Origin of the sequence: Streptomyces sp. JH34, assembly GCF_029428875.1 — a bacterium.
In the GTDB taxonomy this organism is placed as follows: Bacteria; Actinomycetota; Actinomycetes; order Streptomycetales; family Streptomycetaceae; genus Streptomyces.
In genome coordinates this window covers 507,363-620,771 of sequence record NZ_JAJSOO010000001.1, presented here as the reverse complement: position 1 = coordinate 620,771, position 113,409 = coordinate 507,363, and the positions used below count along the sequence as shown (strand labels likewise).

General features: G+C 71.7%; 101 protein-coding genes, 2 pseudogenes and 1 riboswitch (2 of these 104 running past the window's edge). Of the genes and pseudogenes, 52 read left to right on the top strand and 51 right to left on the bottom strand.

The genetic code is table 11. The features are described 5' to 3' along the window. The 5 genes from LWJ43_RS02980 to LWJ43_RS02960 form a co-directional block, all read right to left on the bottom strand. Positions 1-441, bottom strand: the 5' end (the start) of a protein-coding gene (locus LWJ43_RS02980) for a penicillin-binding transpeptidase domain-containing protein (protein WP_277330696.1). Its footprint begins 1,188 nt before the window's first position; only the first 441 of its 1,629 coding nucleotides appear in the window; its start codon is at positions 439-441; its stop codon lies beyond the left edge, outside the window. Positions 442-676: 235 nt separating this feature from the next. After that, on the bottom strand, positions 677-1,651 hold the full coding sequence (gene cs1 / locus LWJ43_RS02975) for a clavaminate synthase Cs1 (protein ID WP_277330695.1): 975 nt from the start codon (positions 1,649-1,651) through the stop codon (positions 677-679). Continuing rightward, on the bottom strand, positions 1,648-2,598 hold the full coding sequence (gene speB, locus LWJ43_RS02970) for an agmatinase (protein ID WP_277330694.1): 951 nt from the start codon (positions 2,596-2,598) through the stop codon (positions 1,648-1,650). Before speB ends, cs1 begins: the two co-directional genes overlap by 4 nt. Positions 2,599-2,654: 56 nt before the next feature. Further along, the gene (locus LWJ43_RS02965) at positions 2,655-4,187 is read right to left on the bottom strand and encodes an asparagine synthase-related protein (RefSeq protein WP_277335793.1); all 1,533 of its coding nucleotides are present in this window, start codon (positions 4,185-4,187) and stop codon (positions 2,655-2,657) included. After that, the gene (locus LWJ43_RS02960) at positions 4,187-5,902 is read right to left on the bottom strand and encodes a thiamine pyrophosphate-binding protein (protein WP_277330693.1); all 1,716 of its coding nucleotides are present in this window, start codon (positions 5,900-5,902) and stop codon (positions 4,187-4,189) included. The genes LWJ43_RS02965 and LWJ43_RS02960 overlap by 1 nt, the downstream gene beginning before the upstream one ends. Before the next feature lie 212 nt (positions 5,903-6,114). Between LWJ43_RS02960 and argJ the strand changes: the two genes are divergently transcribed. The 3 genes from argJ to LWJ43_RS02945 all read left to right on the top strand — a co-directional run bounded on the left by argJ (position 6,115) and on the right by LWJ43_RS02945 (position 9,970). After that, positions 6,115-7,293 (top strand): bifunctional glutamate N-acetyltransferase/amino-acid acetyltransferase ArgJ, encoded by a 1,179-nt coding sequence (gene argJ, locus LWJ43_RS02955; RefSeq protein WP_277330692.1) that lies wholly within the window; start codon positions 6,115-6,117, stop codon positions 7,291-7,293. A 99-nt stretch (positions 7,294-7,392) separates the two neighbouring features. Continuing rightward, positions 7,393-8,403, top strand: coding sequence for an MBL fold metallo-hydrolase (locus LWJ43_RS02950; RefSeq protein WP_277330691.1), 1,011 nt, complete (start codon positions 7,393-7,395; stop codon positions 8,401-8,403). Positions 8,404-9,220: 817 nt separating this feature from the next. Then, positions 9,221-9,970, top strand: coding sequence for an AfsR/SARP family transcriptional regulator (locus LWJ43_RS02945; protein WP_277330690.1), 750 nt, complete (start codon positions 9,221-9,223; stop codon positions 9,968-9,970). A 93-nt stretch (positions 9,971-10,063) separates the two neighbouring features. On the opposite strand, the gene LWJ43_RS02940 is transcribed toward LWJ43_RS02945, so the two are convergent. Together LWJ43_RS02940 and LWJ43_RS02935 are read right to left on the bottom strand one after the other, a co-directional pair. Next, the gene (locus LWJ43_RS02940) at positions 10,064-10,357 is read right to left on the bottom strand and encodes a transporter (protein ID WP_277330689.1); all 294 of its coding nucleotides are present in this window, start codon (positions 10,355-10,357) and stop codon (positions 10,064-10,066) included. A 71-nt stretch (positions 10,358-10,428) separates the two neighbouring features. Continuing rightward, positions 10,429-14,421: a golvesin C-terminal-like domain-containing protein gene (locus tag LWJ43_RS02935; RefSeq protein ID WP_277330688.1), complete on the bottom strand. Its 3,993-nt coding sequence runs from the start codon at positions 14,419-14,421 to the stop codon at positions 10,429-10,431. Positions 14,422-14,732: 311 nt separating this feature from the next. Here LWJ43_RS02935 and LWJ43_RS02930 point away from each other — a divergent pair, with 311 nt between their 5' ends. Then, positions 14,733-16,394, top strand: coding sequence for an ABC transporter substrate-binding protein (locus tag LWJ43_RS02930; protein WP_277330687.1), 1,662 nt, complete (start codon positions 14,733-14,735; stop codon positions 16,392-16,394). 68 nt (positions 16,395-16,462) lie between these two features. Here LWJ43_RS02930 and LWJ43_RS02925 read toward each other — a convergent pair whose 3' ends face one another. Next, a complete protein-coding gene (locus LWJ43_RS02925; protein ID WP_277330686.1) occupies positions 16,463-17,932 on the bottom strand; it encodes a LysR family transcriptional regulator in 1,470 nt (489 codons plus the stop codon). Between the two features lie 162 nt (positions 17,933-18,094). Next, positions 18,095-18,838 carry an SDR family oxidoreductase gene (locus LWJ43_RS02920; RefSeq protein ID WP_277330685.1) on the bottom strand — a complete coding sequence of 248 codons (744 nt, stop codon included), beginning with the start codon at positions 18,836-18,838 and terminating at the stop codon, positions 18,095-18,097. A gap of 245 nt (positions 18,839-19,083) precedes the next feature. Here LWJ43_RS02920 and LWJ43_RS02915 point away from each other — a divergent pair, with 245 nt between their 5' ends. The 4 genes from LWJ43_RS02915 to LWJ43_RS02900 are packed head-to-tail and all read left to right on the top strand — an operon-like array spanning position 19,084 to position 22,839. Continuing rightward, the gene (locus tag LWJ43_RS02915; RefSeq protein WP_277330684.1) at positions 19,084-20,316 is read left to right on the top strand and encodes a cytochrome P450; all 1,233 of its coding nucleotides are present in this window, start codon (positions 19,084-19,086) and stop codon (positions 20,314-20,316) included. Continuing rightward, on the top strand, positions 20,313-20,525 hold the full coding sequence (locus LWJ43_RS02910) for a ferredoxin (RefSeq protein ID WP_277330683.1): 213 nt from the start codon (positions 20,313-20,315) through the stop codon (positions 20,523-20,525). Before LWJ43_RS02915 ends, LWJ43_RS02910 begins: the two co-directional genes overlap by 4 nt. 35 nt (positions 20,526-20,560) lie before the next feature. Further along, positions 20,561-21,862, top strand: coding sequence for a Cpe/LpqF family protein (locus tag LWJ43_RS02905; protein ID WP_277330682.1), 1,302 nt, complete (start codon positions 20,561-20,563; stop codon positions 21,860-21,862). After that, positions 21,859-22,839, top strand: coding sequence for an EamA family transporter (locus LWJ43_RS02900; RefSeq protein ID WP_277330681.1), 981 nt, complete (start codon positions 21,859-21,861; stop codon positions 22,837-22,839). Before LWJ43_RS02905 ends, LWJ43_RS02900 begins: the two co-directional genes overlap by 4 nt. On the opposite strand, the gene LWJ43_RS02895 is transcribed toward LWJ43_RS02900, so the two are convergent. The 5 genes from LWJ43_RS02895 to LWJ43_RS02875 all read right to left on the bottom strand — a co-directional run bounded on the left by LWJ43_RS02895 (position 22,791) and on the right by LWJ43_RS02875 (position 28,729). Then, positions 22,791-23,822 carry a GNAT family N-acetyltransferase gene (locus tag LWJ43_RS02895; RefSeq protein ID WP_277330680.1) on the bottom strand — a complete coding sequence of 344 codons (1,032 nt, stop codon included), beginning with the start codon at positions 23,820-23,822 and terminating at the stop codon, positions 22,791-22,793. The genes LWJ43_RS02900 and LWJ43_RS02895 overlap by 49 nt on opposite strands. Further along, on the bottom strand, positions 23,819-25,522 hold the full coding sequence (locus LWJ43_RS02890; RefSeq protein ID WP_277330679.1) for an ABC transporter substrate-binding protein: 1,704 nt from the start codon (positions 25,520-25,522) through the stop codon (positions 23,819-23,821). The genes LWJ43_RS02895 and LWJ43_RS02890 overlap by 4 nt, the downstream gene beginning before the upstream one ends. Further along, positions 25,519-26,697, bottom strand: a complete 1,179-nt coding sequence (locus LWJ43_RS02885) for a GNAT family N-acetyltransferase (protein ID WP_277330678.1) — start codon at positions 26,695-26,697, stop codon at positions 25,519-25,521. The genes LWJ43_RS02890 and LWJ43_RS02885 overlap by 4 nt, the downstream gene beginning before the upstream one ends. After that, the gene (locus LWJ43_RS02880; protein ID WP_277330677.1) at positions 26,694-27,983 is read right to left on the bottom strand and encodes an ATP-grasp domain-containing protein; all 1,290 of its coding nucleotides are present in this window, start codon (positions 27,981-27,983) and stop codon (positions 26,694-26,696) included. The genes LWJ43_RS02885 and LWJ43_RS02880 overlap by 4 nt, the downstream gene beginning before the upstream one ends. 284 nt (positions 27,984-28,267) lie before the next feature. Next, positions 28,268-28,729: a DUF5709 domain-containing protein gene (locus LWJ43_RS02875; RefSeq protein ID WP_277330676.1), complete on the bottom strand. Its 462-nt coding sequence runs from the start codon at positions 28,727-28,729 to the stop codon at positions 28,268-28,270. A 435-nt stretch (positions 28,730-29,164) separates the two neighbouring features. On the opposite strand from LWJ43_RS02875, the gene LWJ43_RS02870 reads away from it, so the two are divergent. From LWJ43_RS02870 to LWJ43_RS02855, 4 genes are read left to right on the top strand one after another with little or no spacing between them, the layout of a single operon-like run. After that, on the top strand, positions 29,165-30,877 hold the full coding sequence (locus tag LWJ43_RS02870) for a bifunctional phosphatase PAP2/diacylglycerol kinase family protein (RefSeq protein WP_462100860.1): 1,713 nt from the start codon (positions 29,165-29,167) through the stop codon (positions 30,875-30,877). 1 nt (position 30,878) lies between these two features. Further along, entirely contained in the window at positions 30,879-31,832 is a 954-nt protein-coding gene (locus LWJ43_RS02865; protein WP_277330675.1) for a YihY/virulence factor BrkB family protein, read from the top strand. After that, a complete protein-coding gene (locus LWJ43_RS02860) occupies positions 31,833-32,615 on the top strand; it encodes a phosphatase PAP2 family protein (protein ID WP_277330674.1) in 783 nt (260 codons plus the stop codon). It abuts the gene before it with no gap. A 39-nt stretch (positions 32,616-32,654) separates the two neighbouring features. After that, positions 32,655-33,281 carry an alpha-ketoglutarate-dependent dioxygenase AlkB gene (locus tag LWJ43_RS02855; RefSeq protein WP_277330673.1) on the top strand — a complete coding sequence of 209 codons (627 nt, stop codon included), beginning with the start codon at positions 32,655-32,657 and terminating at the stop codon, positions 33,279-33,281. 154 nt (positions 33,282-33,435) lie between these two features. Here LWJ43_RS02855 and LWJ43_RS02850 read toward each other — a convergent pair whose 3' ends face one another. The 6 genes from LWJ43_RS02850 to LWJ43_RS02825 form a co-directional block, all read right to left on the bottom strand. Further along, complete coding sequence (locus tag LWJ43_RS02850) at positions 33,436-33,846, bottom strand: SHOCT domain-containing protein (protein ID WP_277330672.1); 411 nt, start codon at positions 33,844-33,846, stop codon at positions 33,436-33,438. A 72-nt stretch (positions 33,847-33,918) separates the two neighbouring features. Further along, positions 33,919-34,413, bottom strand: coding sequence for an FBP domain-containing protein (locus LWJ43_RS02845; RefSeq protein WP_277330671.1), 495 nt, complete (start codon positions 34,411-34,413; stop codon positions 33,919-33,921). Between the two features lie 50 nt (positions 34,414-34,463). Beyond that, complete coding sequence (locus tag LWJ43_RS02840; RefSeq protein WP_277330670.1) at positions 34,464-34,964, bottom strand: nucleotide triphosphate diphosphatase NUDT15; 501 nt, start codon at positions 34,962-34,964, stop codon at positions 34,464-34,466. A gap of 63 nt (positions 34,965-35,027) precedes the next feature. Next, positions 35,028-35,927, bottom strand: a complete 900-nt coding sequence (locus tag LWJ43_RS02835; RefSeq protein ID WP_277330669.1) for a diacylglycerol kinase catalytic domain-containing protein — start codon at positions 35,925-35,927, stop codon at positions 35,028-35,030. Further along, positions 35,924-36,937: an SPFH domain-containing protein gene (locus LWJ43_RS02830; protein WP_277330668.1), complete on the bottom strand. Its 1,014-nt coding sequence runs from the start codon at positions 36,935-36,937 to the stop codon at positions 35,924-35,926. The genes LWJ43_RS02835 and LWJ43_RS02830 overlap by 4 nt, the downstream gene beginning before the upstream one ends. 205 nt (positions 36,938-37,142) lie before the next feature. Further along, a complete protein-coding gene (locus LWJ43_RS02825; protein ID WP_277330667.1) occupies positions 37,143-37,787 on the bottom strand; it encodes a TetR/AcrR family transcriptional regulator in 645 nt (214 codons plus the stop codon). A 150-nt stretch (positions 37,788-37,937) separates the two neighbouring features. On the opposite strand from LWJ43_RS02825, the gene LWJ43_RS02820 reads away from it, so the two are divergent. Beyond that, on the top strand, positions 37,938-38,747 hold the full coding sequence (locus LWJ43_RS02820; protein WP_277330666.1) for a phosphatase PAP2 family protein: 810 nt from the start codon (positions 37,938-37,940) through the stop codon (positions 38,745-38,747). Beyond that, positions 38,744-39,742, top strand: a complete 999-nt coding sequence (locus LWJ43_RS02815) for a DMT family transporter (RefSeq protein WP_277330665.1) — start codon at positions 38,744-38,746, stop codon at positions 39,740-39,742. The genes LWJ43_RS02820 and LWJ43_RS02815 overlap by 4 nt, the downstream gene beginning before the upstream one ends. Before the next feature lie 31 nt (positions 39,743-39,773). On the opposite strand, the gene LWJ43_RS02810 is transcribed toward LWJ43_RS02815, so the two are convergent. The 3 genes from LWJ43_RS02810 to LWJ43_RS02800 form a co-directional block, all read right to left on the bottom strand. Then, entirely contained in the window at positions 39,774-40,319 is a 546-nt protein-coding gene (locus LWJ43_RS02810; protein ID WP_277330664.1) for a BLIP family protein, read from the bottom strand. 233 nt (positions 40,320-40,552) lie between these two features. Continuing rightward, on the bottom strand, positions 40,553-41,092 hold the full coding sequence (locus LWJ43_RS02805) for a PadR family transcriptional regulator (RefSeq protein WP_277330663.1): 540 nt from the start codon (positions 41,090-41,092) through the stop codon (positions 40,553-40,555). 33 nt (positions 41,093-41,125) lie between these two features. Then, positions 41,126-43,141, bottom strand: coding sequence for an NADPH-dependent 2,4-dienoyl-CoA reductase (locus tag LWJ43_RS02800; RefSeq protein WP_277330662.1), 2,016 nt, complete (start codon positions 43,139-43,141; stop codon positions 41,126-41,128). A 207-nt stretch (positions 43,142-43,348) separates the two neighbouring features. Between LWJ43_RS02800 and LWJ43_RS02795 the strand changes: the two genes are divergently transcribed. Further along, positions 43,349-43,888: a DoxX family protein gene (locus LWJ43_RS02795; protein ID WP_277330661.1), complete on the top strand. Its 540-nt coding sequence runs from the start codon at positions 43,349-43,351 to the stop codon at positions 43,886-43,888. A 42-nt stretch (positions 43,889-43,930) separates the two neighbouring features. After that, positions 43,931-44,773 carry a DUF1206 domain-containing protein gene (locus LWJ43_RS02790; RefSeq protein WP_277330660.1) on the top strand — a complete coding sequence of 281 codons (843 nt, stop codon included), beginning with the start codon at positions 43,931-43,933 and terminating at the stop codon, positions 44,771-44,773. Between the two features lie 20 nt (positions 44,774-44,793). Here LWJ43_RS02790 and LWJ43_RS02785 read toward each other — a convergent pair whose 3' ends face one another. The 4 genes from LWJ43_RS02785 to LWJ43_RS02770 form a co-directional block, all read right to left on the bottom strand. Further along, entirely contained in the window at positions 44,794-46,173 is a 1,380-nt protein-coding gene (locus LWJ43_RS02785; RefSeq protein ID WP_277330659.1) for a cryptochrome/photolyase family protein, read from the bottom strand. After that, entirely contained in the window at positions 46,170-47,681 is a 1,512-nt protein-coding gene (locus LWJ43_RS02780) for an SDR family oxidoreductase (protein WP_277330658.1), read from the bottom strand. The genes LWJ43_RS02785 and LWJ43_RS02780 overlap by 4 nt, the downstream gene beginning before the upstream one ends. Before the next feature lie 130 nt (positions 47,682-47,811). Further along, the gene (locus LWJ43_RS02775; protein WP_277330657.1) at positions 47,812-48,051 is read right to left on the bottom strand and encodes a twin-arginine translocase TatA/TatE family subunit; all 240 of its coding nucleotides are present in this window, start codon (positions 48,049-48,051) and stop codon (positions 47,812-47,814) included. Between the two features lie 129 nt (positions 48,052-48,180). After that, a complete protein-coding gene (locus tag LWJ43_RS02770; RefSeq protein ID WP_277330656.1) occupies positions 48,181-49,158 on the bottom strand; it encodes a sporulation protein in 978 nt (325 codons plus the stop codon). Between the two features lie 156 nt (positions 49,159-49,314). Here LWJ43_RS02770 and LWJ43_RS02765 point away from each other — a divergent pair, with 156 nt between their 5' ends. The 5 genes from LWJ43_RS02765 to LWJ43_RS02745 all read left to right on the top strand — a co-directional run bounded on the left by LWJ43_RS02765 (position 49,315) and on the right by LWJ43_RS02745 (position 54,756). Further along, on the top strand, positions 49,315-49,809 hold the full coding sequence (locus LWJ43_RS02765; RefSeq protein ID WP_277330655.1) for a MarR family winged helix-turn-helix transcriptional regulator: 495 nt from the start codon (positions 49,315-49,317) through the stop codon (positions 49,807-49,809). Positions 49,810-49,904: 95 nt separating this feature from the next. Beyond that, positions 49,905-52,040, top strand: a complete 2,136-nt coding sequence (locus tag LWJ43_RS02760) for an MMPL family transporter (RefSeq protein WP_277330654.1) — start codon at positions 49,905-49,907, stop codon at positions 52,038-52,040. A gap of 169 nt (positions 52,041-52,209) precedes the next feature. Further along, positions 52,210-52,878: a TetR family transcriptional regulator gene (locus LWJ43_RS02755; RefSeq protein ID WP_277330653.1), complete on the top strand. Its 669-nt coding sequence runs from the start codon at positions 52,210-52,212 to the stop codon at positions 52,876-52,878. Beyond that, the gene (locus tag LWJ43_RS02750) at positions 52,875-53,651 is read left to right on the top strand and encodes an SDR family NAD(P)-dependent oxidoreductase (protein WP_277330652.1); all 777 of its coding nucleotides are present in this window, start codon (positions 52,875-52,877) and stop codon (positions 53,649-53,651) included. The genes LWJ43_RS02755 and LWJ43_RS02750 overlap by 4 nt, the downstream gene beginning before the upstream one ends. 64 nt (positions 53,652-53,715) lie before the next feature. Continuing rightward, a complete protein-coding gene (locus tag LWJ43_RS02745; RefSeq protein WP_277330651.1) occupies positions 53,716-54,756 on the top strand; it encodes an NAD(P)-dependent alcohol dehydrogenase in 1,041 nt (346 codons plus the stop codon). 90 nt (positions 54,757-54,846) lie between these two features. On the opposite strand, the gene LWJ43_RS02740 is transcribed toward LWJ43_RS02745, so the two are convergent. The 8 genes from LWJ43_RS02740 to LWJ43_RS02705 form a co-directional block, all read right to left on the bottom strand. After that, on the bottom strand, positions 54,847-56,331 hold the full coding sequence (locus tag LWJ43_RS02740) for a SulP family inorganic anion transporter (protein WP_277330650.1): 1,485 nt from the start codon (positions 56,329-56,331) through the stop codon (positions 54,847-54,849). Between the two features lie 295 nt (positions 56,332-56,626). Then, a complete protein-coding gene (locus tag LWJ43_RS02735) occupies positions 56,627-56,749 on the bottom strand; it encodes a hypothetical protein (protein WP_277330649.1) in 123 nt (40 codons plus the stop codon). Positions 56,750-57,529: 780 nt separating this feature from the next. After that, positions 57,530-58,399, bottom strand: a complete 870-nt coding sequence (locus LWJ43_RS02730; RefSeq protein WP_277330648.1) for an energy-coupling factor ABC transporter ATP-binding protein — start codon at positions 58,397-58,399, stop codon at positions 57,530-57,532. Beyond that, entirely contained in the window at positions 58,396-59,145 is a 750-nt protein-coding gene (cbiQ, locus tag LWJ43_RS02725; RefSeq protein WP_277330647.1) for a cobalt ECF transporter T component CbiQ, read from the bottom strand. The genes LWJ43_RS02730 and cbiQ overlap by 4 nt, the downstream gene beginning before the upstream one ends. A gap of 6 nt (positions 59,146-59,151) precedes the next feature. Continuing rightward, positions 59,152-59,520 (bottom strand): energy-coupling factor ABC transporter substrate-binding protein, encoded by a 369-nt coding sequence (locus LWJ43_RS02720; protein ID WP_277330646.1) that lies wholly within the window; start codon positions 59,518-59,520, stop codon positions 59,152-59,154. Then, positions 59,517-60,227, bottom strand: a complete 711-nt coding sequence (locus LWJ43_RS02715) for an energy-coupling factor ABC transporter permease (RefSeq protein ID WP_277330645.1) — start codon at positions 60,225-60,227, stop codon at positions 59,517-59,519. The genes LWJ43_RS02720 and LWJ43_RS02715 overlap by 4 nt, the downstream gene beginning before the upstream one ends. A 30-nt stretch (positions 60,228-60,257) precedes the next feature. Then, positions 60,258-60,441, bottom strand: a riboswitch (cobalamin riboswitch). Between the two features lie 48 nt (positions 60,442-60,489). Continuing rightward, positions 60,490-61,413, bottom strand: a complete 924-nt coding sequence (locus LWJ43_RS02710; protein WP_277330644.1) for a universal stress protein — start codon at positions 61,411-61,413, stop codon at positions 60,490-60,492. Positions 61,414-61,565: 152 nt separating this feature from the next. Further along, positions 61,566-61,826: an SCO0607 family lipoprotein gene (locus tag LWJ43_RS02705; protein WP_462100936.1), complete on the bottom strand. Its 261-nt coding sequence runs from the start codon at positions 61,824-61,826 to the stop codon at positions 61,566-61,568. Positions 61,827-61,959: 133 nt separating this feature from the next. On the opposite strand from LWJ43_RS02705, the gene LWJ43_RS02700 reads away from it, so the two are divergent. Further along, a complete protein-coding gene (locus tag LWJ43_RS02700; RefSeq protein ID WP_277330643.1) occupies positions 61,960-62,274 on the top strand; it encodes a DUF7489 domain-containing protein in 315 nt (104 codons plus the stop codon). 113 nt (positions 62,275-62,387) lie between these two features. Here LWJ43_RS02700 and LWJ43_RS02695 read toward each other — a convergent pair whose 3' ends face one another. Next, positions 62,388-63,482, bottom strand: a complete 1,095-nt coding sequence (locus LWJ43_RS02695; protein WP_277330642.1) for a hypothetical protein — start codon at positions 63,480-63,482, stop codon at positions 62,388-62,390. Positions 63,483-63,522: 40 nt separating this feature from the next. On the opposite strand from LWJ43_RS02695, the gene LWJ43_RS02690 reads away from it, so the two are divergent. The 7 genes from LWJ43_RS02690 (at position 63,523) to LWJ43_RS02660 (ending at position 70,540) form a co-directional block, all read left to right on the top strand. Further along, positions 63,523-64,332, top strand: a complete 810-nt coding sequence (locus LWJ43_RS02690; RefSeq protein WP_277330641.1) for a Gfo/Idh/MocA family protein — start codon at positions 63,523-63,525, stop codon at positions 64,330-64,332. Positions 64,333-64,341: 9 nt separating this feature from the next. Continuing rightward, entirely contained in the window at positions 64,342-65,097 is a 756-nt protein-coding gene (locus LWJ43_RS02685; RefSeq protein ID WP_277330640.1) for an NAD-dependent epimerase/dehydratase family protein, read from the top strand. 35 nt (positions 65,098-65,132) lie between these two features. After that, complete coding sequence (gene accA / locus LWJ43_RS02680; protein WP_277330639.1) at positions 65,133-66,824, top strand: acetyl-CoA carboxylase carboxyl transferase subunit alpha; 1,692 nt, start codon at positions 65,133-65,135, stop codon at positions 66,822-66,824. Further along, positions 66,821-67,351: an acetyl-CoA carboxylase biotin carboxyl carrier protein gene (locus tag LWJ43_RS02675; protein ID WP_277330638.1), complete on the top strand. Its 531-nt coding sequence runs from the start codon at positions 66,821-66,823 to the stop codon at positions 67,349-67,351. Before accA ends, LWJ43_RS02675 begins: the two co-directional genes overlap by 4 nt. Positions 67,352-67,410: 59 nt before the next feature. Next, positions 67,411-68,772, top strand: coding sequence for an acetyl-CoA carboxylase biotin carboxylase subunit (locus LWJ43_RS02670; protein WP_277335790.1), 1,362 nt, complete (start codon positions 67,411-67,413; stop codon positions 68,770-68,772). Then, a complete protein-coding gene (locus LWJ43_RS02665) occupies positions 68,769-70,031 on the top strand; it encodes an FAD-dependent monooxygenase (RefSeq protein ID WP_277330637.1) in 1,263 nt (420 codons plus the stop codon). The genes LWJ43_RS02670 and LWJ43_RS02665 overlap by 4 nt, the downstream gene beginning before the upstream one ends. Positions 70,032-70,111: 80 nt before the next feature. Further along, positions 70,112-70,540, top strand: a complete 429-nt coding sequence (locus tag LWJ43_RS02660) for a nuclear transport factor 2 family protein (protein ID WP_277330636.1) — start codon at positions 70,112-70,114, stop codon at positions 70,538-70,540. 92 nt (positions 70,541-70,632) lie between these two features. Here the strand turns inward: LWJ43_RS02660 and LWJ43_RS02655 are convergent, their stop codons facing one another. From LWJ43_RS02655 to LWJ43_RS02640, 4 genes are read right to left on the bottom strand one after another with little or no spacing between them, the layout of a single operon-like run. Continuing rightward, the gene (locus LWJ43_RS02655; protein ID WP_277330635.1) at positions 70,633-71,904 is read right to left on the bottom strand and encodes a ketosynthase chain-length factor; all 1,272 of its coding nucleotides are present in this window, start codon (positions 71,902-71,904) and stop codon (positions 70,633-70,635) included. Continuing rightward, the gene (locus LWJ43_RS02650; RefSeq protein ID WP_277330634.1) at positions 71,901-73,169 is read right to left on the bottom strand and encodes a beta-ketoacyl-[acyl-carrier-protein] synthase family protein; all 1,269 of its coding nucleotides are present in this window, start codon (positions 73,167-73,169) and stop codon (positions 71,901-71,903) included. Before LWJ43_RS02650 ends, LWJ43_RS02655 begins: the two co-directional genes overlap by 4 nt. Beyond that, a complete protein-coding gene (rfbB, locus tag LWJ43_RS02645) occupies positions 73,166-74,146 on the bottom strand; it encodes a dTDP-glucose 4,6-dehydratase (protein WP_277330633.1) in 981 nt (326 codons plus the stop codon). The genes LWJ43_RS02650 and rfbB overlap by 4 nt, the downstream gene beginning before the upstream one ends. Continuing rightward, the gene (locus tag LWJ43_RS02640; protein WP_277330632.1) at positions 74,143-75,210 is read right to left on the bottom strand and encodes a glucose-1-phosphate thymidylyltransferase; all 1,068 of its coding nucleotides are present in this window, start codon (positions 75,208-75,210) and stop codon (positions 74,143-74,145) included. The genes rfbB and LWJ43_RS02640 overlap by 4 nt, the downstream gene beginning before the upstream one ends. Before the next feature lie 194 nt (positions 75,211-75,404). On the opposite strand from LWJ43_RS02640, the gene LWJ43_RS02635 reads away from it, so the two are divergent. Then, complete coding sequence (locus LWJ43_RS02635; RefSeq protein WP_277330631.1) at positions 75,405-76,157, top strand: TylF/MycF family methyltransferase; 753 nt, start codon at positions 75,405-75,407, stop codon at positions 76,155-76,157. A gap of 111 nt (positions 76,158-76,268) precedes the next feature. Here the strand turns inward: LWJ43_RS02635 and LWJ43_RS02630 are convergent, their stop codons facing one another. Next, positions 76,269-77,114 (bottom strand): AfsR/SARP family transcriptional regulator, encoded by an 846-nt coding sequence (locus LWJ43_RS02630; protein WP_277330630.1) that lies wholly within the window; start codon positions 77,112-77,114, stop codon positions 76,269-76,271. A gap of 539 nt (positions 77,115-77,653) precedes the next feature. Here LWJ43_RS02630 and LWJ43_RS02625 point away from each other — a divergent pair. The 7 genes from LWJ43_RS02625 to LWJ43_RS02595 all read left to right on the top strand — a co-directional run bounded on the left by LWJ43_RS02625 (position 77,654) and on the right by LWJ43_RS02595 (position 85,629). After that, the gene (locus tag LWJ43_RS02625; protein WP_277330629.1) at positions 77,654-78,682 is read left to right on the top strand and encodes a class I SAM-dependent methyltransferase; all 1,029 of its coding nucleotides are present in this window, start codon (positions 77,654-77,656) and stop codon (positions 78,680-78,682) included. 8 nt (positions 78,683-78,690) lie between these two features. Next, the gene (locus LWJ43_RS02620) at positions 78,691-79,440 is read left to right on the top strand and encodes an NAD-dependent epimerase/dehydratase family protein (protein WP_277330628.1); all 750 of its coding nucleotides are present in this window, start codon (positions 78,691-78,693) and stop codon (positions 79,438-79,440) included. A 131-nt stretch (positions 79,441-79,571) separates the two neighbouring features. Further along, a complete protein-coding gene (locus tag LWJ43_RS02615; protein ID WP_277330627.1) occupies positions 79,572-80,645 on the top strand; it encodes a methyltransferase in 1,074 nt (357 codons plus the stop codon). 19 nt (positions 80,646-80,664) lie between these two features. Continuing rightward, complete coding sequence (locus LWJ43_RS02610) at positions 80,665-81,846, top strand: nucleotide disphospho-sugar-binding domain-containing protein (RefSeq protein ID WP_277330626.1); 1,182 nt, start codon at positions 80,665-80,667, stop codon at positions 81,844-81,846. A 10-nt stretch (positions 81,847-81,856) separates the two neighbouring features. Continuing rightward, positions 81,857-83,377 carry an FAD-dependent monooxygenase gene (locus LWJ43_RS02605; RefSeq protein ID WP_277330625.1) on the top strand — a complete coding sequence of 507 codons (1,521 nt, stop codon included), beginning with the start codon at positions 81,857-81,859 and terminating at the stop codon, positions 83,375-83,377. 7 nt (positions 83,378-83,384) lie between these two features. After that, positions 83,385-84,368, top strand: a complete 984-nt coding sequence (locus LWJ43_RS02600; protein WP_277330624.1) for an aldo/keto reductase family protein — start codon at positions 83,385-83,387, stop codon at positions 84,366-84,368. After that, on the top strand, positions 84,361-85,629 hold the full coding sequence (locus LWJ43_RS02595) for an AMP-binding protein (protein WP_277330623.1): 1,269 nt from the start codon (positions 84,361-84,363) through the stop codon (positions 85,627-85,629). Before LWJ43_RS02600 ends, LWJ43_RS02595 begins: the two co-directional genes overlap by 8 nt. 141 nt (positions 85,630-85,770) lie before the next feature. Here the strand turns inward: LWJ43_RS02595 and LWJ43_RS02590 are convergent, their stop codons facing one another. Genes LWJ43_RS02590 through LWJ43_RS02580 form a run of 3 tightly spaced genes read right to left on the bottom strand, consistent with a single transcriptional unit; the run spans position 85,771 to position 88,114 of the window. Continuing rightward, on the bottom strand, positions 85,771-86,523 hold the full coding sequence (locus LWJ43_RS02590) for an ABC transporter permease (protein WP_277330622.1): 753 nt from the start codon (positions 86,521-86,523) through the stop codon (positions 85,771-85,773). A gap of 14 nt (positions 86,524-86,537) precedes the next feature. Then, positions 86,538-87,521, bottom strand: coding sequence for an ATP-binding cassette domain-containing protein (locus LWJ43_RS02585; protein WP_385447000.1), 984 nt, complete (start codon positions 87,519-87,521; stop codon positions 86,538-86,540). Next, complete coding sequence (locus tag LWJ43_RS02580) at positions 87,518-88,114, bottom strand: PadR family transcriptional regulator (protein WP_277330621.1); 597 nt, start codon at positions 88,112-88,114, stop codon at positions 87,518-87,520. The genes LWJ43_RS02585 and LWJ43_RS02580 overlap by 4 nt, the downstream gene beginning before the upstream one ends. Positions 88,115-88,213: 99 nt before the next feature. Here LWJ43_RS02580 and LWJ43_RS02575 point away from each other — a divergent pair, with 99 nt between their 5' ends. Together LWJ43_RS02575 and LWJ43_RS02570 are read left to right on the top strand one after the other, a co-directional pair. Next, complete coding sequence (locus LWJ43_RS02575) at positions 88,214-90,691, top strand: excinuclease ABC subunit UvrA (protein WP_277330620.1); 2,478 nt, start codon at positions 88,214-88,216, stop codon at positions 90,689-90,691. Between the two features lie 239 nt (positions 90,692-90,930). Further along, a complete protein-coding gene (locus LWJ43_RS02570) occupies positions 90,931-92,157 on the top strand; it encodes a class I SAM-dependent methyltransferase (protein WP_277330619.1) in 1,227 nt (408 codons plus the stop codon). A gap of 28 nt (positions 92,158-92,185) precedes the next feature. Here LWJ43_RS02570 and LWJ43_RS02565 read toward each other — a convergent pair whose 3' ends face one another. From LWJ43_RS02565 to LWJ43_RS02550, 4 genes are read right to left on the bottom strand one after another with little or no spacing between them, the layout of a single operon-like run. Beyond that, a complete protein-coding gene (locus LWJ43_RS02565; protein ID WP_277330618.1) occupies positions 92,186-93,193 on the bottom strand; it encodes an NAD-dependent epimerase/dehydratase family protein in 1,008 nt (335 codons plus the stop codon). Between the two features lie 5 nt (positions 93,194-93,198). Further along, entirely contained in the window at positions 93,199-94,392 is a 1,194-nt protein-coding gene (locus tag LWJ43_RS02560; protein WP_277335788.1) for a nucleotide disphospho-sugar-binding domain-containing protein, read from the bottom strand. 5 nt (positions 94,393-94,397) lie between these two features. Continuing rightward, positions 94,398-95,666: an acyltransferase family protein gene (locus tag LWJ43_RS02555; protein ID WP_277330617.1), complete on the bottom strand. Its 1,269-nt coding sequence runs from the start codon at positions 95,664-95,666 to the stop codon at positions 94,398-94,400. A 47-nt stretch (positions 95,667-95,713) separates the two neighbouring features. Continuing rightward, positions 95,714-96,880 (bottom strand): nucleotide disphospho-sugar-binding domain-containing protein, encoded by a 1,167-nt coding sequence (locus tag LWJ43_RS02550; protein WP_277330616.1) that lies wholly within the window; start codon positions 96,878-96,880, stop codon positions 95,714-95,716. A gap of 196 nt (positions 96,881-97,076) precedes the next feature. Here LWJ43_RS02550 and LWJ43_RS02545 point away from each other — a divergent pair, with 196 nt between their 5' ends. The 9 genes from LWJ43_RS02545 (at position 97,077) to LWJ43_RS02505 (ending at position 105,935) form a co-directional block, all read left to right on the top strand. Then, positions 97,077-98,267: a nucleotide disphospho-sugar-binding domain-containing protein gene (locus LWJ43_RS02545; RefSeq protein ID WP_277330615.1), complete on the top strand. Its 1,191-nt coding sequence runs from the start codon at positions 97,077-97,079 to the stop codon at positions 98,265-98,267. Continuing rightward, positions 98,255-98,884 carry a dTDP-4-dehydrorhamnose 3,5-epimerase family protein gene (locus LWJ43_RS02540; RefSeq protein WP_277330614.1) on the top strand — a complete coding sequence of 210 codons (630 nt, stop codon included), beginning with the start codon at positions 98,255-98,257 and terminating at the stop codon, positions 98,882-98,884. The genes LWJ43_RS02545 and LWJ43_RS02540 overlap by 13 nt, the downstream gene beginning before the upstream one ends. 34 nt (positions 98,885-98,918) lie before the next feature. Continuing rightward, positions 98,919-100,592, top strand: a complete 1,674-nt coding sequence (locus LWJ43_RS02535; RefSeq protein ID WP_277330613.1) for an FAD-dependent oxidoreductase — start codon at positions 98,919-98,921, stop codon at positions 100,590-100,592. 1 nt (position 100,593) lies between these two features. After that, entirely contained in the window at positions 100,594-101,355 is a 762-nt protein-coding gene (locus tag LWJ43_RS02530) for an SDR family NAD(P)-dependent oxidoreductase (protein ID WP_277330612.1), read from the top strand. A 139-nt stretch (positions 101,356-101,494) separates the two neighbouring features. Continuing rightward, positions 101,495-102,451: an aromatase/cyclase gene (locus tag LWJ43_RS02525; protein ID WP_277330611.1), complete on the top strand. Its 957-nt coding sequence runs from the start codon at positions 101,495-101,497 to the stop codon at positions 102,449-102,451. Next, a complete protein-coding gene (locus LWJ43_RS02520; protein ID WP_277330610.1) occupies positions 102,435-104,120 on the top strand; it encodes a class I adenylate-forming enzyme family protein in 1,686 nt (561 codons plus the stop codon). The genes LWJ43_RS02525 and LWJ43_RS02520 overlap by 17 nt, the downstream gene beginning before the upstream one ends. Continuing rightward, on the top strand, positions 104,117-104,416 hold the full coding sequence (locus LWJ43_RS02515) for an antibiotic biosynthesis monooxygenase family protein (protein WP_277330609.1): 300 nt from the start codon (positions 104,117-104,119) through the stop codon (positions 104,414-104,416). The genes LWJ43_RS02520 and LWJ43_RS02515 overlap by 4 nt, the downstream gene beginning before the upstream one ends. A gap of 696 nt (positions 104,417-105,112) precedes the next feature. Further along, complete coding sequence (locus LWJ43_RS02510; RefSeq protein WP_346772008.1) at positions 105,113-105,646, top strand: GAP family protein; 534 nt, start codon at positions 105,113-105,115, stop codon at positions 105,644-105,646. Then, positions 105,627-105,935, top strand: a complete 309-nt coding sequence (locus LWJ43_RS02505) for a sodium-independent anion transporter (protein ID WP_277330608.1) — start codon at positions 105,627-105,629, stop codon at positions 105,933-105,935. The genes LWJ43_RS02510 and LWJ43_RS02505 overlap by 20 nt, the downstream gene beginning before the upstream one ends. A gap of 80 nt (positions 105,936-106,015) precedes the next feature. Here the strand turns inward: LWJ43_RS02505 and LWJ43_RS33020 are convergent. Continuing rightward, positions 106,016-106,168, bottom strand: a pseudogene (locus tag LWJ43_RS33020) (PTS transporter subunit EIIC); the annotation flags it as partial. A 131-nt stretch (positions 106,169-106,299) separates the two neighbouring features. On the opposite strand from LWJ43_RS33020, the gene LWJ43_RS02500 reads away from it, so the two are divergent. After that, positions 106,300-108,093, top strand: a complete 1,794-nt coding sequence (locus LWJ43_RS02500; RefSeq protein ID WP_277330607.1) for a PP2C family protein-serine/threonine phosphatase — start codon at positions 106,300-106,302, stop codon at positions 108,091-108,093. A gap of 61 nt (positions 108,094-108,154) precedes the next feature. Beyond that, entirely contained in the window at positions 108,155-108,583 is a 429-nt protein-coding gene (locus LWJ43_RS02495) for a response regulator (protein ID WP_277330606.1), read from the top strand. 34 nt (positions 108,584-108,617) lie between these two features. On the opposite strand, the gene LWJ43_RS02490 is transcribed toward LWJ43_RS02495, so the two are convergent. Continuing rightward, on the bottom strand, positions 108,618-111,050 hold the full coding sequence (locus tag LWJ43_RS02490; RefSeq protein WP_277330605.1) for an ATP-binding protein: 2,433 nt from the start codon (positions 111,048-111,050) through the stop codon (positions 108,618-108,620). A gap of 128 nt (positions 111,051-111,178) precedes the next feature. Here LWJ43_RS02490 and LWJ43_RS02485 point away from each other — a divergent pair. After that, positions 111,179-111,302 (top strand): annotated as a pseudogene (locus LWJ43_RS02485) (family 1 glycosylhydrolase); the annotation flags it as partial. A gap of 122 nt (positions 111,303-111,424) precedes the next feature. Next, positions 111,425-111,850 carry an aspartate 1-decarboxylase gene (panD, locus tag LWJ43_RS02480; protein WP_277330604.1) on the top strand — a complete coding sequence of 142 codons (426 nt, stop codon included), beginning with the start codon at positions 111,425-111,427 and terminating at the stop codon, positions 111,848-111,850. 432 nt (positions 111,851-112,282) lie between these two features. Here panD and LWJ43_RS02475 read toward each other — a convergent pair whose 3' ends face one another. Next, on the bottom strand, positions 112,283-113,409 hold the 3' portion of the coding sequence (locus LWJ43_RS02475; RefSeq protein ID WP_462100935.1) for a type III PLP-dependent enzyme domain-containing protein. The gene runs 262 nt beyond the window's last position; the window shows 1,127 of its 1,389 coding nt (coding positions 263-1,389); the start codon falls outside the window, past its right edge — the gene reads right to left on this strand; its stop codon occupies positions 112,283-112,285.

The following is a 113,409-nucleotide window of genomic DNA, read 5'->3' as shown; positions in this document are numbered from 1 at the left end:
CGGGGAGCCGAACTCCACGATCCACTCCTCGGCCTTCCTGACCAGGGTCGCCTCGGACTCGTAGCGGAACACGCCGACCGCGGGGACGGTGAACCGCGCTGTGTAGGGGACGGTCACCTCGCCCTTGTCGTTCTTCTCGCCGTCGCCCGCCGACAGCTCGGACGCGGTGGGTTTCAGATTGGTCATCACCGAGGTCAGCAACGACTCCGCGGTCTTCGGCGAGTCCGACAGCGCCCCGGCCTTCGCGGCCTCGCCCGCGGCCCAGGCGTCGAGGAAAGACTGGAGCCGGGCGGTCGCCGCGACCACCTCGGGATCCTTCTCCGGTTCGTTACCGGACCAGGCGCTGTACCCCCACCACCCCGCCCCGGCCGCCAGGACGACGGCCGTCGCCACACCCAGTAACGGCCCTCTGCGTCGGCCTGCGCGGTCATGACGTGCCATCTGCTGCAAGGTGGGGTCCGACACTTGGCGTTGTCTCCTTGTCCACTGCGGATACCTCTGCCGCGACCGGACCGCCTCCGGCCACCTGCCCGACACGCTAACCGCTGCCCGTGGACGCCGGGCCCCCGTGGAGAGCGGCGGGAGAGTGAGCCGAGAGCGCGCAGCACGACGGGCGGGCCGGTGGCGCCCCGCACCGTCGGGGAGCACCACCGGCCCGCCGGGCCGTGGGAAGCGGTCAGCCGCGCGGAGTGAAGGCGACCACGTCGCCCGCGTGCTCCCCGCCGGAGAGCTGTCCGAAGCGGTCGGTGCGGATGTAGACCCGGTGCAGCCACCGGTCCGCCCCGTCCCAGCGCGGTGTGAACGGCGTACGGGCGTGTGTCGTACGGAAGTTGTCCACGATCAGGACGTCACCGGGGACCAGGTACACGGCCTCGGTGACCTCGTCCAGGGCCTTGGACAGCGACTCCACGGCCTCTACGTCCCGGGGGTCCTGGGGGGCCAGCAGCTCCCGGTCGTACCCGAGCAGCGGGTCGGACGGATCGCCGTACAGCGGCTTCACCTCGGCTATCGCACCCGGGTCCTCGACACCGCCCCGGAAGGCCACGTCGACACAGCACGGCACCTTGCGGTCGAAGAGGTGGGTCCGGAAGCCCTCCGGGACGAGCGGCAGCGCCTTGCGGACCGAGCCGACCAGGGTCGCCGCTCTGCGCTCGTGGTCGGCACGGGAGCAGGCCAGCATCACGTAGTTGGGCTGGAGCTGGTGGTACGCCATCTCCGTGTGGAACTCCAGCAGGGTCTCGGAGGTCTCCGAGGACAGGTGGTGCGCGCCCGGCGAGGGATACACGTCGTGGTAGACGGTGCCGCTGCGCAGCTCCTGGTAACCGGTGTGCAGTCCGAGCCGCCGGCCCACGACGCCGAGCATCGCCTCCATGGTCAGCAGCGGGCGCTCCACCGGGGCGGGGGTGGACTCGGGGGTCCGCGGCAGCCGGCCCTCCTCCTCCACGGGCAGCCCGCGCAGCAGCAGGTAACCGTCCTCGTTGCCGGAGACGTTGAAGGCGTCGAGCGCCTCGGCGAGCGAGGCGGGGAGGTCGGCGGACGCCTCCTTCGCGGCCTCCAGGAAGGCCGGGAGGTCCGCACGTGGCACCGCCGGCAGGCGCGAGGCGAGTTCCAGGAGTTCGTCGCGGAGAGGGGAGCAGTCGATGACGGTCACGCGTCGTTCCTTCCTTTGATGTGAGCGCGGGCGTACTGGTAGAGCAGCTCCGCGCCTATCTCGGTCGCCAGGACGGAGGTGATCCCGGCGTGGTCGTAGAGGGGTGAGACCTCCATGACGTCGAAGCCGACCGGACGCAACTCGCCCACGCAGCGCAGCAGGGCCAGCACCTCGCGGGAGGAGAGCCCGCCGGGTGCCGGAGTGCCGGTGCCCGGGGCGAAGGCCGGATCGGCGACGTCGATGTCGACCGACACGTAGACGGGACGGTCACCGATGAGCTCCTGGATGAGGGCATGGGTCCCGGCGACACCGGTCTCCACGAACTCGTCCGTCGTGACGACCCGCACCCCCTTGCCCCGTGCGTAGTCCAGCGAGTCGGGCCGGGGGTTGTGGCCCCTGATGCCGATCTGCACCGTGCGGGCGGGATCGATGACCCCTTCGTCGATGCCGTGGCGGAAGGGGGTTCCGTGGTGGAACTCACCGCCGTAGAAGGCCGGGTTGGTGTCCGAGTGCGCGTCCAGGTGGACCACGGCGACGGGGCCGTGCTGCTCGGCCACCGCACGCAGGGCGGCCAGGGTGAGCGAGTGGTCGCCGCCGAGCATCAGGAAGGCGGCGTTGTCCTGGAGCAGGTGGCGCAGATGGCGGTGGGCCGTCTCCATGGCGATGTGCATGTTGAACGGGGTGAGGTCGATGTCCCCGCCGTCCACGCAGTCGATGAGCTCGAAGGTGCCGGGCCCGCGGTCGATGCCGACCCCGTGGATCAGGCCGGACTCGTTGCGGATGGCGCGGGGGCCGAAACGGGCTCCCGGCCGGTAGCTCGTGCCTCCGTCGTAGGGGGCACCGATGACGACGACGTCGCGTCCGCTGGGATTCGGGTCGTGCGGCAGTCGCATGAAGGTGGGGATCTGCGCGTAGCGGGGCGAGATCGCGGTGTCGACACGTTCCACGCGTCAACCCTCCTGTAGGACGGGCCGTGGGAGGCCCGTGCGGGGTCCGGTCCGGTTCACTCGGTCTCCTTCAGCAGTGCGGCCACCCGGTGCACCGCGTCGGCGGTGCTGACCTGTGCGGGCGGCAGTCCTTCGACGACCACCCGGTCGAAGATCTCCCGCACCACCAGGGACTTGGCCCGGTGGACATCGGCGTCCGGCACGCCGGCGTCCATCAGCAGGAGGCTGAAGGAGGACGTCGTCCCGGAACCCTCGTGCACACCGAGCTTCGGGCGGGTGACGGTCTCCTGCGGGAGCAGGGCGCTCATCGCCTCGCGCAGGACCCATTTGTCCCGGCCGTAACGGCGCTTGAGGCCGGCCTCCAGCGGCACCAGCAGGTCCAGCACGTCGCGGTCCCAGTACGGGTGCGTCGACCAGTGGCCCTGGATGCCCGAGAGCACCGGTGTCATCTCGTTGAGGCCGTCGAACGTGGCCATGTCGAGTGCCACGGCCGTGTCCAGCTGGGGCAGCCGGTCCTCGCGGTGCATGCCGGCGAGCGGGATGTCGGCCCCGTAGCCGGTGAGGATCCGGCGGGGCGGACCGTCGAGCGCCCGGTACAGGGCGGTGAGCGGCAGCAGGTACTCGATGATGTCCGGGTCGACGGACTCGGACGCCCATATCGCGTACGGCAGCTGGCCGAGCAGGTCCACGGTGGGGACGGTGATCTCCCGGTGGGCGGAGCCGAGGTGCGTGGCGACCACGCGGGCCTCGGCGAACTCGTCCGCGGTGTCGGTGCCCATGGAGAGCGTGTCCAGCGGGCCGTCCGTGTGCGCGGCGGCGAGCGCGGCGACTCCGGAGGAATCGATTCCTCCGGACAGCACCACCAGGGGAGTGGTGCCTCCTGTGCGAGCCTTGACGGCCCGCTCCAGAGTCCTGCGCACCGCGTCGGTCGCGTCGGCCTCGGACAGCACACGCCGTGACAGCGCGGGCGCCCAGGTCCGGGAGGGCACGGCGGTGCCCGTACGGACGTCCAGGTCCAGGACCGTGCCGGCGGGCACCTGGTGGACCCCCGGTACTCGGCGCACCCTCCGCGCGTCGGCGACGGGCCGCCCGGCCGGCGGAGTCCCCGCCGTCGCCGGGACGAGGGCCTTGATCTCGGTGGCGGCGAGGACACGCCCCGGCGCGGGAAGGGTGTACAGCGGGACGGATCCCGCGTGATCGGTGGCCAGGAGCACGCGGTCGCCGAGCGCGGCGGCCGCCGCGAACCGGCCGTTGAGCAGCCGGAACGCGTGCAGGTCGTAGACGCCCAGGAGAGCGAGCACGAGTTGCGCGTCCGTGCCGGCGTCGCTGCCGGGCGGGAGGAGGGTGAGCAGTTCCTCCCTGTTGTAGAGCTCGCCGGCCAGGACGAGCGCCGTGTCGCCGGAGCGGGCCACGGCGTCCCCGGGTGCACCCGAGTGCACGAGCACGGCGCTGAGGGTCTGGGAGCGGAGGGCCTCGGCCACGGATTCGTGGGCACCCAGGGTCGCGAAGACGGGCCCGGGGGCCCGGCCCCCGCCCTGATGGGCGGAGGCCAGGAACCCCGTGGCCGCGGGGAGTGTGTGTGCCATGATCAGATGCTCAGGGCACCGAAGCCGCCGGAGGTGAAGTCGTAGTTCACCGGGACCTCGATCAGGAACGGCCGGCCGAGACCCGCTCCCTTGCGCAGAGCGGCGAGGAGGTCCTCACGCGTACCGGCCTTCACGGCCTCGACCCCGTTGGCGCGGGCGAGTTCGGTGAAGTCTACCCCGGTGAACTTGACGGCGGGGTCGTGGGAGCGCTGGTGGCCGAGGTTCTGGTACAGCTCGATCAGCCCGTTGGTGTCGTTGTTGACGACGACCGTCACGATGGGCAGGTTGAGCCGCGCGATGGTCTCCAGGTCGGCGCTGTTGGAGTGGAAGCCGCCGTCGCCCGCGATGAGGAAGGTGGGCTGGCCGGGGCGGGCCATCTGCGCGCCGATGGCCGCGGGGATGCCGTAGCCGAAGCTGGAGCAGCCGGCGGAGGTCAGGAAGCCGAAGGGCTGGTCCGCGCGGGCGAAGAGCACCCCGTAGTGCCGGAAGAACCCGATGTCGGAGACGATCGTGCCCTCGCCGGCCTCGGCGGTCTCCTCCATCACGGTGTTCATGGAGTCCATCACCTGGTGCACGCGCATGCCGTCGTCGTACTCGGTGGGGTCGGCCAGGAACTCGGCGATCCGCTCGCGGAGCGGGGCGATGTCGTGCGGGGTCTTCTTCGCGACCTCGGCGGTGGCGGAGTCCAAGTGCTCGACGAAGGCCAGCACGTCGGTGACGACGTCCACGTCCGGGCGGTACACCCGGGGGACCGGGTTCACCGTCGGGGACACGCGGACGGTCTTCTTCTCGCCGCCGCGGTCCCACATCGACGGGCGCAGGTCCTCGGCGTAGTCGTACCCGAGGGTCACGATGATGTCAGCGGGGCCGAAGAGGGTCTCGAGGGCCGGGAAGGACAGGATGCCGTCCATGTAACCGGTGACCGCACCGTAGTTGAGGTGGTGGCCGTGCGGCAGGACGCCCTTGGCGATGTACGTGGTGATGACGGGGACGTCCAGGCGCTCGGCCAGGGACCGGATCGCGTTGACGGCGCCGGAGCGGATGGCCGCCGCGCCGACGACGAACACCGGGTGCTCGGCACCGGCGACCAGGGCGGCGGCTTCGTCGGCGGCGGCCTGCCAGCCGGCGTGGACGGCGCCGACCGGCTTGGCCGGGGTGTGCGCGGCGGGGTGGGTGACCGAGGCGTCGATGTCGGCGCCGAGCAGGTCGACGGGGACGGAGATGAAGCTGGGGCCGACGGGCTCGGTCATGGCGGCGGCGACGGCGGAGTCCACCAGGTCGGTGATCTCGTCGGGGCGCTGGAGCTCGACGGCGTACTTCGTCATGGGGCGCATGACGGACACGGAGTCCAGGCACTGGTGCGTGTCGTTGGGGAAGATGTCGTGCGACTCGGACTGGGCGGCCAGCGCGATGACGGGCGAGCGGTCCAGGATCGAGGTCGCCACGCCGGTGGCGAGATTCGTCATGCCGGGGCCGAGCGTGGCCCAGCAGGCCTGCGGCCGGCCGGTGATGCGGGCCAGCACGTCGGCGGCGACACCGGCGGTGAACTCGTGCCGGGTCAGCACGAAGTCGATCCCCGGCGCCTCGTCGAAGAGGATGGAGGCGGCTTCGCGGCCCACGACGCCGAACACGGTCTCCACTCCGTGCTCGTGGAGACGCTTGAGCAGTGCGTGTGCGGCCGTGGGGTTGCCACTGGGCTTGGTCGAAACACGGGACATACGGCGTCGTCTCCAGGATGTCGACGGGAAGCGGATTGCCGTCACCGTGCCGGTGTGCTCTCTCCACCGCCTCTCCAGCGCCTATCCGACCGCTCTGTAGTGCGCTTCGACCCGACGGGCGGCCGGTTCGGGCCTTGCGCGAAGGCCACCCGTGATAGATGAATAGACATACAGGCTCCCGTATAGTGAAGCGCAGAGGAAAGAAGGCGATCATGACCGGTACGACAGACCGGGACCCCGCGGGGTTCGTGGTGCACACCGCTCCGGCAGGACTCTCGGACGACGGGCGGGACGACTTCACGGTGCTGGCCTCGACCGTGCCCACGCAGGTCAGCGCGGTGTTCACCAAGTCCCGCTTCTCCGGGCCGAGCGTGGTGCTCAGCCGGGCGGCGGCTGCCGACGGGCAGGCGCGCGGGGTCGTGGTCCTCGCGCGGAACGCCAATGTCGCCACCGGCGTGGAGGGGGAGGACAACGCCCGCGAGATCCGGGGAGCGGTGGCCGCCGCCACCGGGCTCCCGGAGGACGAACTGCTGATCGCCTCCACCGGGGTGATCGGCCTCCAGTACCCCATGGAGCAGATCCGCGCGCACATCAAGACGCTCTCCTGGCCCTTCCCTGACGGCGGGTTCGACCGTGCGGCACGGGCCATCATGACGACCGACACCCGGCCCAAGGAGGTCAGGGTGCGCTGCGGCGAGGCGACGCTCGTCGGCATCGCCAAGGGGGTCGGGATGCTGGAGCCCGACATGGCGACGCTGCTGACCTTCTTCGCCACCGACGCCCTCCTGCCCCGGGAGACGCAGGACCGGATCTTCCGCAGCGTCATGGACCGCACGTTCAACGCCGTGTCCATCGACACCGACACCTCGACCAGCGACACGGCGGTCCTGTTCGCCAACGGGCTGGCCGGCGAGGTCGACCCGGCGGAGTTCGAGGAGGCGCTCCACGAAGTGGCGCTCGCCCTGGTGAAGAACATCGCCTCGGACGGCGAGGGCGCCAGCAAGCTGATCGAGGTGCGGGTCACCGGGGCGCGGGACACGGCACAGGCCAAGCGCGTCGGCAAGACCGTCGTCAACTCGCCGTTGGTCAAGACCGCGGTGCACGGCAGCGACCCGAACTGGGGCCGGGTGACGATGGCGATCGGCAAGTGCACCGACGACACCGACATCCTCCAGGAGAACGTCACCGTCCAGTTCGGCGGGACCACGGTCTACCCGCAGCGCGCCGACGGCCCCGGGGACGCCGAGCTGCGCAGGGCCGTCGCCGAGCACATGAGCGGCGGCGAGGTCGTGATCGGCATCGGACTGGGGATCGGCGACGGGGAGTTCACCGTCTACGGCTGTGACCTGACGGAAGGTTACGTACGGCTGAACTCCGAGTACACCACCTGATCCGTACCACCCCGGCCCGCCACTGACTCAAATGCGCCGCCCGGTCACGACTGCTCCGTAGGGTGACGGGTGATCAGCACAACGTGAACGAGGTGGCGCATGAATCAGTCGCGAAGGTCGGTTCTCCAGGGTGTTCTGGGTGCGGGGGCGGCGGGGCTGCTGGTCGGTGGGGCCGCCCCGCTGCCGGCCGCCCGTCCGCGCGTGGTGTCGAAGGGCACCGGGCTCGGCCTGCGCTGGCTGGGCGTCGCGGGCTGGGAGCTGTCCTTCGCGGGACGCAGTGTGCTCTTCGACCCGTACCTGAGCCGTATGCCGTACGCCGGCGCGGACGGCGGCCTCGATCCGGCGCTCCCCCTGCGTCTGGACGCCGACCTGGTGGAACACGTGGCGGAGAAGGAGCTGTCGGGGGCACCCGAGCTGATCCTCGTCAGCCACGGGCACTTCGACCATCTCGCGGACGTGCCACAGCTGTTGTCCCGGCCGGGCTGGAGCGGTGAACGGGTGCGGACCCTCTGCGACACCACGTCGCGGCACCTCCTCGGGGCCATGGGGACGCCCGCGCACCGCATGGCCGACGTGGTGGCGGTGAGCGGGGGAGACCATCTCCAGTTCGACGGCTACAGCGTGGAGGTCTTCCGCAGTCTGCACAGCAGGCAGCAGGACTACACCTCCTTCGCGCCGGGGACGCGGGACGCCGTCCCGGCGCGACCCCGGACCCTCGGTGACCTGGTCGAGGGCCAGACACTGGCCTTCCAGGTGTCCGTCGAGGGTGGTCCGTCGGTGCTGCTCACCGGCACCAGTAACGTCGCGGAGCGCGAACTCGCGGGCGTGCGGCCCGACGTGGCGGTGATCGGGATGAGCGGGTACGCCGCCGTGCACGGGTACCCGGACCGGCTGCTGGCCGCTCTCGGGGCACCGGCCCTGCTCCTGCCCTGTCACCACGACGACATGGTGACCCCGCTGAGGGACTCCGGGATCACCGGCACGGTGTCTTCCGACGCGGTGACGGCGCTGACGCAGGCCGTCGAACGCCAGGGCCGGGGTGACACCACGCGGGTGCTGGCTCCCCGGCACCTGGAGCTGCTCGACGTCACGGGTGGTGCGGCCGGCTGAACGCCCGCTCTCTCGCTCTCCCGCCCGGGCGCCTCCCGCTCCGGCCGGTCGGCCGCCCCGCCGGTCGGCCGCCCCGCCGGTCGGCCGCCCCGCCGGTCGGCCGCCCCGCCGGTCGGAGCCGCCCGGCCGTCGGAACCAGGGGAGCCGTCGGGGCCGTCGGACCCGGACGGCTCCGACGGGTTTGCCGGGCTCCTGCCCCGAAGGTGTCCGGCGCGGAATGCCTGACGTCGCATTTCGGTGCGTCCGAGGGCGCCGTACAGCCCCCTGGTGCACAGGTTTTGGCCATCACTGGACTAGTCCACTGAAAGAACGGATCTTGGTCCGGATCGATGCGCTGGGTAATCACACTCTCCACACGTGATCCCCGTCTTCTTCACGATGGACGCACACACTCCGCATGAGCCCTACGCTCCCGGGGGTCGTGACCGGCCGTGCACCGTGCGCCGGGGGTCACCATGATTACTCCGCGCGATGCGTGATCATGCATTCCCGGCCGCCGTGCTCCTCGCGCGTTATGCATGGATTTCCCGCGCGCACACTTTCCCGGTCTCCAGCGCGACGGTTTTCAGCCGCACTGGTCAAGGCCTCGTTGACGCGGCGGAGTTGGCTTATTACTGTCCCGACTTGACAGGACGGGGCATCGCTACGCGCGTAGTCACCGCAGTCATGGTCACTGCATTCGCTTCACCGACCGGCGCATCACACGGCATTGCGTTGCACAAATCCAGCAGTTCATGGCACGAAGTAGAGTCGTGGACAGGCAGAACGGGAGACCCCTGTGGTCGGCGTGCAGATTCGTATATTGGGTCCGATCTCGATGATTTCCCAGAACATTCCGGTTCCCCTCGCCGGGCAGCGGCAGCTCCGGGTTCTCACAGCCCTCGCACTGGTGTCGGGCAGGACCGTCAACACTCCCGAACTCATCGCCCAGCTCTGGGGCGAGAATCCACCTCGAACCGCCCCTGGACAGCTGCAGACTAGCGTGTGGATGATCCGCCGCTCGCTGGCCTCGGTCGGCGCGCCGCAGGAGACCGTCCTGTCGACGGCCTCCGGATACCAGCTCGACCCCGCCCACTGCGAGATCGACAGCGATATCTTCCGGCGCAATGTCGCTACGGCCAAGAAGCTTGTGCGCGCAGATCTCAAGGAGGAGGCGCTGGACCTCCTCAAGGAGGCCCTCGACCTCTGGCGGGGTCCTGCCCTGGCCACGATTTCGAGCAGTGCTCTGCAGACCCGTGCCGCCCGGCTGGAAGAGGAACGGGTCGCCGCCCTGCAGCAGCGTATATGCCTGGAGATAACTCTGGGCCAATATGAGGAGGCCATCGTTGAACTCACCGACCTCATAGCCCTTCATCCCCTCAGGGAAGAGCTGTACGCGCATTTGATGCAGGCGCTCTATCTGTCCGGAAGGCAGGCCGACGCCCTCGCCGTTTTCCGAAGAGCCCGCAGCACACTGACCGACGAACTGGGCATCTACCCGGGGCCCAGGCTGACCACATTGGAGCGGGCGATCCTCCGCCAGGACGCCGACATGCTCTCCGCCGTGCCCGGGGCCGCCCTGCGCTGACGCCGGTCCGACCACGACCGCCCGCGCTCCCCGGCGCAGAAGCCGGGGAGCGCGGGCGGTGTCATGGGCGGGGGACGGGGGTGCGGCCGTGTGTCACGGGCCGAAGCCCGTCCAGGCGGCGAGCGCGGCACCGCCCAGCACCACGACCTGTACCGCCACCGTCGTCCAGGCCCGAACCGCGGTCGCGGTGCCGGCGGAGACCAGCAGGGCGACCAGGCACACGAGTGCGGCATTGGAGGCCTCACGGCCGGCCGCGGCACGGTCCGGACTGCCCGTCAGGCCACCCGAGACGATCACTCCGAAGAGCAGGAAAGCCAGCAGGAAACCGTCCAGCAGGAGCAGCAGGAGGGCCGCTCCGAAATCGCCACGACGGGACACGCGCCTCATCGTTCACCTCCTGTGGAGCGGCGTGCCCTCCCCGCAGGGGGAGGACACGCCGGTGTCGGAGGGCCGGAGGATCAGAGCCCCATGCCCTGCATCGTCCGTTCCAGTGAGTCCGCGTAGAGCCGGGCTCCTCCTACCTTCGGGTGGAAGGACTGTGCGGAGGCGCCGAGTTGCAGGATCGGCCAGTCGATCGCGGGCTCGTCGCTCTGCACCAGGTCCAGCACGATGCCGTGGACCTGCTCGGGGTCACCGCAGACGGCCTTGCCCGCGAAGTTCTGCGCGGGGTTGGAGTACCAGGCCTTCGTGCCGGCGGCCTTGGCGTCGTCCACGGCGCCCTGCATCTCGGTGGCGAGCGTGGCTGCCATGCCGTTCAGCCAGGGAGCCTCCCCGGTGCCGATGCCGGGAATGCACTGCCCCGACTTCTCCAGCAGCGGAGGGTAGCCCATCAGGACGATCTTGGCGTTGGGCGCCTTCGCCTGGATCTTCTTCAGCGCGTCCGTGATGGCCGGCCGCACGCGCTCCTTGGCGAGCCGCTCCGCCGCCACGCCGATGTTCAGGCCCTGGTAGGCCGCGTCGTCCACATGGGAGTCGTCGTCCTCGAACTTCTGGTCCTGGCACAGGGTCGGCCAGCCCACACCGCCGAAGATGCACTTCTGGATGATGTAGGCGAACCGCGCGTCGTTCCCGCCGATGGAGATCGTCACCAGACTGGTGTTCTGGTCGAGGTAGCCCTTGGACAGCTGGGGCAGCTCGCCGTTCTCGCCGACGCTCGCGATGTTGTAGGTGCGGGCGCCGGAGCAGGCGATGAGGTGGTAGTCCATGGCCGCGGACCGGTTGTCGTCCATCGAGCCCACGGACGCCGAGCGTCCCGGGATCGTGGCCTGGCGGGACCACGTCTGCTTGGAGCGGTGGCAGGCGTTGCGGGTCGAAGGATTGCTGACGTCGCGGTAGTTCGTCTCCTTGTAGTAGTCGACGCCGCCGGCGGCCGAGGCGCCCTCACCCGAGGAGTAGGAGTCGCCCATCGCGACCACCATGTCCTTGGGCTTGGCCGACAGCGGCTGGAAGCCCGCCGCGTCCCACGCGACGTCCTCGGACCCGCTGCCGTCGGCCGAGTGCGTGGAGAGCGAGATCTTCGGGGTGGAGGTGAACTGGAACACCCCGAGGGAGACCCACTTGTTCTCCAGGACGCGCTGCGGCGTCACGCGTACCGGGCTGGTGCTGTTGGTCCCCGAGACGGTGTACGAGGCCTGCCGGGTGTGCGCCCCGTGGTCGGGGAGGTGCACCCAGACCCGGGCCCAGCCGGTCATGCCGTTGGTGAGGGTCCACGTGCCGGTGGTCTTCATCCGGGCGCCGTCGGTGGTCGCCTGGTTCCGGGTGTGCCCGAACCAGAAGTGGTTGCCGTAGCCGGCGCCGATCTGGTGGGTGTCGATCTTGCCCGGGTAGTTGGCGCCGTCGGCGCTGAAGGTGAAGCCGAAGGTGCCCGGCGAGGTCGTCGCCCCGCAACTCCGCCCGGACGAGCCGGCAGGGGTGACCCCGGACGCGACGTCGTCGATCACATAGGTTCCGGAGGGCAGTCCGCTGGAGCACCGGGGCGGGTACGCGTTGCCGTCGGGCTGTTCGGGATAGGTGGCGTCGAAGCGGTGCAGGGCGAATCCGCAGGTGGCCGCGGACTCGCAGTTCTTCCAGGCGGCCTTCTTGTTCCACCAGCAGTGCAGGAAGAACTCGTCGGCGGGGTTGTTGAGCTGGCAGGCACCGGTGGTGTCGGTGTCGTTGTCCTTGATCTTGCTGGGGTCGCAGTTGTTGGAGGTGTCGCAGAACGTTCCGACCGGCGGCTTGGCCGAGGTGCGGTAGGCCGGGTCCGTCCACCAGGCCGCGCGGTAGCCGGGCTGGAAGTCGCCCGGGGCGAACATCGCGGAGATCGGACGGGCGGCCCAGCCGATCACCTTCTCCTGGTAGGGCCAGTCCTGCGGGTGGGCGGCGTGGGAGTAGTCGTCCCCGCCCGCCGAGTTCTCCAGGAACGGGGTGCGGTTGGCCTTCCAGAGGGCGTTGGCGGGGTTGTTGGTGTAGCCGACACCCCAGTGGCCGCCGTGCGAACCGGCGCTGGACTGCGGGTAGAAGCCGGAGTTGTACGCCCAGAGGGCGAAGAACCAGTTCTCGATGTACTCCGGTCCGCCGTCGTTGACGGTCATGCCGGCGCCGTGCGTCTGGTTCCACTTGTCGACGAGGATGTTGACGCCCGCGGCGATGTTGGCGGTGTAGTCGAGGGCGACCGCCTCCTGCTTCTGCACGGACAGCGCGGTCTCGCCGGGCTTCTCGTGACCGGCCTTGCGCATGCCGTCGGTCACCTGGACGATGCCGTAACCGCAGTCGGCGGAGGCCCAGTTGATGGCCCACGGGTCCGAGGACTGGCCGTCCGAACCATGGCTGATGCCGTAGTAGTTGCCGATCAGCGTGTTCGCCGTGACGCCGGGCACGGCGAAGCGGGTGGCCTGCCACATGTTGGATTCCTGGGCGGTGACGCCCAGCATCACCTGTGCGGGGATGTGGTAGCCGTCGGCCGCGTCAGGCGTGCCGTTGGGGTCGCCCGTCATGGTCTTGAGAGGGAAGAGGGACTGCGGCTGGTAGGCCGACATCCCGGTGTTCTTCCAGTTGGCGGCCCGGGAGATGTGGGAGTTGAGCTTCCCGACCACGGCCTGGTCCACCGCCCACTCGACCTGGCGCGGGGTCGGCTGGAAGGCCTGCTTCTTGACGTCCCCGCGCGGGACCGAGCAGTAGCGCTCGTCCTCGACAGGATTGGTCGGTGAGGCGGCCGCGAGCTTCGGTGCCGCCGTCGTGGTGCCGCCGGTGAGTGCCGGCGAGGTCGCGAGTCCGCCGGCGGTCTTCGCCGTGGAACCCACCGTCGTGCCCGGCCTGGAGTCCAGGGTGACCGTGCGCCCCGTCGCCAGGATCTTCATCTCGGTCCGGGCGGTCCGCGCCGAGGCGGCCTCCTGGGGGGAGATCCTGGAGTCCTTGCCGTCGGCCCACGACGTGGTGACGGCGGCCTCGCCCTTCGTGGACAGGACGGCGTCCTTCGCCACCCCCGCCGGCATGCGCACGGACGCGGGCAGGGTGCCGGCGGCCTCGGCGGTGCCGGTGACGTAGACCGTGCCGGTCCGGGCGGAGCGGGCCAGGTCGAAGTCGGTGAGAGCGCCGGTGGCCAGGCGCCGGGTGGTGCCGGTGGCCCTGGAGGCATCGAGGAGCGAGGCCGGAGCGCGGCGTACCTCGGCCCGTTCGGTCGTGGCCTTGTTCTTCGACGCCTTCGTGGCGGTACCGGGCCGGTCGATGTAGACGACGGAGCCGTCACCGGCCGCGGTGAGCTGGAAGGGGACGCCGGCGGTGCGTGCGGCGACACGCACGTCGCCCCCGGAGCCGACCCGGACCAGACGGGCGCCCTGCGCGGCGGCATAGCCGTCGGCGACGGGTACGGCGGACGTGACCTGGCCCGGCAGGACCAGCGGCTTCGCGGTCTTGCCGGCGGCCGTGTCCACCCCGATCAGACGGGTCTCGTTGCGCTTCGACTCGTCGTCGGAGAACTGGGAGAACACCGCCTTCTCCGTGGTGCCGCAGCCCGGCGAGAAGTAGCTCAGGCTGGACTGGACGGGCAGCTTCTTGACCGCGCCGGTCGTCAGGTCGACGACCGCGGTGAAGGCCCCGCGGGTCAGCAGCGCGGGCTTGTTGGTGAAGGTGCGGGGCGCGTAGGTGACGGCGGCACGCTTGCCGGAGGCGGTGACGCAGGCGTTCCCGATCCAGGTGTCGGTGTCGAAACCGGGTTCCGAGAGGGTCGCGGCCGTCTTCCACCGGTAGCCGTCGTCGGCCGCCGCCACCATGACGTGGAAGCCGGTGGCGTCACCCGAGGTGGTCCATGCCAGGTCGTCCGAGGTGCGGTGACCGGAGCCGAGGACGGCGGCGCGGTCCTCGGCGGGTACGGCCTCGGGGAGCTCGGCGGGACCGGGCTTCGCGGCCTTCGCCTCGTCCTTCTGGGACCAGCCCTGGGCGGCACCCGGGGGAGGGGTGGGGGTCTTGGCCACCGACAGCGACGGGTAGCCCGCCAGGAGTGCCGTCGCGGCGATGGTTATGACAGGTATATGCCATCTTTTTCTTCGGGACACGTTCTGCTCGCCTCTCGTGCGTACGCCCGCGTCGCGCGTGGGGGGAAGCGGGCGTCCGCTTCGCGCGTGGGGGGACGCGAGCACATCAGCCGCGGCTCTCCACTCCCTCTCACCCGTCTCTCCCGCTATACCGACCGGCCCTCGGCTATGCGCCCGTGCCCCCGCGCACCGTCCAGGAGCTCCGGGCCCCCGCAGAATGGCGCGGAAATCACCGCGAGAAGGGCTGGGACATGGAGACCGAACAGTCGGGCACCACCGGCTTCGACGCCGCCGTCGACGGCGTGGTCGCCCCGACCGACGAGCTGGGCGGGACCCTCCGCCTGGTGCGCACCGACGACTTCGACTCGCTCGACCCCGGCAACACGTACTACGCCTACACCTGGAACTTCCTGCGCCTGATCGGCCGGACCCTGGTCACCTTCGACACCGCGCCCGGCAAGGCCGGCCAGAGGCTCGTACCCGACCTGGCGGAGTCGCTCGGCGAGAGCTCGGACGGCGGCAGGACCTGGACGTACCGGCTGCGTCCCGGACTGCTCTACGAGGACGGCACGCCCGTCGTCGCCGCAGACGTCAAGTACGCGATCGCCAGGAGCAACTACGGCACGGACGTTCTGGGCGTCGGCCCCACCTACTTCCGCCACCTGCTGGGCACCGACTACGGAGGCCCGTGGCGCGAGCCCGAGGTGGACGGGCCCGTCACCGTCGAGACCCCCGACGACCGCACCCTCGTCCTCAGACTGGCCGAACCCTTCGCAGGCATGGACCTGCTGGCCACCATGCCGAGCACCACACCGGTCCCCAGGGACCGGGACACCGGCATCGGATACCGGCTCGGCCCCGTCGCCACCGGGCCCTACCGCGTCGAGTCCTACGAGCGCGGGCGACTCGTCGTCCTGGAGCGCAACCCGCACTGGGACCCCGGGACCGACCCCGTACGCCGGCAGCGGGCCGAACGCATCGAGGTGCACCTGGGCAAGGACCCGCACGAGGTGGACCTGATGCTGCTCTCCGGCGAGGCGCACATCGACCTCGCGGGCTTCGGCGTCCAGCCCGCCGTCCAGGAGCGCATCCTGGCCGACCCCGGACTGCGGGCCAACACGGACAACCCGCTGACCGGCTTCACCTGGATCTACTGCCTGTCCAGCCGGATCGCACCGTTCGACAACGTGCACTGCCGCCGCGCGGTGCAGTTCGCCACGGACAAGGCCGCCATGCAGGAGGCGTACGGAGGGCCCGTCGGCGGCGACATCGCCACCACGATCCTCCCGCCGACCATCGACGGCTACCAGCCCTTCGACCGCTACCCCGTCGGAGAGGACGGCACCGGGGACCTGGAGGCGGCCCGTGCCGAACTGGCCCTGGCGGGGATGCCGGACGGGTTCCGCACGAAGATCGCCGCCCGCAAGGACCGCCTCAAGGAGTACCGGGCGGCCGAGGCGCTGTCGGCGGGGCTCGCGCGGGTGGGCATCGAGGCCGAGGTGCTGGACTTCCCGTCCGGCGACTACTTCGACCGCTACGGCGGCAGCCCCGAGTACCTGCGCGAACACGGCATCGGGATCATCATGTTCGGCTGGGGGGCGGACTTCCCCGACGGGTACGGCTTCTTCCAGCAGATCGTCGACGGGCGCGCGATCAAGGAGCGCGGCAACCAGAACATGGGCGAACTCGACGACCCGGAGATCAACGGTCTCCTGGACCGGGGAGCCGTGAGCGGGGACCCCGCGGAACGCGCGGCCATCTGGCACCGGATCGACCGGCTGACCATGGACCACGCCGTGATCGTCCCCTACCTCTACCCGCGCTCGCTCCTCTACCGCCACCCGGACGCCCGCAACGTGTTCGTCACCGGGTCCTTCGGGATGTACGACTACGTGGCGCTCGGCGCGAAGTGACCGACCGGCGGGGGCGGCACGCGGACTCCGCGCGCCGCCCCCGCCGCTCTGTCGCCGCCGCCCCGCAGTCAGCCCCGGCCGGCGACCGCCGGCCGTGCCACGCCGCGCTCGGACCGGCCCGGACGCCCCGCGCCGGCCAGGGGGGAGCGGAGCCCACGGCGCTCCGTGCCGCCGCCCGGTTCCGCCGCCGGCACGACCTCCCCCTGGCCAGCGAGGCCCACCGCGTGCAGTCCGGCCTCGAAGACCGCCAGCCGGCCCAGGAACTGCCGGGTCGGTGCCGTCAGGTCCGTACCGCGTGAGCTGCGCAGCAACAGGCGTGCCCCGAGCCGGAGTTCCAGGCGGTGGATGCGCCGGGTGAGAGCCGACTGACTGATCGAGAGGACCGCCGCGGCGCGGTTGATGCTGCCGTGGTCCGCCACCGCCCGCAGCAGATGGAGGTCCTCCACATCGATCTGGGCCGACTCGGCCGGCAGCGCCGGCGGGGTCCGGAGACTCTGCGCGGCCTCCTCGGTGCGCCGGACCAGCTCCGCCCGCTGCCCGCACAGCCAGTCCGCCCACCACGGATCGCGCAGCAGATCCCCGTGCCGCTCGGTGAACCTGCTGAGGCAGCGGTCCGTGAGCAACGCGGCCAGCTGCTGGGCGAGCGCTCCGGGGACGACGGCCGGATCGACCAGGAGGCCGGCGGCCCGCCGTGGCCGTTCGCTCAGCGAACGGCGCACCAGCGAGGGGGCGAACACGGCCGGACAGGCCGGTGAACCCAGCCCGACGGCGTCACCGCGGCGCAGCATCCCCCGCGCCACCGAGGCCCCGGCGACCTGGATGCGGGCGGGCGGAGTGAGACCGGCCGACTGGTAGACGCGGCTGACCAGCACCTCCCCACGGGGGCCGGCCTCCGACACCCAGTTCTCCTCGCGCAGATCGGCGAGGGAGACGGTGTCCCGCCCCGCCAGCGGATGCCCGACGGGCAGGGTCACCCAGAGAGGGTCGTCGAGCACGTCGTAGGTGCGCACGGCGCGGTCGACCGCGTGCGCAAGGGTGTCGAGGCCCCACGTGTGCGCCGCGTCCACCCGGTAGCCGTCGAGCTGCCTGAGGACCTGGAGGGGCGTGTCGTGACTGACCGACAGAAGGATGCCCAGGGAGTCGGCCGCGTCCTCGACCAGATCCTCCATCAGCGGCTCTGCGGTGGCGATGTCCAGGATGCGGGGCGCGTTCAGGGCCTCGGTGCCGCGTCCGTAGATCTCGGTCTGGACGGCCTGGTCGACCTGCCGGAAGAAGCGCCGCCCCGCCACGAGCACCCGGGTGCCGTCCGCGCTCAGCCGGGCGGTACGCGCGTCCCGCAGCGTGAGCCGCAGCCCGGTCGCCTGGTCCAGCCTCTCGAGCCGCCGCTCGGCGGCCGGTGCTCTCAGCCCCGCCCTGCGGGCCGCTTCGGCGAGGTCGCCGCACTGTCCGATCGCGTCCAGCAGTCGAAGATCCGGACGCGACAGGGGCAAGCGCGTCGACCGGTCGGGAACGGAGGGCACGTGTATCGCAGAAGGCACGGACGGCTTCCTTACGGTTATGGATGACGCCTCTTCTTCACCTGTGACGGCCTGATGCGGCTCACGTTAGGCAGGCGTTCTCTTCGCTCGCTCCTCTCACCCCGTGCCCCGGACAGCACGACGGCGGGCACCCCACCGAGGGGCGCCCGCCGGACGGACCGTTCAGGCCTGGTCGGTGGGCCGGATGAAGATCTCGTTGACCGTCGCGTGCGGGGGAGCGGTGACCGCGTACAGCACCGCGTCGGCGATGTCCTCACTCTGCAACTGACGGATCTTCGACACCCGTTCGGTGATCGCGGCCTTGGACGGCGCGTGCGTGATGTGCTCGCGCAGTTCCGTCTCCACGGTGCCCGGCTCGATGACCACCACGCGCACCCCGCGTTCGGTCACCTCCTGGCGCAGCCCCTCGCTGAACCCGTTCACGGCGAACTTGGTGGCGTTGTAGACGGCGCTGCCGCGTCCGACGACCCGGGCGGCGATGGACGAGATCTGGACGATCGTCCCCTGGTTCCTGATCAGTTCGGGGAGCGCCGCGTGGGTCACGTACATCAGGCCCATCACGTTGGTGTCCATCATCCGCGTCCAGTCGGTGGTGTCGGCGTCCTCCACCGGCCCCAGCAGCATCAGCCCCGCGTTGTTGACCAGGATGTCGAGCCGGCCGAGCCGCTCGGTCGTGGACCGCACGGCGGCGGCCACGGCCTGCTCGTCGGTGACGTCCAGCTCGAGGACCAGGACGGTGCCGCCCGCGGCCTCCAGTTCGTCGCGCAGTTCCTCGAGCCGGTCGACGCGCCGCCCGGCGACGGCGACCGACGCCCCAGCCGCGGCAAGGGCGCGGGCGGTTGCCCGGCCGATTCCTGAGCCTGCTCCTGTGACGAGTGCGACGTGTCCCTCTAGCGATGAACTCATGTGGTCCTCGTTCTCGGGGTGGTGGGCCGGAGCGGGAATCCGGCCGAAAGGCGTCCGACGGTACGGCGCGCCGAACGTACCAGCCGGTCCGACAGCAGGTGAACGCCTTCCGGCGCCCGCGGTTATGTGCGTTCGTGGCCGGTTATGCGGGTCGGCCCGCCCCGAAGGGGGTGGCGCGGGACGGGCGGTGAGGATGGGCCCGCTACTTCACGTCGGCATGCCCGTGCAGCGATAGGTGGGACCCCATGACGCAGGACGCAGCATCCCCGAAGATGACCGCCGTGCCGTCCTACCCGATGGAACGCGTCTCCCCGGTCGATCCGCCGCCGCCGCTCGCACTGCTGAGGTCCGGTCCGGCCGCGAGCCGCATCACGATGTGGGACGGCAGCCAGGTGTGGCTGGTCACCGCGCACCCGCACGTCCGCGCGGTGCTGGGCGACCGCAGGTTCACCGCGGTGACCAGCGCGCCCGGCTTCCCGATGATGACGACCACGTCCCCCCTGGTGCGGGACAAGCCCCACACCGCGTCCTTCATCCGTATGGACGACCCCGACCACTCACGGCTGCGGTCCATGCTCACCCGCGACTTCCTGCACGGCAGGGCCGAGGCGATGCGGCCCGTGCTGCGGGAGCACCTGGACGAGATGCTCGGCGAACTGACCCGGGGCGAGCGCCCGGTGGATCTGGTGCGCGGGCTGACGATCCCCGTCCCCTCCCGGGTCATCGCCCTGCTCTTCGGTGTGTCCGACGAGCAGCGCGAGCTGATCGAGAACCGTGCGGGCATCCTCATCGACCGCGGCTACCCGCCCGCACAGGTCGCCGCCGCCCGCGACGAGCTGGACGGCCTGCTGCGCGACGTGGTCGAGGAACGCATGCGGATGCCCGAGCCCGGCGACGACCTGCTGAGCCGTCTCGTCGTCGACCAGGTGCGCACGGGGAACCTCACCGTCGAGGAGATGGTCCCGATGTGCCGCCTGCTGCTGGTCGCCGGGCACGGGACGACCACCAGCCAGGCCAGTCTCAGCCTGCTGAGCCTGGTCACCGACCAGGGGCTGGCCGACACCCTGGCCAAGGACCCGGAACTGCTGCCGAAGGCGGTCGAGGAACTGCTGCGCTACCACTCCATCGTCCAGAACGGCCTCGCCCGCGCGGCGCTGGAGGACGTGGAAGTGGGCGACGTGACGATCCGGGCCGGCGAGGGAGTGGTCGTGTCCCTCTCGGCAGGCAACCGCGACGAGGCGGTCTTCCCCGACCCCGACACCCTGGACCCGGCCCGCGACGCCCGCCGCCATGTCGCCTTCGGCCACGGCATCCACCAGTGCCTGGGCCAGTGGCTGGCCAAGGTGGAGCTGGAGGAGATGCTGTCCGCCGTGCTGCGCTGGATGCCCGGCGCCCGCCTCGCCGTCCCCTTCGCCGACCTGGACTTCCGCCACGAGGTGTCCAGCTATGGGCTCGGCGCGCTCCCGGTGACGTGGTGAGCCCCGGCCGGCTCCGCGTCTCCGTGGACACGGACGCCTGCTGCGCCATGGGCCGGTGCGCGGCGACGGAACCCCGGGTCTTCGGCCAGGACGAGGACAGCGGCACCGTCGTCCTGCTCCAGGCCGGACCACCGCCCGAACTGCACGAGACGGTCAGGCTGTGCGCCGACCTCTGCCCGTGCACGGCCATCACGGTCACCGAGGACTGACACCACCGGCCGGCAACGGCCGTCGAGGAGCGATGATGATCGATCTGCCCGGTTCCGACGCCTCCCTCCGCCCCGGCGCGCAGGCCGCGCTCGACGCCGACGGCAGCCCACTCGGGCGCCGCACCGCCTGGGCGGTGGACCTCCTGACCGCCGAGACGCCCCCGGAGGCCGACCACTCCGAGCACTTCGTCCCCGTGTTCCTCGCCCGGCAGCCGCGGGGCTTCGCCGCGACGCTCGAACAGTGGCGCGCCCAGGGCCCGTTCACCGTCACCGAGTACCAGCCGGTGGCCCACAAGTCGTGGGTGACCCTTCAGGGCCCGTCGGGGACCCGCTCCACCCTGTCGCTGACGCTCGACTCCACCGGGCTGATCCGCGTACTGCACCTGGGCCCGGAGACGGTCACCCCTCCGGTACACGGATGGGACGACCTCGCGGGAGCCCTGGAGCAGCCGGGGGTGACCTGGTCGGCGCTGGTGACCCGCGAGGCGGGCGGCACGACCGAGACGCTGTACGCCAAGGACGCCGACCGGCCCATGCCCAACGGCTCCTCGTACAAGCTGTACCTGATGCGGGCCCTGGCGCACGCGGTCGCCTCCGGCGCCGTCCGGTGGGACGACGAGGTGACGGTGACACCGGCGCTGCGCAGCCTCCCCACCGGGGACATGCAGGAACTGCCGGACGGCACCCGGGTCGCGGTGCGCGAGACGGCGTACAAGATGATCGCGATGAGTGACAACACCGCCGCCGACCTGATCCAGGACCTCCTCGGCCGGGACGCAGTGGAACGGGCGGTCGAGCAGGGCGGGCACAGCGATCCTTCGCTGCTGCGGCCGTTCCTGTCGAGCCATGAGGTCTTCGAGATCGGCTGGGGCGCCCCCGGGCTGCGGGACGAGTGGGACGCGGCGGACGAGGAGGGACGCAGACTCCTGCTGGACCGGATCGCCGGCCCCATGACCGTGCGCGGCTCCGACCTCGGCCCGACCGTGCACCAGCGGGGGCTGGACTGGCACATGAGCGCCTGGGACGTCGCACGGGTGCTGGGCGCGCTGGCCGAGGACGGGACACGGGACACGAGCGGGGTCGTCGAGGGCATCCTGACCGCCTACCCGGGGGTCCCGGTCGATCCGGCCCGCTGGCCTCGCGTCGTGTTCAAGGGCGGCTCGTGCCCCGGTGTCATGATGTTCTGCTGGCTCCTGGAGGACCCCGACGGCGTCCGTTTCACGCTGGTGCTCCAGCAGCGCGCCGACGACCAGAAGCTCATCGGTGACGGGCAGTTCCTGCGGGGCATGGGCGGCCGCGTCATCGAGTCCGGTCTGCTCTCCGGCACCTCCCGGTGACCGCCAGGGACCGTTCGCTGGCGGTGCTGGTGGCCGTGCTCTGGGGGCTGAACTTCCTCGCGGTGCGGGTCGGCCTCGACCACTTCCCGCCGTTCTTCCTGGCGGCGCTGCGCTACCTGGTGCTCGCGGTGCCGGTGATCCTGTTCGTGCCCCGCCCGAAGGTGCCGCTGCGCTGGCTGCTCGGATACGGACTCGGCTTCGGAGTGGCCCAGTTCGGGCTGCTGTTCCTCGCCATCGAGCAGGGCATGCCGTCCGGTCTGGCGTCCGTGGTGGTGCAGGCGTCGGCGCCGTTCACGGTGCTGCTGGGCGCGCTGCTGCTGCGTGAGCGTGTGTCCGGGCGCCAACTGGCCGGTATCGGGATGGCCGTGGCGGGGATGGTGGTGATCGCGGTGGACAGGGCGCGGACGGCGCCGCTGCTGCCTCTGGTGCTGACCGTGCTGGCCGCCCTCGGCTGGGCGGTGGGCAACCTGGCCAGCCGGCAGGCGAAGCCGGAGTATCCGCTGCGGTTCGCCCTGTGGATGGCGGTGATCCCGCCGCTGCCGCTGCTGACGCTGTCCGCGGTGATGGAGGGGCCGGCCACGGGATGGCGGGCGCTGGGGTCCGCCTTCGGGCCCGACGGCTGGCCGGGCCTCGTCGCACTCGTCTACATCGCGGTGCTGGGCAGCGTCGTCGGCTCCGGGATCTGGACGGCGCTGCTGAAGCGCTACCCGGCCGGGGTCGTCGCGCCGTTCTCGATGCTGGTGCCGGTGGTCGGTCTGGCCGGCGCCTGGCTCGCGCTGGACGAGCGGCCCACCGGATGGGCGGTGGCGGGTGGAGCCGTCGTCGTCGCCGGGGTGCTGCTGGGCACCGGCTGGCTGCCGCGCTTCGCGCGTGAGCGCATGGCCGCTCCCCGCGTCCCCGAAGGGGGCGGGGAGCGGCCGGCGGACACTCAGACAGCGGGGTCGACCGGCGCCTCCCAGGAGACGAAGCGCTCCTGAGGCACGAAGCCCATCGCCTCGTTGAGGGCGATCATCGGACGGTTGCTGTCCGCGTTCGCCGTCTCGATCAGCCGCACGCGTGGCTCGTACTCACGCACATGGGCGAGGTTCGCGAGCTTCAGCACGAGACCCAGGCCATGACCGCGGTGCGCCGAGGCCACCACGGTCATGCCCTGGAGGAGGTGCTCCGGGTTGCCGGTGGTCTTGGACGCACTGGTGAATCCGGCGAGTTCGCCGGTCGCCTCGTGGACCGCGCCCACGTGGTAGGCGCGCCGTCCACGGCCGACGCGCATCCGCTCGTACCGCCGCACATGGCTGGTGCGGACCGCGTCGGGCCCCTGGCCCCAGGTCTCCGGCAGGCTCTCGCCGAGCGACTGGCCGAGCTCGGAGACCGCGATGGCGAGGTCGTCCGGGGTGATCGTCCCCCACCTCCGGAGCCGGTAGCCGGACGGGACTTCGGGGACACCGCCGGCTGAGGGGTCGTGACGGTCCAGGTCGAGCCACTGGTGGACGCCCTCGGGGCCGTCGGACACGGCGGCGCCCAGCGCGGCCGCGAACGCGGCGGGACCCTCGTGCCGTGCGGGCCCTCCGGGCAGTGCCTGGACCACGTCCGCGACCAGGAGGGTGCGGCCGTGCTCCGCGGCCAGCGCGCGGGCCCGCCCGAACAGCGCGGACCCTATGCCCTGGCGGCGCTCCTTCGGCGCGGTCAGCAACTGGTCGACCACGGCGACCGGCGCCCCGTCGGGGAACACGAGCCGGAGCGCGCCCACCGCCTGCCCGTCCAGGAACGCGACCTCCCCGGCCATCGAGGTGTCCGGCGGTGCGAAGCGCACCGAACCGGTCAGGTCCGCCGCGCAGTGAGGCGCGGCGGACAGGGGCACGTCCTCGGCGCTGTCCACGGTCAGCCGGAGCCAGGCGTCCACCGTGGGGGCGTCGTCGGCGTCCAGCGGGACGAAGCGGAGGTCCGCTGCTGTGTCGTTCATACGGTGTCGGTCTCCCGGTCGGTGCGGGTGTCGGTGACGCCCATGGCCTGGATGTCGTACAGGCCGAAGGCGGGGTGGACGAAGACGTTGGTGGCGCGGGGGCCCCGGTGGTGCAGGGTCTTGTCGTGGACCAGCGGCAGGATCACCGCGTGGTCCATGACCCGCCGCTCCACCTCGCGCCACAGTTCCGTGCGCGCGGCGGGGTCGGCGGTGTGCAGCCCGGTGTCGATCAGCTCGTTGACCTTCGGGTCGTCGAGCTCGGCGATGTTCCAGTTGCCGCCGCCGGGGCGGATCAGCCGGCCGTCGACCAGAGGGGCGAGGAAGCCGTACTCGGTGGGGAAGTCGGCGCCCCAGTCGGTCACGATCATGCCGAGGCCGTGCTTGCGGATCGTCTCCGGTGAGCCTGCGCCCTGACTGAAGTACGTCGCCACGTCCAGCTCCTTGACGGTCAGCCGGATGCCGACACGGGCGACGGACTCCACGACCGCGTCGGCGACCAGCCGGAACTTGCCGCGCTGGGTGCCGATGACGGCGTCGAAGCCGTCGGGCAGCCCCGCGGCCCGGAGTTCGGCGCGGGCCGCGTCGAGGTCGCCCCGCAGGTCAGGGCCGGTCGGATAGCGGTCCAGCGCCTGATGGGACGGGAGCCCCGGCGGGAAGAGCACCGTGGTCAGATCACCCCCGGTGACCGGGCCGCCGCGCGCCTCCTGGAGGAGGATCTTGTCGGCCGCGTAGTGCACGGCCCGCCGCACGTGCACGTTGTCGAAGGGCGGGACGTGCGGCTGGAGCGAGACGAAGTGCAGGAAGCTGGTCTTCGGGTTGTCGGTGCGTGAGCGCAGCACCGGATCGTCGGCCAGGCGGTTCTGGGCTGCGTGCTGGAGGCCCCGGCCCTCCAGGTTGATGTCGAACTCCCCGGCCGTCAGGCGCTCGTCCATGTCGTCCGGGTCGAGGCCGATGGTGACGTCCACCCTGTCGGGCAGCGCCGGCCGCACGGGGTCGGTGGCCCGGTCCCAGTGGGGGTTGCGTTCCAGCAGGAGCCTGCTGCCCGGCCGGTGCCCGGCGACCCGGTACGGGCCGGTGCAGCGCGGGTCCTCGCCGTAGCGTGCCCCGGTGTCGGCGTGCCGTGGCACGGGGGAGACGCACGGCTGGGCCATCAGGTGGTCGAAGTCGGAGAACGGGGACCGCAGCCGGAACACGATCGTGCGCTCGTCGGGCGTCAGCACGGAGGGCAGCCCCCCGACGCCGTCCCGGTAGGGCCCGGCGTACGGGCGGTCCGGGTCGTCCAGGAGGGGCACCAGATAGGTGGGCCCGCCCGACAGCACGTCCTGGGCGAAGATCCGCTGCACCGCGTACCGTACGTCGGCCGAGGTCACCGGAGTGCCGTCGTCGAAGAGGACGCCCTCGCGGAGCCGGTAGGTCCAGGTCCGGTTGCCGTCGGTCGCCACTCCGGGCCCCTCGGCGAGGTCCGGCACGGGCACCAGGCCGGCCGGCCCGGGGTCGGTGGGGTACGCCATCAGTGTGCGGTTGAGGAGGCGCTGGAGCAGCCACACCCAGACGTAGTAGGTCCGTGCCGGGTCGAGGGAGTCGACGTCGGCCGAGGAGACCAGCCGCAGGGTCCCCCCGCGCCGGTCGGAGGGAGCGACCTTCGCCCCTACGGCGGCGTTCCAGCCGGCGCCTTCCTGGAAGTTCGTGGCGTCGCTCATCGCTCGGTCGTCTCCCGGTCGTCGGCGGGCGAGAGGGCGGCGCCCTCGGTTCGGGGTGTCGGCAGCAGGTAGGAGCGCTGCTCGCTGGCCTGGCAGCCACGGGCCAGCTTCGCCTTGACGCTGCCGATCCCTGCGTGCAGGACGGTGGCGCCCTCCTTCGCCGCGGCGTCCAGCACCTGGTAGTACAGGACGTCGTAGTAGAGCGGCAGCTTGCCCTGGGCCTCGTAGTCGAACCCCGCCCGGTGGCCGTACCACTGCTCCTCGCCCCGCGCCCGGGACCGCAGCACCATGCCGAAGCCGATGATGCTGCCGCGCTGCCGGGCCACGGACACCAGGACGTCGTCGCCCATGATCTCGGCGATCCGCCCGATCATCCGGGCGGAGCCCTCGTCGCTGGCCGGATTCCCGTACTTGCGCAGGAGGTTGGCGTCGAGTTCTCCGAGGCGGGGGCAGAGCGCCTGCGTCAGCGGCTCGACGTTCACCTCGACCCCGGCCTCCGCCAGCGCCCTGCGTTCCAGGCGCACCCGGCGGCGGCGATGGGCGCTCATCTCCTCGACGAACTGCTCGAAGCCGCCCGGCGGGATGTCCAGCCAGGCGTAGTGGTCGGAGGGGTGGTGGCGGTAGCCGCGGCTCTCCAGCAGAGCGGTGAGCGACGTGTCCCGCACATCGACGTGCGGGAAGCAGACGGTGGCCGCTCCGCGGTCCGCCGCCATCGCCTCGGCCCTCTCCAGCAGCGCGGCGAGATCCTCCGTGGTGGCCTCGGGAGAGGCGAGCGTCCTGGTGCGCCCCAGGTGCCGCCCCCCGCACACCAGGGAGGGCAGCAGCCGGTCCGGGTCGCCCCCGGCGACGTCGCGCAGCACACCGGCCGCTTCGGGAACCTCCTGCTCCAGCGCGCGTCGCAGCATGGCGTCCGGCCGGGCGAGCAGCCACGCGACGGACGCGTCGGCCCACGCCGTCACCAGCCCGGCGACCGGCGCTCCGCCCCGTTCACGCACCAGGAAGTCCATGGCCGTACCCGAGTTGACCTCCTGCACGGCGAGCCACCGCGGGGTCTGGAAGAAGTCCTCAGCCCCCGGCAGCGAGCTCCAGCCCGCGGCCTCCAGCCCGGCCGCGTCCGCCACCGCCCGTACGGCGTCCGGGCCCTGGGCGTCCGGGCCCTCGGTATACGGGCTCACCGGAGGTCTTCCTCGACGACGAAGTCCAGCAGCGCGGCCGCCTTGTCCGCGAGCTCCTGCGCGGCGACCCGGTCCGGGCCGTTGCAGTAGGTGAAGCCGACGCAGGAGGAGTTGTCCATGCGCTGCAGCAGATGGTCGCCCTTCTCCACGTGCAGCAGCACCTGGACGTTCTCCACCGCCGCCGCGGCCTCCAGACCGTCGATGTGCGAGAGGGTCCCGCGCCGGGTGGGGTAGATCATGCGGACCGCGGCGCCGCCGCGGTGCACGACCGGCTCGATCGGCGGGGTGACGCCGATGGTGAGCAGCCAGGCGTCCAGGATCGGGCTGCGTCCGGTCACGTCGGTCACCAGCATCGTCATGCAGCTCGACGGGGTGCGGGGGTTGGCCTCGATGATCCGCCAGCCGGACTCGGTACGACGGACCTCGGTGTGGCAGGGGCCGTGCCGGTAGCCGATCATCTCCAGGGTCGTGCGGACCACGTGGTACAGCTCGTCGCGCTCGTCGTCGGCGAGCGGCACGGGGAAGGTGTGCCCGCACTCGATGTAGGCGGGGTCGCCGAAGAGGTCCTTGGAGGTGACGCCGAAGACGTGGGTGTGCCCGTCCACGGTCATCGTCTCGACGCTGACCTCCTCGCCCTCGACGTACTGCTCCAGCAGGACGTCACCGCTGCGCGGCTGGCCCCGCAGGCTGTGCCGCACGGCGGACAGCTCCTCCCACGCCTCGACGAGCCCCTCCATGTCGTCGACCCTGCGCACCCCGTAACTGATCGCCTCCGCCGGGGGCTTGGCGATCATCGGGAACCCGAGGCGGCGGGCGGCCTCGTCGAGCTGGCCGCGATGCCCGACCAGCACATGCGGGATGTTGAACGGCTCGTCGCCGAGCGCGATCCGCAGGTGGTCCTTGATGTTGGCCGTGCGTACGGCGGCCGGATCGGGACCGGGCAGACCGAGCCGGCGGGCGGCGTGAGCGGCGAGCTCGGTGTGGTAGTCGGAGAACGAGGTGAGACCGTGGACCAGGGGAGCGCCGTCCTCACCGGTGACGACCGCCAGCACGGCGTCGAGGTCTGTGGTGTCGACGTCGATCACCCGGTCCACGATGGCCAGCGGATGGGTGTCCCAGTCGTGCCCGTGGGTGTACCAGGACCGGTCACCCGTCAGCAGCCACACCTCCAGGCCGTGTTCCTGGGCCTGCCGCAGCCCCAGGACGAAGGGGTGGTTCTGCATGTGCTCGACGATCGCGATCCGTTTTCCGGCGAACTGTGCGTAATCGGCCAGAGGTGTTGTCATCGGACGCCTCCCGTGTGGGTGATGTGCAGTCGACCGGTTCCGGGTTCTCGGGATTCAGTTGAACCGTCCCCGGGCCGGCTGTGCCATGTCTCGGGCGGCAGGACGCATAGGCGGCGGGCGAGGTGCATAGGAGGGCCGGGCGGCGGCCGGTGGCCGAGAGGACGGGGCCGAGGCGCGCGGTGCCTCGGCGGTCCGGGACGCCCGGAGGGCGCGCCGGGCGCTCCGGACACACGTCGGAGGCGGTACCGGACCGCTCCGGTACCGCCTCCGGCACGCGCCACGCCTCAGGCTTCGTCGTCCTCCTGGATGTGGAGTGCGGCCTCCTCGGCGGTCGCCGCGCCCCCGTCGATGCCGACGTCGCGTCCCAGGGTCCTGTTGTTGGACCGGGCCCCGGGTGCCTCGTCCGTGGTGGTGAGGCGTCCGGCGCGTTCGGTACCGGCGTCGTCCTCCTCGGGGCCGTTGTCCTCGGGGCCTTCGTGGGGTTCGTCGGCGAGCAGCGGGTCGTCCTCGGGCACCTCCTGCGCCAGGCGGCGGTCGAGGGACTCGCCTTCGCGCTGTTCCTCGCCCGTGGTCCCGTACTTGGTGACGCCGAGGGGCTTCTCCGGTGGGGAGTAGCCGGTGTCGAGCGTCTCGTCGAGGTCGGGTTCGTCGATGACGTTCTCGGGGTCGAGGTCGTCCGTGGGCGGGTTGTCGGTGTCCGATCCGTCGGGCTGGTAGACGTCGTCTCCGCGTCCTTCGTCCGGCATCGGGCTGCTCCTTCCCTCGATGTGCGCCGTGTCCGCACGGTACGTGCGGTGTTCCCGCTCTCCTGCCCACGTGCGGGCAGGTCATCGGTGCGGTTCTTCCCGGTCGGCCCTGTGTCCTCCCGGGTGTACACGGCCCGGCTGTCCGTGGGGACGGAAGTCCTGGTCAGGCCTGTGCCGGTCACACGGTGTCGGCCTCGGCAGCTTATGACCGATCCCGGGGGGCTGCGACCGGGAAGGATCACCGGCCCGCGCCGGAAGGACGGCGAGATACGGGCCCGGTGCCAGGTCTGGAGATGCGCGGAGAGGGAAGACGGCGAGACGCCGGGAGCCCCGGCCCCCTCGTGGCCCGAGGGGACCCACCGCAGCGACGGGAACGCCATGCCGACCGAGATACCGGAAAGACCCGCAGCCCTCTCCGACGGGCCACCCCGGCCCATGCCGTCCCGCTCCGGCCCGGACCGCCCGCACGACGTCGTCGAGTGCCCGCCCCGTGCCGCGGACACCGCCGGGGGCATGGGCCGGGCCGTCGGAGTCATCGCCTCGGCGGCGGTCTGCCAGGCCGCCCTGATGGTGGGACTCGGGCTCCTGATCACCGGGCCCGGGGCCCGGGTGTGGCCGCTGACGTACGAGGACGGGGTCACCGACGCACTGGAGCGGGCCCGCACCGGCACGCTCGACACGGTGTCCCTCGTCGTGTCCGAGGCCGGAAACACCGTCACGGTCGTCGCGGGCACCCTCCTCGCCTGCCTCTTCCTGCTGCTGGTCCCCAGGCTTCCCCGATGGCGTGACGCGCTCTTCCTCGCCGTCGCCGTCTCGCTCCAGTCCCTGGTCTTCCTCACCGTCACCGAAGCGGTGGACCGCAACCGGCCCGACGTCGAACGCCTCGACGCCTCGCCCCCCACCTCCAGCTACACCTCCGGACACACCGGTGCGGCGACCGCTCTCTACGCCGGCCTCGCGGTCCTGGTCCTGCACCGGGCCAAGGGGCCGTGGCGCAGGCCCGTGGCGGTGCTGCTGCTGCTCGTGCCGCTCCTGGTGGGCCTCGCCCGGATGTACCGGGGGATGCACCATCCGACGGACGTCGCGGGAGGCCTGCTGAACGGCGGACTGTCCCTGCTGATCGTCGGCCGTGCCCTGCTGGCCGGACCGCACGTGCCCGCCGCCGCACCCGCCGGCCCGGCCACCGGCCCCCGAACGGCTCCCGGCGCCCTGAGCGGTCGGGCTCCCGGTCGCACCGCCGTGGTCTACAACCCCACCGTCACCGACGAGGCGGCCCGCGCTCGGCTCAGGCGGGTCCTCGAGGACCACGGCCGCCACGAAGCGGACTTCGTGCCGACCACGGCCGATGACCCGGGTGAGGGGCAGACGGCCCGAGCGGTGCGGGAAGGGGCGTCGCTCGTCGTGGTCTGCGGCGGCGACGGGACGATCCGCGCCGCCGCGGACGCGCTGGCCGGCACGGGCGTACCGCTCGCGGTGGTGCCCTGCGGCACCGGAAACCTCCTCGCGCGGAACCTGGGACTGCCGGTGCGACCGGCGGACGCCCTGGCAGGAGCCCTGGGCGGCACCCCCCACCGCATCGACCTCGGGCGGATCGAGGGGGACGGCATGAAGGCGGCGCACTTCACGGTGATGTCCGGGGCCGGGCTCGACGCCGCGATGCTGGAGAGCACCAGCGACCGGGCCAAGGCGGTCCTCGGCTGGCCCGCGTACGTCATGGCCGGACTGCGGGAGCTTCGCGCTCCCCGCATGCGCCTGACGGTCGGCATGGACGGGGCACCGCTCCTGCGGCGTACCGCCCGGATGGTGCTCATCGCCAACACCGGCAAGGTGCAGGGCGGTGCCGCGCTGGTCCCGGCGGCCCGCCCCGACGACGGCCTGCTCGACCTGATGATCCTCGACCCGCGCGGACCGGCCGGCTGGCTGAGCGCCGCGGCGTCGGTCGTGCGCCCCCGGCCGCCGAAGAGGGAGGACGGCCGCGCGGGCACACACCGCTCCGTGGAGTACTTCACCTTCCGCCGCGCCGAGGTCCGCTTCGAGACGCCGCAGCGGCGTGAGCTCGACGGTGACCCCGTGTCCCCGGGCCGGCACCTCGTCGCCGAGGTGAGGCCCGGTGCGCTGACCGTGCTCATGCCCCTGGGAGGGAAGTGAGATGGGCACCGCAACCCGGGTCCCGCAGACCCGCGACATGGTCGGCAGCGAGCTCTCCGGGGACGAGGCACTGGTCACCCTGCGCCGCTATGGACGCTGGCCGCTGCTGCGCGACTCCTTCGTCCGCTTCCGCTACGCCGACGGCTTCAGCCACTCCCGGGCGCTCGCCCTGCAGACCGTGCTCGCCGTCGTCCCGCTGGTCATCGCCTTCGTCGGGCTGTCGACGGCCCTGCACACCGAGGACCTCGGCAGGGTCGCGGAACTGACGATCCACCGGATCACGGCGGGGCCGAGCGCCGAGGTGGTCGACGACGCCCTGGACCGCAGCCGGCGGAGCGCCGACGACGGGGCCCAGCTCGCCCTGTGGTTCGGACTGGTCTTCTCCCTGACCAACACCACGACGGCGATGTGCCAGGTGGAGCGTGGCGCCAACCGCATCTACGGCGTCGAGCGCGACCGGGTCTTCCACCTGAAGTACCTCCGGGGCCTGGTGATGTCGCTGACCGCCGGCATCCCCCTCGGCATCGGCTTCGTCGCGATGGTGGCCGGAGGCGACCTGGTGGCCGCCGTGGTCGAGGTGTACGACCTCGGAGCCGGCTCCCGGTCCGCGTGGGACCTGCTGCGCTGGCCGGTGGGCGTGCTGCTCGTCATCCTGTCGGCGAGCGCCATCTTCCGCCGCTCCCCGCGCCGGCGTCAGCCGGGCTACACCTGGCTGGCCTTCGGCGCCGCCGTGTACCTGGTGCTCTGGACCACGCTGACCTGGCTGCTCAGCCTCTACCTCGAGGTCAGCGGCTCGTTCGACACCGTGTACGGCCCGCTCACCGCCTTCATGTCCCTGCTGCTGTGGGCGTACCTGACCTCCATCGCCCTCTTCCTGGGCCTTTCCTTCGCCGCCCAGCTGGAGGCGGTCCGGGCCAAACGGCCCGGACCCGTACAACCCGATCCAGGAGCCTGAATGTCCGCACGACCCGCTGCCCCCTCCCTGCGACGGCGCCGCCGGGACGCCGACCGCAGGTTCGGGGTCCGGCTGTTCGGTTCCGCGGCCGTCGCCGCGGTCGCCGCCGTCCTCTTCGGCCTGGTGCTCGTCCTGGTGGAGAGCGGATGGCATCCGCTGCGGCGCCTCGACGCGGGCGCCGCCCGATGGCTGAACCGCACCGCTCTCGACCATCCGGCGTGGACCGGTACCCTGCGCTTCTTCTCCGACGTGGTCTGGGATCCCGTGACCCTGCGCGCGGTGGTGGCGGTGCTCACCCTGTGGCTGGTGTACCGCCGCGCCTGGCGTCTCGCCGCATGGTCGGCCGTCACCGCCGTGGCCGGGGGGCTGACCGGGCTGCTGGTGAAGGTCGTCGTCGAGCGGGCGAGGCCGGCCCTTCCGGATCCGGTCGCCCACGCACCCGGCTTCTCCTTCCCGTCCGGTCACGCGATGACGGCCACGACCTCGTTCGCGATCCTGCTGCTCGTCCTCCTTCCCCTGGTGCGTCGCGGCCTGCGCCCCCTCTTCTGGGCCGTGGCGGTCGTATCGGTACTGGGTGTGGGGTTCACCCGCGTCGCGCTCGGCGTCCACTGGTTCAGCGACGTGGCCGGCGGCTGGACGCTCGGGCTGGCCGTGGTGGCGCTGACCGGCTGGTCCTTCGAGGCGTGGCGCGCGGACGCGGGCCTGGGCCGTGCCGACGTGGCCGAGGGCCTGGAGCCGGAACTGAGCGGCGACGATCCCGAATCGGACGGGCCGCACCCTTGATGGGAACGTCTGTTCTAATTCCTGGGTAGACTTGTCGCCATGTCCGTTCATCTCCAGGGCTCGCTGTTCGACCAGGCCGACCGCCCGCACCTCGGCCCCCTCACCGGGCTGCGCAGGACGGTCCTCGGCGAGGGGGCGTGGATCGACCTGCTGCCGGGCTGGCTGAGCGGCGCCGACGAGCTCTTCTCCGAACTCGCGGAGGGGGTGCCCTGGCGGGCCGAGCGGCGCCAGATGTACGACCGCACGGTCGACGTGCCCCGGCTGCTCGCCTTCTACCGCACCGAGGACGACCTGCCGAGCCCCGTTCTCGACGAGGCGCGCGACGCGCTGTCCGCCCACTACGGCGACGAACTGGGCGAGCCCTTCACCACGGCGGGGCTCTGCTACTACCGCGACGGCCGCGACAGCGTCGCCTGGCACGGCGACCTGACCGGACGCGGCTCGCACCAGGACACGATGGTGGCGATCCTCTCCCTCGGCGCCCCCCGCGATCTGCTCCTGCGCCCGTGCCGCGGCGGTGACACCGTGCGCCGGCCGCTCGGTCACGGCGACCTGATCGTCATGGGCGGCTCGTGCCAGCGCACGTGGCAGCACGCCGTTCCCAAGACCGCCCGGGCCGCGGGGCCGAGGATCAGCGTCCAGTACCGCCCTCGCGGAGTGCGCTGACGCGGCCGTTCGCACCGGGCGGCACCACCCGCTTCCGGACCGGCCGCCGACAGGGGCGGCCGGGGCTGACGGAACGCGGCCGTCCGGCGGGCACGGCGCGCGTGGACGGATCGCCCGTACGGGTGGGCGACCTGGACGGGCGATCCGTCACTGCTCAGGCGAGAAGTTTCTGTTTGGCCTTCTCGTACTCCTCCTGGCTGATGTGGCCCCTGTCCTTGAGTTCGGCGAGTCTGGCCAGGTCGGACACGTGGCCGGTGCCCGTACCCGTGCCGCCGTCGTCGTCGCGGGCGGCCTGTCTCACGTACTGCTTGAAGGCCGCTTCGCGTTCCTCCGCCTGCCTGGCCTCACGCCGCCCCATGCCCTTGCCGCGGGCGATCAGGTAGACGAGAACGCCCACGTAGGGCAGGACGATCACGAAGATCACCCAGGCCGCCTTGGCCCATCCGCTCAGCGAGTGGTCCTGGAAGATGTCCGTGACCACTTTGAAGAGCAGGAAGAACCAGAGCACCCACAGGAACACGTACATCATGGTCAGGAAGAGGTTCAGGAGCGGGTAGTCGTCCATGGGTCCACTCCGATCGTGCGGATGGTCCCTTCATTGATACGTCCGTCCCGCTCGCGCCGCACTTCCTGCCGGTCAGGCGGCGAGCAGGTCCAGGAACGCGGTGAGCTTGCCCCTGGTCCGCTCGATCTGCTGCTCGACGGTCAGGGACTCCTCGAAGCGCCCGCCGGGGGCCGGGCTCTTCCTGCCGCGTACGTACAGGGAGCAGTCCAGGTCGGTGCAGAGGTAGATGCCGACCGAATTGCCGTCCCGGCCGGCCTGTCCTCGCTTCCTGGCCGTCATCAGGGACACCCCGCTGCCCGGGTGCGTGGTCAGGCAGACCGAACACATGCTGCGGTGCAGGAAGCCGCGCTGCTGGGAAGGGAAGCGCAGCGTGACGCCGGTCAGTTCACCACGCAGTTCGGTGACGATGTAGCTCCTGTCCGGGGCCGAGAGATCGCGCCAGCCCAGGAAGTCCAGATCGTCCCAGCGGCGCTCGTCGAGGTCGCGGGGGAGCGGCAGGCGCTTCGCCTCCCCCTTGGAACAGTTGACGAACGACGCCCGGATGTCCTGCTCACTGACGGCTCTCATGACATCGACGCTAACTCTGCCTATGACCCCTAGGCAAATGAATAAATGCTCTAGGCCTGGGCCTGGGGCGTGACGATGCGCAGATGGTGGGCGGCGGGGTGCTCGATCGCGAGGTCCGGGCGCCAGACGGCCAGGATCTGGGCCGACGGGTCGAACAGGGGCCCCGGCAGTTCCTCGGGCGCGATCCACCGCCACGCGCTCATGAGTTCCGGTTCGGTGACCCGGGCAACCGCGGACTCCACCCTCACCAGCGCCGCCATGCTGATCCGGTTGATGCCCGCCACCACGTCGTGGACCATCGCGAACACGGTCACGTCGTCGACCGGCACGCGCAGACCCGTCTCCTCACGCAGTTCGCGGGCGGCTGCCGCCGCGACCGACTCGTGTGTCGGATCGACCTTGCCGCCGGGCAGCTCCCAGGTGCCGCCGCGATGCCTGCCGAGCAGGATCCTGCCTTCCCGGTCCTGTACGACGACACCCACCCCGAGGGCGGCCTGGGCGACGGGCGGACGGGTGTTCCGGGGCGCCGCGTCCATGGATTCGGTGGTCATCGCTGCTCTGCTCCCGGGGGGTCGGATACGGGTCGCGCGGACCCCGCCATCCTCACACGGCGCTCACGCCACCAGATTGAGTGTGGTGTCCGAGACGCCCAGGCGGATCGACTGGCCCCACGTCAACTCCAGTGCGTCGGACTCCATCCCGTCGCCGAACACCACCATCCGGTCCGACTCGACGGTGAGGCTCAGGCCGTCCCGGAGTCCCAGCTCACCCACGACCATCGTGGTGCCGGTGGCCGGCGACGGCCAGGCCTCGCGCACGAACCAGACCAGCCGCCGGTCCGAGGGGGCCGGCAGCGGCAGGGGGCTGCCCCGTTCCAGCCAGAGGGAGCGCAGCCAGCCGGTGGAGCCCGTACCCGTGCCGACCAGCACGCCCGAGGACGCCTGGGACTCGCCGGCGGACGGTCCGCCGTCCGTACCGATGCGGTAGCGGGCGGTCTGGTGACCTGGCGGCCCCAGGTAGATCTCGTTCAGGGCGAGCAGGCGCTGCGTGTCGTCGGCGACGGCCTCGGTCATCGTGAGGGCGTCCACCCGACCGCCGGGTGACACGGCGGCCCGGCAGAGCGCCGCCGTGTCACGGGCCCGGTGGCGTACGAGGACACCCGGATTGCGGCCCGGATCGGTGTCGATGCCCACCACCGGCTGTCCGGACAGGTACTTCGCGGCGTTCGCGACCAGTCCGTCCTGCCCTACCACCACGACCACGTCCTCGGGCCCGAACAGGAAGCGGTCGAGGTCGGCCCGCTCCACCCGGCTGCGGCGCCACCGCAACGGCACCGCGGCGGCCACCTCGGCGAGCGCCTGCTCGTTGCGCCGGTGACGCTCGGCGACCTCGTCGATGGACCGGCCGCGCCCGGCCAGCACGAACGCGGCCTGCCCGTGGGTCCCGTGCCGCGCGAGGAGCTCCTCGTACTCGGTCGTGCGGTGCACCAGCACCGCGCGCGGGGCCAGACTCACGCCCGCTCCTCCGGCTCCGGCCTGCCGAGCCGGGCGAGCAGGCCCGTCAGGACGTCGGGGGAGAGGGTCAGGCTGTCGATGCGCGGAAGGTTCTCGGCCAGCCGCGTCGCGGCCAGGGCGTGGAGCGTGGCGGGGTCGACGTCCGCGTGCGCCCGCAGCCAGGCCGACTGCGCCTCGGCGCGTGCCGCGCCGACCTCGCGGGCGGCCTCCGCCTCCGCGCGTGCCAGCCGCACGGTGCGGGCGGCCTCGGCGGCCGAACGCACCCCGTCGGCCGCCGACTTCTCCTCGGCCTCCCTGCGGGCGTTGGTGCCGCGCTGATCGACCAGCTGCTCCTCGCGACGCGCGAGCTCGATCTTGCTGGCCAGCTCGTTCTCGGCGATGGTCCGCTCGCGTTCGACCGCGACCGCCCGGCGCTCGTACACCGACCGGTCGGCCTCCTGCTGGATCTGCTCCCTGGCCGGGGTGCGCAGGGCGCGTTCGACCTCCGCCTCGGGACGGATGGCGACGACGCGCACGGCGACCACGTCGATACCGGTGGCCGGCAGCCGGGGCTCGGCCGTGAGCCCGGAGGCGACCCGTTCCCGCACGGCGGCGACGCCGTCCACGAGGGCGGCCGCGAGAGGGGTGCGGGCCAGGACGTCCAGGGTGTGCTGCTGGGCGGTCTCGGTGAGCAGGGTGGCGATCTGCTCCAGGGGCGTACCACGCCACACCCCGGTGTCGGGGTCCACCGAGAAGTCGAGCCGGGCGGCGGCCAGGGCGGGATCGCTGATCCGGTAGGTGACGGTGGCCTGCACGGTGACGTCCTGGAAGTCGGCCGTACGGGCGTGGAACGCCATCGCCAGCTCCCGGTCGTCGACCGGGACCTCGGAGAGCGCCGCGGCGAGCGAGCGGTACCAGAAGCTCAGACCCGGGCCGTCGTGGGTGAGCCTGCCCCGCCTGTGGTGGCGGATGTGGGCGGTGGGTGCGGAGCGCAGATGCCGCCAGCCGAAGCGCCGGGTGATGTCGGCCATGTCGGGACCCCCTCTTTCTCGTCATGAAGACGATAAGGGGTGTCGCCGGATCTCGTCAAGTGGACGAGAAGGGGGGTGGGCGAAATACGGCAGGCCGGTGGTCTCCTCGGAGACCACCGGCCTGCCGGTGGTGCGCCGTCCCCGTCCCCACGGTGCGGCGCGCGGGTGGTCCGTCGTCATCCGCTCGGGCGACGGGCCACGTTCATCAGGTCCCGCTCGCCCCGGGGGCGGGCGGAGGGACGGGGAGTCCGAGCGCGGGGAGTACGGCGCACTCGACGAAACGGGTCAGGAAGGCGTCGTCCGCGTACCGGCCCTCCAGGAGGGGCTGGGCGCGCATGATGCCGAGCACCTGGGCGGCCACGTACTCCGCCGCGGGGTTGTCGGCCTCGATCTCGCCGCGGCGTACGGCGCGTTCGACCATCGTGTCGATCGCGGTGACGGCGGGCGCGATCAGGGTGGAGCGCATCGCGCAGAGCAGGTCGGGATTCTGCAGTGCGGCGTGGCTGAGCGCGTGCATCAGCGCGGTGTCCTGGCCCGACGCCGCGTCCACGGCCCGGGCCGCCTCGCGCAGGTCGCCGCTCAGGCTGCCGGTGTCGATGTCGGACAGCAGGGCCCTGCGGGTGCCGTGCAGTGAGGCGACGACCAGTTCCGGCTTCGATCCCCACTGGCGGTAGAGGGTGGACTTCCCGCACCGAGTGCGGGAGGCGACGCCCTCCATCGTCAGCGAGTCGTAGCCGCTCTCCCGCAGCAGGTCCAGCACGGCGGTGTAGAGCTCCTGTGCCCGCTCCGGTGTGATCTTCGACCGGCGTGACGCGGGTACTGACTCCTGGGCTGAACCGGGCGACGGCATCTGCTTCCCTCTCTGCTGCTGTGCGGCTGGGGACCCTCGGTACGCCAGTGTACCGATACGCCGCCGTATCGGTACACTTGCGTATCGATACGGCATGGACTGGCCATGCCGGCGTCGTAACAGCGCACCGTCAGTAAAGGGGCACGGGTGATGCACACCCGCAGCGAGCCTGCGGAGCGGGAGCCGGACACCTCAGCCCGACCGCCCCTCGTCCACGAGCTGCTTCTGGTAGCCGGACTCTTCCTCGTCTACAAGCTCGGCCGGCAGGCCGCCAACGGCCACGTCGAGGAGGCCTTCCGCAACGCCGGACACGTATGGAGCTTCGAGCGGGCCGCGGGCCTCCCCCGCGAAGGAGCCGTACAGGGCGTCCTGCTGCACAGCCACACGCTCGTCCAGGCCGCGAACACCTACTACGCGACCGTGCACTTCCCGGCCACGCTCGCCTTCCTGGTCTGGCTGTACTGGCGCCGCCCGCGCCACTACGTCTGGTCGCGGCGCGTCCTGGCCGCACTCACCGGTGCCGCGCTCGCCCTGCACCTGATCTTCCCCCTCGCCCCGCCACGGATGCTCCACGCGGCCGGACTCGTCGACACCGGGCAGGCCTACGGGCCCACCGTGTACGGGGACACCCCCTCGACCGACTCGATGGCCAACCAGTTCGCGGCCATGCCCTCCCTGCACGTCGGCTGGGCCCTGGCGGTCGCCGTCGGGATCGTCGTCGCCACCCGCTCCCGGTGGCGCCCGCTGTGGCTGCTGCACCCGCTGCTCACTCTGTTCGTCGTCGTGGGCACGGCCAACCACTACTGGCTCGACGCGATCGTGGTCGGCGCCCTGCTCGCCGTCGCCTACGCCGCGCTCAGGCTGCCGCGCACACCGGTGCGCACGCACCTGTCGTGGGCGCCCGTACCCGCCCAGAACTACGCGTCACCCGCCTACGCACGGTCAGGAGCTCAGCGATGAACGCCACGCTCATGGCCGTCGCCCTCTCCCTCGTCTCCGCCGGCGCGTACGCCACCGCCGCGGTGGCGCAGGCCCGGCTCGCCGGCCGGACCGAATCCTCCGCGGGGGCGCTGAGCCTGCTGGGCCGCGGAGCCTGGTGGTCGGCGGTCGGCCTCAACGCCGGCGGGGCGCTGCTGCACGTAGCCGCGCTGAAGTACGGACCGCTCACCCTGGTCCAGCCCCTCGGCGCACTCACGCTCGTCGCCGCCGTCCCCCTGGGCGCGCGGTCCGCGGGCCGCCGGGTCAGCCGGACGGAATGGCGCGGCACGCTCCTCACACTCGTCGGCCTCGCCGCCCTGCTCCTGGCCGCGGGCGGCACCTCGCCGCACGACACGCTGAGCCTCCCCGAGGCCCTGGGGGTCGGCGCCGTCACCATGGGGCTCGTCGCCGTACTCGGCCGCCCGGGCACCCGGCCCGGCCTGAGGCACGCCGCGGCCTCGGGCATCACGTCCGGGGTGGCGTCCGCACTCACCCAGACCCTCACGGTCGCCGCGACCGACCACTCGGGGCCGTTGCTGAGCTGGCGGCTGGTGAGCGTCGCGGTGCTCGTCTCGTTCTTCGCCCTGGGCGGGCTCCTGCTCTCCCAGACCGCCTACCGGGGCGGCCTCGGCGCCCCACTCGCCGTGGTCACCCTCGCCAACCCGGTCGCCGCGGCCGTGATCGGCCTGATCCTGCTCGGTGAACGCCTCCAGGGCGGGGCGCTGGGCCTGCTCCCGGCACTCATCGGCGCCGCGGCCGCCGGCCAGGGCGTACTCCTGCTCAGCCGCGCGCAGGCCGGCGGCCCGTCGCGGGCCGAAGCCCCGGCCCCGCCGACGCGACCGTCACGCGTGGTCGTCTCCCACACGGTCCCCTCCGTGCCGCCCGCCGCCGGGCCGCCGGTCCTGCGAGCGGGGCCGGCCGGGGTGCCGGACCTGGTCCGAGCGGGCCCCGCACGGGAGACGACCACGGCGGGCTGACGACGGCCGCCGTGGTCCGGTGACCGGCCGGTCAGGTCAGGCTGCGCTGGTAGCGGTACGTAAGGACGCCGTCGGTGAGGTGGAAGCTGGCGGACGGCGGGAAGAGGCCGGTGGCGGCCGCACAGTAGTACTTCTCCTCGAAGCCGGTCTTCGCGGGCCAGTTCGGGTAGCTCTCGCCCTGGGAGACGCAGGAGTCCTTCGGGACGGCGGCCCACAGCTGGGCCTCGGTCATGCCCAGGGCTGTCCTGTTGTAGTGCGACAGCTTCATGGACGGGGTCGCCGCCTTGTAGAGGTACTCGTTGCGTTTGTTCCAGAGCTCGCCGTCGTCCGTGAAGGAGAAGCCGCCGTAGGGCGCGTAGTCGCCCGACTCCGTGTAACACAGGATCGAGTCGCCGAGGCTGCCGCCGGTGTGGCACATCGACCCACCGCCGCTGATCTCCCAGACCTCGTCGAACGTCATCCCGAACTGGACCTGCTCGTACTTCTCGGCGGAGAAGCCCGCTTCCGCCTGTGCGGCCGACCCCGTCGCGACGACGGCCGCCGCGGCCGCCACGAGTGCGACCCCCGTACGTGCCATGCGTGCTTTCACCACATGCGTCCTCTCGTCGTCGCCCCGGGCGCCCGGACCCTCACGAACCCGGTGGGACGGTTCTAGCGGTGCGGGGAGTCCGCGAGCGCGGGCGGAATGCACGGGGCGGGCGGTACTTCCCGCCCCCGGACGCGACGCTATGTCCCGCCGCTCTCCGTACCGTCTCCTGACCGGGCGCGGGACAGCCGGTGCGGACCGGCGGACGGAGGCGGAACGCGCCCCTACGAGCCCGGCCCGTCCAGGTCGTCGATCGCCCTGGTCAGCCAGCCCGTCCAGAACGTCTCCAGGTCGATGCCCCCGCGCAGCACCAGACGGCGCAGCCGGTCCTCGTCGGCGGTCCGCTCCGGCGGGAAGTCACGCTCCTCGATCTCCAGATACTCCGCCAGCTGCGCCCGGTGCAGCGCCAGGTGTCTGCGCAGCTCCGCGGCGAGCCCCGGGGCACCGACCACGGCGGCCGCCCGCATCCTCAGCAGCAGCGGATCACGGACGGGTCGGGGATCCTCGGCAAGCGACACCCAGGCCATGAGCGCCTCACGGCCCGCGGGCAGCACCTCGTACTCCTTGCGCTGCCCGCGCGCCGGCTGCCCGGTCGGCAGGACCCGGATGTGACCGGCCTTCTCCAGCTTTCCCAGCTCGCGGTAGATCTGCTGATGCGTGGACGGCCAGAAATAGCCGATCGACCGGTCGAACCTCCGCGTCAGTTCGAGACCGGACGACGGCTTCTCGAGCAGGGCGGTGAGGATCGCGTGCGGGAGTGACATGGACCGCATCCTAGAGACAGCGGGACCGGTCCCTCACAGCCCCGCGGCGAGCTCCGTGCCCTGGCGGATCGCACGCTTCGCGTCCAGCTCGGCGGCCACGTCGGCGCCCCCGATCAGATGCACCGGGCGCCCCGCCGCGCGCAGCTCCTCGTACAGTTCGCGCCGCGGCTCCTGGCCCGCGCACAGCACGACGGTGTCGACCGGCAGAAGGAGCTGCTCGCCGTCGACGGTGAGGTGCAGGCCCTCGTCGTCGATCAGGTCGTAGGACGCCCCCGCGATCATCGTCACACCGCGGTGGCGCAGTTCGGTGCGGTGGATCCACCCGGTGGTCTTTCCCAGCCCCGCCCCGACCTTGGTGGCCTTGCGCTGGACGAGATGCACCGTGCGTCCCGGCTTCGGGCGCTCCGGCGCCCGCAGCCCGCCCCGGTCCGCGTAACCGGTGTCCACACCCCACTGCCGGAAGAAGACCTCCGGGTCCAGGCTCGCCCCGTCGCCGCCGTCGGTCAGGAACTCCGCGACGTCGAAGCCGATCCCGCCGGCGCCGACCACCGCAACCCGGTCACCGACCTCGGCGCCGTCCCGCAGGACGTCCAGATAGCTGACCACGCTGGGATGCCCGACGCCGGGGATCGCGGGGACACGGGGTTCGACCCCGGTGGCCAGCACGACCTCGTCGAAGCCGTCGAGGTCGGCGGAGCCGGCCCGGGTGCCCAGCCGGAGCTCGACGCCCTCCTCGGCGAGCCGGGTGCGGAAGTAGCGCAGCGTCTCGTCGAACTCCTCCTTGCCGGGGACCCGGCGCGCGACGTTCAGCTGGCCTCCGATCTCGTCCGCCGCGTCGAACAGCGTCACCGCGTGCCCGCGCTCGGACGCCGTGACCGCGCACGCCAGTCCCGCCGGACCGGCGCCGACGACCGCGACGCGCTTGCGGAGGCGGGTGGGCGCGAGCACCAGTTCCGTCTCGTGGCAGGCCCGCGGATTCACCAGGCAGGAGGTGATCCGCAGACTGAAGATGTGGTCCAGGCAGGCCTGGTTGCAGCCGATGCAGGTGTTGATCGCGGCGGCCCGGCCCTCGGCCGCCTTGGCGACGAAGTCGGGGTCGGCGAGGAACGGCCTCGCCATCGACACCATGTCGGCCCGGCCCGAGGCGAGGATCTCCTCGGCCAGTTCGGGGGTGTTGATGCGGTTGCTGGTCACCAGCGGTACGGACACCGCGCCCCGCACCTTCTCCGTCACCCAGGTGAAAGCGCCGCGCGGCACGGAGGTCGCGATGGTCGGGATGCGCGCCTCGTGCCAGCCGATACCGGTGTTGATGATGGTCGCGCCGGCCGCCTCCACCTCGCGGGCGAGCTGGACGACCTCCTCCAGCGTGGAACCGCCGGGCACCAGGTCCAGCATGGACAGCCGGTAGATCAGGATGAAGTCCGGTCCGACGCGCTCGCGCACGCGGCGCACGATCTCGACGGGGAAGCGGATCCGGTTCTCGTACGAGCCGCCCCACCGGTCCTCGCGGTGATTGGTCGCCGCCACGATGAACTCGTTGATCAGATAGCCCTCCGAGCCCATGATCTCGACACCGTCGTATCCCGCGCTCCGCGCGAGCTCCGCGGCACGTACGAAGTCCTCGATGGTCTCCTCGACCTCGTCGTCGTCGAGCGCGTGCGGCGTGAAGCCGCTGATCGGGGCCTTGAGCGCACTGGGCGCCACCAGGTCCGGGTGATGGGCGTAGCGTCCGAAGTGCAGGATCTGCATGGCGATCCGGCCCCCCGCCGCGTGCACCGCCGCCGTGACCTCGGCGTGCTGCTCCGCCTCCGCCTCGGTGGTCATCTTGGCTCCGCCGGGGAAGGAGCAGGCCCGCGCGCTGGGCGCGATCCCCCCGGTCACCATGAGGCCCACCCCGCCGCGGGCACGGGCCGCGTAGAAGGCGGCCATCCGCTCGAAACCGCGCTCGACCTCCTCCAGGCCGATGTGCATCGACCCCATCAGCACCCGGTTCGGGAGCGTGGTGAATCCGAGGTCGAGCGGGCTCAGCAGGGTGGGGTACGGGCTCATCCGGGGTCTCCTCGCAGGTGTCGTCGAGCCAGTTGTAGACCACCCCGAGACTCTTATGCAACAAGTTGCACAATGATGTACGTCGCAGTCCCCGCAAGGCCGTGCCACGAATGGCCCAGCACCACCGGCCCCCACCCCACGACACGGAAGACAGTGGATCCGTACGACTCAGAGCCCCGCTCCGCCCCCGTCGACGGGAGACATCCCATGGCCTGCATCAACCGACGCGACTTCGGACTTCTCGTACTCCGGGTGGGGACGGGAGCCGTCCTGGCGGCCCACGGCAGCCAGAAGCTGGGCGGGTGGTTCGGTGGCGGGGGCATCGAGGGGACCACCGCGGCGATGGAGGCCATGGGCTTCGACCCGCCGAAGCACAGCGCCCTGGCAGCGGGACTCGGCGAGGCGGGCGGCGGACTCCTCCTCGCCCTCGGTCTCGCCACCCCCGCGGCCGGGGCCGCCGCGGCCGGCACGATGGCCGGTGCCGTCGCCGTGCACGCGCCCGCCGGCTTCTTCGCGATGGGCGGAGGCTACGAGTACCCGGCGTTCCTCGGCTTCACCGCCGCGGCGATCGGGGTGACCGGCGCCGGCCGCTACTCCCTGGACCACGCCACCGGGCACGTCCTCGACCGGCCCCGGGTCGTCGCCCTCGCTTTCGCGGGCAGCGCCCTGGCGGCGGCGGCCGTGGTCGGCCGACGGGCCAAGGGGCAGCCTGCCGCACAGAACGGGCCGGAAGGCGAAGGCGCGTAGTTCTCCCGCATTGATCGCCGTTTCAGGGGCATCCGGCAGTGCATGAATGCGAACGCGCTGTCGATGAACGCACATGGTCAGGCGAGACGAGCCGCACGGAGCCGAGCCGTGGACGTGGGTGCCCGGGCCGGCTTCGTGGCGCGCGGGGTGATCTACCTCCTGGTGGGGGTGCTCGCCCTGCGCATCGGTTTCTCCGACGGAGGCGGGAAGCAGGCCGACCGGGGCGGCGCCATCGCCGAGATAGCCGAGAAGCCCTTCGGGAACATCCTGCTCTGGGCCCTCGGTGTCGCGCTGGCCGGCATGGCCCTGTGGCGACTGTCCGAAGCGGCCTTCGGCCAGGCCGGTCCCGACGGCGACAAGGCCACGAAGCGCGCCATGGCTGCGGGCCGCTTCGTCTTCTACGCCTTCGTCTCCTACTCCGTCATCTCCTACGCGGCCGGTGACAAGGGGAGCGGCAGCGGGTCGAGCGACCAGCAGACCGACGACGTCACGGCACGCGCCCTCGAATGGCCCGCAGGGCAGTGGATCGTGGGCATCGCGGGCGCCGTGGTGACGGGCGCAGGCCTCTGGATCGTCTTCCGCGCCCTCGCCCGCAAATACCACAAGCACCTGAAGACGGCCGAGATGTCGAAGAGGGTCCGTCAGGCCGTCGACGTCGTCGGCGTCTTCGGCGGCACCGTCCGGGGCGTGGTCTTCGCGACGGCCGGCGGGTTCGCGATCGCGGCAGCCGTCCAGCACGAGCCGGGCCGGGCCAAGGGCATGGACGACACCCTGCGCTCCTTCACCGAGACCCCCGCAGGCCCCTGGCTCCTCGTCCTCGTCGCACTCGGACTGGCCGCCTTCGGCCTCTTCTCCTGGGCCAACGCCCGCTGGCGCAAGGTCTGAAGGGGAGGGCGGGCCGGCCGTCAGTCGAGCCCCCTCGCCTCCTTGAACCTGGCCAGCCCGTCCGACAGCCCGACCACCGGCTCCGGATAGCCGTAGCGGCGGCGCTCCTCCCGCGGAAGCTTCCACGGCTCGTGCACGGCGGACCCGGAGACCCCGGCGAGTTCGGGCACCCAGCGGCGTACGTAGGCGCCGTCCGGGTCGTACCGCTTGGCCTGCGTCACCGGATTGAGCACCCGGTTGGGCCGGCTGTCCGTGCCCGTACCGGCCACCCACTGCCAGTTGAGCTGGTTGTTGGCGATGTCCCCGTCGACGAGCAGATCCAGGAAATGACGCGCTCCGGACCGCCAGTCCACGTACAGGGTCTTGGCCAGGAAGCTCGCGGTGAGCAGCCGCCCCCGGTTGTGCATCCAGCCCTCGTGGAGTAGTTGGCGCATCGCGGCGTCGACCACCGGATATCCGGTGCGGCCCTCCTTCCAGGCGGCCGTCTCGGCCTCGGCCGCCCGTCCGGTGCGCCAACGGTCCTGTCGCGGACGGTAGTCGGAGCGGGAGGCGGCCGGCCGGGCGGCCAGGACCTGATGGTGGAAGTCCCGCCAGCAGACCTGGCGCACGAACGCCTCCGCACCCGGCCCGCCCGCCGGGCGCGCACGGTGGACCACCTCGGTGGGGGAGAGCGTGCCGAAGTGCAGGTGCGGCGAGAGCCGCGAGGTCGCGTCGCCCGCCATGTCGTCGTGGCGGTCCTCGTACGAGGCGAGCCCGCTGCGGCACCACGCGGTGAACAGCCTGCGGCCCTCGGTCTCCCCGCCCTCGGCCAGGCCGGGGGACAGCCCCCGGGTACCGGCCCGCGACGGCAGCGCGGCCGACCCGGGACCCTCCGGTACGCGGACCGTACGAGGCGCCCCGAACGGTGAGCGCAGGCCTTCCCCGGACCAGCGCCTGAAGTACGGCGTGAAGACGGCGAAATGGTCCCGGCCCGCCCCGGAGGGCACCACCGCACCGGGCGGGACCGCGGTGACCACCGCGTCGTGCACGCTCAGCCGGCAGCCCACGGAGGTGAGGGCCTCCCGCAACCGCTCCTCCCGGCGCTGCGCGTAGCCGCTGACGCCTGCTGCCATGTGGACCGCGCCCGCGCCCGTCTCGGAGACGATCGCGCCGACCTCCTCGGCGACGTCGCCCTCACGGACGATCAGACGCCCGCCGCGTTCGCGGAGCCCCGAATCCAGGTCCCGGAGGCAGTCGGCGAGGAACGCACGCCGGTTCGGTGCGCCGAACCCGGCGGTCTCCACCCCGGCGTCGAGCACGAACAGCGGTACCACCTCGTCGGACGAGGCGAGCGCCGCGTGCAACGGCGGATGGTCGTGCAGCCGCAGGTCGGAGGTGAAGAGGACGACCGCCACGGTCATCGGCGGACACCTGCCGCCCCACGGCCCGCCGCCTGTGCGATGTTGCGAGCCATCCCGCCGAAGACCACCGCGTGGAACGGGGACACACTCCACCAGTACGCGTGCCCGAGCAGCCCGATCGGATGGAAGACGGCCCGTTGCCGGTAGTGGGACCGGCCGCCCTCGCCCTTCTCCGCGTACATCTCCAGCCAGGCCAGGCCGGGCAGCCGCATCTCCGCACGGAGTCTGAGCAGCCTGCCCGGCTCGATCTCCTCGACCCGCCAGAAGTCCAGCGAGTCCCCGACCCGCAGCTGTTGGGCGTCCCGTCTGCCGCGGCGCAGGCCGACTCCTCCGACCAGCCGGTCCAGCCAGCCCCTCACCGCCCAGGCCAAGGGGAACGAGTACCAGCCGTTGACCCCGCCGATCCCCTCGACGACCCGCCACAGAGCTTCCTGGGAGGCGTCCACATCCAGCTCGCGCACATCGGTGTACAGGCTCCCGCCCGCCCAGTCGGGGTCGGTGGGGAGCGGATCGCTGGGAATTCCCGGGGTGGACGCGGAGGACCACCGTGTCGACACCCTCGCCTCGCGCACCCTCTGCAGTGCGAGCGAGAGCGCGGTGGCGAAGGAGAAGGGCTGCCCGGGGCCGTCGGGGACGTGTTCGGCGATGTCGTGCTCGTTGCACACGACCTCGTGCCGCAGGGACTCCGCGAGCGGGCGGGCGATCGACGCGGGAACGGGAGTGATGAGTCCGACCCAGTGACTGGACAGGCCCGGCGAGAGCATCGGGACCGGCATGATCAGCCGATGGGGGAGCCCGGCGACCCGGGCGTACTTCTGCATCATGTCACGGTAGGTCATCACGTCGGGACCGCCGATGTCGAAGGCGCGGTTGACCTCCGCGGGCATGTGGGCACTGCCCACGAGGTAACGCAGGACGTCCCGCACGGCGATCGGCTGGATGCGGGTCGACACCCAGCTGGGGGTGACCATGACCGGCAGCCGCTCGGTGAGGTAGCGCAGCATCTCGAAGGAGGCCGAACCCGAACCGATGATGACCGCTGCGCGCAGCACGGTCGTCGGCACGCCCGAACCGAGCAGGATGTGCCCGACCTCGGCGCGCGAGCGCAGATGGGGGGACAGCTCCCGCTCGGGGACGTCCGTGGGGGTGAGCCCGCCCAGATACACGATCCGCCGGACCCCGGCCGCCTTCGCCTGCTCGCCGAAATTGCGTGCCGCCTCGCGGTCGGTCCGCTCGAAGCCCGGCCCGGTGGCGAGCGCGTGGACCAGGTAGTAGGCGACATCGACGCCACGCATCGCCGCGCCCAGGGACTCCGCGTCGGTCACGTCCCCCTTGACCACCTCGGTCTCGTCCGACCAGGGGTAGTCACGCAGCTTCTCCGGGGTCCGCGCCAGACATCGCACCTGGTGACCGGCCTCCAGGAGCTCGGGTACGAGGCGGCCTCCGATGTATCCCGTCGCACCCGTGACCAGACACCGCAGTCCGCCGTCGTCGTCCTTGCTCTCCATGACCCCTCGTTCCGGCTCGTGTCTCGTACGTCCACCGTGTCCCCGCGCACGGGATTCCGCTTGTCGACGGGGCCGGAACACGCCGAAGCCCACCCCTCCGAGTGGCGGGGCGGGCAGCGGTGCGGGGGGTTCAGCGCGGTCCGGGCTTCTCCGTTGCGGTGCCCCTGATGACGCGCGGGTCGTCCGACCCGTCCGTGTACGGCTCCGTGTGGAGGGTCGGGGGCTTGCCGTCGGACTTGAGGGCCTGCGCCTCGCTCTTCAGGATGCGGGCCGACTTGCCCATGGAACGGGCCAGTTCGGGGAGCTTCTTGGCACCGAATATCAGGATGGCGATGATGAGGAAGATCGCGATCTCGCTGATTCCGAACATGACGGCTGTCTTCTCCCTGGTGGGTGTGGGGCGATCTCCCGGCGGCCGGTGGGACTCACCCCGTGGGGCCGCGGCAGGCCAAATCTACAGGACTGTAGAAGGTGATGGCAGGGTGTCGCAGCCCCCGCCTCAGCCCTCGTCGCCCTCCTCTTCCTCCTCGTCCCCCTCGAAGAAGTCGCCCACCTCGTCGACCACTTCGGCGGCGACCATGCCGCCCACGACGCCCACGGCGACACCCGCCGCCCCTGCGGCGATCACGGTGCCCATCCCCGGTCCGGAGTGGTGCTGGGGGTGCCCGCCGTCGTGCCCGTACGCCTCGGGCGCCCCGTGCGAGGTGCGAGCCTCGGCCAGTGACCGGACCCAGCCGTCGACCTCGGTGACCCAGTCGCGGCCCTGGACCTCGTGGTGGCCTACCGTGTGACGGCCGAGGGAGTCGCCGCCGCCCGAGAAGTGCCCTCCCCGCTTGTCCGCCTCCAGCACCACCTCCAGGGCGTCCGGGCCGGCCAGGAAGGTCACCTCGATCTCGTTGACTCGGTCCGCGTACCGCGGAGCGGGTGAGAGCTCGATCTCCTGGTAGAACGGCAGCCGCTGACCGCTGCCGCCGATGTGTCCCAGTTCCAGGTCGGCGGACCTGAAGCCGAAGCCGAGCTGCCCGAAGGCCTCCAGCACGGCCTCCTGGGAGGGCAGCGGGCCCACGGTGAGACGGTCGATGTCGCCCTTGTCCCTGGCTCCGGACACCGACAGCTCCGTGCGCACCCCGAGGACGATCCCGAGGTCCTGGCCGTAGAGCTCGGTGACCGGCGTCTCCCACGGGAGCGTCAGCGTGAACTGGACGTCGCGCTCCTCGCCCTCCGCCAGCACGAAGCCGCCGGCGACGGTGAAGCGCTCGAAGACCACGGCCCCTTCGGCCTCGCCCTCCTCGTGCTCCGCCTCCACGTGTGCCACGAGCTCCAGCGTGATGTGCTCGACCGTGCAGTCGGCGTTGCCGCCCTTGAGCCGGACCTCGCCGCTCAGCCCGCCACCGGGAACGACCGTACCGGGCTGCAGTACCGTGTCCACGGTGGGGCCGCCCACACCGAGCGAACCGAGCAGCTTCTTGAACACCATCGTGGCGTTCACTCCTTCTTCCGTACGCGGAGAACGCGTTCAGCCGCGTTTCTACACAACTGTAGAAGTATAGAGGCGAGATGGGCCGCGCAAGCGGTCTTCGCCCAGGTCGGGGAGGGGGGCGGCGTGTCGTCCGGTGCGTCCTATCATGGGGCGGTGGACAGTGCAGACGACCCTCGCGACGGATCGGGCGCGCAGGCGACCGGGGTGCCGGAACTCCAGGCCCTCGCCATGGAGCTGCGGCGGATGAACGGTGAGATCAACCGGCTGGTCCACGCCTTCGCGCACGCGCAGGGTCTGCATGCCACGGACGTGCAGGCGCTCGGCGCGATCCTCGACGCGGATGCGCCGCTGACCCCGGGGCGTCTGCGTGAGCATCTCGGTCTGACGTCCGGCGCGGTCACCGCCTGCCTGGACCGGCTGGAGCGCGCGGGGCACATCAGGCGCGCTCGGGAGAGTGCCGACCGCCGGGTCGTGCACCTGTACTACGAGTCCGGGGCCAAGGCCGCCGCGCGCTCCTTCTTCATGCCCCTGGCCGAGGCGGCGGCCGGAGCCCGCGCCGCCTCCGAGCCGCAGGAGATGGAGGCGGCACTCCGTTTCCTCGCCCGGATGAACGGCGAACTCTCCACCATGCAGGTTCCTCGACGCTGAAGCGCCGTGCCGGTGCGAAGGCACTCCGTGCGGCATGTAATCTCAATCATTGAGATACATCATGATTGAGAGATAGCGGCCGACCCAGGAGTGCCATGTCCACCGCATCGAAGCCGGCCCGCCGGCTGTTTCTTGTACCCGTCTTCCTCGTCCTGGCCTGGCTCGTCGTCGGCGGCGCCTTCGGTTCGTACGCCGGGAAGCTCGGGGAGGTAGCAACCAACGACCAGGCTTCCTTCCTGCCCCGGAGCGCCGAGTCCACACGGGTCGTCGAAGCACAGAAGGCGTTCAGCAGCCAGGAGACGGTGCCCGCCGTCGTGGTCTGGACATCGGCCGAGGGCGAGGACCTCGGCCCGCGGGAGCAGAAGGAGGCCACCGCCGCCCTCGCCTCCGTCAAGGGCGGACCGGGGGTCACCGGAGAGGTGAGCCCCGCGCTGCTCTCCGACGACCGCAAGGCACTCGAGGGCGTCGTCCAGCTGAGGCCGGATCTCGGCGACGAACTCCCCGACGCCCTCGCGGAGATCCGGAGCGCGGCGGAGAAGGTGACCGGGACGCAGGTCGGTCTGGCCGGTCCCGCGGCATCCCAGGCCGATCTGTCGGACGCCTTCGCCGGCATCGACGGACTGCTGCTCGGCGTGGCGCTGGTGACCGTTCTCGTCATCCTGCTCCTCGTCTACCGAAGCGTCCTGCTGCCCCTGATCATCATCATCGGCGCGGTCTTCGCTCTCGGCGTCTCCTGCGCGATCGTCTACGTCCTGGCGGACCACGACGTCGTCCGCGTCGACGGGCAGGTCCAGGGCATCCTCTCGATCCTGGTGATCGGAGCGGCGACCGACTACGCGCTGCTGCTCACCGCGCGGTTCCGCGAAGAGCTCGGGCGGCGCCCCGACCGGTGGACCGCGATGCGCGCCGCCCTCCGTGAGTCCGCCGGGCCGATCGCGGCCAGCGCCGCCACCGTGGCCCTGGGGCTGCTCGCACTCCTCCTCAGCGACCTCACCAACAACCGCGCGCTCGGCCCCGTGGGCGCCATCGGTATCGTCTGCTCCGTCCTGAGCGCCCTCACCTTCCTGCCCGCCGTCCTGGTCCTGCTCGGCAGGGCCGCGTACTGGCCGTCCGGCCCGAAGAAGGGCCAGGCCGAGCCCGAAGCCGGTTCGACGGGCATCTGGTCGCGCGTGGCGGGGCTGGTCGACCGCTCCCCGCGCAAGGTGTGGGCGGTGACGCTGGTCGGTCTCCTCGCCTGCGCCGCCTTCATGCCCACACTGAACTCCAAGGGCGTGCCGCTCGAGGAGATCTTCGTCAACGAAGCACCGTCCGTCACGGCGCAGGAGACCCTGGGCCGCCACTTCCCCGGCGGGTCGGGCAACCCCGCGGTCGTGATCGCGGGCGCCGACCGGTCGAAGCAGGTGGTCGCCGCCGCCGAGGAGGTTCCCGGAGTCGCGAGCGTCTCCGTGATGTCTTCCTCCGGGCGTCCGGGCGGCGGGGAGCCGCTCGTCGTGGACGGCCGGGTCCGCATCGACGCGACCCTGTCGGCCGCGGCCGACAGCGACGCCGCCAAGGAGACCATCACGAAGCTGCGTGACGCGGTCCACGCCGTGCCCGGTGCGCAGGCGCTCGTCGGCGGCTACACCGCACAGCAGTACGACACCCAGAAGACCGCGGAACACGACCGCAACATCATCGTCCCGGTGGTGCTCGTCATCATCCTCGTCATCCTGATCGGCCTGCTCCGCTCGCTGCTGATGCCGCTCCTGCTCGTGGCCACGGTGGCGCTCAACTTCCTCGCGACGCTCGGCATCTCGTCGCTGGTCTTCGAGCACGTCTTCGGCTTCAGCGGGACCGACTCCTCCGTGCCGCTCTACGGATTCGTCTTCCTGGTCGCCCTCGGCGTCGACTACAACATCTTCCTGATGTCCCGGGTCCGCGAGGAGTCGCTGATCCACGGCACCCGGCAGGGTGTCCTGCGCGGGCTGACCACCACGGGCGGGGTCATCACCTCGGCCGGCGTGGTCCTGGCGGCCACCTTCGCGGCCCTGGGAGTCATTCCTCTCGCCTTCCTGGTCCAGATCGCGTTCATCGTCGCGTTCGGCGTCCTGCTGGACACCCTCGTCGTCCGCTCGCTCCTCGTGCCCGCGCTCGTCCGGGACATCGGCCCCACCGCCTGGTGGCCCGGCGTCCTGAGCCGGCGGCGCGAGGAGACGAAGGGGGCGCCGGAGAAGGCGGAATCCCTTTCCTGACGGAGTGGTCGGTGCCGCGCGCGAAGAAGTGCGCGAGTGGCGACGAGGGGCCGGGGCGGCCGTGTGGCCGCCCCGGCCCCTCTCCGTTGCGCGGGACGCGGACGGCCGGGTTGAAATGTCCCAGTGAGACAGATGTCCCACCGGGACATTTCAGAGGTACGATGCAGCCATGCATGAGACGGGGAACGTCCCGGAACGGCGCAGCCGCAAGGCCCGCAAGACCCGGGACGCACTGGCACGGAGCGCGTTCGATCTCGTACTCGACCGCGGCCTGCGAAGTGTGACGGTCGAGGACATCGCGCAAGCGGCCGACGTCGACCGGCGCACCTTCAGCCGGTACTTCCCGAGCAAGGAGGCCGCCGTCCTCGACGCGGTGCGGGGAGACGGCGACAGGATCAACCGAGCGCTCCGCGAGCGCCCCCCGGCCGAGCCGCCGCTCACCGCCTACCGCCGTGCCGTCCTCGAATGGCTCGACGACACGGACGGGGAGCCCTGGCACCTGCGGCCACGCATCTTCGACCTGCTGACCATGGCCGAGGAGGAACCGACTCTGTACGCGGCGTACCACCACATCAGGGTGGACGCCCAGGAGGAGTCGGTGGCGATCCTCGCGGAACGTCTCGGTGCCGACCCACGGCAGGACCTGCGTCCCGCCGTGACCGTCGCCGCGGGAGCCGGAGCGCTCCTCGCGGCCCAGGCGGCCTGGGTGCGGAGCGGCCGGCAGGCCGCCCTCCCCGAGTTCGTCGTACACGCCTTCGACGCCCTCTCCACGGACCTGCTGGAATCCCGGCAGGACGGGCCGGCGCCCCACAGCACCACGCAAGGAAGCACATCATGAGCACCAACCTCCCCAACGCCCACGAGGCGGAGTTCGCCGGCAAGGTCGCCCTCGTCACCGGCGGCGCGTCCGGCATCGGCCTCGCCCTCTCCCGGCGGCTCGCCGCGAGCGGAGCGGCCGTCGTCGTCGCCGACCACGACGAGGAGGGCGCCCGCAAGGCCGCCGCCGAGTTGGAGGCCACCGGCGCCCGGGCCGCGGCCGTCGCCCTCGACGTCACCGACCCCGTCTCCGTCGAGGCCGGCGTGAACTTCACCGTCGACACCTTCGGCGGCCTCCACCTCGCCGTGAACAACGCCGGCATCGGCGGCCCCTCCCTGCCCACCGGTGAGTACGGCGTCGAGGACTGGAACAGGGTCGTCGCCACCAACCTCAGCGGCGTCTTCTACTCGATGCGCTACGAACTCCCGGCCATCCTGGCCGCGGGCGGCGGCTCCGTCGTCAACATCTCGTCGATCCTCGGCACCAACGGCTTCGCGGGCTCCCCGGCGTACGCCGCCGCCAAGCACGGCGTCGTCGGCCTCACCAAGAGCGCGGCGCTGGAGTACGCGGCACGGAACATCCGCATCAACGCGGTCGGCCCCGGCTTCATCGACACCCCCCTGCTCCGCGACACCGACGGACCGGCCCGGGACCACCTCATCTCCCTGCACCCGGCGGGCCGCCTCGGCACCTCGGAGGAGGTCGCCGAGCTCACCGCCTTCCTCCTCTCCGACCGCGCCTCCTTCATCCACGGCAGCTACCACCTGGTGGACGGCGGCTACTCCGCCTCCTGACACCCGAGTGGCGCACCGCCACCAAGAGGGTCACAAAGGAAGTACGGAGAACGAAAGGAGAGTCATGAAAGCCGTCCAGTACCGCACCATCGGCGCCGCACCCGAGGTCGTCGAGATACCGGAGCCCGTGGCCGGGCCCGGTCAGATCCTGCTGAAGGTCACCGCCGCGGGTGTCTGCCACTCGGACATCGCCGTGATGAGCTGGCCCGCCGAGGGATTCCCCTACCGGCTCCCGCTCACCCTCGGTCACGAGGGCGTCGGCACGGTCGCCGCGCTCGGCGAGGGTGCCGTGGGCGTCTCCGTCGGCGACGCGGTCGCCGTCTACGGGCCGTGGGGCTGCGGTACCTGTGTGAACTGCGCGGAGGGCCGCGAGAACTACTGCCTGCGCGCCGCCGACCTGGGCATCAACCCGCCCGGGCTCGGCAACCCGGGTGCCATGGCCGAGTACATGATCGTCGACGACGTCCGTCATCTGACGCCGATCGGCGACCTGGACCCGGTCAAGACGGTCTCGCTGACCGACGCGGGGCTCACGCCGTACCACGCGATCAAGCGCTCGCTGCCGAAGCTCCTGCCCGGCGCCACCGCCGTGGTCATCGGCACCGGAGGCCTCGGACACGTCGCCATCCAGCTCCTGCGCGCCATGACCGCGGTACGGGTCATCGCGCTCGACGTCACCGAGGAGAAGCTGGCGCTCGCCCGTGCGGTCGGCGCACACGAGGCCGTGCTGTCCGACGAGAACGCGGCGGCCAGGGTCCGTGAACTCACCGGTGGTATCGGTGCCAACGTCGTGCTCGACTTCGTCGGCGCCGAACCGACCGTGAGGACGGCCGGCGCGATGGCGTCCGTCGACAGCGACATCACCATCGTCGGCATCGGCGGTGGCCTGCTGCCCGTCGGATTCGGTGTCCTGCCGTTCTCCACCTCGGTCACCGCACCGTACTGGGGCTCGCGCAAGGAGCTCGCCGAGGTCATCGAACTGGCCCACGCCGGTGCCGTCGACGTCCACGTCGAGACGTACTCCATCGACGAGGCCCCGCTCGCCTACGAGCGGCTCCACGCGGGCAAGATCAACGGCCGCGCGGTCATCCTGCCCAACGGCTGAGCGCCGGCGACGACTCGCCGGGGCGCCTGCCGAAGGCGCCCCGGCGAGTCGTCGTGCGTCCGGAAGCCCGAAGGGCTCAGGGCCCCGTTCTCACGGGGCAGCCGTCACCACGTCGTCCCGGGTCAGCCGCACGGGTTCGGTGTCCGCGGAGCTGTGCCGCTCCGCCCAGTTCTCCAGGGCCTTGCGGCAGGCGTGGTCCAGATGGTGCAGACCGGAGAGGTCCAGGGCGACGGGCCGGTCCTTGGGCAGGGCCTCCAGGCTGTCGAGTATCTTCGGCAGCCGCAGGAACGTCGCGTTGCCCGACAGCCGGGCCCGTACTCCGTCGGGGCTGCTGTCGACGACCTCCAGCTTGATGTGGGAGGCGTCCCACGCCGCCTTCGCCACCGAGAGGGCCAGTCCGGTCAGTACGCCCTCGAACATGTTCACCGTCACGATCGCCACGGCCGTGACGACCAGGATCACCGCCTCGCCGCGGTGCTCACGCCACAGGGGAACCAGCGAGCGCAGCGGGATCAGCTTCCACCCGGCGTGGATGAGGATGCCGGCGAGGGCGGGCAGCGGGATGAGGGCCAGCGCGGACGGGAGCAGCGCCGCGAACAGGAGCAGCCACACACCGTGCAGCACCCGGGAGGCCCGGGTCCGCGCGCCCGCCTGGACGTTGGCCGAGCTGCGGACGATGACCGCGGTCATCGGCAGCGCGCCGAGAAGACCGCAGACCGTGTTGCCCGTGCCCTGCGCCATCAGCTCCTTGTCGTACTCGGTGCGTGGTCCGTCGTGCAGCCGGTCGACCGCGGCCGCGCTGAAGAGGCTCTCCGCGGAGGCGATCAGGGTGAAGGCCGCCACGGTCCCCAGCAGGCTCAGGCTCAACAGCCCGCCGAACTCGGACAGCGCGGGAGTCTGGACGGCGTCGAGCAGCCCCTGGACCCGGACCGTCTCGAGCGGCAGGTCGAACGCCAGGGTGGCGAGGGTGGCCAGCACGACCGCGGCGAGAGCGCCCGGGACGGCGCGCACCCGCTCGGGCATCCTGCTCCACCCCACCACCAGAGCTATGGTCGAGGCGCCGAGCGCGAGTGAGGCGAGAGCCGACGGACTCGACACGGCGTCGGCCAGCAGCCCCGGGATGCCGGCCACCTTGCCCGTACCGGAGAGCGGCGCGTCGACGCCGGCCGCCGCGTAGAGCTGCCCCGCGATGAGGACGAGTCCGATGCCGGCGAGCATGCCCTCGACGACGGAGACGGAGATGGCCCGGAACCAGCGGCCCAGCCGCAGGGCACCCATGGCCAGTTGCAGCAGCCCCGCCGCCAGCACGATCACCCCGAGTGCGGGGAGACCGAAGGACTGGACCGCCTCGAAGACGAGCACGGTGAGACCGGCGGCCGGCCCCGAGACCTGGAGGCTGCTGCCCCGCATCAGGCCGGTGACGATTCCGCCCACGATGCCGGTGATCAGCCCCAGTTCGGCCGGGACGCCCGACGCGACGGCGACGCCCACGCACAGGGGCAGCGCGACCAGGAAGACGACGAGTGACGCGGCGAAGTCCTGCCGCAGGTACGGGAACGTGCGGACGCGGTCCATGGCGGCCCTCATCCCGTGCGGAAGGGGGCGGAGCGTACGTCGCCGGGCGGGGGTGCCCAGACGGCGCTGTCGCTGATGTGCAGTACTTCCACCGCGTGGTGTTCGAAGACGGAATGCATGCCAGTGATTCCTCCTGGCGCGCCGGAGACCGGCGCGTCGTTACGCGTACGAGAACTGGGGGCCCGGAGGGCACGTCGGCACGACCCCTCGTCGGCGGGGCCCGTGGAGTGCGGGCGGGAGACGAGGCCCGCGAAGTGCGGGCGGGAGGGGCGGGTACGCCGGGTGCCGGGTCAGCTCAGCAGCGGAACACCTGAAGGGCGGGGGAGGAGTGCGCGCCGGAGGATCTCGAGGTGTGCAGCGCGTTGCCCATCGCGGCGAAGTACGCCGGGGCGAGCGGGCCGTCGGCGTCCTGTGCCACGACGGAACGCGGCGGGGCCTCGGGGGCGGGACCCGTCGCGGAACGATGCCGGTCGCGGTGGCGCAGAAGGCCGTTCGGTTCACTTCCGCGATCAGCTGTGCCACAGGTGCCGTGGGCGACATGTGTCTCTCCGGCGGCGGCGACCGGAAGGCCGTCGGCCCGAATTCCCGGAGCGGCCGGGTGTGTGTCCGCGGAAGCTGTTCCGGAGTACGGGGCCAATAGGAAGCTCATCAGGAACGCGAGTACGAACCGCACTGCCGCTACGCGCACCCGTCACCTCCTGCTGGACTTCACTGTTCCTCAAAGACGCTAACAGGCCGGAGTGCTTATCGAGTTAATCCCATGTGAAGAGTCCGAAAGTCGATGCCGAACGAGCTGAATCAGTTGCTGACCCCCTGTGGCCTGGGGATGTGCCTCACGTTCGGTTCTCACTATTTGAGATCATCCGGGACTGGGTGGCTATTGCATATGCCGGTTGCGGACGACGGTCATATTCGTACATCGGTTCGGCTCGTCGACGGGAGTTAACCCGGTGGAAAGGTGTCCGAGGTTTAGCCGATCGGGCCGCTCGCGGGTATCGCTCAGGTATCCCGGTCCTCGTGAGTCCCAGGGGGTCGCCTTTCGAGGCGAACGGCACTTCCTTCGCCGAACCGTACGTACTGTGCGAACCGCCCGCGCGCGACCTGAAGGCCGCCGGCCTGTGCCCGGCTCGCGTCGCGGTGCGGGGAGCCCGCGCCGGCAGGGCCGGAGCGGGCTCCCGGACTTCCGGCGAAAAGGCCGTCAGCGGTGCCGGCCGTCGGCCCCCTCGGCGGTGACCGGCGCGGCGAAGTCCGCAGCGAGCTGCTCGGCGGTGCGCGGGCCGGCAGCCGAAGCCCCCAACAGGCCATGCGCACGCAGTAGTTCAGCGGTCGCCACACCCCATGGCAGACGCAGCCCCGACTCCCGCAGGAGATCCGTGCGCGCCAGCATCGCGGGCGCGGGCCCGGCCCGGACGCCGGCCGGGGAGAGGAGCGCGGCGTCGTCGGCCCAGCGCAGGGCGAGATCGACGTCGTGGGTGGCCATCATGACGGTGGTCCCGCCCGAGCGGAGGGCGTCGAGCGTGTCGAGAAGTCGCTCCTGACCGTCCGGATCGAGCCCCGCGGTCGGCTCGTCGAGGATCAGCACGCGGGGCCGCATGGCGACCGCACCCGCGATGGCGGTCCGCTTCCGCTGCCCGTAGGAGAGCAGATGGGTGGGCCGGTCCGCCAGAGCGGTGATGTCGAGGGCGGCGAGTGCCTCGTCCACCCGGGCGCGTACCTCGGCGTCGGGCAGACCGAGGTTCAGCGGTCCGAACGACACGTCCTGGGAGACGGACGCGGCGAACAACTGGTCGTCCGGATCCTGCACCACCAGCTGGACGGTGGTGCGCAGCCGGGTCAGCCCCTTCCGGTCGTAGGTGACGGGACGGCCCTCGACCGTCAACCGCCCCTCACGGGGACGCAGTCCGCCACTGAGGAGGCGCATCAGTGTGGTCTTCCCGCTGCCGTTGCGGCCGAGGAGGGCGAGCGCACGCCCTTCACGTGCCTCGAAGTCGAGGCCGCTGAGCACGGCGGGACCGTCCTCGTACGCGAAGGACGCGCCCCGCAGGGCGAGCAGCACGGATTCGCTCATGACAGCGGCCTTTCCAGGGCGAAGGTCAGGACGGTGAGGGCCGCGAGCAGGAGGACGCTCAGCGCCACGAACCGGACGGAGACGCGGGCCTCGGGCACCAGGACGCGCAGGGTCCCGTCGTAACCGCGCCCCGCAAGCCCCGTCTGGAGCCGAGCCGCACGGTCGAACGCCCTGACGAACGCGGTCGCTCCGAGCCCCGCCAGGGAGCGCCAGGTCGCGGCCCGGGTGGTGTGGCCGAGCCGGGCCGCCTGCGCCTCCCGGATCCGGCGCACCGAATCGAGGAGGAGGAAGCTCATGCGGTACGTCACCAGGGCGACGTCCACCACCGGCGCGGGCACCCCCGCCCCGACCAGGCGGGGCAACAGATCGGACATCGGGGTGGTGAAGGCGAACAGCAGGACCCCGAGGGACGCGGCTGAGGTACGGAGCAGCAGCTCACCTGCGCGTACGGGCCCACCGGGGTCGAGAGCGAGCAACCCGTCCGGCCCGCCGACCCGTACGAGGAGCGTGGCGGCCCCGGTGACGCAGAAACCCAGAGGAACCCGGTACGCCCGCCACAGGTGACGGGCGGTCACGCCCGCCGGCCCCAGCAGCACGGCCAGAGCGGTGACGAGGACCAGGGCGGCCCCGGGCCAGGGCGGCAGCGAGACGGCCAGCACCGTGAACCCAAGACCGAGTGAGGCCTTGTCCAGGGGATGGCGGCGGCGCCAGCGACTGCTGTGCGCCGCCGCGTCGATCGGCAGCATGTTCGCTCAGGTCCTCCGGGCCGTCGACTCCCCGGCACCGCCCCCGGTGCCACCTCTCTCCTGCTCCGCCGTCGCGCGGAGTTCGCCCTGACGTCGCCCGCGCCGCAGGCCGAAGTAGTAGGCGAGGACGCCGGCGCCGAGCGCGGCCTGAAGGGCGAACAGGGCCGACTCGATCTCGCCGGACGGCGGTTCGTACAGCGGCGAGAACCAGGGTTCGTAATCGGGATCGATCTCGGTGATCGCCGTCTCGGCCTGGGCGTCGGCGCCCGTGAACGGTTCCTCCTCGCCGTCGCCGAGCCCCAGGGCCAGCGGCAGGACGGCCAGCGCGGCCACCACGGTCAGGAGAAGAGCGTTGATCTTCGTGTCCTTGTTCATCGGGCCACCGCCTCGGTCTCGGCCTTCTCCGTGCGGGCCCGCCTACCGGCGAGGAACACGCCGAGCCGGGTCAGGTCTCCCTTGCTGGACTGCACGAGAAGCCGCATCACCAGCACGGTCAGGAGCCCCTCACTCACGGCGAGCGGGATCTGGGTGACCGCGAAGATGGAGCCGAACTTGCCGAGCGCGCCGAGGACCCCGCTGCTCGGGTCCGGGAAGGCGAGTGCCAACTGCACGCTGGTGACGCAGTAGGTGGACAGGTCGGCGACGAACGCGCCGGAGAACACCGCCACCATCACCGGCACGTCGTACCGGCGCAGCAGTCTGAAGACCGCGTATCCGGCCCAGGGGCCGACGATCGCCATCGAGAAGACGTTGGCTCCGAGCGTGGTCAGACCGCCGTGGGCCAGCAACAGGGCCTGGAACAGCAGGGTGATCGTGCCCAGGACCGCCATGATCGGCGGACGGAACAGGATGGCCCCGAGTCCCGTACCCGTGGGATGGGAGCAACTTCCCGTCACCGAAGGGATCTTCAATGCGGAGAGAACGAACGTGAAGGCCCCGGAGGCCCCCAGGAGCAGCGTGCTCTCAGGGTTGTCCCTGACCTCACGCGTGAGTGACCGGACTCCGTGGACGACGAACGGCGCGGACGCGACACCCCAGGCGATCGCGTGCGCCGGAGGCAGAAAACCCTCGGCGATGTGCATGACTCAGCAGACCCTCTCCAGCACCTCGTGGATGGTTGAAGTGCCTTGGCCGGTCTCCTGGCTTACGGGTGACACCGCCCGAACTCCGCCTTCCCGGGTCACAAGGACCCAGTGGCTGCCCGTGAGGGCCGGAGCCGGACTTCCCGATCACAGTGGCGAGGGCCGCACCGGCATCACACCGGATTTCCCGTTCACCAAGGCGTGGCGACAGTAGTCCCACGTGGGTGAACATGACAAGCGGGCCCGCTCGCGGTTGCCGGCCTCAGCCCTCGTCGTCCCTGAGCCCTTCCTCCACGACGCCCCTCTCCTCGTCATGCCGGTACGGCACGATCTGGACCGGACACCGGGAGTGGTGCAGGAGGGCGTGCACGACGTGGCCCAGTCCCAGTACGGAGGCGCCGCGCCGCTCATGGCTTCCCATGACCAGGAGACCCGCGTGCCGGCTGGCGTCGACGAGCGCGGACGCCGCGGAGCGGGCCGCGACCACCTCGGTGCGTACGGCGAGACCGGGCGCGCTCTCATGGATCCGGGACGCCAGGTCGGCCAGGAGCCGCTCGTCGGGGTCCGCGGACCCCCCGGCCTCGTCCCGCGCCGTCCCACCGAAGCGTGCGAGCAGGCCGCGCACGCTCACGAGCCGGAGGGGGCTGTTGCGGGCCTGTGCCTCCTGTCCGGCACGGACCAGCCACCGGGCGTCGTGCTCGTCCCGCACGGCGGCCGTGACCGGAGCGTCCTCGCGCTCGAACTCCCCGCGGACGACCACGACGGGCGCGGGACTGCCGACGACGACCTCCAGGCCCGTCGAGCCCAGCAGCAGAGGACCGAATCCGCCGGACCCCCTGCTGCCGACGACGATCGTGCTGCCGGGCCTCACGGACGCGTGGAGAGCGGGAACCGGCTTCCTGCGGCTCAGCTTGACGTCGACGTCGAGTTCGGGGAACCGCTCGCGTATCTCCTCCGCCGCCGTCGTCAGGACGGCGTTGCCGTTGTCCCGCAGATGTTCGGACGTCTCGAACGACGCGAACCGGTCCAGGCGGTCGAGGTCGGCGGCGTGCACGAGCAGCAGACGTCGACGATGCCTCGCGGCGTCCGCCGCGCCCCAGAGCATGGCGGTCCTGGCGTGTTCCGAGCCGTCCACACCCACGACCGTCCTCGGATTCTGCGTGGCATCGGACGGGCGGGTAGCCATGGCTGCTCCTGACGCTGTTCCTTGTCCGCCTCTTCCATGCTGTCACCGCGGTACGGTGTGCGGCCAGCGCACGCACGGGCCACCAGGGCGTTTTCGCGGGGACGGAGGCGGCGGAGCGGCCTCCTGGCTTCCGGGGGGCAGGCTTTCCCGGGTCAGCCCGGTTCCGGAGCGTCGACGACGGTCCCGTCCTCGTCGAGCGTGTGGGTGTCCCAGTACACGTCCCACTTGTCGTCGACCTGCTGCGGCACCTTGCCCTCCGGATACCGCGCGAATCCCGAGGACGGCTCCTCCGCGTCCGGGACACAGGCGGAGCCGGTTCCGCCCACGGACAGGACGGGGTATTCACCGTCGCTGCACATGTCCTCCCGGTACTCGACGCCGGCACAGCCCGCGAGTGCTGTCACCGCGACCAGGCCGGTTATGAGTCAGCCCTGACGCCGGACCGGGGCCGAACAGCCCTTTCCGATATGCCTTCTGGGCGGGTGCCCACAAGACCGGTACGCTGCCGTGGATGGCCTGTGCCGTCGTCGATGCGGGGGGTCGCACATGTCGAACACCGTTGTCCTGCTCCTCTCCTTCGGCCCGCTCGCCCTGGTCCTGGCGATGATCGCCGCGCACGGGTCGCGCGAGAGCAAGGACGCCTACTCCGGGGAGGTCACCGGCCGGGGGGTGAGCAGTTCGACCGGTACCTACGGCCCGACGGGCCGCTACATGATGCACATCCGCACCGACGAGGGGCGGGAGCTCAGCATCGAGGTGAACGGCCGGACGTACCGGTCGCTCGCCGTCGGCGACCGGGTGGTCAAGGAGTGGGGTAGGCGCTGGCCGGAGCGGTCGGAGCGGTCGGAGCGGTCGGAGTAACGGAGCGAACAGCTCTGCCGCACCGTCCGGCACGCCTTTGCCACCTACGCGCTCCACACCCGCCCCGGCGGCCCCGAGGGAGCTGCCGTCGGACGAAGCCGGGCGGTGCGGGCTCAGTCGTAGCCCTGCGACTTGACGCGGATGCCGCCCGCCTGGGCCTGACCGGCCTGCGGGGCGTGTGCGGGCTCCTCCGCCGCCGCCTCGGGTTCCGGTGCCGCGTCGAGAATCGCGTGGGCCTCGTTGAGGAGGGCCGCCAGGTCACGCACCAGCCCCAGTTGCAGTGCGCGCCAGGCGTCGGCGTCGCTCTCCAGCGGGGCGAAGCTGCCCGTGTGCTTGTGGATGATGCCTCCCGCGACACGGTTCCGCTCCGCCCGCTCCTCCATGTCACGGTCGTGATGGTAGAAGTTGCGCAGTTCGTGCAGTTGGGACATGCGGCCGTCCCAGAAGGCCGCCGCGAGCTGAGGGAGATCCAGTACCTTCGCCGGATCCTTCCTCGGAATGCGCAGGGGGGCGTGCAGGCGCTCGTTGAAGACCTGGTAGGCCACGGACAGCCAGGCCGTGAAGTCCGCGCGGTCGACGCACTGTCGGCGCAGGCGGGCGAAGTCGTCGGGCGGTGAGGAGCGGAGCAGCTGGTAGCCGAGGCGGGCCCGTGACGCCTCGCAGACCCTGCTGTAGGCGACCAGGGTGTCCTCGGCAGCCGCTTCCCAGGTGCGGCGTTGCCGGGGATCGGTCGCGACTCGGGGCTGGGGTTCCGCGGCCAGCCGCTCGGGCGTCAGCTGAAAGGCGGGCAGGCGCGGACGGGCCGGGCGCCCCACGGCCCGTACGACTCCGCTCCCCAGCTCGGCGAAGTACTTCTCCAGGACGTCCAGGCCGCCGATGCGCTGCCGGTCGCCGCCGGCGACGGTCACCAGGTCGACCAGCATCCGGTGGTTGGGCACCATGCTCTCGTGGGCCTGCGGAGTCCAGTCGGGACGGTGCCGCTGTGCCTGCCACCAACGGTCGAACAGGGCCTCGTCGCTGATCCCGACCGCGTGCAGACGAATGCCGAGGCCCGCGTGCAGGTCCTCCATGAGCGACACCGGGTCCTGGGTGCCGGAGACGGTTTCGCCGCTGCGGTCGTCGGGGATCGGCGCGTAGTGCGCGCCGTCGCTGACCAGGACGACGAGGCGCTCGTTGCCGGGTACGCCGTAGCGGTGGAGGACGGTCACGGGATACGAGGAACTGCTGCGGCGCACCGATGTGGACGCCGTGTACATCCCGCTGCCCGCCGCGCTGCGGGCCCCATGGATCGCGCGCGCTCTGGAAGCCGGAAAACATGTCCTCGGGGAGAAGCCGCTCACCACGACCGCCGCCGACGCCCGGGACCTCGTCGCCCTCGGCGGACGACGGGGACTGCTGCTGATGGAGAGCTTCATGTTCCTCCACCACTCCGTCCACCGGAGCGTCACCGAGCTCGTCGCCGCCGGACGCATCGGCGAACCGCGTTCCTTCGCAGCCGAGTTCACCATCCCGCCGCTTCCCGCGGACGACATCCGCAACCGTCCCGGCCTCGGCGGCGGTGCACTGCTCGACCTGGGCGTCTACACCGTCCGGGCGGCGCAGTACTTCTGCGGCCCGGGCCTGTCCGTGGTGGGCGCCGTGCTCATGAGCGACGCGCCCGCAACCGGTACCCCCTTGGCCACCGGTCCGGCCGGCGGGGTCGACCTGGCGGGGGCGGCGCTGCTGTCCTCGGACCGGACCACCGCCCAGCTGACCTTCGGCATGGCCCACGCCTACCAGTGCCGTTACCGCATCTGCGGCAGCGAGGGCCTCCTCTCACTGGACCGGGCGTTCACCCCGCCGCCCGACCTGCGGCCCGTGGTGCGCATCGAGGACAAGGACGGCACCGAGGAACTGACACTCGAGGCCGACGACCACTTCGCCAACATCGTCACCGCCTTCGCCGGCACCGCCCTGGGCGGTGGTGACCTCACCGGGTACGGAGAGCAGATCCTTCGCCAAGCCGACCTGGTGGAGCGCATCCGACGGGCGGATGCTCCCGCCCCCCGCGCCGCATAGGAGCCACACATGCGCATCATCGGCCACGGTTTCCTGGCGCGCAGCATCCGGCCGCTCGCCGGATCGCACCCCCGTGTCGTCGCCTTCGCGGCCGGCGTGTCCAGCGGCGACGGCGTCGCCGAGGACCAGTTCGCCCGCGAGGCCGCACTGTTGTACGACACTCTCGGCCGGTGCCTGCGCAACGGCCGGCGACTCGTGTACTTCTCGACCTCGTCCGCCGGTATGTACGGGCTACGGCATGGTGCCGGGCGGGAGGACGGCCCCGTACGCCCCTCGTCCCCGTACGGCAGACACAAACTTGCCATGGAGGAGGTCATCAGGAACTCGGGCGCGGACCACCTGATCCTGCGTCTCGCCTACCCGGTGGGCCCGGGACAGCGCCCGCACCAGTTCCTGCCCTCGCTGGTCGCACAGGTCCGGCGGGGCCGCGTCCGCGTCCACCGGGGAGCGCGCCGTGACCTGATCGACGTCCGCCACGCCGTGTCCCTGCTCGAGAGCCTCCTCCACGAGGACGTCTCGCGGCAGGTGGTCAACATCGCCTCCGGCTGGGAGGCGGCCGTGGAGGACATCGTCGGCCACCTCGAACACCGCACCGGTGTCGTGGCCGAGCACCACACCGTCGACGTACCCGCGGAGGGACCCGTGTCCACCGAGCGGATGCACGGGCTCGTCCCGAAGGCCGCGGAGCTGGGCTTCGGGCCCTGCTACTACCGGCAGGTCATCGACTCCTATCTGGCAGCCGTCGCGCCTTCGAGTCCGGCTTGAGCGGACTTGGAAGGCCGGTGGCCACACTGGCGGCCATGACCACGACTGCTCCGCCCCCGGACACCCATGTACCGGACTGGGTCCTCTGCCCCGGCTGCCGGGCCCCCGTCTACGGCAAGCGGTTCGTCCGCAACGACCGGGTCTGCCCCCACTGCGGGCGGCACGGTCCCCTGACCGCGCCGGAGCGGCTGGCCGGCCTCCTCGACCCAGGTGGTGTGGAACCGCTCGTGCACCCGGTACGGACCGGGGACCCGCTGGGGTTCGTCGACGTGCGGGCCTATCCCGAGCGGCTGCGGGAGGCTCGCGAGCGCACCGGTCTGGACGAGGCCGTGCTCTGCGCCCGCGGCACCGTCCGGGGACTGCCGCTGATCGTGGCGGTGATGGACTTCCGTTTCATGGGCGGCAGTCTCGGCAGCGCCGTCGGCGGACTGATCGCCCACGCGGCGGACACCGCGCTGCGGGAACGGACACCGCTCCTGCTCGTCACCGCGTCGGGCGGGGCGCGGATGCAGGAAGGGGCCCTCGCCCTGATGCAGATGGCCACGACCAGTCAGGCGATGGCGCGGCTCGACGAGGCGGGCATCCTGACGATGTCGCTCGTCACGGATCCCACCTACGGCGGGGTGGCTGCCTCCTTCGCCTCACTCAGCGACGTGATCATCGCCGAACCGGGGGCCCGGATGGGCTTCGCCGGTGCCCGGGTGATCGAACAGACCATCCGGCAGAGTCTGCCGCCCGGTTTCCAGTCCGCGGAATCCCTTCTGTCCCGGGGCTTCATGGACCTCGTCTGCCCCCGGTCCGGACTGCGCACGAAACTGGCCCGGCTGCTGTCCTTCGCGTCGGGGGAGCGGCCGGGCCCGGCGGGCGGCGACGGAGCGCTGATAGAGGACTACCGGCAGCTGCCCGAAGAGGACGCGTGGACAGCGGTCCGGGGTGCCAGGGACCTCGGCCGTCCCACCACGCAGGACTACCTCGGCCAGATGCTCGACGACTTCGAGGAACTGCACGGCGACCGGCTGTCCGGGGACAGTCCCGCGATCGTCGCCGGCCTCGGCCGCATCGACGGCACCCCGCTCGTGGTCATCGGCCACCGGAAAGGGCACACCACCACCGAGCTCGTCGCGCACGACTACGGCATGCCGACCCCCTCGGGCTACCGGAAGGCGGCCCGGCTGATGCGGCTCGCGGCGAAGCTCGCCCTGCCCGTGGTCACCCTCATCGACACCCCCGGCGCCCACCCCGGGCTGGAGGCGGAGAAGGGCGGCCAGGCGGCGGCCATCGCCGAGAACCTGCGGCTGATGTCCCGGCTGCCGGTCCCCGTGGTGGCCGTCGTGACCGGTGAGGGGGGCAGCGGCGGCGCGCTCGCGCTGGGCGTCGCCAACAGCGTCCTGGCGTGTTCGGGAGCGGTCTACTCGGTGATCAGCCCGGAGGGCTGTGCGGCCATCCTCTGGAAGGACTCCACCGCCGCGCCCCTGGCGGCCGAGGCGTTGCGGATGGGCGCGCGCGACCTGCTGCGGCTGGGGATCGTCGACGGCGTGGTGCCGGAACCCGAGGGCGGCGCGCAGAAGGCACCCGAACGTGCCGCGGCCCGGCTGCGTGAGGCCGTCGTCGCCCGGCTCGCGGCACTGACGCGGTTGGGCCCGGCCGAACTGGTCGAACACCGGTACGCGCGTTTCCGGCACTACGGCGCCGGCCTGGACGACGCACGAGCGGAGGGGACGACATGAGCACAGGGGACGAGACGAATGCGGGGGACGGCCCGGGCGAGCGCGAGGAGTGTCTCGCGGACCTCCTCGCGGTGGTCCACCGCACCGCCGCCCGGCTGCTGGCCGAAGCGGGCACACCGCCCGCGGAGCTCAGGGTCCGGGCCGGCGAGGTGGCGGTGGAGATGACGTGGCCCGACCCGGAGCGGGCCACCGCGCCGGGAACCGATCCCTCCGCGGCCGTGGGCCCGGCCCCCGGCCCGGTGCACGCCGCACCGGACGGCACGGGGGCGGAGGAGGAGGTGGAGTACATCCGCGCCCCGACGGTCGGGGTGTTCTACCGCGCGCCCGAGCCCGGCGGGAAGAGCTTCGTCGACGAGGGCGACGTGGTCGCGCCGGGACGGCAGCTGGGGATCGTCGAGGCCATGAAGCTGCTCATACCGGTCGAGGCGGTCACCGACGGCCGGATCGTGGAGGTGCTCAAGGCGGACGCGGCCCCGGTCGAGTACGACGAGCCGCTTTTCGCCGTACGGCCGCCGGAAGCGGCCTGAGGAGAGGCATGCAGATGCTCCAGAAGTCCACGCACCGGCGGCCGGATGACGGCCTGCCCCTGTTCGAGAAGGTGCTCATCGCCAACCGGGGAGAGATCGGACTCCGGGTGGCCCGCTGCTGCCGGGACCTGGGCATGCGGGTGGTCGCCGTCTACTCCACCGAGGACCGGGACTCCGCGCTCGTCCGCATGGCGGACGAAACCGTGCACATCGGTCCGGCGCCCGCCCGGCACAGCTATCTGAACATCCCGGCCCTCATCGAGGCGGCCCTGCGCACCGGGGCCCGGGCCCTGCACCCCGGCTACGGATTCGCCTCCGAGAACCCCGACCTCGCCGAGGTCTGCGAGGACCACGGCATCACCTTCGTCGGCCCGTCGGCGACCGTCATCGACCGGCTGGGCGACAAGGTCAGCGCCCGCGCGCTGATGGCCGAGGCCGGGCTGCCCCTGCTCCCCGGCGGCGTCGAACCGGCGGCCGGCCTGGAGGAGGCCCGCGCCCTCGCCGCGGAGACCGGCTACCCGCTCATCATCAAACCGGTGGCCGGTGGCGGCGGCCGGGGCATGCAGGTGGTGCGCGGCCCCGGCGAGCTGGCGGCGAAGTACCGGCAGGCACGCGGCAAGGCGCAGGCCCTGTTCGGGGACAACCGGGTCTATCTGGAGCGCTACCTCGCCTCCGCCCGGCACGTCGAGATCCAGGTGCTCGGTGACCGGCTGGGCAATGTCGTCCACCTGGGGGAGCGGGACTGCTCCGTGCAGCGCCGGAACCAGAAGATCATCGAGGAGTCCCCGGCGCACGGGTTGCCGGCGGACGTCGTACGGCGCATGGGGGAGGCGGCGCTGCTCGGGGCCAAGGCCGCCGAGTACACGGGGGCGGGCACCTTCGAGTTCCTGGTGGACGACACCGGAGACTTCTACTTCATGGAGGTCAACTGCCGTATCCAGGTGGAACATCCCGTGACCGAGATGGTCACCGGGGTGGACCTGGTGCGCGAGCAGTTCCGGGTCGCGGCCGGACTGCCGCTGGAACTCTCCCAGTCCGGCGTCGCCCCGCGCGGTGCCGCGATCGAGTGCCGGGTCAACGCCGAGGACCCCGCGCGCGACTTCCTGCCGGCGCCCGGTCCGATCGAGGAGTTCACCGCTCCGGCGGGACCGTTCGTACGGGTGGACACGGACTGTTTCCCCGGGCACCGCATATCGGCGGCCTACGACCCGTTGCTGGCCAAGGTGATCACCTGGGCCCCCGACCGCGCGCAGGCACGGGAGAGGATGCGCCGGGCGCTGGACGAATTCCACGTGAGCGGTCCCGGAGTGCGTACGAACATCCCGTTCCTGCGCCGCGTACTGGACGACCCGCGTTTCGCCGACGGCACCCACACCACGTCGCTCGTCGCGGACCTCACCTCACAGGAGACCCTCGGATGACCGCCGACCAGGGCCCCCGCGCCACCAGCTCCGCGACGGACGTCTGTGTCGTCGGCGGAGGTCCCGCCGGGCTGACCCTCGCGCTGCTCCTGCTCCGCTCCGGAGTACGGGTCACCCTCGTCGAACGCGCCACCTCCATGTCGCGTGAGTACCGGGGCGAGATACTCCAGCCCGGCGGGCTGGCCCTGCTCGACCAGCTCGGCGTGCTGGAACCCGCCGCCGCGCGCGGCGGGTACTGGCTGGACAGATTCCAGCTGGTGGAACGCGAGCGGGTGCTCCTCGACATCGCCTACGACCGGCTGCCCGCGCCGTACAACCGCCTGCTCAGTGTTCCGCAGCGGCACGTACTGGCGGAACTGCTCGCCCGCTGCCAGGGCTTCGACGGCTTCCGCTATCTCGACGGACACCGGCTGAGCGCGCTCGTCGAGGAGCACGGAGCCGTCCGGGGTGCTGTCGCCGAGGGCCGGGCCGGTACCCACACCGTGCGTGCCGGATGGGTCGTCGGTGCCGACGGACGGTTCTCCAAGACGCGGCGGCTCGCCGGGATCGGCGCCGAGCGGCAGGACGTGTTCGCCTTCGACGTGCTGTGGTTCAAACTGCCGCAGGAGGGGCCGCCCGGCCGAGAGGTGCGCGTCTTCCGGGCGGCGGGCCGGCCGGTGCTCGTCTACCCGTCGTACCCCGGCACCGTGCAGCTCGGCTGGACCCTGCCGCACAAGGGGTACGCGGAAATGGCGGCGCTCGGCGTCGACACCATCAGGTCCGAGATCGCCCGCGCGGTCCCCGCGTACGCCGACCGGCTCGCGCGGCACCTCAACGCTCTCACCGACTTCACCCTGCTGGACGTCTTCGCCGGACGCGCGCGGGAGTGGGCGCGCGACGGCCTTGTCCTGATCGGGGACAGCGCGCACACCCACAGCCCGCTCGGCGCCCAGGGCATCAACCTCGCACTCCAGGACGCTGCCCTGCTGCACCCCGTCCTCGTCGAGGCGCTGCGCGACGGCGACTTCTCGGCCGGACGGCTGGACGCCTACGTGCTGCCGCGCTCCTGTGACATCGACCAGGTGATGAAGACACAGACGATGCAGGCCAAGGCGATGCTCTCGCAGGGCCGGGTGGCCCGGGTGGTGCGTCCCCGGCTGGCCGGCCTCGTCCAGCGCACGCCCATCGGCCCGAAGATCACCCGGCACATCGCGCTGGGCAATCCGGCCGCGCGGGTGCGCTCCGACCTGTTCGTCCCCGGTCCGTCCGGCCGGCCGTAGAGCGGGCTCAGGCCGTGCGCGTGTCCACCGGACCCCTCCCGTGCCCCCGTCAGGAACCGTCGAGAGAAAGAGGACTTCGCATGGATCTCGCCACCCTCCCGCAGGAACGGCTGCGCGCCGGCATCGAGCAGTTCTACGCCCGCCACATGCAGCTGCTGGACACCGGCCGCGCCGAGGAATGGGCGCGTACCTTCACGGAGGACGGCACCTTCGCCCTCCCGGGCCGCCCCGAGCCCAGCCGCGGCCGTGCCGAACTGGCCGAGGGGGCGAGCCGTGCGCATGCCGCCCAGCGTGCCGCCGGCGAGACCCATCGGCACTGGCACGGCATGCTCGACATCACGGCGCAGGACGACGGCACGGTCCGGGTGCGCTGCTACGCCCTGGTCGTGCTGACCCCCCGGGGCGGCGACCCCCGCCTGCACCGGGCCTGTGTCTGCGAGGACGTCCTGGTGGATGAGGGGGGCGAGTGGAAGGTGCGCGCCCGGGAAGTCACGCGCGACGGCGCCTGACGGATCCGCCGAAGGGTCCGGCCCGTCCCCCCGTACCACCCGGGGGGACGGGCCGGACCCTTCGGCGGATCCGCTGCGCCGCGCGCGGTTCCTCAGGCCGCGCGCGTGGTCCGGCCCGCCGGTGTTTCAGGGGGAGAGGGGACCGGACCCGCTCCGGGCGGCGCCGACACCGCCACCACGGAGTTGAACCCGCCGTGTCCCCGGCTGAGGACCAGCGCACGGCGCAGCGGTACCCGCCGGGGCGCGGTGACGAGGTCGAGCCGGTAGGCGTCGACCGGTTCGCGCACATGCACCGTCGGCGGGATCACCTGGTCGGCGAAGGAGAGCAGGGCGGTCGCCACGTCCAGCGGGCCGCTCCCTGCCGCCAGCCGTCCCGTCATCGTCTTCGGCGCGGTGACGGGCACGCCGTGCGGGCCGAACACGGCGGCGAGGGCGTCCGCCTCCTCGCGGTCGGGACCGGGGCTGCCGGCCGCGTCCGCGAAGACCACGTCCACGTCGGCCGGGTCCCACGCCGCATCCTCCAGGGCCCGGTGCACCGCCCGCTCCAGACCGGGCGGGCGGCCCGTCCCCGGTGGGGGATCGAAGGTGGACGCACAGCCGTCCAGCAGCCCGTGGACACGGGCGCCGCGCGCCCGGGCGGAGTCCTGGTCCTCGACGACCAGCAGTGCGCCGCCCTCCCCGAGCACGTGTCCGCAGGCGCGGGCGTCGAAGGGGAGGTAGGCGTCGGCGGGGTCCTCGCGGGTGCTGAGGCGCCCACCCGTCAGCTGGGCCGTCCAGCTCCACGGGCACAGCGAACCGTCCACCGCACCACCCAGGACCAGCGGGGTGCCGCCGCGGATCATCCGACGGGCCTGGGCGAGGGCATCGAGGCCGCCGGCACCGTCGGCCACCACGACGGAACCGGGCCCTCGCAGGCCGTGCCGGATGGAGACCTGCCCCGTGTTGACGGCGTAGAACCAGGCGAAGGACTGGTAGGCGCTCACATGGCCGCTGCCCTTGGACCACAGGTTCTCAAGCTCCCGCTGGCCGAATTCGAAACCGCCCGCCGTATTGGCGGTGACTACACCCATGGCGTATTCGGGCAGGGCCGCGGGGTCGAGTGCGGCGTCGGCGAGTGCCCAGCCGGCGGCCACCAGGGACAGCCGGGTCACCTCGTCGGTCTGCGGGATCAGCCGGTTGGGCAGCTCGGCCGACGCGTCGAACCCGCCGATCTGCCCGGCCAGCCGGGCGGGGTAGGACGCCGGGTCGAACCGGGTGACCCGCCCGATTCCGTTCTCGCCCCGCAGGGTGGCGGCCCAGTAGGCCTGCCGGCCCGCCCCGTTGGGGGCCAGTACGCCCATTCCGGTCAGCGCCGGGGATCTCATGACGCACGCTCCTCGGGGGCGGCGAGCACCATGGCGCTCTGGAAGCCGCCGAATCCGCTGCCCACGGTCAGCACCCTGTCCAGCGCCCTGTACCGGGCGCGCAGCGGCACGTAGTCCAGGTCGCACTCGGGGTCGGGCTCGTGCAGATTGGCGGTCGGCGGGACGACGCCGTGCCGAAGGGCCAGCGCACAGGCGGCGATCTCGATCGCGCCGATCGCCCCGAGCGAGTGCCCCACCATCGACTTGATGGAACTGACGGGGACGGCGTACGCGTGCTCGCCGAGCGCGGCCTTGAACGCGGCTGTCTCGTGACGGTCGTTCTGCTTGGTGCCCGAGCCGTGCGCGTTCACGTAGTCGACGTCGGCGGGGCGGGCGCCCGCCTCGGCGAGCGCCCGCCGGATGGCCTCGGCCATCTCCCTGCCGTCCGGGCGCAGGCCCGTCATGTGGAAGGCGTTGCAGCGGGAGGCGAAGCCGGTGATCTCGGCGTAGGGACGCGCCCCTCGGCGTACCGCGTGCTCGTACTCCTCCAGGACGAACATCGCGGATCCCTCGCCCAGGACGAAGCCGTTCCGGGTGGCGTCGAAGGGGCGTGAGGCGTGCTCCGGGTCGTCGTTGCGCGGGGTGGTCGCCTTGATGGCGTCGAAGCAGGCCAGGGTGATCGGGGAGATCGGCGCGTCGGTCGCCCCGGCCACCATCACATCGGCGCTGCCCTCCAGGATCAGGCCGCGGGCGTGGGCGACCGCGTCGAGCCCGGAGGTGCAGCCGGTCGAGACGACCGAAGCGGGACCCTCCGCACGTACCCGCCAGGCCACCTCGGCGGCCATCGAACTCGGGACGAGGTGGTCGTAGAGGTGGGGTACGGCGTAGGTGTGGTCGACGAGCCAGTCCCGGCCGCCGTCGCTGACCGCGGTGTACTCGCGCTCCAGGCTGGTGGTACAGCCGACTGCGCTGCCGACCGTGACTCCCACCCGTGTGGGGTCGGTGCGGTGGAACTCCAGGCCGGCGTCGGCGACGGCCTCGTCGGTGGCGACCGCCGCGAACTGGGTGGCCCGGTCCATCCGCCGGGTCTCCTTGTGGGTCAGTCCGTGCGGGGCGGGGTCGAAGTCGCACTCGGCGGCGATACGCGACCGGAACGGGGAGGCGTCGAAGAGGGAGATGGAGCGGGTCGCCGTGCGACCCGAGGTGATCAGCTCCCAGAACGCCTTGGTGCCGGTGCCGCCGGGGGCCACCACACCCATTCCCGTGAGCACGACACGCCTGTTCATCGGGCCTCCTGGGCGGTGCGGGTGAGCGGTTGCCACCACGCCCGGTGGGCGCGGTACCAGTCGACGACGCCGGCCAGCCCGGCGTCGAGCGGGATGCGGGGAGCGAAGCCGAGCGTGTCCCGGATCAGGGAGTCGTCCACTGCGTACCGCCGGTCGTGGCCCTTGCGGTCCTCGACCCTGCGCACCCGGCTCCAGTCGGCGCCGCACAGGCGCAGCAGGTCGCGGGTCATGTCCTCGTTGGACCGCGCGACGCCGGCGATGTTGTAGGCCGTGCCCGGCGCTCCCTCGTCCAGGACGAGCTGGACGGCGCGGCAGTGGTCGTCCACGTGGATCCATTCGCGTACATGGCGGCCGTCCCCGTACAGCGGCACCTGGAGTCCGTCCAGGAGACGGGTGACGAAGTGCGGGAGCAGCTTCTCCGGGTGCTGGTGGGGGCCGTAGTTGTTGGAGCAGCGGGTGACCGAGACGTCGAGTCCGTGGGTGCGCCAGTAGGCGCGCGCCATGAGGTCCGCACCCGCCTTCGAGGCCGCGTAGGGGGAGTTGGGTTCCAGCGGATGGTCCTCGGTCCAGGAGCCCTCGTCGATGGAGCCGTAGACCTCGTCGGTCGACACGTGCACCACCTTCCGCGGCCCGGTGCGCACGCAGCAGTCGAGCAGGTTCTGCGTACCGACCACGTTCGTACGGGCGAAGAGGGACGCGTCGTGGATGGAACGGTCCACGTGCGACTCGGCCGCGAAGTGCACCACCGCGTCGTGTCCCGGCAGCAGGTCGAGCAGCGGTCGCCGGTCGCAGACGTCGCCCCGGACCAGCGTCAGCCGGGGGTGGGTCATCGGCAGGTTGGCGGTGCTGCCCGCGTAGGTGAGCTTGTCCAGAACGGTGACGTGGGCCTGCTCGTACCCGGCGTAGGCGCCGGACAGCAGGCTGCGCACGTAGTGCGACCCGATGAAACCGGCGCCGCCGGTGACGAGGACCCTCATGCGACGACTTCGAGTTCGGTGTGGTCGCCCACCACGAGACGGTGGCGGCCCGTGCCGTTCACGGGGGCGCCCACCCGGGCCGAGCGGCCGATGACCGAGCGGTGGATGCCGTTGACGTCGGTGACGGTCGCGTCCTGCAGCATGATCGAGTGGGAGATCCCCGCGTCGGTGAGCACGCAGTTCGCGCCGACGGCGGTGTGCGGGCCGACATAGCTGTCCTCGATCACGCAGCCCGCACCGATGATCAGTGGTCCGCGCAGGTGGGAGCGGATGATGCGGGCGCCGGGCTCCACGACGACCGGACCGAGCACGGTGCTCGCCGCGTCGACTGAACCGCGGACGGACGTCGTGACGTGGTCGAGCAGGAGCTGATTGCAGTCGAGGATGTCCTCGACGCGCCCGGTGTCCTTCCACCAGTCGGGCAACCGCACCGCCCGCACCTCGCTGCCCCGGTCGATCAGGGCCTGGATGGCGTCGGTGATCTCCCACTCGCCGCGCGTGCTGGGCCGGATGCGGGCGATGGCGTCGTGGATCTCCGGAGTGAAGAAGTAGGCGCCGGTCACGGCGAGGTCGCTCCTCGGCTCGCGCGGCTTCTCCTGGAGTCCGAGCACCCGGCCGTCCGGGGCGGTCACGGCGACGCCGTACTCCTGGGGGCTGTCCACGGCGGTCACGGCGACCTGGGCGGCAGGCCGGTCCCGGCGGAAGGCGTCGGCGAGCGCGTGGACGCCGTCGGCGAAGATGTTGTCCCCGAGGTACATCAGGAAGTCGTCGTCCGCCAGGAACTCCCGCGCGACCAGCACGCAGTGGGCCAGGCCGAAGGGCGCCTCCTGGGGCAGGTAGGTGATCCGCAGGCCGAAGCGCCCGCCGTCCCCCACCGCCTCCTCGATCTCCTTGTGCCAGTCCCCCACGATGATGCCGACGTCCGTGACACCGGCCCGCGCGATGTCCTCCAGGCCGCGGCACAGCACCGGTTTGTTCGCGAGGGGGACCAGCTGTTTCGGCATGGAGTGGGTGAGCGGGCGCAGGCGCGTCCCCATTCCGCCGGCCAGAACCAGAGCCTTCACATGAATCCCTCTTTCCCGTCGCCGGGTCCGGATGGGCAGATGGGGTCCTTGGTAACGCGCCGCCCCCACAAAGCGGGTCGAGCGGGACTCGAACGCGCCCGGCTCCCCCATCTCGAGCGGACTTCGAGCTGGTGCTGAGGAAGCGTTTCTACGGTGGGCCCCTCACCAGGGCCGGCGAACGCGCAGGAGGAAGCATGCTCTCAAAGGGTGGCGAGCTCTATCTGGACCTCATGAAACGAGTGCTCGCGAACGTGATCTACGAGGACGCTCCGGTGGGGTGGTACGGCGACCTCGACGGTTACGACACGAGCGCCCGCTCACAGGGACTCGACCTGCCCACGACGGCGCACACGATGGTCGGCCTGAAGCGTCTGGCCAACGTGCAGTCGTGTGTCGAGCGGGTGATCCGCGACAAGGTCCCCGGCGACCTGATCGAGACGGGGGTGTGGCGTGGCGGGGTCTGCATCCTGATGCGCGCGGTGCTGGAAGCGTACGGAGTGCGGGACCGCCGGGTGTGGGTGGCGGACTCGTTCGAGGGTGTGCCCGTCGTGCACTCCGCGAGTCATCCGCTGGACCGGGACATGGCGCTGCACCGCATCAACGGCGTTCTGAAGATCTCCCAGGAGGAGGTACGGGAGAACTTCTCCCGCTACGGACTGCTGGACGGCCAGGTCGAGTTCCTGGCGGGGTGGTTCAACGAGAGCCTGCCCGGCGCACCCGTCGACTCCCTCGCGGTGATGCGACTGGACGGGGATCTCTACGAGTCGACGATGGACGCGCTGACCCACCTGTATCCGAAGCTGTCGGTGGGCGGGTTCGTCATCGTCGACGACTACAACATCGAGCCCTGCCGGCAGGCGGTGTGGGACTACCGCGGTCGGCACGGCGTCGAGGAGCCCATCGAGCCCGTCGACACCTGCGGGGTGTACTGGCGCAGGACCGGGTGAGGAGCGGCCGGCCCCGGAGCGCGCCCATGGGGGCGGGCGACCAGGGTCGTGGCCGGCTCGTGCGGGTGGGGGGAGGCGGAGCGGTGAGAGGCGGATGTGGGTGGGGAGCGGTCAGCTGGCCCGCCGGGTGACCCACGGCTCACGGCCGGGGGTGGTGGGGGCGAACCGGTCGAGCAGCAGGTTGCCTTCGGTGGGGACCGCCCCGTGGTCGAGGGCGGGATCGGCCGCGAGCATCGCCCGGTGCAGGGCCTGGATCTTGAGTGAGGGCTCCAGGCCCAGTTCGTCGACGAGCCGCTCGCGCAACCGCCGGAACACGTCCAGAGCGTCCGGGCAGCGGCCGCAGCGGTACAGCGCGAGCATGTACTGGGCGTGCAGGTTCTCGTTCCTGGGGTACTGGGCGGCCAGCCCGGCCAGTTCGCCCGGAAGCTGGTCGTGCAGGGCGAGACGGAGCTTGGCGTCGACCACCTGCATCTGCACCGTGAGCCGGTTCTCCTCCAGGCGCCGTATCTCCGCGGACAGCAGCGGTCCCGCCTGGATGTCGACGAGCGGCGGTCCGCTCCACAGGTCGAGGGCCTCGGTCAGCAACCGGACGGCTCTCTCGTCCTCACCCTCGATGAACGCGTGCTGGCCCTCGGCGGCCAACCGGGCGAACTCGTTGACGTCGACGGAGCGTTGACTGAGGTTCAGCTGGTATCCGCCGAACTTGGTGACGAGGATCCGCCGGGCGACGTCCGCGGGGGACAGACCCAGGGCGCGGCCGAGGAGCCTGCGGGCCTGGAGGACGTATGTCTGGAGCGTGGTCTGGACACTGGCGGGCGGGTTGTCGCCCCACAGTTCCCGGGCCATCGCCGTGGTGGGCACGATGTGGTTCGCCTGCATGACCAGCAAGGCGATGATCTTGCGCGGCTTGGGGGCAGTGAGTTCGTCCGCCAGGTTGGGGTGGTCGGACGTCCGCAAGCCGAGTGAACCAAGTAACTGAAACTCGATGCGTTCCGTGCAGTAGCCGTAGATCACTATGGCCCCGATTCCGGTCGTCGAGATTGATGCCTGAGGCTGGTTTGAAGCCTGAGGCTAGTTTCATGAGATTAGTCTCGTGAGTCAAGCGCGTTCCGGTCGGCCTTCATTGCCTCCGTAATGGTCCTCCGGCGTATGCACTCCATGGCCTGCCCCTGCCAGGTCGGCGCGAAGTCGCCGGTCCCGGGGGTGGCATTGCGTCCGCCGCGGAACACGGGCGGTAGCGATCCGGCCGCGGCGCCTCTGGGCGAGGGTCCGGGTGGTCAGTGCAATCGGTCAAGCGTTCGACATGTTTTCGCTCAGAATTGTGACATAAAGTTATGGGTCGATCACCCGTCGGTCTGGGCGGAATTTGATGTACTTCGCAGCTTCGGACCTCCGGCACCCGTCCGGCTCCACCGGCTCTCGAGCGGATTCCCAGCTGCCAGCCACAGGATCCGGAAGCGAACGGGCAGCGCGCCTTCTCACGCCGGGAGAGATCGATGACCGAGGACCACGTACCCACTGTCACCCGCCAGGCCCTGCTGACCATGATGTCCGCGGTGCGCAGGACGGGCATCCTCCGCGCCGGGGTCGAACTGCGGGTGTTCGACGCCGTGGCCGGCGCGCCGGCCGGCCCGGACGAGGTCGCGGCCTTCTGCGGAACCGACCCGCGCGGCATGCGCATCCTGCTCAACGCCCTGGCCGCGACAGGCCTGCTGGTGAAGGACGGCGATCGGTTCTCGCTCGCGCCGGGCGCCGACAGCACCCTGGTCACCACCCACCCCGACTACTACGGCGACGCCGTGCGGCTCGCCGCCAGCGACTACGAGTGGGACGCGATCAAGCGCCTCGGTGACGCGGTGCGCTCGGGCGGTTCCGTGATGGAGGTGAACGCCGAGACACCCGCGTACACGTTCTGGGAGGACTTCGCCGCGCTGGGCACCCTGAACACCCCGCCGATCGCGGAACTGGTCGCCCGCCACGTGCTGCCCGGGACGAGGGAGCGGGACGAGGTGAAGGTACTCGACGTCGCCTGCGGGCACGGGCTCTACGGGTACACCCTGGCCGGTCACGATCCCCGCGCCCGGATCTGGTCCCTGGACTGGCCCAACGTACTGGCCGTCACCGAGACCAACGCGGAGAAGCTCGGGGTGCGCGACCGCGCGCACTTCATCCCCGGTGACATGTTCGAGGTATCGCTGGGAGGGCCGTACGACGTGGTCGTCGTCGCCAACGTCCTGCACCACTTCTCCACCGAGCGGGCGAAGGAGCTGCTGGCCAGGATGGCCGACGCGGTCCGGCCCGGCGGACAGCTCGTCGCCATCGCGATCAGCACCAGCGACGAGCCGCCGCACCTGGACCCCGTCCCGCACCTGTTCTCGGCGCTGATGCTGGCCTGGACCTCGGAGGGGCAGGTCCACCCCCTCTCCGACTACGAGGAGATGGTCACCGCCGCAGGTTTCGCACCACCGAAGGTCCACGGCCTCCCGCACAACCCGCTGCGCGTGCTCATCGCCGACCGTGTCTGAGAGGTGTCATGGAGATCGTCGGGCACGGGTTCCTCGCCGGCCGGCTCGCGCCCCTGGCGCCCGCGCACCCCGGGACCGTCGTTTTCGCGGCCGGGGTCTCGAGCGCCCACAGCACCTCCGAGCCGGAGTTCGCCCGTGAGGCGGACCTGCTCTACCAGGTGCTGGAACGTTGCCGCGAGGACCACCTGCGGCTGGTGTACTTCTCCACCTGCGGAAGCGGCATGTACGGCGCCGGGGGCCACGGCGACGAGGAGGGCCCGGTCTTTCCCAGCTCACCCTACGGACGGCACAAGCTGTCGATGGAGGGCGTGCTCCGCGCCTCCGGGGTGGAGACGCTCGTCCTCCGCCTCGCCTACACGGTGGGCTGGGGCCAGCGCCCGCACCAACTGGTCCCGTCCCTGCTCGCACAGATCCGTGCGGGGGCGGTACGCGTGCACCACGGCGCCCGGCGGGACATGATCCACGTGGCCGACGTCGTCACCATCGTCGACGCCCTGCTCGCCAAGGGGGTGTCGCACGACGTGGTCAACGTCGCCTCCGGGCACGCCGTACCGATCGAGGAGATCGTCGGCCATCTGGAGGCCCGGCTCGGCACCGTGGCGCACAAGCACGTCCAGCACGTCACGGGCGACCGTCCCGTCTCGAACGAGAAGCTTCTCGCCCTCCTACCCGCCGAAGCCCGCCCAGGGTTCGCCCCGGGCTACTACCGGACGGTGATCGACCGGTACCTGGCGGGACGGAACGAGGCCCCCGCGTGACAGCCCGGGGGTCCCGCCGGCGCGGCAGGGCCGACCCGCCCGGCCGGCCGTGCCCCCGTCCACGCGGCCGGGCCGTCACCACCGGTCCGCACCGCGGCACGGATCTCACGCCACCCACCGAAAGGCCCGACATGACGACCGTGACCACTCCGACGCAGATCGCCGATCCGGCATCGGCGGCCCGGACCCTCCTGCGGCTGAACACCGCTTACTTCCAGTCGAAGGTGCTGCAGAGCGCCGTAGAACTGGGCCTGTTCGCGCTGCTCGCCGAAGAACCCGCCACCGCCGAGACCGTCTTCGACCGGCTGGGCGTGCGCGCCCGGCCCGGAGCCGACTTCCTGGACGCCCTGGTCGGCCTGGGCCTGCTGGAGCGCAAGGACGGCCGTTACTCCAACAAGCCGGAGGCGGCCGTGTTCCTGGTTCCGGACGCACCGGGCTATCTGGGCGGGAGCATCGCCCAGCACGCCCGGCGCCATTACCGGTCCTGGGCGTCCCTGACCGACGTGCTGAGGAACGGACCGGCCGACGACAGCCCGCCCGCCACGGCCGGCGGTGACACCGCCAAGGTCCAGCTGGACTTCCACAAGGATTTCGAGAACCTGGACAACGTGCGGCGGCTGATGGGGCACATGGACGCCTTCAACACGTTCGTCGCCCACGAGCTCGGCCGGTGCGTGGACTGGTCCCGGCACCGAACGTTCCTCGACGTGGGCGGGGCGCGCGGCAACGTCGCCGCACACCTGGTCCGCACCCATGGGCATCTGCGCGGAGGCGTGTTCGACCTGCCCGCGGTCCGCCCCCTGTTCGACGAACACATGGCGGCTCTGGGTACGGCCTCGCAGGTCGGATTCACGGCGGGCGACTTCTTCGACGACCCGCTGCCCGAGTCCGACGTGGTGATCCTCGGACATGTCCTGCACGACTGGCCCCCGGCCGCCCGCGAGCGGCTGCTGGCACGCGTCTTCGACGCCGTGCGGCCCGGCGGGAGCGTCGTCGTCTACGACGCGATGCTCTCGGACGAGCGCGACGACGCCGTCGCTCTCCTGCAGAGCCTGAACTGCTCGATCATGCGGGACGGCGGATCCGAGTACACCGTGGCGGAGTGCCGCGGATACGCGGAGCGCGCGGGTTTCCGGTTCGAGTCGGCCGAGAGGGTGGAGAGCCTGACCGGCGACCGGGTCCTCATCGCGTCCAAGCCCTCCTGACCTTCCCAGGGAGTTTCCCATGCGTGTCCTGCTGACCACCGCGGCCTGGCCGTCGCACTACATGTTCATGGTCCCGCTCGCCTGGGCCTTCCGCGCCGCCGGGCACGAGGTGCGGGTCGCGGCCCAGCCGCACGTGGTGGAGACCGTGCTGAAGTCGGGCCTGACCGCGGTACCCGTGGGCCCTGACGTCGACTTCGCCCAGCTGCACCGGAAGTTCGTCGCCGAGACCGACCCCGCCCAGTACCGGAGCCGGGACGCCATCATCACGATCTTCCACCGGGTCGCGGAGATGATGGCACCCGATCTCGTCCGGTTCGCCGAGTCGTGGAAGCCCGACCTCGTCGTCCGGGACCCGGTGGCCTTCGCGGCGTCCGTCGCCGCCGAGGTGGCCGGCGCCCCGCTGGTGCGGCACGCGTGGGGTCCCGACGTGTACGCTACCGACCCCGGGAAGTGGCTCGCCCACCACGTCCTGGAACGGCTCGGCCCCACATACGAGTTGTACGGGGTACGGCCGCCCGACTCCTTCGACCGGCTCGCCGTCGATCCGACCCCGCCGAGCCTGCGCCTCGACGCCCCCGGCCCGTCGCTGCCACTGCGCTACGTGCCCTACAACGGGCCGGGCGTGGTGCCGCCCTGGGTCCTCGAAGCACCGAGCCGCCCCAGGGTCTGCGTCACGTGGGGCACCTTCACGTCCACCGCGACGGACCAGCCGGACATGTTCCTGGTCCCGACGGTGCTCGACGCGCTCGCCGGCCTGGACGTGGAGCCCGTCGTCGCGGTGACCGGGGCGGAGCGGGAGCTGCTGGGCGACGTGGGGGGCCGGGCCAGGATCGTGCAGGACCTTCCCATCCACACGGTGCTGCCCAGCTGCTCCGCCGTGATCCACCACGGCGGCGCGACGACCGTCCTGTCCGCGGCCCGCTTCGGAGTGCCCCAGCTGACCATGCCGCATCTGTTCGAGCAACGCCTCAACTCGGACCTGCTGGAGGCGACCGGTGCCTGCGTCCAGCTCACCGCGGCGCACGCCGACGCCGAGGCCGTCGGGGCCGCGGTGACGGAGCTGCTCCGCCAGGACGCGCCGTACGCGGCGGCCTCGCGCGGGCTGCGGGACGAGATCCAGGCCATGCCGTCCCCGCCCGAGACCGTCGCCCTCATCGAGGAGACGGTCCTGCGCGGTGCGCGCGCGGACACCGGAGACTGAGGAGACCCCCATGGAGTACGACGTCGTCGTGGCGGGCAGCGGGCCGGTCGGCCTGACGCTCGCCTGCGAGCTGCGGCTGGCCGGTGTCCGGGTGCTGGTGGTCGACCGGCTCGCGGAGCCGGCGGGCCATGACCGGGCCGGCGTGCTGCACACCCGCACGGTGGAATGCCTGGACATCCGCGGACTGCTGGACCGGTTCGAGGAGGGCGCGGACACGGTGTCCGGACTGCCGTTCGCCGGGATCTTCAGCAAGGGGCTCGACCACGGGACGCTCGACACCGGGCATCCGTACAGCCTCCTGGTCCCTCAGTCGCGTACCGAGGAACTGCTCGCCGTCCGCGCGGCCGAGCTCGGCGTGCCGATCCGGCGCGGGCACGAGGTCGTCGCGCTGCGCCAGGACCCCGACGGGGTGAGCGTCGGCGTCCGCACCGCGGACGGCGACGAGGAGGTGCGTGCCCGCTACCTGGTGGGGTGCGACGGGGGACGCAGCACGGTGCGCCGCCTCGCGGGCATCTCCTTCCCCGGCTTCATCGCCTCGGTGAGCGCCATGATCGGTTACGTCACGCTCCCGGAGAAGGACGTCCCCCGCCGTTGGCAGCGGACCCGGACCGGCGTGGTCGTGCTCGCCTTCCCCCCGGAGGGCGGAACGGGCCGCGTGGTGGTCATCGAGTACGGCCGTGAGCATCCGTCCCCACAGGATCCGGTGACCCTGGAGGAACTGCGGGCCGGAGTCCGCCGGGTGTACGGACGGGAACTCGGCCTCACGGAACCGGTGTCGTGGATGTCCCGGTTCAGTGACGCCACCCGGCAGGCCGAGCGGTACCGCTCCGGGCGGGTCCTCCTCGCCGGGGACGCCGCCCACATCCACTTCCCGATCGGCGGGCAGGGCCTGAACACCGGCGTCCACGACGCCATGAACCTCGGCTGGAAGCTCGCGGCGGAGATCAACGGATGGGCACCGGAGGGACTCCTCGACTCGTACCACGAGGAACGCCACCGGGCCGGGGAGCGGGTGCTGCTGTACACCCGCGCCCAGCTCGCGCTGATGAACCCGGACGAGCACCATGTGACAGCCCTGCGGGCGGTCTTCGAGGAACTGCTCGGGCTCCAGGACACCAACCGGCTCCTGACCGCCGCGCTCAACGGAGTCGACGTCCGGTACGGCGGTGCGGCGGAGGAAAGCGGGACGCCGGAGGGCGGAGGTGATCCGGAGCCACGGCACCCGCTGGACGGACTGTTCGCCCCGGACCTCGTCCTCGAAGGTGAGCACGGGCGCAGCCGTCTGGCGGAACTGCTGCACACGGGACGCGGAGTGCTCCTCGACCTGACCGAGGGCGGGACACCGGCCAAGGCCGCCCGCCCCTGGCAACACCGCATCGACGTGGTCCGGGCGCGATGCCCGGAGGCAGCGCCCGCCGGGGCGCTGCTCGTGCGGCCCGACGGCCATGTGGCCTGGGCGGCGGACGACGGGACCGAACGCGGGCTGCGCGAGGCGCTGGCCCGGTGGTTCGGGACCCAGGACGGGAGGTAGGACGACGATGGAACACCGGTACCTGGGGCGCAGCGGACTGCGCATCAGCGAGATCGTCTTCGGCAATCTGCTCTATCCGCAGGACAGCACACCCGACGGGACGGTGCTCGCCTGTCTGCGCACGGCGCTGGACGAGGGCATCACGACGTTCGACACCGCGGACATCTACGGGATGGGGCGTTCGGAGGAGCTCCTGGGCAGGGCCCTCGCCGGCGAGCCGCGTGACGGGGTGGTGATCTGCACCAAGGTCTTCTTCCCGGCGGGTAACGGGCCGAACGGCTCGGGACTCTCCCGAAAACACGTCCGCGAAGGCCTCGAAGCCTCGTTGCGGCGGCTGGGCACCGACTACGTCGACCTCTACACGGCCCACCGCTACGACCCGAACACCCCGCTGGAAGAGACCATGCTCGCCTTCGCGGACCTGGTGCGCGCCGGCAAGGTCCTCTACATGGGGGTCTCGGAATGGACCCCCGAGCAGATCGGCGAGGCGGCGGCACTGGCGAAGGAGCTGGGTGTCCACCTCGTCTACAACATGCCCCAGTACTCGGCGCTCTGGCGTGAGCCCGAGGCGCGGGTGATGCCCGCCTGTGAGCGCCTGGGCATCGGGGTGGTGCCCTACTTCACCCTCGCCCAGGGGGTGCTGAGCGGAAAGTACCTGCCCGGAAAGCCGGCACCCGAGGACTCGCGGGGCGGTGCCGAGCTGGTCGGCGGCCGTGCCAAGTTCATGCGGCGCTTCCTCGTGGACGACGTACTCGAGCGGGTCCAGCGGCTGGCGGGGCCGGCCTCGGAGGCGGGGCTGACGCTCCCGCAGCTCGCCATCGCCTGGGTGCTGCGGCAGCCGGGCGTGGCGGGCGCCGTCATCGGGGCGTCCCGGCCGGAGCAGGTGAGGGAGAACGCCGCGGCCTCCGGGGTGGAACTCGCCCCCGGCCTGGTGGAGCGGATCGACGAGGTGCTCGGCCCGGTAGCGGAGTACGGGGCGGCCGATGCGTGAGCTGACCGATACCGGTGCCCTGGAGGACCGGCTGCGTGCCAGGCCGCCTGCCCACTATGTGACCGAGCTCTTCACCGGGCTCCACCGGTGGTCCGGCCGGATCGCGCTGCGGGCGGGGAAGCGGCAGGTGACGTTCGACGAGCTGCTGGCCCAGAGCTACCGGATCGCCCGCGCGCTGGAGCGGATGGGGCACAGCCGCCATGAGGGCATCGTGTGCCTCACGGCCAACTCGCCGGAGATGGTTTCCCTGCGGCTGGCCGCCCACCTGCTGGGCAGCCGCTTCACCGCGCTCAACGTCAACGTGCCGGGAGATGTGACGGGCTGGCGCGGGATCCTCGCCGCCACACGGCCTGCGGTCTTCCTGGTGGACCGGCGGGGCGCCGAGGTGCTGGGGGAGCCGGTCCCCGGGACGCTGACGCTGGGTGTGCCGGAGGCGGGGTGCGACCTGCTGGCCCAGGCCGCCGAGGAGTCCGGGGAGCCGTTGGCGCCGCGTGCCCGGGAGGAGGACATCGCCCTGCTGGTCCATTCGCACGGTACGACGGGCCCCCGGCGGGGCGCCGTCCACCGGTTCTCCGCGATGGACGTCAACTGGCGCCGCCCGGAGGAGGGCGCACTCGGCGATTTTCCGGCCGGGATCACCACCCTGGCGGTCAGCCCGCTGGCGGGGAACGCGGGGGAGGTCGCGCTCATGCTCCTCAGGCAGGGCTGCACCGCCCTGCTCATGGACGACTTCGACCCGGGCCGGGTGCTCGCCACCGTCGAGGCCGAGCGGATCACCAGCATGTACCTGCTGTCCGAACACCTGCAGCGGCTGCTCGCCCACCCGGACGTCGGCCGGACGGACCTGTCGAGCCTGCGCTATGTGCCGTACGGCAACGCGCCTGTCCCGGCCGATACCGTGCGGCGGGCGATCGAGGTCTTCGGTCCGGTCCTGACACAGAACTACCTCAGCAGCGAGATCCGGGCCATCACCCTCCTGCGGCAGGAGGACCATCTGGCCGCCTCGACGAGCCGGCCGGAGCTGCTGCGGTCCGTCGGACGGGCGCTGCCCGAGGTGGAGATCCGGATCCGCGGGCCCCGGGGCGAGCCGCTTCCCCGCGGCGTGTGCGGCGAGGTCTGGCTGCGCGCTCCGCACATGATGAGCGGCTACTGGCGCGAACCGGCCGAGACGGCCCGGGTCCTGCGAGGAGGCTGGCTGCACTCCGGCGACCGGGGCCGGCTGGACGAGGAGGGCTACCTCTATCTCACAGGCCGAGCCTGAAGGAGGCGGGCAGTCCGTCCTGCCGCCCGGCCGCGGTCGCGGCCCCCGGCCGGGTCCCGCCGGTCCTCCCGCACCACGGCGGAGGGGCGTCCCGCTCGCGCGGGACGCCCCTCCGCCCTTGTCCGTGGGTGCTACCGCGTGTCAGGCGTTCTCCTTGGAGAAGGTCCGGATGCCGAGGGCGACGCAGACCACGGCGAGCACGACCGCGACGCACGTTCCCTCCAGGACCGCCCTGGTGGCGAACTGGTCGGCGAACAGGTCCCGGATGGCGTCCACGATGTAGCGCAGGGGGTTGAGGTGGGACAGGTAGTCCAGCCACTTCGGCGCCAGGTCCATCGGCAGCAGGATGCCGGCCAGCAGCATGACGGGCAGCGCGGCGGAGGTCAGCAGCGGGGCGAACTGGTCCTCCGACTTCAGCGCGACACCCAGCGACAGCGAGAGCGACGCGAGCGCGACGCCGAGCAGCACGACGAGGACGACGGCGCCGAGGATACCCAGGAAGCCGGCACGCAGTCCGAGGAGGAAGCCCACGGAAACGATGATGAAGGACTGTGTGAGGAGGATCGCGACCTCGCGCGACACTCGCCCCATGAGTAGCGCGAAGCGGCTGACCGGGGTGACACGCATCCGCTCGATGACGCCCGAGCGCACGTCGGAGATGATGCCGAACCCGCAGAAGCCGGCGCCGAACAGCGCGAGGTACACGAGTACGCCGGGGACGAACGTCTGCCAGGTGTTGCCGCTGCCCATGCCGCCGAGCTTGGTCAGCAGCGGGCCGAAGAGCAGGAGATAGAGGACGGGCTGGACCATGCCCAGCACGATGGTGATCTTGTACCGGAAGGTGAACCGGATCTGGTTGTCGAAGACGAGTAACGTCTCACGGAGGGTCTTCACGGGTGTTTCCTTCCTCAGGCGCCGGCGGGGGCGGCCGCGGCGGAGTGCAGTTCTTCGGTCGGCTGTCCGGTGAGGGCGAGGAAGACGTCGTCGAGGCTCGGACGGTCGACCTGGATGGAGACGATGTCGACCGCGCTCGACTCCAGCGCGTGCATGATGTCGACCATGGTCCGGCTGCTGTGCTCGGTGCGGAAGCGGATGGTGTTCCCGCCGGGGATCACCGAACGGGCCGACGGCAGTCGCTCGACGACGGCGGTGGCGGCCGCGACGCCCTCCGGGGCGACCTCGACGGTCACCGCGTCGCCCGAGACCCGCCCCTTGAGCTCCTCCGGACTGTCCTCCACGAGGATGGTGCCGCGGTCCATGATGAGGATGCGGTCACACAGCGCGTCCGCCTCGTCGAGGTAGTGGGTGCTGAGGAAGACGGTGGCGCCGAGCTCGTCTCGCAGTTTGCGGATATGGTCCCAGAGGTTGTTGCGGCTGGTCGGGTCGAGTCCGGTGCTGGGTTCGTCCAGGAAGATCAGCGGGGGCTGGTGCACCAGGCCGAGCGCGATGTCGAGCCGCCGCCGCTGACCGCCGGACAGACTGCTGACGAGCCGGCCCTCCAGCCCGTCGAGACCCAGCTGGCCCGCCAGGACGGCGATGCGCGACCGTGCCTCGCTCTTGGAGAGCCCGTACAGCCGGGCCTGGAGCATGAGTTCGTTGACCACGGACTCCGCGGGATTCGCCCCGCCGCCCTGGGCGACGTAGCCGATCCGCCTGCGGACGCCGACCGGGTCGCTGAGCAGGTCGTGGCCCGCGATCACCGCTGTTCCCGAGGTGGGGCGCAGTAGTGTCGTGAGCATCCGCATCGTGGTGGTCTTGCCCGCACCGTTGGGACCGAGGAAACCGACGATCTCACCCGCGGCGACGGTGAAGTCGACACCGCGGACGGCGTTCACCTCGCCCTGCGGTGCCTGGAACGTGCGGGACAGGCCGCGTACTTCGATCATGTTCACGGTGATACCTCCGCTGTGGGTCCGGTGGTCCCGCCGGTGGGAAGCTCCTCGCCGGCGAGTTGTTCGGCTGCGACCGTCTCCGCGATCGTCCGGTCGAGTTCGTCCTGCCAGAGCAGGTCCGCGTCGAGCTGCATCACCCTGCGCCGGAACATCGCGGCGTCGAGCGGTCCGATCTGGCCGGCCTCGCGCAGCGCCCGGCTCTCCGACTCGATGTCGTTGCGCATGGTCAGGACGGCTTCGCGGCGTCGCTCCAGCAGCTCGAGAAGGGTCGGCAGTTCGCTGGTGCGTGTGAAGAGGAGTGCGACGCCGAACGGATCCGTTCCGTGGTGCACCTGGGTGACCGCCTGCTCGCGCAGCTCGCGCAGTTCCCCCTCTCCCGACGAGGTGATCCGGTAGACGGTCCTGGCGGGGCGTCTGCCCACCTGTTCCGTGCGGACGGATTCGACCAGGCCGCCTTCGTCCATCGTGCGCAGCTCGCGGTAGAGCGCGCCGACGCTGACGCCTCCCCAACTGCTGACGCTGGTGACTTCGGCAATGCGACGGATCTCGTGGCCGTGGAGTGGTCCCACGTTCTGAAGGGTCCCGAGAGCCATTAGACGAGTTAGATTCACGAAGCTAGTATCGTGAGAGTAATATCGAGAGTCAAGCGACAGCTGGAAGTCCACGTACAGGTCCAGCAGAAGGAGCAGCGGGTGAGTCACCAGACCGAGGGCACACCGGGCGGCGAGTTCATCGAGGTCGTCGGAGCGAACACTCACAATCTGCGGAACGTCAGCGTCACCATTCCGAAGAACAGGATCGTCGCCTTCACCGGTGTCAGCGGCAGCGGGAAGACGTCCCTCGCCATCGACACGATCCACGCGGAGGCCCAACTGCGGTACCTCAACGGCATCTCGCCGTTCTTCCGGCAGTTCATCTCGCCCAAGGACCGTCCCCAGGTGGACCGGATCGCCGGGCTCGGAGTGACTCTCGCCGTGGACCAGCGGAGGCTGAACCGCAGTCCCCGCTCGACCCTCGGCAGCATCACCGGCCTGAACGACTTCCTCGGACTGCTGTTCGCGCGCATGCCCGCACTGGGCCCGGAAGCCGTGGAGTTCCCCGAGCTGCGCGGGCTCACCAGCGCCTACTTCGACCGCTACAGCATGGAGGGCCGCTGCAAGCGGTGCAGCGGCCTGGGCTACGTCGTCACCCCGGCCGAGGACCGGATCATCACCCGGCCCGATCTCCCGCTGAGGGCCGGGGCGGGGGAGTGGTTCGACCGGGCCAACTCCGGTGAGTACCTGGCGCTGCCCGCACTCGCCGAGCGGCACGGTGCCGACCTCGACCGGCCCTGGCGCGAGCTGCCCGAGGCGTTCCGCCACGCCGCGCTCCACGGCACGGGGGACGAGGCGATCTCCTACAAGATCGTCAGCAAGCAGAAGAAGTCCGGCACCGAGTCCGTCATCGAACGCAGCATCCCCCTCAAGGGCGCTGTCTTCGAGGTCTCACGACTGTACGAGGCCGCGGGTTCCGACAGCAGCAAGGAGAACTACGCGCGGTTCATGCGCCGCCAGGACTGCGAGGACTGCGCGGGCAGCGGCTTCGGCGACGTCCCGCGCACCCTCAAGGTCGCCGGGCTGACCTACCCCGAGATCGTGCAGATGCCCATCGAGGATCTGCGGGACTGGGTCGCGACCATCGACGCCACACTCACCCCCATGCAGCGCGAGGTCGCGGTCAACCTGCTGCCCGACCTCGGCCGGCGGGTGCGCCTGATGGTCGAACTGGGACTGGGGCACCTGCGGGTGACCCGCAGCGCCCCGTCCATGTCCGGCGGTGAACTGCAACGAGCCCGCGTCACGGCCCAGCTGAACATGGACCTGACCGGCATCATCTTCGTCCTGGACGAGCCGAGCGCCGGACTGCACCCCGCCGACAAGCATCCGCTGCGCGAGATCCTGCACGCGCTGCGGGACGCGGGCAACACGGTCCTGCTCGTCGAGCACGACCCCGAACTCATCGCACTGGCCGACTGGGTGGTGGACCTGGGGCCCGGCGCCGGACGCGAGGGCGGCACCCTCGTCGCGTCCGTGCCCACGGCGGAGCTCAGCGACAACCCGCGCTCGCTCACCGGCGCCTACCTCGCCGGGCGCGGCCCCCGGGTCCGGCGGGAGCGGCGGTACGACGCCGGAACCTCGCCCCGGCTCGGCCTGGTCGGGATCGACGTGCACAACGTCCGGCTGGACCGGGTGGACATCCCCCTCAACTCGCTGACCTGTATCACCGGGGTGAGCGGCAGCGGCAAGAGCAGCCTCCTGCACGAGGCCCTCGGTGCGAGCCTGGCCGCCACGCTGCGCGGTGAACGCCCCGAAGCCGTCACGTCGGTCGAGGGCGCGGCGGCGGTGGGCTGGGTGACCGTGGTGAACCAGGACCCGATCGGCCGTACCCCACGCTCCAACCCCGCCACCTACACCAAGGCCTTCGACCTGATCCGCAAGCTCTACGCGGCCACCCCCCAGGCCGCAAGCCTGGGCTACGGCGCCGGATCGTTCTCCTTCAACTCGCCCGGCGGTCGCTGCGAGACCTGTCAGGGCTACGGAAGGCGCCAGGTCGACATGCACTTCATGCCCGACATGTGGGTCGAGTGCGACGTCTGCGAGGGCCGCCGGTTCACCCCCGAACTGCTCGCCGTCACCTATCACGGCAAGTCGGTCGACGAGGTGCTGGCCATGACGGTGGACGAGGCCGCCGAGTTCTTCGCCGGCCCCGCACCGCTCGCCGCCACCCTCCGCGCCACCCAGCAGGCGGGACTGGGTTACCTGCAACTCGGTCAGAGCGGAACCGAGTTGTCGGGCGGTGAGGCGCAGCGCCTCAAGCTCGCCAACGCCATACTCATGGGCAGCGGCAGCCGGGGACGGGGCCTGGTGATCCTCGACGAACCGGTCACCGGGCTCCACCCGTCCGACGTGCAGCGCATGGTCGACGCCTTCGACACCCTCCTCGCGGCCGGCAACTCCGTAGTCATCGCCGAGCACGATCTGCACGTTGCCGCCTGCGCCGACTGGATCATCGACATGGGTCCGGGCGCCGGTGGCCGGGGAGGCAAGGTCGTCGGCGAGGGCCCCCCGGCAGCCGTCGCGACCGGCCCGGGCGTCACGGCACGGTACCTGCGGCCTCTCATGGCCGACTGAGCCTTGTCTCCCGGCGGCCGGGAACACGGCCCGGCACCGGAGGCGTCCGGGCGGCCGAGCCGCCGACGGTGCGGCGGCAGGGCGTCAAGCGCGTCTTGAGCGATCGCCGAGGCCCGGCGGGGACGATCTCGACCACAGGGATCATCCCCGCACGTCGGACAGCCGAGAACGGCACGGAACGACGGCCGTTGCCCGGCCGGCCGCTCAGGCCGAGTCCTGGACAGGAGCTGAGGAACCATATGTCTGACACGCTCGACTGCCGGATCTGCGGCGGTACGCTGCACGAGTTCTTCGACTTCGGACGACAGCCACTGGCTGACGCGTTCGTCGACCCGAACCACCCCGCCCAGGAGTACTTCCACCGGCTCGCGGTCGCCCAGTGCGGCTCCTGCACGATGGTCCAGCTCCTGGAGGACGTACCGCGCGAACACATGTTCCGCACCGACTACCCCTACCTCTCCTCGGGGTCCTCGGCCATGCAGGACCACTTCCGTGCCACCGCCGGGCACTTCCTCGACCACGAACTGCGCGACCCGGACTCCTTCGTCGTCGAGTTCGGCAGCAACGACGGCATCATGCTCGACACCGTCGCCCGGGCCGGCCGCCGCCACCTCGGGGTCGAGCCCTGCGCGGGCGTCGCCGAGGCCGCCGCCGCCAAGGGCATCCGGGTCCACGACGCCTTCTTCGAGGAATCCACGGCGGCGGAGATCGTCGCCACCGAGGGCCGCGCGAACGTCATCTACGCCGCCAACACCTTCTCGCACATCTCCTACGTCGACTCCGTCTTCCGCGGGGTGGACATCCTGCTCGACCAGGACGGCATCTTCGTCTTCGAGGACCCCTACATGGGTGACATCGTCGAGCGGACGTCATTCGACCAGATCTACGACGAGCACTTCTACTTCTTCACGGTGCGGTCGGTGCAGAACATGGCGGCCTTCTACGGATTCGAGCTCGTCGACGTGGAGCACCTGCCCGTGCACGGCGGCGAGATCCGCTACACGCTCGCCCGGCCGGGCTCACGGACACCCTCTCCCGAGGTCGCCCGCTTCCTGGACCGGGAGAAGATCCTCGGACTCGCCGAACGGCCCACGCTGGAGAGCTTCGCCACCAACATAGACCTGCTGCGCGACGGGCTGCGCACACTGCTGGTGCGCTGCCGTGACGAGGGCAGCAGCGTGGTCGGCTACGGGGCGACCGCCAAGAGCGCCACGCTCACCAACTACTGCGGTATCGGCCCCGACCTGGTGTCCTTCATCGCGGACAACACCCCGGCCAAGCAGGGCACACTCAGTCCCGGATCGCACATCCCGGTGCGCTCGCCCGAGGCGTTCGCCGATCCCTACCCCGACTACGCGCTGCTGTTCGCCTGGAACCACGCGGAGGAGATCATGCGGAAGGAAGCCGAGTTCAAGCGCCGTGGCGGCCGGTGGATCCTCTACGTACCCGAACTCCACATCGTCTGAGGAACCACATCACGGCCCCGGCCCGGCCCTACCCGCGCCGCGCGAGGGCCGCCACCAGCTCGTCCAGCGCCTCCGGCATCGACTGCCGGGGGCGCCAGCCCGTGGCGGTCCGGAAGGCCGAGGCGTCGACGACCGTGCCCCGGGCGTCAGAGGCCGTCGCCGTGGCCGGCGGCTCCACGGACACCACCGGCACGGGCGGCGCGCCGGTGTGGGCGGCGACGCTCCGAGCGACGGCGGCGAACAGGTCGGCCACCCGCACCGGCCGGCCGGTGCCCACCACCCAGTGGCGTCCGGCCAGCGTGCCGGCCCGGTCCGCGTCCGCGCACACCGTGAACGCGCGGGCCGCGTCCGTGACATGCAACAGGTCCCGCTCCACAGACCCGTCGTTCCACACCGGGAGGGGCTCGCCCGCGAGCGCGCGCCGCGCCATCGCGGTGACCACACCGTTGCCGAGCGGCCCGGGCCCCGCCCCGTACACCGTGGGCAGCCGCAGCGACACCCCGCGCAGCACCCCCTCGGCCGAAGCGGCCAGGAGGGCCCGCTCCGCAGCGAGCTTCTGACGCGCGTACACCGTCACGGGCTCGTCGGGTTCGCTGCCGTCGATCACTCCCGCCCGCCCCACCTGTGAAGCCGAACCGGCGAAGAGCACCACCGGTGGCGGCCCGTCGCCCCGCCGCGCCCGGAGCGCGGCCACGAGGTCGTGTGCCGGCCCCACGTTCACCCGCGCGGTGGCCGGGTCGTGTTCGGCGGCCCGCCAGGCCGACGCCTCGCCGATGTGCGCGACGAGGTGAACGATGACGTCGGCGCCCGCCACGGCCTGGGCGACGGCCCCGGGCCGGGACAGGTCGGCCTCCCACGGTGGTGACTGCGGCGGGGCGTCCCCCCGGGCCCCCGCCGGGACCTCGCGCAGCCGGCCGGGCCGGGCCACCCGGCGCAGCCGCACCGGCCGGCGGGCGAGCTCCGCCACGACGGCCGATCCCAGATAACCGGCGGCGCCCAGGACGACGACCAGCGGCTTCGCCTTCTCCCCGGCCACCGTGGTCAGGGCCCGGTCCGGGCCAGCTCGGCGAGGTTCGCGGCCACGTCCCCGGGGCTGGGCTGGGCGAGGATCTCGGCGCGCAGCCGGGCCGCCGCCACCCGGTACGCCTCCCCGCCCAGGACCTCCTCGACCGCCGCACGCAGGGAGTCGACGCCCGACTCCGCGGCCGGCAGATGGCGCGCCACCCGCGCCCCCTCCAGTACCCGCGCGTCGGAGACCTGGTTGGGCAGTTGCGGGACGAGGAGCTGCGGCACCCCGTGGTGGGCGGCCGTCAGAGCCGTCATGAACCCTCCTTGGTGGATCAGCAGGTCGCACCCCGGCATCAGGAGATGCAGCGGCATGGACTCCAGCACCCGCACGCCGGGCGCCGGCGGCCCGAGCCGCTCGCGTTCCGCCGCGGTCACCGTGACGACGACCTCGACGTCGAGACCGGCGAGAGCTTCGAGCACGTCAGGCACCGTCCTGTCCTCGTGCCCGAGCACGTCCGTCGTGGAGGTTCCCCAGGTGACGCACACCCGCGGCCTGGGCGGCGGGACGCCGAGCCAGCCGGGCGTGATCCCCGGGCCGTTGTACGGCACCCACCGCAGGGACAGCCTTTCGGGCAGACCGGGTTGCTGGAGACTCGGCGGACAGGGGGAGACGGTGCGGTGGGCCGGGTCCCCCGGCGCGCTGACGCCGTGCCGCTCGTACTGCTCCCGGTAACCCGGAAGGATGTCGAGGATCTTCACCCCCTCCGACGTGCCCAGGATGTCCGGCCCCCACAGGTGCCGCACCCCCGGCACCCCCAGCACATGGGCCGCGACGAGTGCCGCGGGCGCCATCGTGTCGCCGACGACGAGATCGGGCCGCCACGCGCGGGCGAATGCGACCGTGTCGTCCAGAGCGGCCGACGTCGCCTCGTTCCAGGCGCCGAACAGACCGCCCTCGTCCCGCTCCGCCGCATCGCGCAGCTCCGCCGGGTCGCGGTGACCGGCCCCGTCCGACCGCTCGTGGGAGAGGGTCCGTTTGCGTACCGCGACGTAGTCCACGTCGGAACCCACCGGCACAGCCGGCATGCCCGAGCGCAGGATCGTGGCGTGCATGGAGGGCTGGGCCGCCACCCGGACCTCGTGGCCCGCCGCACGCAGCGCCCAGGCGAGCGGGACCATCGACATGTAGTGCGTGGGCCAGCCCGAGGCCGCGAAGAGGACCTTCATGCCGCTCACTTCTCCGCCATGTGCGCCGCACCGGCCTGATGTGCGGGAGGGGCCGCGGACTCCGTCGAGGTCACCGGAACCGGGGGGACGTCCTTCGGCCGCAGTTTGCGCACCAGCGGCAGCTCCACCAGCCGGTAGAGCAGCCAGGCGGCCAGTACCGCCAGCGCGAACTGGGCGAGGAACGACAGCACGCCCACCCACCAGGACAGGACGGGCAGTGGCGCGGGCAGCAGACCTGCCCGCATGCCGAGGTTCCACAGCCGGCTGAACAGCTCCTCCTGGACCAGCAGATGACTGACGTAGAAGGACAGGGATATCTCGCCGAACCACACCAGCGGTTTCCAGCGGAGCGGCGACCAGGTGGAGTTGATGTCGGCGGTGCTGAGCGCGGGGATGAGCAGGGCGAAGGGGATGAGCATGCCCGCCGCGAGCGGCAGATAGCTGTCGAGGTGGAGATTGACCCCCCAGCCGATCGCGCACAGCACCAGGCAGACCGCGACACCCGGCCCGCGCCACGCGCCCCTGCGCACCAGTACGGCCAGGGAGATCCCGATGACGAACTCGGCCATGCGCATCGGCGGGAAGACATAGGCGAACCAGTAGCCGATCGGCCCGCCGTAGCCGGCGGTCGGCACCATCTCCACCGGATCGGGCGAGAGGATCGCGAAGGTGTGTCCGACGACGTACGGGAGGAAGAAGACCAGGAACACCGCGCACGCGGACACCGCGTAGAGCATCCAGGTCCTGGCCCTGGTCAGCACCAGGAGCAGTACGGGGAAGCACAGGTAGAAGAACGCCTCACAGCTCAGCGACCAGTCGAGGCCCGTCATCGTGAGGTAGTACCACTGGCTCGGGACCCAGCTCTGCACCAAGAACAGATGGGACAGCGTGACCTCCACGCCGGGCACCTCGTACCGCACCGAGACCAGGGCGAACGCGATGGCGGTGCTGATCAGGTGGACCGGGTAGACCTTCGCGACCCGACGCCGGTAGAAGGAGCGGGTGCTGTCACCGGGCCGTGCGATGTAGGTCAGGACGAACCCGCTGAGCAGGAAGAAGCAGGAGACCGCCGTTCCCCCGGACCGGGAGAACAGCACGTGGAAGACCTCCTGCACGAACGACGAGTCCATCGACCCGCCCGCCATGACGAACGCGAGAAAGAAATGCGTGCCGAACACCATCAATGCGAGAATTCCACGCAGTCCCGTGAGGGACACGAGATGTGTGACCACTGCATTTGGTGTCGCCGCATTTCCGACAGCTGGGGAACTCATCCTGCCTCTTTCGTCCGGTGGGAACTCCGCACAGAAACGGCGGAGAATCAGGCCAGTTTTTCGATGACGCCGACCACGTCGGCCGGGGCGGGCTGGGCGAGGATCTCCGCCGAGAGCCGCTCGGCCGCGTCCCGGTAGGAGCGGTCGTCCAGTAACCGCGTCACCTGTTCCCGTACGGTCTCGACCGGCCGCTCGGCCCGGCTCACCTCGCCGTACGTCAGATTGATGCCCGCACCGGTGAAGGCCTGCCGCTCGCCGTTGAGCGTCGGCTCGGGCCTGCGGGTGATCGTCAGCTGGGGGACGCCCTGACGGGCGGCGGTGAGAGTGGTTCCCGCGCCGCCGTGGTGGACCACCGCTGCGCAGCCCGGCAGCAGCATGTGCAGCGGCACGGAGATCTCGGTACGGACGGACGGCGGCAGGTCGCCCAGCAGTTCGCGCTGGTCGGCGGTGGTGGCCAGGACGACCTCCACGGGCAGCGCGGCGACGGCCTCCACGGCTTGGCGCAGCAGTCCCGTCATGTCGGCGCCGAGCAGCTTGGCCGTGGTCGCGCCCCAGGTGACACAGACCCGCGGCCGGGACGGCGGGTCGAGGAGCCGTACGGGGGTCCGGCCCGGGCCGTTGTAGGGCACGTACTGCATCGGGTGCACATCCGGCCCGGAGCCGAATCCCATGCTGGGAGGGCACGGGTCGACCCATGCGTCGGGCCAGGTCCGCACCGCCGCGCGGTACCGGTCGAAGAGCGCGACGAAACCGTCCTGGGGCTCCGGACCCAGCCCCTTCATCTCCAGGCGCTGCAGCCCCGGGCTGCCCCACAGATGGCTCACGTTGGGAACGCCGAGGACCGAGCCGGCCACCGGACCCGCGTAGGAGACGGCATCGTGCACGACGACATCGGGCCGCCAGGCCCCGCCGAACTGCACGAGGTCATCGAGCATCCCGGCGGCTATCGCGAACTGCCGCTGCCCCAGGGCCTCCAGGAGTTCCTTGCGCCGGCTGTCCAGGAGACCGGGGTCCACCGGCCAGCCGGCAGGCCACCGGTCGTGGTCGTGCCAGCCGGAAAGGCTCCTGCTGCGGGATGTGCCGGTGAGATCGACTTCGGCGCCGACCCGCACCGCCGGCAGCCCGGAGGCGGTGATGGCGTCCACGAGCGAAGGCGCGCCGCCGACGCGCACCTCGTGGCCCGCCGCGCGCGCCGCCCAGGCGAGCGGAACCATGGGGAAAAGGTGGGACGGCGAAGGGAAAGCAGTGAAGAGCAGGCGCATTTTCCGAGCCTCCTGATCCGGGGTCATTCCAGCCCACGCCAATTTCTTCCAGTGGCACTTGGAGTTCAGGTCGAGCCTGGCTCGACTCTGAATCGAGAAGCGGTTCTCGCTCTGTCCGTCGGAGCTCTCGCCTGTCAAGGTCGACGCCATGAGGGTTTTGCTGACCAGCGCACCTATGTACGGGCACATCCTGCAACTCGTCCCGCTTTCCTGGGCGTTGAGGGCGGCGGGACACGAGGTGCTGCTCACCGTGCCCGAGGGATCCGTTCAGGTGGCGCTCGCGGCGGGCCTGCCCGCCGTGGGGAACGCCGAACCGGTGGTGATGAGCGAGATGATCGGACGGCAGCGGGACGGCACCCCTGTCCCGTGGCCGGCCTCACCCGAGGCGAAGGTGCGCCGCAGCGGACGCGGATTCGGCAGGCTGGCCGTGCGCGTCCTCGAGGGCACCTCGCGGATCGCCGAGCGGTGGCGGCCGGACCTGGTGGTCAGTGAGCCCACCGAGTACGCGGGCCGGATGGTCTCCGCCCGAATCGGCGTGCCCTGGGTGGAGCACGGCTGGGGTCTGCACCCTTCCCCGCTCTACGCCGAGGCCGCCGCCGCGGAGCTGGAGCCCGAACTGGCCGCTTGGCACCTGCCGGCGCTGCCCGAGCCCCGGCTCGTCCTCGACGTCTGCCCGCCGCGCATGCAGCGTCCGGACCCGAGGGCCGTGCCCGTCCGGCGTATGCGGTACGTGCCGTACAACGGCTCGGCGCCCGTACCGTCCTGGGCACTGCGGCCGGCTGACCGGCCACGGGTGTGCGTCACGCTGGGCAGCGTGACGGCCGCCGGGGCGCCGGGGCTGTGGGCCGAAGTCCTGACCGCGATGGGCCGGATGGACGCCGACGTGGTGCTCGCGACGGACCCCGCCCAGGACCTCGGTCCTCTGCCGCCGACGGTACGTGCCGTCGACCGGCTGCCTCTGACCCATGTGCTGCCGTCCTGCGACCTGGTCGTGCACCACGGCGGCCCCGGAACGACCATGACGTCACTCGTCCACGGCCTGCCGCAACTCGTCCTGGCGCCACTCGCGTCGGACATGGCCACGTACGGCCGACGGGTCGCCGAGTCCGGCGCGGGAAGCACGCTGCCCGCGTCCGGGGCCACCGCCGCCCGGATCGAGACGGAGTGCCGGCGGTTGCTGGGGGACCCCCGCCACCGGTCCGGCGCCCGCGCCCTTGCCGAGGACATCGCCCGGCAGCCGTCCCCGGCCCGCACGGTCCCCTCCCTCGTGCGCGTCGCACACGGCGCGGCGCCGGCCGCCCCCGAGCCGGACGGCGAGGTGCAGCGATGCGCCGGTTAGCCATCGACGGCGCGTGGGAGATCGACCTCCGCCCGCACCACGACGAACGCGGCACCTTCGTCGAGTGGTACTCCGGCGACGAGGTCTCGGCGGCCCTCGGGGCGCCGATGCCCGTGGCTCTGGCCGCCGTGTCGATCTCCCGTAAGGACGTGGTCCGCGGTGTCCACTTCGTCGAGACGCCTCCGGGCCAGGCCCGCTACGTCACATGTGTGGCGGGTGAGGTGCGGGACTTCGTGGTGGACGTGCGCGAGGGCTCGCCCACCTTCGGCCGGTGGGACTCGGTGCGGCTCGGGCCCGGCCAATGGCGGGCCGTCCACCTCGCCGAGGGGCTGGGGCACGCCTTCACGGCCCTCACCGACCGCGCCACCGTGCTCTACCTCTGCTCCGCCCCCTACCGGCCCGGACGCGAACGGACGGTCCACCCGCTCGACCCGGAGCTGGCCCTGCCCTGGCCGGCCGGTGCGGAGCGGTCGCTCTCCGCACGGGACCGGGAGGCCCCGACGCTCGCGGAGGCCCGGCGCCGCGGACTGCTCCCTGCCTGGTCCGCCACCCCGCCCCGGTCCACCGCGGCCACACCTGCCGGCTCGCCGCCCCGGCCCGCGCCGCCTACCGCCTGACGCATCCGCTCACCGAACCCACGAGGAGACCGTCATGACGACAGCCGACAACGCCGGCGGGGCGCCGCCGAACCCTCCCCAGGTCCTGGTGACGGGTGCCGGCCCGGTGGGACTGACCGCAGCGGTCGAACTCGCCCGGCGCGGTCTGCGCGTACGCCTGATCGACGCCGCCCACGGGCCCGCTGTCACCAGCCGCGCAATGGCCACCCACGCACGTTCCCTGGAGACGTACGACCACCAGGGGCTCGTCGAGGACATGTTGCCCCGAGGACGGCGCATCCAGCGCTTCACCATGCACGCGAACGGCCGCCGGCTGGCCCGTCTGGGCCCCGACTACTCCCGGGTCCCCACCCGCTACCCGATGACGCTGATGATCGACCAGGCCGCTACCGAGGACGTCCTGCGGCAGGCCGCCGCAAAACTCGGCGTGAAGGTCGAATGGGGGGTCCGCCTCGGCAGCTTCACCCAGGACGCCGAGGCCGTGCACGTCGTCCTGCACACGGCGGACGGTGAGGAACGCCTCACCGTGGAGCGGCTGGTGGGCTGCGACGGCGGACACAGCACGGTCCGCAAACTCCTCGGGCTGCCACTCCTGGGGGACTCCAGCGAGACCTGGCTGATCGCCGACGCCGAACTCGAGGCGGGCCTGCCGCAGAACAGCATCCACTGGATCAAGGTCGGCAAGGGGACGGTGATGGCCATTCCTTTTCCCGAGAAGGACAAATGGCGGTTGCTGGACACCGCCGACGCCTCCTACAGCGGAGACCCGGACGAGGTGGCCGACCGCTTCGCCCGCAAACTGCGAGCCGGACTCGGCCGCCCCGTTCGGGTGTCCACCCCGAGCTGGGTGTCGGTCTTCACCATCCAGCAGCGCATGATCGCCCGCATGCGGGAGGGCCGGGTCATGCTGGCGGGCGACGCCGCGCACGTGCACAGCCCCGCCTCCGGCCAGGGCCTCAACACCGGTGTCCAGGACGCCTACAACCTTGCCTGGAAGCTTGCGCTCGTCGTACGGGGCCACGCACCGGACACACTGCTCGACTCCTACTCGGACGAGCGTGTTCCGATCGGCCGGGCCCTCCTCGGCTCCACCAGGAAGGCCACCTGGCTCGTCCAGTTGAAGAACTCCGCGGCAGGCATCGCGCTCCCCGTGGTCTTCGCGCTCGTCCGCCGGTGCGGTCCGCTGCGCGGCCGGATCGAGCGCGGGATCATCGGCACCATGTCGGCGCTGGCGCTGGACTACACGGACAGCCCGCTGACCGTCCCCGACACCCGCCCCCGCACCGCCGCCGGGCCGCGATCCGGGACCCGGATCGCCCAGGTCACCGCGCGGGACGCCCTCGGGACGGGCTGGAGCGCCCTGCTGGCCGAGCTGCGAGACACCCGGTGCACCCTGCTCGTGGCAGGCGGGGGAGCCATCTCCGCCCGTGCCGCCGAACAGGCGCACGAGGCGCACGCGGACTGGCTTTCGGTACGTGTGTTCGCCGACACGCTCGAGACCTCCGGCACGGACGAGACCTCGGGCCCCCGCCCGATGCCCGACCCGGACGGAGGAGTCCGCAGACACCTGGGCTGTGCCCCCGACGGCTGGCTGCTGGTCAGGCCGGACGGCTACCTCTGCGCGCGCGGCTCCGCCCTGACCTCCCAGGAGCTGACGCCCGCCCTGGACGCCGTGCGCGGGCTGCGGCCCGCCCGACCGGGGGTGTGAGATGGATCTGGGCATCGCCGGAAGGACCGCGCTGATCACAGGCGCCTCATCGGGCATCGGGACGGCCACCGCCCGCGCGTTCGCCGCCGAGGGCGCCAGGGTGGTCCTCACCTATCGCACCGGGGAGAAACGTGCCCGCGAACTCGCGGACGAACTGGGGGCGGGCCGCGATCTGGCCTGCGCCGTCCCGTACGACCTGGGCGACCCCTCGTCCGTCGACGCCGCCGTCCGGGCCGCCGAGAACCGCTGGGGAGGTGTGGACATCCTCGTCGCCAACGCGGTGCGGCGCGGACCCCGGCAACCGCCCGGCACACGCGTCGAGGACGTCCCACCGCAGCAGTGGCAGCAACTGCTCCGGGACAACCTGGAACAGACCCTGCGCACGGTACAGCTGGTCCTGCCCGGCATGCGCGCCCGCACCTGGGGCCGGGTGGCGCTGCTGTCCTCGCACCGCACCCGGGACGGGGCACCCGGGCAGGAGTTCTACGCCGCGGGCAAGGCCGCACTGCACGGCTTCGCGCGCAGCCTGGCCTGGGACGCGGGGCCCGACGGAGTGTTCGTCAACCTCGTCAGCCCGGGCCTGACCCGCACCGCGGGAGTGCTGGCCGACCTGCCGGGGGAGGTGCGCGAGCGGGAGCTGCGGCGCACCCCCAGCGGGCGGCTGAGCACACCCGAGGACGTGGCGGCGGCGATCGCGTTCCTCTGCGCGGAGGCGAACGGCAACATCAACGGCGCCGTGATCGACGTCTCGGGCGGCCGGTGATGATCCCGCTGCCGCCGCTCATGCCGCCGCTCCCCTTCCCGTACCCCCTCTCCGTCTCCGTCTCCTTCCTCTTCTGCTTTCCCCGGTCCCTGCAGTTCGAGCAGCGCGCCGACACTCCTCCCGTCCGAAAGGAATCACCATGTCTCAGCCGCACCTCGTCCGGCACCGCGTCACCGTCCGGGCAGCCGCTCCGCTCTGCTTCGACCTGATGGCCGACCTCGACCACTGGCCCCAGCACTTCGGTCCCGCCGTGCACGCCGAGGTCCTGGAGTCCGACGCCGGCCACGGCGACCTGATCCGTCGTTGGGCGCTGACCGGCGGAACCGACGTGCACGTCTGGGACGCCCGCCGCCGGCTCGACCGCGAAGGGCTGCGCATCGTCTTCGACCAGTTGGAGCCGCAGGCACCCCTGACGAACATGCGCGCGATGTGGAGCTTCGAGGCCGACGGCGAGGGAACCACGACCGTGGGTGTCACCCATGAGTTCACCGTCACCGGGGACGATCCCGAAGCGGTGCGCCGGACCACCGACGACGTCAACGCGCGCACCCCCGGTCAGCTCGACTCACTGCGAGACCTCGCCGAGCGGTGGGACGAAGTGGAGCCCCTGGTCATCTCCTTCGAGGATCCGCTGTTCATCGGCGGCCGGCTGGAGGACGTCTACGAGTTCCTGTACGCCGCCGCCGAATGGCCGGAGCGGGTTCCGCACGTGGAGAAGCTGGAGATGACCGAGGACACCCCCGGCATCCAGTTCTTCGACATGCACACGCACACCCCCGACGGACGCGACCACACCACACGGTCCGTGCGTGTCTGCCTGCCGAGTCACAAGATCGTCTACAAGCAGATCAGTCTTCCGGCTCTGCTCGACGGCCACACCGGGCACTGGGTGTTCACGGAGACCCCGGAGGGCGTCATCGCCTACGCCCGGCACACCGCGACGATCAAACCGTCCGCGCTGCCGCTCCTTGGGGAGGGCACCACGGTCGCCGACGCCCGGAAGTACCTGCGCCGTGTCCTGAGCACCAACAGTCTGCAAACCCTGCGGTACGCCCAGCAGTTCGCCGAGGAGCGAGTCCATGCCGCCCACGCCTGACATCCCGCCCGACACCGGCACACCGACCTCCCGGCGAGCTTCCGCCGAACCGGCCCGCTCGGCCCCCCCGGGGCTTCCGACTGTGCCGTTCGACCTCGCGCGGGTGCCGGAGGTGCCACTGGACGGTCTCCTGCGCCGGGCCGCCGCGGCGGCACCCGACCGGGTCGCCGTGCGCACACCGAGTGGGACGACGACGTACGCGGAACTGGATGACCGAGCCGACGACTGTGCCCAGGCCCTGAGCCGGGCGGCCGGCGGGAGCGGAACCGTCGTGGGGCTGGTGGCCTCCCTCGACCCGTCGTTCGCGGTCGTCTACTACGGCGCCGTGCGCGCGGGCCACGTCGTCGTGCTCGTCAATCCGCACCTGCGGGGCGACGCCCTCACCCACGTCCTTTCCGTCGCCGGGACGACCGTGGTGGTCGCCCCGCCCGGGGTGGCCGAGCGGGTCGCCCAGGTGCGTGGGAAGCTCCCGCACCTGCGTCACGTCCTCTCCCCGGACGCTCTCGTCCAGGGCACCGCGGGGCCCGGCGGAAGGGGCCGTGATGCCCCGGGGCCCGCTCCGCACCTGGACTCGGTGGCGTGCGTCCAGTTCACCAGCGGGACCACGGGGGAACCGAAGGCCGTTCAGCTGACACACCGCAACCTCGTGGTCAACGCCGCACAGATCGCCGCCGTCCACGGCTTGGACGGCGACGCGGTGGCCCTCAACAACCTGCCGCTCTACCACCCGATGCACCTCAACGCCGCGGTGTACGCGGGAGCGACCCAGGTGCTGAGCCCGTCAGCCGACCCGGCGGAGGCGATCGAGGCTGCGAATCGTCACCGCGCGACGCACTACTACAGCCTTCCCGTACGGCTGGCGCACCTGGCGGCTGACCCCAGGCTGCCGGGCCTCCGGCTGGAGACGGTCCGCGCGGTCTTCTCCGGTGGTTCGGCGCTGCTGCCCGCCCAGGCCCGTACCCTCGGGGCGCACTTCGGTATTCCGGTCGTGCAGGGGTACGGACTGGCCGAAACCTCCCCGCTCACGCACGGCGAGCCGCCGGCACGGCCCCGGCCCGGCTCCGTGGGCCCGGTGGTGCCCGGCACCGACTGCCGGGTGGTGGACTTGGACAGGCGCACCCCGCTTCCGGCCGGGCGGGACGGCGAGATCCAGGTCCGCGGACCGCAGCTCATGCGCGGCTACCTCGGCGCCGTCGGCCCCGCGGTCGGCGCCGACGGCTGGTTCTCCACCGGTGACATAGGCCATCAGGACCAGGACGGCTACCTGTACCTGGTGGACCGGATCAAGGATGTCTTCAAGTGCGAGAACTGGCTGGTGTCACCCACGGAGATCGAGCAGGTCCTCATCACCCACCCGGCCGTACGGGACTGCGCGGTGGTCGACCACCCGGAGCCGTTCAGCGGCGCGGTGGCCCATGCCTTCGTCGTGCTGGATGAGGACGCCGGACCGTCCGATCCGGCGGAGCTCACCGCCCACGTGAACCATCAGGTCCCCTACTACCAGCAGATCAAGTTCCTCGACGTGGTGGAACGCGTCCCCCGTTCCCCGAACGGGAAGATCCTCCGCCGCGAGCTGCGCGCACGTGCCGCGCACACCGACCGGGCCGACCGCGCGCACCCCGGCGCGGCCGACCGTCCTCACTCCGACCTCATAGGAGAGAACCCGTGATCACAGTGATCAACCGCCTCACGGTCCACGGCGACGTCGACGCCTTCCAGGAGATCCTCGGGGGCATCACCGAGCACATGAGCAGCCAGCCCGGGTTTCTCGACCACTGCCTCTACCGTTCGGTCAACCACCCCGAGGTCTTCGTCGAGACCGCCCGCTGGGCGGACGCCGAGTCCCACCGGCGGGCCATGAAGGCCGACGCGTTCCGCAACCGGGTCCGCGGTCTGGGGGACCTTGCCACACCTGAGCCCGACGTCTTCGAGATCCTGGAGGAGGACACGCCCCCGCTCGGCTGACTCCGCGTCGTGCTCCTCGGCCGGGGGCGCGTCCTGCGCGAGCGGCGCCGACGCGCGGGCCAGGAACCGATGCCTTGGTTCAGCACAGCGACCGCCTGATCGCAGCTGAGCGACAACACCGGCACAGGCGGCGGGCGATGCCCGTCGCCTGTGCCGGTTCGGAGTCGGACGGTCTGAGAGTTGTCCATCCTGACCACGCCGTTCTGCACGACCGCTCGCGCATAGCTGCCCGGTTCGGCCTGCACGGTGACGTCCCTGAACGGGTCGGAGCGCAGGACGAGGTCGGCCACGGCACCGACGGTGATAGCGCCCAGTTCACGATCCCCTTGCAGCGCGAGCCAAGGCGCTGCCGTCGCCGGTGCTCCCTCTGCGAAGTACTGAGGGCGATAGCGATACCTCACCTTCTCGCCTTCGTCCTTGCTGGTGAGGGCCCAGCCCGCGCGTAACGCCGTATCGGCAGGGACGTTCGTCACCGTGTGGTCGGGGAAGCGGCTGCGCAGCATGTGTTCGGCGAGGGTGAGCGCGAAGCCGATGCCAAGCTCGCCGGACTGCAGCGACGTGTAGTGGTCCGCGACGCGGTGGCCTTCGTCGGTGAGGCCGAGGACGGAGGGCTGCGACCGCCGGCCAGGGCCTGGGTGTACTTGAGCGCACCCCAGTGCTCCGCCAGTCCCCGGACCGCCCCGCGCCACGACAGGGCTGTGGCCCGGGCGAGAGTGGGGAGCACGCCCCAGAGGGTCACTTCGAACTGCCGGGGCAGCTCCGTCTGCGTGCGTCAGCGCGCTCGACCTGGCGCTCGGAGTACTGCTGCTGCGGTTGGCGGTGAAGGAGTGGCGCGGCCGGCCGCGCGGTGACGAGGAGGTGACGTTGCCGAAGTGGATGAGGACGGTCGACTCGTTCACCCCCGTCAAGGCGCTGGCGCTCGGGACGGCGCTTTCCGCCGTCAACCCGAAGAACCTGCTGCTCTCCATCGCCGCGGCCTCGGCGATCGCGCGCACGGACGACTCCGCCGGCGCCCAGGCCGTGGCGCTCGCGGTCTACGTGGTCCTCGGAGCGATCGGGCCCGGAGCGCCGCTCGTGCTCTACTTCGCCCTCAAGGAGCGCTCGCAGCACATCCTCGACGGACTCAAGCTCTGGATGGAGCGGCACAACACGGCGATCATGGCCGTGATCTGCCTGCTCTTCGCCGCGAAACTGGTGGGCAGCGCCATCAGTGATCTCTCCTCCGGATGAGGGCGAGCATGCCCCGCCTGCTCCCCGCGCTCGACCGGCACCGGGAAAGCCGCAGGATCCCGGGGCTGGTGGTGCTGCGCGTCGAGGGGGCATCTACTTCGCCAACGCCGAACGGATCCGGTCCACGGTGGCGAGGGCCGCCGACAGGGACGGAGCCACGGCGGTCGTGTTCGACGCCGAGGCCGTCCCCTTCATCGACGTCAGGGCCGTACGCATGCTCGACCAGCCGGCCTGGGATCTGGAGGGCCGAGGAGTCCGGCTGCTGCTTCCTCGCGACGTGGTCAGGTGAGGGACGTGCTGCGCACCGCGGACGCGAGGGCGGATCTGGGACACATCCATCCGACCGTGCGGGAGGCGGTCGAGGCCGCCAGGTGCCTCGGTCCGCTGCCGGGGGTGTGTCGACCGGGCCGGCTCCCGGGAGACGTCGAACCCGGTCAGCATGTCCTTGCTGAAGCCGAAGAAGTACGTCGCGACGAACCCGGCGACGTACCCGACGAGCAGGCCGCCCGCGTAGATCGCGACCGGAGGTCTGAGCGGTCGGACGGCGCCGGGACGTCCAGCGGCTCGCCGGAACTGCTCACACGGCATGAATGGCTGCCCGCCGGTCATACTGGCGGGAGTACGGAGACCCGACGGCGCCGGAGGGCGGGCACATGGTCGACGACCCGTGGTCCAGTGTGCTGCACCGGCTCTGGCAGGCCTCTTCACGGGCCGAGGAGGTCGAGGCGCTCGCGGACGACGTCTACGCGCCGCTCCTCGCCACCCCGGGCGTCCACGTCGTCGTGGGCACCCGCTGGGACGAGAAGCAGGTCCTGCGGTACACGCGCGTCCTGAGCGACAGGAGTGACGCCCCAGTGATCGTCACGGCCCCGCGGTCGGTGCCGGCGGCGGCCGTACGCGAGCCGGGTGACGACCCCGTGGTCATCCGGTCCGCCGTGGCCAGCCTGGACGACGCGGTGTGGCCAGAGGCGGAGTTCCTGCGGCAGACGCCGCTCGGGACCTCCGTCGTGGCCTGCACCTTCCGGCTCGACCGCCGGGGCTGGGCCACGCTCGGTGCCGCCGTCGACGCCTCGGCGGACGTACCGACCGTCGAGCGCCGGCTCATGCAGGCGGCCGACGTCATCGTCGCCTGCCACACCGGCATCCTCCAGCGCGGCCGTGAGGCCCGCCGGGGCGCGGACGACGCGCTGCTGGCCGAGGCCTCGCTCCAGATGGACTCGTCCCTGGACGTGGTCGACACCCTGCGGCGGGTGGCCCGGATCGCCGTTCCGGCCGTCGCCGACGGATGTCTCGTACACCTGCTGCGCAGCGAGGGCCCGGAGTTCGTCGCCGCCACGCACGTCGCCGTCCAGCAGCAGCGCGCACTGGAGGCGGCGGGCCGCGACGACCCGTGGCTGGCCGCACTGCTCGCCCGCCGGGGCGAGGACGAGGACCCCCTGTTCCTGAGCGGCGCGGCACTCGACGGCTCGCCCTTCGCCGCCGACGCCGGAACGGCCGGGGACTGCCGCCACCCGACCGTCGTCAGCATCAGCACGCTCCGCGCCCGGGGCCGTGTCGTCGGCAGCATCACCTTCGTCTACCAGCGGCCCGAGGACCGGCTGCCGGACAGCGCCTTCCTCCGCAGCCTCGCCACCCGGGCCGCACTCGCCATCGACAACGCCCTGCTCTACGAGCTCCGCCGCAACGCCGTCCTCTCGCTCCAGGAGCACCTGCTCCCCTCGCGGCTCCCGGCCACCGACCAGTGGGACCTGTCAGCGAGTTACGAGGTCGGCGACCCCATGCTCGACGTCGGCGGCGACTTCTACGACGCCGTGCCCCGGCCCGACGGAAGCATCGCCCTGCTGATCGGCGACGTCTGCGGACGCGGCGCGGAGGCGGCGGCCCTCACCGGTCTCGCCCGCCACACCCTGCGCACCCTGCTGGAGGAGGGCACCGACGCGGGCACCGCCCTGATGCGGCTCAACCGGGCCCTGCGCCAGGAGCGGGCGAGCCGCTTCCTCACCGCGGTCGTCACGACGCTGACGCCCCAGGCCGACGGCACGGCGCTGGTCAGCACGTGCAGTGCCGGGCACCCCGCCCCCCTGGTGCTCCGCGGCGACGGCACGGTGTCCGAAGTGCTCTGCGGGGGGCTCCTCCTCGGCGTCCTGGACGACGTCTCCTACGAGAGTCACGAGGACCGACTCGCCCCGGACGACACCCTGGTGCTGTTCACCGACGGGCTCACCGAGTCACGGGAAGCGGACGGCACCTTCTTCGAGAGCGTCCTGCCGCAACGGCTCGCCGCCCTCCGCGGTCTCGACGCCGCGCACATCGCGGAGAGCCTGGCCCGGCAGGCCAAGTGGTTCCGCGCCTCCGGACAGGACGACATCGCCCTGCTCGTGGCCCGCTGGACCGGCGTCCCACCAGGTACCGGCCACACTCTCCGGCTCGAACAGGCGGCCCTGTGATGACCATCCGTACCCGCGGGGCCGCAACGGACACCCGCACCGGCGAACAGGCAGGTCCCACATGAACAGCGATGGACTGATCCTCGTCGTGGAGGACTCGGAGGAGGACACGGAGGCCATCCAACGGGCCCTGTCGCGCTCCCACCCGTCCCTGCAGGTGGAGTTCGCGCCACGCAGCGATGCGGTGGTGCCCCGCCTCCTCGACCCCTCCGCCCGGATGCCGGACCTGGTGCTGCTCGACCTGAACATGCCGGGCACGAACGGTCTGACCCTCCTGTCGGACCTGCGCGGGCACGCCGAGTGCGCGTCCCTGACGGTCCTCGTCTTCACGTCGTCCACCTCCTCGACGGAGGAGGACGCCTGCTACGCGGCGGGTGCCGACAGCTACATCTACAAGCCCGTCAACTTCGAGCTGTTCCAGACGGTCCTGCGGGGAGCGGTCGACTTCTGGATCGGGCAGGGGACCGACGGGCGGTCCGCCGCCGGGTAGCCCGCACCCCGGCCCCGGGCCGGGCGGACCGGCGTCACCCGCCGGGCGGGGAGTCCGCCCCGCCCAACGTGAACCACACCGCCGTCCCCGGACCGCCGCCGCGGCTGCCGTCCGGGGCGGCGGCCGGGCTCTCCAGCCACAGTCGGCCCCCGTGGCGTTCCACGATCCGCTTGACCACGGCGAGGCCGACGCCGGAACCGCCGCCCCGTTCGCCCCGGGCGTGCAGTCGGCGGAACAGCTGGAGGACGTCCTCGTGACGGTCGGGCGGGATCCCGATGCCGTTGTCCCGCACGACCACAGCGGTCACCGGCCGCCCGCCCCCGCCGCTGTCCGGGTCCTCGGTGTCCCCGCCCGGCGGCACCACCGGCACCGCCTCCACCCACACCCGCCGCTCCCCCGTGCCCTCGTCCGCCGCGTACTTGGCCGCGTTGACCAGCAGGTTCTCCAGCACCTCGCGCAACCGGTCCCGGTCCGCGCGCAGCCGGGGCAGGGCGGCCGGGCGCACCAGGGTCACACCCTGCTCCGCCAGCCGGGCACCGGCGACGACCAGCGCGTCGTCCACCACTTCGTCCAGCGACAACAGCTCCCGCCGCAGGCCCACCTGGCCGAGGAGGGAGAAGTGCAGCAGGGAGTCGAGCAGCCCGTCCATGCGCTCCGTGAGCCGGCGGACCGTGGTGAGCCGGCGCAGCGAGGTCGCGTCCAGTTCGGAACCCGCGTCCTCGACCATGAAGGACGCAGCGTTCGAGATCCCCCGCAACGGTTCCTTCAGGTCGTGGGCCGCCGCGTGCGCGAAGGCGTCCAGGTCCTCGTTGGTCCGGGACAGCTCGGCATTCCGCTTCTCCAGGTACGCCGTCCGACGGCTCAGCAGGCCCGACATCTCCCGCCACAGCTCCCCGGCGACGACCCGCTGCGCGGGGCTCCACGGCTTGCTCCGCCCGCGTACGGTCGCCCGGTGGACGGCCGCCGAACCGCGCGGGGTCAGCCGCTCACCGCCCGGCCCCGTGCGCACCGGGCGTGCCGGATCCGCCGCCCACTCCCGGGGCGCGGGCAGTTCACGGCGCCACCAGGCCAGCAGGTCGCCGTCCCGGTTGAAGGGGAGGAAGAGGAGGCCCGCGGGCAGCTCCTGGGCCTCCGCGTCCACCGGCTCGAGCCCCAGCACCTCCGGCACCCGGTCGCTGCTCCACACCTCGCCGACCGGACTCCGGTCGGCGAGCTGCTCCAGCAGGCGGGGCAGCCCTTCGGGGGGAGGGCTCCCCGTCGCCAGCGTCTCTGTACCCCGGATCAGCAACGCCCCGTCCGCGTGGATGAGTTCGGGCACCCCGGAGTCGGGGAACGGCAGCGCGTCCGGCGCCTGGGAGGTGAGCCGGGCCAGCAGCGCGGCGAGGGCCCGCCGGTACCCGGACAGCTCGTCGGCCTGCTCGCGCTCCGCGACGGCCGCCAGTTGCAGGGACAGCGCGATCCCGAAGAACTCGCAGGCCGCCCGTACTTCGGGGGCCAGCCGTCTCGGCTCGTCACCGTGGCAGGCGATCAGCCCCCACAGCTCACCCTCCTGCAGGAGCGAGACGGACATGGACGAGGTCACACCGATGTTGCGCAGGTACTCCAGGTGGTAGCCGGAGACGGTCCGCAGTATCGAGCCCGACAGGTCCAGCGGCTCGCCCGTCTCCTCCCGCAGCTCGGGCAGCAGCCCCACGGTCCGGTCGTCCACGTCAGCGATGGCCCGGATCCAGTTGCGGGCGTAGAGGCGGCGGGCCTGCGGCGGGATGTCGCTGGCCGGGAACCATAGCCCCAGCCACGGCTCCCGCCCTTCGTTGCGCACCTCCGCGATGACCTGGCCGGGCCCGTCGGTGCCCTCGAACCGGTATGCCACCACCCGGTCGTAGCCGGTGAGCGCCTGGACCTCGCCGACGGCGGCCTCACAGCACTCAGTGACGCCGGCCGCGCCCTGGAGCCGCTGCAGGGCGCGGCGTACCCGGGGATAGAAGCTCTGGAACACGAAGGGCCGGTCCGCCGAACGCGGTTCGAACTCCAGCACCAGCAGCTCCGCGACCCGGTGGACGGTCACGTCGAAGTGCCGGGCCCGCCCGTCCTGCTCAAGGGTGAGGGACAGCACACCGGAGGCGGCGGGCCCGTCCGGCGGGGAGTCCGGGCCGGAGTTCTCCGGGGGGACCGCCGCGGCCTCCGCGCTCTCCCGCGCCAGCGCCCACTGCTCCTCACCGATCAGCTCCGTGACCGGCCGCCCCACCAGCTCCTCGGCCGCCCGCCCCAGTACCTCCCGCGCGTTCCGGCTCACCGTGTCGACCACGGCGTCGTGCGACCGGGCTGCGACCAGGGCCCCGTACGACTGGACGCCGCCGAGCAGGTGGATCGGCTCCCGCACGCACTGGGAGAGGTCGAACTCCTGGCTCACACCGGCCTCGGCCGCCACCGCTTTCGGGGAGAGCCACCCCCGTACCTCGTCGGACACTGCCTGCTCTCCGTCCCGCCGTCCGTCGCCCCGCTCGCGCCTTCCTGCCCACGGGTGCATACCATGACGAACTTCGCCTTTCCCGTCCCCAGTCCCGCGCACACCCTTACACCGGGCGATTCCGCCGGTGGACGTACGGCTTCCGCAAGCGCTTCGGCATCGTCCACGTGGACTTCGCGTCGCAGCGCCGCACGGGTGCAGGACCGTGAGCGGTGGTATGCGGGGGTGATCGCCCGGGGCGGGCTGGAGCGGGAGGTGGGACCGATGAGAGGCGATGTTCCCACGATCACCGACTGCGACGCCTGCCCGTGTAGAGTGGAGACCGCCCTTGACCTGCAGAAAGCGGGCAGGGAGCCGTCTTAGAGGAGTCCAAAGTGCTGCGCACTCTGTTCAAGTCCAAGATCCACCGGGCCACCGTCACCCAGGCCGACCTGCACTACGTCGGCTCGGTGACCATCGACGCCGACCTGATGGACGCCGCGGATCTGCTGCCCGGCGAGCTCGTCCACATCGTGGACATCGACAACGGTGCCCGTCTCGAGACGTACGTCATCGAGGGGGAGCGCGGCTCCGGCGTCATCGGGATCAACGGCGCCGCCGCCCACCTCGTGCACCCCGGTGACCTGGTCATCCTCATCAGTTACGCCCAGGTCGACGACGCCGAGGCGCGTGCCCTCGTGCCGAGTGTCGTGCACGTCGACGAGGGGAACCGGATCGTCGCCCTGGGAGCTGACCCGTCCGCCCCCGTGCCCGGTACGCGCACCGAGCGCAGCCCGCAGGCCGTCCCCACAGGGACCTGATCCACGGGACCGTCGTCGCCTCCCGCCCCTGAGGGACCCGCTGTGTCCCTGGGCAGGTGGGAGGCTCGGCCGGGTGGCTTCCCGGGACAGGAGTCACGGCGGGTACGTATGGACTCGGCAGGCGAGGGCAGCCGCACGGGGAGACGGTGGAGATGAGTTCCACCCGTCCGGATCCGGTCATCCGGATCCACCCGTCGCGTTCGTGTTGGAGGACCGAGATGACGCACCCGAATCCCGACCCCGTACCGCCCGCGCCGATGCCCCCGCCCGTGCCAGGACCGCCCACACCGGTGCCCTCGCCGCCCCCCGTACCGCCGGGCCCGGTGCCGCCCGGCCCCGCGCCCGACCCCATTCCGCAGCCGCCGAACCCGAACCCCGAGCCCGTCCCCGAGCCGGAGCCCTCGCCCGCGCCCACCGGGTGACCGCGAGCGCCTACCGTTGCGCCCGCAGCTCCCTCAGCGCGTCGGCGTGGCCCAGCCCGCTCTCCGCCGCCACCGAGTCCAGTGACTGCGCCTCGCGCACGGGGGCGAAGCGCAGGTCGCCGACATCCCCCGCGAAGCCGTACACCGCCGGCCGGGGCAGGCTGTTGTAGGCCCACGGGGTGGAGAAGTAGTACGCCCCCGTGTCGTACAGGGCCACGAAGTCGCCCTCGCGGAGTTCGGGCAGCTCACGGGCGTGGGCCACGACGTCCCCGGCGAAGCAGCACGGCCCCGCGATGTCCTGGACCATCGTCCGCCCGCTCCGGGGGCGGCCCTCCCCGTCGAAGGCGCCGACCCGGAGCGGCCAGGCGTCGGGCATGAACACCGTGCGGGTGGCGATCTGCGCCCCCGCGTGGGTGAGCGCGATGCGGCGCCCGCCGGCGTCCTTCGTGTACTCGACGCGCGCCCCGATGAAGCCGTTCTTGGCCAGCAGGGACCTGCCGAACTCGGTGACCAGGTCGTAACGCCCGTCGAACATCCCCGGAGCTGCGGCACGGAGCGACGCCACGTAGTCCGCGAAGGCGGGGCGGACCTCGTCGTCGGAGAAGTTGACCGGCAGACCACCGCCGATGTCGATGCCGGTGATCCGCCGCGTGCCCAGCACCTCGTTGATCTCCTCGGCGAGCCGGTACGTCTCCGTGATGCCCTCGGCGATGAGCTCCAGAGAGCAGCCCTGCGAGCCGACGTGGGCGTGCAGTCTGGTCAGCCACGGACGTTCCGCGAAGGTCTGCACGACACGCTCCCTCGCTCCGGGGTCGCGCAGGGCCACGCCGAACTTCGACGTGGCCGTCGCCGTACTCATGGCACCGATCGAACCGCCTCCCACCTGAGGGTTCACCCGCAGCCCGAGCACGGACGGCGAGCCGGGGGAGCGGAGCTCCTCGATGCGGCGGATCTCACCGAAGCCGTCCGCGTTCACCGCGACACCGAGCGCCAGCGCCAGCCTCAGCTCGGCGCGGGTCTTGGCGGGCGAGTCCAGGACGATGCGGGCCGGAGGGAATCCCGCTTCCACCGCGAGCCTCAGTTCGCCCGGGCTCGCCACCTCACAGCCCATCCCGCAGTCGGCGAGCAGCCGCAGCA

Coding starts and splice junctions, on each gene's coding strand:
- LWJ43_RS02605 (WP_277330625.1), top strand. CDS start 81,857: ATGGAGTACGACGTCGTCGTGGCGGGCAGCGGGCCGGTCGGCCTGACG.
- LWJ43_RS02805 (WP_277330663.1), bottom strand. CDS start 41,092: ATGTCACTCCCGCACGCGATCCTCACCGCCCTGCTCGAGAAGCCGTCG.
- LWJ43_RS02815 (WP_277330665.1), top strand. CDS start 38,744: ATGAACGCCACGCTCATGGCCGTCGCCCTCTCCCTCGTCTCCGCCGGC.
- LWJ43_RS02940 (WP_277330689.1), bottom strand. CDS start 10,357: ATGAGGCGCGTGTCCCGTCGTGGCGATTTCGGAGCGGCCCTCCTGCTG.
- LWJ43_RS02860 (WP_277330674.1), top strand. CDS start 31,833: ATGTCCGCACGACCCGCTGCCCCCTCCCTGCGACGGCGCCGCCGGGAC.
- LWJ43_RS02615 (WP_277330627.1), top strand. CDS start 79,572: ATGACGACCGTGACCACTCCGACGCAGATCGCCGATCCGGCATCGGCG.
- LWJ43_RS02865 (WP_277330675.1), top strand. CDS start 30,879: ATGGGCACCGCAACCCGGGTCCCGCAGACCCGCGACATGGTCGGCAGC.
- LWJ43_RS02555 (WP_277330617.1), bottom strand. CDS start 95,666: ATGAGTTCCCCAGCTGTCGGAAATGCGGCGACACCAAATGCAGTGGTC.
- LWJ43_RS02875 (WP_277330676.1), bottom strand. CDS start 28,729: ATGCCGGACGAAGGACGCGGAGACGACGTCTACCAGCCCGACGGATCG.
- LWJ43_RS02945 (WP_277330690.1), top strand. CDS start 9,221: ATGATTTCCCAGAACATTCCGGTTCCCCTCGCCGGGCAGCGGCAGCTC.
- LWJ43_RS02580 (WP_277330621.1), bottom strand. CDS start 88,114: ATGGCTCTCGGGACCCTTCAGAACGTGGGACCACTCCACGGCCACGAG.
- LWJ43_RS02760 (WP_277330654.1), top strand. CDS start 49,905: ATGTCCACCGCATCGAAGCCGGCCCGCCGGCTGTTTCTTGTACCCGTC.
- LWJ43_RS02710 (WP_277330644.1), bottom strand. CDS start 61,413: ATGGCTACCCGCCCGTCCGATGCCACGCAGAATCCGAGGACGGTCGTG.
- LWJ43_RS02830 (WP_277330668.1), bottom strand. CDS start 36,937: ATGGCCGACATCACCCGGCGCTTCGGCTGGCGGCATCTGCGCTCCGCA.
- LWJ43_RS02750 (WP_277330652.1), top strand. CDS start 52,875: ATGAGCACCAACCTCCCCAACGCCCACGAGGCGGAGTTCGCCGGCAAG.
- LWJ43_RS02770 (WP_277330656.1), bottom strand. CDS start 49,158: ATGGTGTTCAAGAAGCTGCTCGGTTCGCTCGGTGTGGGCGGCCCCACC.
- LWJ43_RS02655 (WP_277330635.1), bottom strand. CDS start 71,904: ATGAGATCCCCGGCGCTGACCGGAATGGGCGTACTGGCCCCCAACGGG.
- LWJ43_RS02700 (WP_277330643.1), top strand. CDS start 61,960: ATGTCGAACACCGTTGTCCTGCTCCTCTCCTTCGGCCCGCTCGCCCTG.
- LWJ43_RS02530 (WP_277330612.1), top strand. CDS start 100,594: ATGGATCTGGGCATCGCCGGAAGGACCGCGCTGATCACAGGCGCCTCA.
- LWJ43_RS02825 (WP_277330667.1), bottom strand. CDS start 37,787: ATGCCGTCGCCCGGTTCAGCCCAGGAGTCAGTACCCGCGTCACGCCGG.
- LWJ43_RS02810 (WP_277330664.1), bottom strand. CDS start 40,319: ATGGCACGTACGGGGGTCGCACTCGTGGCGGCCGCGGCGGCCGTCGTC.
- LWJ43_RS02890 (WP_277330679.1), bottom strand. CDS start 25,522: ATGAGCGACGCCACGAACTTCCAGGAAGGCGCCGGCTGGAACGCCGCC.
- LWJ43_RS02660 (WP_277330636.1), top strand. CDS start 70,112: ATGGATCTCGCCACCCTCCCGCAGGAACGGCTGCGCGCCGGCATCGAG.
- LWJ43_RS02570 (WP_277330619.1), top strand. CDS start 90,931: ATGTCTGACACGCTCGACTGCCGGATCTGCGGCGGTACGCTGCACGAG.
- LWJ43_RS02905 (WP_277330682.1), top strand. CDS start 20,561: ATGATCGATCTGCCCGGTTCCGACGCCTCCCTCCGCCCCGGCGCGCAG.
- LWJ43_RS02535 (WP_277330613.1), top strand. CDS start 98,919: ATGACGACAGCCGACAACGCCGGCGGGGCGCCGCCGAACCCTCCCCAG.
- LWJ43_RS02620 (WP_277330628.1), top strand. CDS start 78,691: ATGGAGATCGTCGGGCACGGGTTCCTCGCCGGCCGGCTCGCGCCCCTG.
- LWJ43_RS02720 (WP_277330646.1), bottom strand. CDS start 59,520: ATGAACAAGGACACGAAGATCAACGCTCTTCTCCTGACCGTGGTGGCC.
- LWJ43_RS02650 (WP_277330634.1), bottom strand. CDS start 73,169: ATGAACAGGCGTGTCGTGCTCACGGGAATGGGTGTGGTGGCCCCCGGC.
- LWJ43_RS02730 (WP_277330648.1), bottom strand. CDS start 58,399: ATGAGCGAATCCGTGCTGCTCGCCCTGCGGGGCGCGTCCTTCGCGTAC.
- LWJ43_RS02915 (WP_277330684.1), top strand. CDS start 19,084: ATGACGCAGGACGCAGCATCCCCGAAGATGACCGCCGTGCCGTCCTAC.
- LWJ43_RS02780 (WP_277330658.1), bottom strand. CDS start 47,681: ATGGAGAGCAAGGACGACGACGGCGGACTGCGGTGTCTGGTCACGGGT.
- LWJ43_RS02920 (WP_277330685.1), bottom strand. CDS start 18,838: ATGAGTTCATCGCTAGAGGGACACGTCGCACTCGTCACAGGAGCAGGC.
- LWJ43_RS02795 (WP_277330661.1), top strand. CDS start 43,349: ATGGCCTGCATCAACCGACGCGACTTCGGACTTCTCGTACTCCGGGTG.
- LWJ43_RS02540 (WP_277330614.1), top strand. CDS start 98,255: ATGCGCCGGTTAGCCATCGACGGCGCGTGGGAGATCGACCTCCGCCCG.
- LWJ43_RS02685 (WP_277330640.1), top strand. CDS start 64,342: ATGCGCATCATCGGCCACGGTTTCCTGGCGCGCAGCATCCGGCCGCTC.
- LWJ43_RS02930 (WP_277330687.1), top strand. CDS start 14,733: ATGGAGACCGAACAGTCGGGCACCACCGGCTTCGACGCCGCCGTCGAC.
- LWJ43_RS02745 (WP_277330651.1), top strand. CDS start 53,716: ATGAAAGCCGTCCAGTACCGCACCATCGGCGCCGCACCCGAGGTCGTC.
- LWJ43_RS02550 (WP_277330616.1), bottom strand. CDS start 96,880: ATGGTTCCGCTCGCCTGGGCGGCGCGCGCGGCGGGCCACGAGGTGCGC.
- LWJ43_RS02520 (WP_277330610.1), top strand. CDS start 102,435: ATGCCGCCCACGCCTGACATCCCGCCCGACACCGGCACACCGACCTCC.
- LWJ43_RS02870 (WP_462100860.1), top strand. CDS start 29,165: ATGCCGTCCCGCTCCGGCCCGGACCGCCCGCACGACGTCGTCGAGTGC.
- LWJ43_RS02800 (WP_277330662.1), bottom strand. CDS start 43,141: ATGAGCCCGTACCCCACCCTGCTGAGCCCGCTCGACCTCGGATTCACC.
- LWJ43_RS02595 (WP_277330623.1), top strand. CDS start 84,361: ATGCGTGAGCTGACCGATACCGGTGCCCTGGAGGACCGGCTGCGTGCC.
- LWJ43_RS02545 (WP_277330615.1), top strand. CDS start 97,077: ATGAGGGTTTTGCTGACCAGCGCACCTATGTACGGGCACATCCTGCAA.
- rfbB (WP_277330633.1), bottom strand. CDS start 74,146: ATGAGGGTCCTCGTCACCGGCGGCGCCGGTTTCATCGGGTCGCACTAC.
- LWJ43_RS02840 (WP_277330670.1), bottom strand. CDS start 34,964: ATGACCACCGAATCCATGGACGCGGCGCCCCGGAACACCCGTCCGCCC.
- LWJ43_RS02950 (WP_277330691.1), top strand. CDS start 7,393: ATGAATCAGTCGCGAAGGTCGGTTCTCCAGGGTGTTCTGGGTGCGGGG.
- LWJ43_RS02625 (WP_277330629.1), top strand. CDS start 77,654: ATGACCGAGGACCACGTACCCACTGTCACCCGCCAGGCCCTGCTGACC.
- LWJ43_RS02895 (WP_277330680.1), bottom strand. CDS start 23,822: ATGAACGACACAGCAGCGGACCTCCGCTTCGTCCCGCTGGACGCCGAC.
- LWJ43_RS02500 (WP_277330607.1), top strand. CDS start 106,300: ATGGTCGACGACCCGTGGTCCAGTGTGCTGCACCGGCTCTGGCAGGCC.
- LWJ43_RS02820 (WP_277330666.1), top strand. CDS start 37,938: ATGCACACCCGCAGCGAGCCTGCGGAGCGGGAGCCGGACACCTCAGCC.
- LWJ43_RS02755 (WP_277330653.1), top strand. CDS start 52,210: ATGCATGAGACGGGGAACGTCCCGGAACGGCGCAGCCGCAAGGCCCGC.
- LWJ43_RS02790 (WP_277330660.1), top strand. CDS start 43,931: ATGAATGCGAACGCGCTGTCGATGAACGCACATGGTCAGGCGAGACGA.
- LWJ43_RS02715 (WP_277330645.1), bottom strand. CDS start 60,227: ATGCACATCGCCGAGGGTTTTCTGCCTCCGGCGCACGCGATCGCCTGG.
- LWJ43_RS02525 (WP_277330611.1), top strand. CDS start 101,495: ATGTCTCAGCCGCACCTCGTCCGGCACCGCGTCACCGTCCGGGCAGCC.
- LWJ43_RS02675 (WP_277330638.1), top strand. CDS start 66,821: ATGAGCACAGGGGACGAGACGAATGCGGGGGACGGCCCGGGCGAGCGC.
- cbiQ (WP_277330647.1), bottom strand. CDS start 59,145: ATGCTGCCGATCGACGCGGCGGCGCACAGCAGTCGCTGGCGCCGCCGC.
- LWJ43_RS02740 (WP_277330650.1), bottom strand. CDS start 56,331: ATGGACCGCGTCCGCACGTTCCCGTACCTGCGGCAGGACTTCGCCGCG.
- LWJ43_RS02880 (WP_277330677.1), bottom strand. CDS start 27,983: ATGACAACACCTCTGGCCGATTACGCACAGTTCGCCGGAAAACGGATC.
- LWJ43_RS02600 (WP_277330624.1), top strand. CDS start 83,385: ATGGAACACCGGTACCTGGGGCGCAGCGGACTGCGCATCAGCGAGATC.
- LWJ43_RS02495 (WP_277330606.1), top strand. CDS start 108,155: ATGAACAGCGATGGACTGATCCTCGTCGTGGAGGACTCGGAGGAGGAC.
- LWJ43_RS02960 (WP_277330693.1), bottom strand. CDS start 5,902: ATGTCCCGTGTTTCGACCAAGCCCAGTGGCAACCCCACGGCCGCACAC.
- LWJ43_RS02665 (WP_277330637.1), top strand. CDS start 68,769: ATGACCGCCGACCAGGGCCCCCGCGCCACCAGCTCCGCGACGGACGTC.
- LWJ43_RS02845 (WP_277330671.1), bottom strand. CDS start 34,413: ATGAGAGCCGTCAGTGAGCAGGACATCCGGGCGTCGTTCGTCAACTGT.
- LWJ43_RS02855 (WP_277330673.1), top strand. CDS start 32,655: ATGTCCGTTCATCTCCAGGGCTCGCTGTTCGACCAGGCCGACCGCCCG.
- LWJ43_RS02850 (WP_277330672.1), bottom strand. CDS start 33,846: ATGGACGACTACCCGCTCCTGAACCTCTTCCTGACCATGATGTACGTG.
- accA (WP_277330639.1), top strand. CDS start 65,133: ATGACCACGACTGCTCCGCCCCCGGACACCCATGTACCGGACTGGGTC.
- argJ (WP_277330692.1), top strand. CDS start 6,115: ATGACCGGTACGACAGACCGGGACCCCGCGGGGTTCGTGGTGCACACC.
- LWJ43_RS02560 (WP_277335788.1), bottom strand. CDS start 94,392: ATGAAGGTCCTCTTCGCGGCCTCGGGCTGGCCCACGCACTACATGTCG.
- LWJ43_RS02610 (WP_277330626.1), top strand. CDS start 80,665: ATGCGTGTCCTGCTGACCACCGCGGCCTGGCCGTCGCACTACATGTTC.
- LWJ43_RS02635 (WP_277330631.1), top strand. CDS start 75,405: ATGCTCTCAAAGGGTGGCGAGCTCTATCTGGACCTCATGAAACGAGTG.
- LWJ43_RS02775 (WP_277330657.1), bottom strand. CDS start 48,051: ATGTTCGGAATCAGCGAGATCGCGATCTTCCTCATCATCGCCATCCTG.
- LWJ43_RS02785 (WP_277330659.1), bottom strand. CDS start 46,173: ATGACCGTGGCGGTCGTCCTCTTCACCTCCGACCTGCGGCTGCACGAC.